This is a genomic window from Candidatus Pantoea rara, from assembly GCF_051136265.1.
GTDB lineage: Bacteria > Pseudomonadota > Gammaproteobacteria > Enterobacterales > Enterobacteriaceae > Pantoea > Pantoea rara.
In genome coordinates, this window is the sequence record NZ_CP194942.1 from 3663450 (window position 1) to 3778792 (window position 115343).

90 protein-coding genes, 7 tRNA genes, 6 rRNA genes and 2 riboswitches (2 of these 105 cut by a window edge) are annotated in these 115343 nt (G+C 54.5%); of the genes, 32 read left to right on the forward strand and 71 right to left on the reverse strand.

The annotated features are described in order from the left end of the window. The 3 genes from acs to actP form a co-directional block, all read left to right on the forward strand. On the forward strand, positions 1–1599 hold the 3' portion of the coding sequence (acs, locus tag ACR8BF_RS17305; protein WP_313697811.1) for an acetate--CoA ligase. 357 nt of this gene lie to the left of the window's left edge; the window shows 1599 of its 1956 coding nt (coding positions 358–1956); the start codon falls outside the window, past its left edge; the stop codon is at positions 1597–1599. A 140-nt stretch (positions 1600–1739) separates the two neighbouring features. After that, a complete protein-coding gene (locus ACR8BF_RS17310; protein WP_179897244.1) occupies positions 1740–2069 on the forward strand; it encodes a DUF485 domain-containing protein in 330 nt (109 codons plus the stop codon). Then, entirely contained in the window at positions 2066–3721 is a 1656-nt protein-coding gene (actP, locus tag ACR8BF_RS17315) for a cation/acetate symporter ActP (protein ID WP_179897241.1), read from the forward strand. Before ACR8BF_RS17310 ends, actP begins: the two co-directional genes overlap by 4 nt. An 82-nt stretch (positions 3722–3803) precedes the next feature. On the opposite strand, the gene ACR8BF_RS17320 is transcribed toward actP, so the two are convergent. The 3 genes from ACR8BF_RS17320 to ACR8BF_RS17330 form a co-directional block, all read right to left on the reverse strand. After that, on the reverse strand, positions 3804–4349 hold the full coding sequence (locus ACR8BF_RS17320; RefSeq protein WP_179897239.1) for a YfaZ family outer membrane protein: 546 nt from the start codon (positions 4347–4349) through the stop codon (positions 3804–3806). Between the two features lie 136 nt (positions 4350–4485). Then, on the reverse strand, positions 4486–5181 hold the full coding sequence (locus ACR8BF_RS17325; RefSeq protein WP_179897237.1) for an LrgB family protein: 696 nt from the start codon (positions 5179–5181) through the stop codon (positions 4486–4488). Continuing rightward, entirely contained in the window at positions 5174–5599 is a 426-nt protein-coding gene (locus ACR8BF_RS17330; RefSeq protein ID WP_179897235.1) for a CidA/LrgA family protein, read from the reverse strand. The genes ACR8BF_RS17325 and ACR8BF_RS17330 overlap by 8 nt, the downstream gene beginning before the upstream one ends. Positions 5600–5701: 102 nt before the next feature. Between ACR8BF_RS17330 and ACR8BF_RS17335 the strand changes: the two genes are divergently transcribed. Then, positions 5702–6604 carry a LysR family transcriptional regulator gene (locus tag ACR8BF_RS17335; RefSeq protein ID WP_179897233.1) on the forward strand — a complete coding sequence of 301 codons (903 nt, stop codon included), beginning with the start codon at positions 5702–5704 and terminating at the stop codon, positions 6602–6604. Positions 6605–6649: 45 nt separating this feature from the next. Here ACR8BF_RS17335 and ACR8BF_RS17340 read toward each other — a convergent pair whose 3' ends face one another. The 4 genes from ACR8BF_RS17340 to soxR form a co-directional block, all read right to left on the reverse strand. Then, a complete protein-coding gene (locus ACR8BF_RS17340; protein ID WP_179897231.1) occupies positions 6650–8299 on the reverse strand; it encodes a Na+/H+ antiporter in 1650 nt (549 codons plus the stop codon). Positions 8300–8444: 145 nt separating this feature from the next. Further along, positions 8445–9794, reverse strand: coding sequence for an NCS2 family permease (locus ACR8BF_RS17345; RefSeq protein WP_434745332.1), 1350 nt, complete (start codon positions 9792–9794; stop codon positions 8445–8447). Between the two features lie 357 nt (positions 9795–10151). Further along, on the reverse strand, positions 10152–10817 hold the full coding sequence (locus ACR8BF_RS17350) for a glutathione S-transferase family protein (RefSeq protein ID WP_179897825.1): 666 nt from the start codon (positions 10815–10817) through the stop codon (positions 10152–10154). A 39-nt stretch (positions 10818–10856) separates the two neighbouring features. Then, on the reverse strand, positions 10857–11342 hold the full coding sequence (soxR, locus tag ACR8BF_RS17355; RefSeq protein ID WP_090963716.1) for a redox-sensitive transcriptional activator SoxR: 486 nt from the start codon (positions 11340–11342) through the stop codon (positions 10857–10859). Between the two features lie 100 nt (positions 11343–11442). Here soxR and soxS point away from each other — a divergent pair, with 100 nt between their 5' ends. Continuing rightward, entirely contained in the window at positions 11443–11868 is a 426-nt protein-coding gene (gene soxS / locus ACR8BF_RS17360) for a superoxide response transcriptional regulator SoxS (protein ID WP_179897227.1), read from the forward strand. A 253-nt stretch (positions 11869–12121) separates the two neighbouring features. Then, complete coding sequence (locus ACR8BF_RS17365) at positions 12122–12403, forward strand: YjcB family protein (RefSeq protein WP_179897225.1); 282 nt, start codon at positions 12122–12124, stop codon at positions 12401–12403. Positions 12404–12469: 66 nt separating this feature from the next. Here ACR8BF_RS17365 and ACR8BF_RS17370 read toward each other — a convergent pair whose 3' ends face one another. Then, positions 12470–13420, reverse strand: a complete 951-nt coding sequence (locus tag ACR8BF_RS17370; protein ID WP_010252168.1) for an ATP-grasp fold amidoligase family protein — start codon at positions 13418–13420, stop codon at positions 12470–12472. 8 nt (positions 13421–13428) lie between these two features. Next, entirely contained in the window at positions 13429–14685 is a 1257-nt protein-coding gene (locus ACR8BF_RS17375; protein WP_179897223.1) for an oligosaccharide flippase family protein, read from the reverse strand. A gap of 524 nt (positions 14686–15209) precedes the next feature. On the opposite strand from ACR8BF_RS17375, the gene ACR8BF_RS17380 reads away from it, so the two are divergent. Next, positions 15210–15605 (forward strand): transposase, encoded by a 396-nt coding sequence (locus tag ACR8BF_RS17380; protein WP_090963707.1) that lies wholly within the window; start codon positions 15210–15212, stop codon positions 15603–15605. A 923-nt stretch (positions 15606–16528) separates the two neighbouring features. Here the strand turns inward: ACR8BF_RS17380 and ACR8BF_RS17385 are convergent. Together ACR8BF_RS17385 and ACR8BF_RS17390 are read right to left on the reverse strand one after the other, a co-directional pair. After that, complete coding sequence (locus ACR8BF_RS17385; protein WP_179897221.1) at positions 16529–17488, reverse strand: DMT family transporter; 960 nt, start codon at positions 17486–17488, stop codon at positions 16529–16531. Positions 17489–17565: 77 nt separating this feature from the next. Beyond that, positions 17566–18393 carry an AraC family ligand binding domain-containing protein gene (locus tag ACR8BF_RS17390; RefSeq protein ID WP_434745333.1) on the reverse strand — a complete coding sequence of 276 codons (828 nt, stop codon included), beginning with the start codon at positions 18391–18393 and terminating at the stop codon, positions 17566–17568. 119 nt (positions 18394–18512) lie between these two features. Here ACR8BF_RS17390 and ACR8BF_RS17395 point away from each other — a divergent pair, with 119 nt between their 5' ends. Beyond that, positions 18513–19034, forward strand: a complete 522-nt coding sequence (locus tag ACR8BF_RS17395; RefSeq protein WP_179897218.1) for an isochorismatase family protein — start codon at positions 18513–18515, stop codon at positions 19032–19034. Between the two features lie 70 nt (positions 19035–19104). On the opposite strand, the gene ssb1 is transcribed toward ACR8BF_RS17395, so the two are convergent. After that, positions 19105–19665 carry a single-stranded DNA-binding protein SSB1 gene (ssb1, locus tag ACR8BF_RS17400; protein ID WP_090963699.1) on the reverse strand — a complete coding sequence of 187 codons (561 nt, stop codon included), beginning with the start codon at positions 19663–19665 and terminating at the stop codon, positions 19105–19107. Between the two features lie 223 nt (positions 19666–19888). Here ssb1 and uvrA point away from each other — a divergent pair, with 223 nt between their 5' ends. Both uvrA and ACR8BF_RS17410 read left to right on the forward strand, forming a co-directional pair. Further along, the gene (gene uvrA / locus ACR8BF_RS17405; protein ID WP_179897215.1) at positions 19889–22717 is read left to right on the forward strand and encodes an excinuclease ABC subunit UvrA; all 2829 of its coding nucleotides are present in this window, start codon (positions 19889–19891) and stop codon (positions 22715–22717) included. 233 nt (positions 22718–22950) lie between these two features. Then, the gene (locus ACR8BF_RS17410) at positions 22951–24015 is read left to right on the forward strand and encodes an NAD(P)-dependent alcohol dehydrogenase (RefSeq protein WP_136197603.1); all 1065 of its coding nucleotides are present in this window, start codon (positions 22951–22953) and stop codon (positions 24013–24015) included. Positions 24016–24066: 51 nt separating this feature from the next. Here the strand turns inward: ACR8BF_RS17410 and ACR8BF_RS17415 are convergent, their stop codons facing one another. The 6 genes from ACR8BF_RS17415 to dnaB all read right to left on the reverse strand — a co-directional run bounded on the left by ACR8BF_RS17415 (position 24067) and on the right by dnaB (position 29033). Further along, positions 24067–24390, reverse strand: coding sequence for an MmcQ/YjbR family DNA-binding protein (locus ACR8BF_RS17415; RefSeq protein ID WP_003855748.1), 324 nt, complete (start codon positions 24388–24390; stop codon positions 24067–24069). After that, on the reverse strand, positions 24390–24809 hold the full coding sequence (locus ACR8BF_RS17420; RefSeq protein ID WP_314984938.1) for a secondary thiamine-phosphate synthase enzyme YjbQ: 420 nt from the start codon (positions 24807–24809) through the stop codon (positions 24390–24392). The genes ACR8BF_RS17415 and ACR8BF_RS17420 overlap by 1 nt, the downstream gene beginning before the upstream one ends. A 120-nt stretch (positions 24810–24929) precedes the next feature. Further along, entirely contained in the window at positions 24930–26123 is a 1194-nt protein-coding gene (locus ACR8BF_RS17425; RefSeq protein WP_314984981.1) for an amino acid aminotransferase, read from the reverse strand. Positions 26124–26162: 39 nt separating this feature from the next. Then, positions 26163–26777 carry a YitT family protein gene (locus ACR8BF_RS17430; protein WP_292986628.1) on the reverse strand — a complete coding sequence of 205 codons (615 nt, stop codon included), beginning with the start codon at positions 26775–26777 and terminating at the stop codon, positions 26163–26165. 240 nt (positions 26778–27017) lie between these two features. Continuing rightward, positions 27018–27497 (reverse strand): Lrp/AsnC family transcriptional regulator, encoded by a 480-nt coding sequence (locus ACR8BF_RS17435; RefSeq protein ID WP_179897210.1) that lies wholly within the window; start codon positions 27495–27497, stop codon positions 27018–27020. 129 nt (positions 27498–27626) lie between these two features. Then, a complete protein-coding gene (gene dnaB / locus ACR8BF_RS17440) occupies positions 27627–29033 on the reverse strand; it encodes a replicative DNA helicase (protein ID WP_003855755.1) in 1407 nt (468 codons plus the stop codon). A 96-nt stretch (positions 29034–29129) separates the two neighbouring features. On the opposite strand from dnaB, the gene ACR8BF_RS17445 reads away from it, so the two are divergent. Then, positions 29130–30113, forward strand: coding sequence for a quinone oxidoreductase (locus ACR8BF_RS17445; protein ID WP_434745334.1), 984 nt, complete (start codon positions 29130–29132; stop codon positions 30111–30113). Between the two features lie 211 nt (positions 30114–30324). On the opposite strand, the gene pspG is transcribed toward ACR8BF_RS17445, so the two are convergent. From pspG to ACR8BF_RS17460, 3 genes are all read right to left on the reverse strand, one after another. Continuing rightward, the gene (gene pspG, locus ACR8BF_RS17450) at positions 30325–30591 is read right to left on the reverse strand and encodes an envelope stress response protein PspG (protein WP_179897206.1); all 267 of its coding nucleotides are present in this window, start codon (positions 30589–30591) and stop codon (positions 30325–30327) included. A gap of 179 nt (positions 30592–30770) precedes the next feature. Next, the gene (gene dusA / locus ACR8BF_RS17455; RefSeq protein WP_434745335.1) at positions 30771–31763 is read right to left on the reverse strand and encodes a tRNA dihydrouridine(20/20a) synthase DusA; all 993 of its coding nucleotides are present in this window, start codon (positions 31761–31763) and stop codon (positions 30771–30773) included. Positions 31764–31869: 106 nt separating this feature from the next. Beyond that, positions 31870–33120 carry a conjugal transfer protein TraF gene (locus tag ACR8BF_RS17460; protein WP_179897202.1) on the reverse strand — a complete coding sequence of 417 codons (1251 nt, stop codon included), beginning with the start codon at positions 33118–33120 and terminating at the stop codon, positions 31870–31872. 449 nt (positions 33121–33569) lie between these two features. Between ACR8BF_RS17460 and zur the strand changes: the two genes are divergently transcribed. Continuing rightward, a complete protein-coding gene (zur, locus tag ACR8BF_RS17465; protein ID WP_313697835.1) occupies positions 33570–34091 on the forward strand; it encodes a zinc uptake transcriptional repressor Zur in 522 nt (173 codons plus the stop codon). 86 nt (positions 34092–34177) lie between these two features. Here the strand turns inward: zur and ACR8BF_RS17470 are convergent, their stop codons facing one another. The 4 genes from ACR8BF_RS17470 to ACR8BF_RS17485 form a co-directional block, all read right to left on the reverse strand. Further along, positions 34178–34390, reverse strand: a complete 213-nt coding sequence (locus ACR8BF_RS17470; RefSeq protein WP_090963679.1) for a CsbD family protein — start codon at positions 34388–34390, stop codon at positions 34178–34180. Between the two features lie 165 nt (positions 34391–34555). Continuing rightward, a complete protein-coding gene (gene dinF, locus ACR8BF_RS17475; RefSeq protein ID WP_434745336.1) occupies positions 34556–35878 on the reverse strand; it encodes an MATE family efflux transporter DinF in 1323 nt (440 codons plus the stop codon). A gap of 98 nt (positions 35879–35976) precedes the next feature. Beyond that, on the reverse strand, positions 35977–36591 hold the full coding sequence (gene lexA / locus ACR8BF_RS17480) for a transcriptional repressor LexA (RefSeq protein ID WP_010252231.1): 615 nt from the start codon (positions 36589–36591) through the stop codon (positions 35977–35979). 105 nt (positions 36592–36696) lie between these two features. Further along, positions 36697–37065: a diacylglycerol kinase gene (locus ACR8BF_RS17485; RefSeq protein WP_179897196.1), complete on the reverse strand. Its 369-nt coding sequence runs from the start codon at positions 37063–37065 to the stop codon at positions 36697–36699. A gap of 128 nt (positions 37066–37193) precedes the next feature. Between ACR8BF_RS17485 and plsB the strand changes: the two genes are divergently transcribed. Beyond that, positions 37194–39617, forward strand: a complete 2424-nt coding sequence (gene plsB, locus ACR8BF_RS17490) for a glycerol-3-phosphate 1-O-acyltransferase PlsB (protein WP_179897821.1) — start codon at positions 37194–37196, stop codon at positions 39615–39617. 60 nt (positions 39618–39677) lie between these two features. Here plsB and ubiA read toward each other — a convergent pair whose 3' ends face one another. The 4 genes from ubiA to ACR8BF_RS17510 all read right to left on the reverse strand — a co-directional run bounded on the left by ubiA (position 39678) and on the right by ACR8BF_RS17510 (position 42361). Next, positions 39678–40562 (reverse strand): 4-hydroxybenzoate octaprenyltransferase, encoded by an 885-nt coding sequence (gene ubiA, locus ACR8BF_RS17495; protein WP_179897194.1) that lies wholly within the window; start codon positions 40560–40562, stop codon positions 39678–39680. Between the two features lie 10 nt (positions 40563–40572). Continuing rightward, on the reverse strand, positions 40573–41085 hold the full coding sequence (ubiC, locus tag ACR8BF_RS17500; RefSeq protein WP_434745337.1) for a chorismate lyase: 513 nt from the start codon (positions 41083–41085) through the stop codon (positions 40573–40575). A gap of 87 nt (positions 41086–41172) precedes the next feature. Continuing rightward, positions 41173–41583 carry a phosphate-starvation-inducible protein PsiE gene (gene psiE, locus ACR8BF_RS17505; protein ID WP_090963668.1) on the reverse strand — a complete coding sequence of 137 codons (411 nt, stop codon included), beginning with the start codon at positions 41581–41583 and terminating at the stop codon, positions 41173–41175. Positions 41584–41653: 70 nt separating this feature from the next. Then, on the reverse strand, positions 41654–42361 hold the full coding sequence (locus ACR8BF_RS17510; protein ID WP_313697897.1) for a UTRA domain-containing protein: 708 nt from the start codon (positions 42359–42361) through the stop codon (positions 41654–41656). Positions 42362–42566: 205 nt separating this feature from the next. On the opposite strand from ACR8BF_RS17510, the gene ACR8BF_RS17515 reads away from it, so the two are divergent. The 6 genes from ACR8BF_RS17515 (at position 42567) to ACR8BF_RS17540 (ending at position 48831) form a co-directional block, all read left to right on the forward strand. Continuing rightward, positions 42567–43628 carry an ABC transporter substrate-binding protein gene (locus tag ACR8BF_RS17515; RefSeq protein ID WP_179897188.1) on the forward strand — a complete coding sequence of 354 codons (1062 nt, stop codon included), beginning with the start codon at positions 42567–42569 and terminating at the stop codon, positions 43626–43628. 20 nt (positions 43629–43648) lie between these two features. After that, on the forward strand, positions 43649–44461 hold the full coding sequence (locus ACR8BF_RS17520; RefSeq protein ID WP_292986653.1) for an alkaline phosphatase family protein: 813 nt from the start codon (positions 43649–43651) through the stop codon (positions 44459–44461). Next, positions 44458–45303, forward strand: a complete 846-nt coding sequence (locus ACR8BF_RS17525; protein WP_434745338.1) for an ABC transporter permease — start codon at positions 44458–44460, stop codon at positions 45301–45303. Before ACR8BF_RS17520 ends, ACR8BF_RS17525 begins: the two co-directional genes overlap by 4 nt. Positions 45304–45314: 11 nt before the next feature. Further along, positions 45315–46100, forward strand: coding sequence for an ABC transporter permease (locus tag ACR8BF_RS17530; protein ID WP_434745339.1), 786 nt, complete (start codon positions 45315–45317; stop codon positions 46098–46100). 2 nt (positions 46101–46102) lie between these two features. Further along, a complete protein-coding gene (locus tag ACR8BF_RS17535; RefSeq protein ID WP_179897181.1) occupies positions 46103–47095 on the forward strand; it encodes an ABC transporter ATP-binding protein in 993 nt (330 codons plus the stop codon). Positions 47096–47205: 110 nt separating this feature from the next. Then, positions 47206–48831 carry a Na/Pi cotransporter family protein gene (locus tag ACR8BF_RS17540; protein ID WP_179897179.1) on the forward strand — a complete coding sequence of 542 codons (1626 nt, stop codon included), beginning with the start codon at positions 47206–47208 and terminating at the stop codon, positions 48829–48831. A gap of 88 nt (positions 48832–48919) precedes the next feature. Here the strand turns inward: ACR8BF_RS17540 and panS are convergent, their stop codons facing one another. Continuing rightward, on the reverse strand, positions 48920–49837 hold the full coding sequence (gene panS / locus ACR8BF_RS17545; RefSeq protein ID WP_003855809.1) for a ketopantoate/pantoate/pantothenate transporter PanS: 918 nt from the start codon (positions 49835–49837) through the stop codon (positions 48920–48922). A 260-nt stretch (positions 49838–50097) separates the two neighbouring features. Further along, on the reverse strand, positions 50098–51450 hold the full coding sequence (lysC, locus tag ACR8BF_RS17550) for a lysine-sensitive aspartokinase 3 (RefSeq protein WP_022625207.1): 1353 nt from the start codon (positions 51448–51450) through the stop codon (positions 50098–50100). 113 nt (positions 51451–51563) lie between these two features. Next, positions 51564–51756, reverse strand: a riboswitch (Lysine riboswitch). 391 nt (positions 51757–52147) lie between these two features. Between lysC and pgi the strand changes: the two genes are divergently transcribed. From pgi to ACR8BF_RS17575, 5 genes are all read left to right on the forward strand, one after another. Next, a complete protein-coding gene (gene pgi, locus ACR8BF_RS17555) occupies positions 52148–53794 on the forward strand; it encodes a glucose-6-phosphate isomerase (RefSeq protein WP_179897173.1) in 1647 nt (548 codons plus the stop codon). Between the two features lie 566 nt (positions 53795–54360). Beyond that, positions 54361–54618, forward strand: a complete 258-nt coding sequence (gene yjbE, locus ACR8BF_RS17560; RefSeq protein WP_008926598.1) for an exopolysaccharide production protein YjbE — start codon at positions 54361–54363, stop codon at positions 54616–54618. A 192-nt stretch (positions 54619–54810) separates the two neighbouring features. After that, positions 54811–55458 (forward strand): YjbF family lipoprotein, encoded by a 648-nt coding sequence (locus ACR8BF_RS17565; protein ID WP_434745340.1) that lies wholly within the window; start codon positions 54811–54813, stop codon positions 55456–55458. After that, the gene (locus ACR8BF_RS17570; protein ID WP_434745341.1) at positions 55455–56198 is read left to right on the forward strand and encodes a capsule biosynthesis GfcC family protein; all 744 of its coding nucleotides are present in this window, start codon (positions 55455–55457) and stop codon (positions 56196–56198) included. The genes ACR8BF_RS17565 and ACR8BF_RS17570 overlap by 4 nt, the downstream gene beginning before the upstream one ends. After that, positions 56198–58288, forward strand: coding sequence for a YjbH domain-containing protein (locus tag ACR8BF_RS17575; protein ID WP_314984955.1), 2091 nt, complete (start codon positions 56198–56200; stop codon positions 58286–58288). The genes ACR8BF_RS17570 and ACR8BF_RS17575 overlap by 1 nt, the downstream gene beginning before the upstream one ends. An 87-nt stretch (positions 58289–58375) precedes the next feature. On the opposite strand, the gene metH is transcribed toward ACR8BF_RS17575, so the two are convergent. Then, positions 58376–62011, reverse strand: a complete 3636-nt coding sequence (metH, locus tag ACR8BF_RS17580) for a methionine synthase (RefSeq protein ID WP_434745955.1) — start codon at positions 62009–62011, stop codon at positions 58376–58378. A gap of 241 nt (positions 62012–62252) precedes the next feature. On the opposite strand from metH, the gene iclR reads away from it, so the two are divergent. Continuing rightward, complete coding sequence (gene iclR, locus ACR8BF_RS17585) at positions 62253–63080, forward strand: glyoxylate bypass operon transcriptional repressor IclR (protein ID WP_179897165.1); 828 nt, start codon at positions 62253–62255, stop codon at positions 63078–63080. Here the strand turns inward: iclR and aceK are convergent. The 8 genes from aceK to ACR8BF_RS17625 all read right to left on the reverse strand — a co-directional run bounded on the left by aceK (position 63055) and on the right by ACR8BF_RS17625 (position 74190). Then, the gene (aceK, locus tag ACR8BF_RS17590; RefSeq protein ID WP_434745342.1) at positions 63055–64803 is read right to left on the reverse strand and encodes a bifunctional isocitrate dehydrogenase kinase/phosphatase; all 1749 of its coding nucleotides are present in this window, start codon (positions 64801–64803) and stop codon (positions 63055–63057) included. The two genes, iclR and aceK, sit on opposite strands and share 26 nt — an antisense overlap. Before the next feature lie 62 nt (positions 64804–64865). Further along, on the reverse strand, positions 64866–66167 hold the full coding sequence (gene aceA / locus ACR8BF_RS17595) for an isocitrate lyase (RefSeq protein WP_434745343.1): 1302 nt from the start codon (positions 66165–66167) through the stop codon (positions 64866–64868). 17 nt (positions 66168–66184) lie between these two features. After that, positions 66185–67783, reverse strand: a complete 1599-nt coding sequence (gene aceB / locus ACR8BF_RS17600; RefSeq protein WP_434745344.1) for a malate synthase A — start codon at positions 67781–67783, stop codon at positions 66185–66187. Between the two features lie 262 nt (positions 67784–68045). Continuing rightward, positions 68046–68975, reverse strand: coding sequence for a homoserine O-acetyltransferase MetA (gene metA, locus ACR8BF_RS17605; RefSeq protein WP_179897157.1), 930 nt, complete (start codon positions 68973–68975; stop codon positions 68046–68048). A 179-nt stretch (positions 68976–69154) separates the two neighbouring features. Next, positions 69155–69270: ribosomal RNA gene (rrf, locus tag ACR8BF_RS17610) — 5S ribosomal RNA — on the reverse strand. A 94-nt stretch (positions 69271–69364) separates the two neighbouring features. Further along, positions 69365–72272: ribosomal RNA gene (locus ACR8BF_RS17615) — 23S ribosomal RNA — on the reverse strand. A 213-nt stretch (positions 72273–72485) separates the two neighbouring features. Next, a tRNA-Glu gene (locus ACR8BF_RS17620) sits at positions 72486–72561 on the reverse strand. Between the two features lie 86 nt (positions 72562–72647). After that, a 16S ribosomal RNA gene (locus ACR8BF_RS17625) occupies positions 72648–74190 on the reverse strand. Together the 16S, 23S and 5S rRNA genes with 1 tRNA gene alongside form the textbook arrangement of a ribosomal RNA operon. Before the next feature lie 630 nt (positions 74191–74820). On the opposite strand from ACR8BF_RS17625, the gene purH reads away from it, so the two are divergent. Together purH and purD are read left to right on the forward strand one after the other, a co-directional pair. Further along, positions 74821–76410: a bifunctional phosphoribosylaminoimidazolecarboxamide formyltransferase/IMP cyclohydrolase gene (gene purH / locus ACR8BF_RS17630; RefSeq protein WP_434745345.1), complete on the forward strand. Its 1590-nt coding sequence runs from the start codon at positions 74821–74823 to the stop codon at positions 76408–76410. Between the two features lie 19 nt (positions 76411–76429). Beyond that, positions 76430–77710, forward strand: coding sequence for a phosphoribosylamine--glycine ligase (purD, locus tag ACR8BF_RS17635; protein ID WP_434745346.1), 1281 nt, complete (start codon positions 76430–76432; stop codon positions 77708–77710). A gap of 33 nt (positions 77711–77743) precedes the next feature. Here the strand turns inward: purD and ACR8BF_RS17640 are convergent, their stop codons facing one another. The 6 genes from ACR8BF_RS17640 to nudC all read right to left on the reverse strand — a co-directional run bounded on the left by ACR8BF_RS17640 (position 77744) and on the right by nudC (position 82140). Further along, positions 77744–78406: a DUF1481 domain-containing protein gene (locus tag ACR8BF_RS17640; RefSeq protein ID WP_179899286.1), complete on the reverse strand. Its 663-nt coding sequence runs from the start codon at positions 78404–78406 to the stop codon at positions 77744–77746. A 69-nt stretch (positions 78407–78475) separates the two neighbouring features. Further along, positions 78476–78748: a nucleoid-associated protein HU-alpha gene (gene hupA / locus ACR8BF_RS17645; RefSeq protein WP_003850136.1), complete on the reverse strand. Its 273-nt coding sequence runs from the start codon at positions 78746–78748 to the stop codon at positions 78476–78478. A gap of 188 nt (positions 78749–78936) precedes the next feature. Continuing rightward, a complete protein-coding gene (locus ACR8BF_RS17650; protein WP_090967274.1) occupies positions 78937–79527 on the reverse strand; it encodes a YjaG family protein in 591 nt (196 codons plus the stop codon). 63 nt (positions 79528–79590) lie between these two features. After that, complete coding sequence (gene nfi / locus ACR8BF_RS17655; RefSeq protein WP_179899285.1) at positions 79591–80259, reverse strand: deoxyribonuclease V; 669 nt, start codon at positions 80257–80259, stop codon at positions 79591–79593. Positions 80260–80261: 2 nt separating this feature from the next. Then, positions 80262–81329: a uroporphyrinogen decarboxylase gene (hemE, locus tag ACR8BF_RS17660; RefSeq protein ID WP_179899284.1), complete on the reverse strand. Its 1068-nt coding sequence runs from the start codon at positions 81327–81329 to the stop codon at positions 80262–80264. A 40-nt stretch (positions 81330–81369) separates the two neighbouring features. Next, positions 81370–82140 (reverse strand): NAD(+) diphosphatase, encoded by a 771-nt coding sequence (gene nudC / locus ACR8BF_RS17665; protein WP_434745347.1) that lies wholly within the window; start codon positions 82138–82140, stop codon positions 81370–81372. Between the two features lie 89 nt (positions 82141–82229). On the opposite strand from nudC, the gene rsd reads away from it, so the two are divergent. The 3 genes from rsd to thiE all read left to right on the forward strand — a co-directional run bounded on the left by rsd (position 82230) and on the right by thiE (position 85628). Beyond that, the gene (gene rsd / locus ACR8BF_RS17670; RefSeq protein ID WP_434745348.1) at positions 82230–82736 is read left to right on the forward strand and encodes a sigma D regulator; all 507 of its coding nucleotides are present in this window, start codon (positions 82230–82232) and stop codon (positions 82734–82736) included. A gap of 152 nt (positions 82737–82888) precedes the next feature. Next, positions 82889–82989: riboswitch (TPP riboswitch) on the forward strand. An 87-nt stretch (positions 82990–83076) separates the two neighbouring features. Beyond that, the gene (thiC, locus tag ACR8BF_RS17675; protein ID WP_255434408.1) at positions 83077–84999 is read left to right on the forward strand and encodes a phosphomethylpyrimidine synthase ThiC; all 1923 of its coding nucleotides are present in this window, start codon (positions 83077–83079) and stop codon (positions 84997–84999) included. 2 nt (positions 85000–85001) lie between these two features. Then, the gene (gene thiE / locus ACR8BF_RS17680; protein ID WP_179899281.1) at positions 85002–85628 is read left to right on the forward strand and encodes a thiamine phosphate synthase; all 627 of its coding nucleotides are present in this window, start codon (positions 85002–85004) and stop codon (positions 85626–85628) included. Positions 85629–85821: 193 nt separating this feature from the next. On the opposite strand, the gene ACR8BF_RS17685 is transcribed toward thiE, so the two are convergent. Continuing rightward, positions 85822–87276, reverse strand: coding sequence for a PLP-dependent aminotransferase family protein (locus tag ACR8BF_RS17685; RefSeq protein WP_179899280.1), 1455 nt, complete (start codon positions 87274–87276; stop codon positions 85822–85824). Between the two features lie 174 nt (positions 87277–87450). Here ACR8BF_RS17685 and ACR8BF_RS17690 point away from each other — a divergent pair, with 174 nt between their 5' ends. After that, entirely contained in the window at positions 87451–87633 is a 183-nt protein-coding gene (locus ACR8BF_RS17690; RefSeq protein ID WP_434745349.1) for a DUF1127 domain-containing protein, read from the forward strand. Between the two features lie 54 nt (positions 87634–87687). Here ACR8BF_RS17690 and rpoC read toward each other — a convergent pair whose 3' ends face one another. The 13 genes from rpoC to ACR8BF_RS17755 form a co-directional block, all read right to left on the reverse strand. Beyond that, positions 87688–91911, reverse strand: a complete 4224-nt coding sequence (rpoC, locus tag ACR8BF_RS17695; RefSeq protein ID WP_179899278.1) for a DNA-directed RNA polymerase subunit beta' — start codon at positions 91909–91911, stop codon at positions 87688–87690. A gap of 129 nt (positions 91912–92040) precedes the next feature. Next, complete coding sequence (rpoB, locus tag ACR8BF_RS17700) at positions 92041–96069, reverse strand: DNA-directed RNA polymerase subunit beta (protein WP_179899277.1); 4029 nt, start codon at positions 96067–96069, stop codon at positions 92041–92043. 330 nt (positions 96070–96399) lie between these two features. After that, positions 96400–96762: a 50S ribosomal protein L7/L12 gene (gene rplL, locus ACR8BF_RS17705; RefSeq protein ID WP_008927142.1), complete on the reverse strand. Its 363-nt coding sequence runs from the start codon at positions 96760–96762 to the stop codon at positions 96400–96402. A 65-nt stretch (positions 96763–96827) separates the two neighbouring features. Next, positions 96828–97325, reverse strand: a complete 498-nt coding sequence (rplJ, locus tag ACR8BF_RS17710) for a 50S ribosomal protein L10 (protein WP_003848098.1) — start codon at positions 97323–97325, stop codon at positions 96828–96830. Between the two features lie 364 nt (positions 97326–97689). After that, a complete protein-coding gene (rplA, locus tag ACR8BF_RS17715; RefSeq protein WP_090967282.1) occupies positions 97690–98394 on the reverse strand; it encodes a 50S ribosomal protein L1 in 705 nt (234 codons plus the stop codon). A gap of 3 nt (positions 98395–98397) precedes the next feature. Then, positions 98398–98826: a 50S ribosomal protein L11 gene (rplK, locus tag ACR8BF_RS17720; RefSeq protein ID WP_006121495.1), complete on the reverse strand. Its 429-nt coding sequence runs from the start codon at positions 98824–98826 to the stop codon at positions 98398–98400. Positions 98827–98973: 147 nt separating this feature from the next. Beyond that, positions 98974–99519 carry a transcription termination/antitermination protein NusG gene (gene nusG, locus ACR8BF_RS17725; RefSeq protein WP_003848088.1) on the reverse strand — a complete coding sequence of 182 codons (546 nt, stop codon included), beginning with the start codon at positions 99517–99519 and terminating at the stop codon, positions 98974–98976. Position 99520: 1 nt separating this feature from the next. Then, on the reverse strand, positions 99521–99904 hold the full coding sequence (secE, locus tag ACR8BF_RS17730) for a preprotein translocase subunit SecE (RefSeq protein WP_008927141.1): 384 nt from the start codon (positions 99902–99904) through the stop codon (positions 99521–99523). Positions 99905–100135: 231 nt separating this feature from the next. Further along, a complete protein-coding gene (gene tuf, locus ACR8BF_RS17735) occupies positions 100136–101320 on the reverse strand; it encodes an elongation factor Tu (protein WP_013359730.1) in 1185 nt (394 codons plus the stop codon). A 108-nt stretch (positions 101321–101428) separates the two neighbouring features. After that, positions 101429–101504 (reverse strand) — tRNA-Thr (locus ACR8BF_RS17740). A 5-nt stretch (positions 101505–101509) separates the two neighbouring features. Next, positions 101510–101584, reverse strand: a tRNA-Gly gene (locus ACR8BF_RS17745). A 190-nt stretch (positions 101585–101774) separates the two neighbouring features. Next, positions 101775–101859 (reverse strand) — tRNA-Tyr (locus ACR8BF_RS17750). Positions 101860–101866: 7 nt separating this feature from the next. Beyond that, positions 101867–101942 (reverse strand) — tRNA-Thr (locus ACR8BF_RS17755). A gap of 781 nt (positions 101943–102723) precedes the next feature. Here ACR8BF_RS17755 and coaA point away from each other — a divergent pair. Further along, the gene (gene coaA / locus ACR8BF_RS17760) at positions 102724–103671 is read left to right on the forward strand and encodes a type I pantothenate kinase (protein WP_179899276.1); all 948 of its coding nucleotides are present in this window, start codon (positions 102724–102726) and stop codon (positions 103669–103671) included. Positions 103672–103711: 40 nt separating this feature from the next. Here coaA and birA read toward each other — a convergent pair whose 3' ends face one another. The 11 genes from birA to pepQ form a co-directional block, all read right to left on the reverse strand. After that, entirely contained in the window at positions 103712–104671 is a 960-nt protein-coding gene (gene birA, locus ACR8BF_RS17765; protein WP_434745350.1) for a bifunctional biotin--[acetyl-CoA-carboxylase] ligase/biotin operon repressor BirA, read from the reverse strand. Further along, the gene (gene murB, locus ACR8BF_RS17770; RefSeq protein WP_434745351.1) at positions 104668–105705 is read right to left on the reverse strand and encodes a UDP-N-acetylmuramate dehydrogenase; all 1038 of its coding nucleotides are present in this window, start codon (positions 105703–105705) and stop codon (positions 104668–104670) included. The genes birA and murB overlap by 4 nt, the downstream gene beginning before the upstream one ends. Positions 105706–105855: 150 nt before the next feature. Continuing rightward, a 5S ribosomal RNA gene (gene rrf, locus ACR8BF_RS17775) occupies positions 105856–105971 on the reverse strand. Positions 105972–106065: 94 nt separating this feature from the next. Next, positions 106066–108973 (reverse strand): 23S ribosomal RNA (locus tag ACR8BF_RS17780). 208 nt (positions 108974–109181) lie between these two features. Next, positions 109182–109257: transfer RNA gene (locus ACR8BF_RS17785), tRNA-Ala, on the reverse strand. 142 nt (positions 109258–109399) lie between these two features. Further along, positions 109400–109476, reverse strand: a tRNA-Ile gene (locus ACR8BF_RS17790). A gap of 73 nt (positions 109477–109549) precedes the next feature. Further along, a 16S ribosomal RNA gene (locus tag ACR8BF_RS17795) occupies positions 109550–111092 on the reverse strand. Positions 111093–111502: 410 nt separating this feature from the next. Beyond that, positions 111503–112036 carry a menaquinone-dependent protoporphyrinogen IX dehydrogenase gene (hemG, locus tag ACR8BF_RS17800; RefSeq protein ID WP_434745352.1) on the reverse strand — a complete coding sequence of 178 codons (534 nt, stop codon included), beginning with the start codon at positions 112034–112036 and terminating at the stop codon, positions 111503–111505. A gap of 17 nt (positions 112037–112053) precedes the next feature. Further along, on the reverse strand, positions 112054–113505 hold the full coding sequence (trkH, locus tag ACR8BF_RS17805) for a Trk system potassium transporter TrkH (RefSeq protein ID WP_179899052.1): 1452 nt from the start codon (positions 113503–113505) through the stop codon (positions 112054–112056). Positions 113506–113537: 32 nt separating this feature from the next. Continuing rightward, positions 113538–114155, reverse strand: a complete 618-nt coding sequence (locus tag ACR8BF_RS17810; protein ID WP_179899051.1) for an IMPACT family protein — start codon at positions 114153–114155, stop codon at positions 113538–113540. Next, positions 114155–115343, reverse strand: partial view of a Xaa-Pro dipeptidase gene (pepQ, locus tag ACR8BF_RS17815; protein WP_434745353.1) — the 3' portion only. It continues 143 nt past the right edge of the window; 1189 of the gene's 1332 nt are visible here — the last part of the coding sequence; its start codon lies beyond the right edge, outside the window; its stop codon occupies positions 114155–114157. Before pepQ ends, ACR8BF_RS17810 begins: the two co-directional genes overlap by 1 nt.

A 115343-nucleotide genomic window follows, 5' to 3' on the forward strand; every position in this document is an offset into this window, starting at 1 on the left:
TTCGCCAACGTGCTGGAGCTGCTGGACGTGAAAAAAGGCGACGTGGTAGCGATCTATATGCCGATGGTGCCAGAAGCCGCTGTGGCGATGCTGGCCTGTGCGCGAATTGGTGCCGTCCACTCAGTGATCTTTGGCGGCTTTTCACCGGAGGCGGTCGCTGGCCGCATTGTCGACTCCAGCGCCTCGCTGGTCATTACCGCTGATGAAGGGATCCGCGCCGGTCGCAGCATTCCGTTGAAGAAAAACGTTGATGATGCGTTAAAAAATCCGAATGTCACCAGCGTGAAAAACGTGGTGGTGTTTCAGCGCACAGGTAAAGATGTGGGCTGGGTTGAAGGCCGCGATCAGTGGTGGCATGCGCTGATGCTGAACGCCAGTACTAACCACTCTGCAGCCGAAGTCGGCGCAGAAGATCCGCTGTTTATCCTTTATACGTCGGGTTCTACCGGCAAACCTAAAGGTGTGTTGCATACTACCGGCGGTTATCTGGTCTATGCCGCCACCACGTTTAAGTTCGTCTTTGATTACCATCAGGATGATATCTACTGGTGTACCGCCGATGTCGGCTGGGTGACGGGTCACAGCTATCTGGTCTATGGCCCGCTGGCTTGTGGTGCCACCACACTGATGTTTGAAGGGGTACCGAACTGGCCGACGCCGAGCCGCATGGCGGAAGTGGTTGATAAACATAAAGTCACCCTACTCTACACCGCGCCGACCGCCATCCGGGCGCTGATGGCGGAAGGTGACAAGGCGATTGCGGGCACCGATCGCAGCAGCCTGCGCATTATGGGATCGGTCGGCGAGCCGATTAACCCGGAAGCCTGGGAGTGGTACTACAAGAAAATCGGCAACAGCCGCTGCCCGATCGTGGATACCTGGTGGCAGACCGAAACCGGCGGCTTCATGATCACGCCGCTGCCGGGCGCGACCGCGCTAAAAGCCGGTTCAGCCACCCGCCCCTTCTTTGGCGTACAACCGGCGCTGGTGGATAACGAAGGTCAGCCGCAGGAAGGTGCCTGTGAAGGCAATCTGGTCATTACTGAGTCGTGGCCAGGTCAGGCGCGAACCCTCTTTGGCGATCATGACCGTTTCGAGCAGACCTACTTCTCCACCTTTAAAAATGTCTACTTCAGTGGTGACGGTGCCCGTCGTGATGAGGATGGCTACTACTGGATCACGGGTCGCGTTGATGATGTGCTCAACGTCTCTGGTCACCGCCTTGGCACCGCCGAAATTGAATCGGCGCTGGTGTCGCATCCTAAAATTGCCGAAGCGGCCGTGGTCGGGATTCCGCACAGTATTAAAGGCCAGGCGATTTACGCCTATATCACGCTGAATCATGGCGAAGAGCCGTCACCGGAGCTGTACACCGAAGTGCGACAGTGGGTCCGCAAAGAGATTGGCCCGATTGCCACGCCTGATGTGCTGCACTGGACCGACTCACTGCCGAAAACCCGCTCTGGCAAAATCATGCGGCGTATTCTGCGCAAAATTGCCACCGGCGATACCAGTAACCTTGGTGATACCTCTACCCTCGCCGATCCTGGCGTTGTAGAAAAACTGCTTGAGGAGAAACAGTCGATCAAAATGCCTTAAGCGCACGCAGTCCGGCGGGAAGATCGCTTCCCGCCACACCCGCCCTACGCAGTCTGTTTCGGTAGTCACAACTATTATAACCAGCTGAATCCGCGCCCTGTCGTGAGGTTCTCGCCTGCAAGTCCTCTGGAGAAAATGTGATGAATGACGCCCTTTCGAATCAGGATGCAATCAATCAGCAGATTGAACGTAATCCCCTTTTTCATGAGTTAGTCCATAAACGCCAGGCGTTCGCGACGTTACTGTCGGTGATCATGCTGGTGCTCTATGTCGGCTTTATTCTGCTGATTGCCTTTGCACCCGGCTGGCTTGGTACGCCGCTGCATGCCGGTACTAACGTGACGCGCGGTATCCCGATTGGTGTCGGGCTGATTGTGATGTCGTTTGTGCTGACCGGCGTCTATGTCTGGCGCGCCAACGGTGAGTTTGACCGTTTAACAAAAGCCATCCTCAGCGAGGTGAAACCATGACCCGTCTCACCTTATGGCTGCTGGCCTTAATGTTGCCGTTTTCAGCGCTGGCCGCTGATGCGATTACCGGTGCGGTTCAGCGTCAGCCGACCAACTATCAGGCGATTATCATGTTTACGATTTTCGTCGGTGCCACATTGGGGATTACGTACTGGGCGTCGAAGCGGACCCGTTCGCGTAACGACTATTACACGGCCGGCGGCAATATCACCGGTTTCCAGAATGGTCTGGCGATGGCGGGTGACTTCATGTCAGCGGCCTCGTTCCTGGGCATTTCGGCACTGGTTTACACCTCCGGCTATGACGGGCTGATCTATTCGCTCGGCTTCCTGGTCGGCTGGCCGATGATTCTGTTTTTAATCGCCGAGCGGCTGCGCAATCTGGGTCGCTATACCTTTGCCGACGTCGCCTCTTATCGTCTGAAGCAGATGCCAATTCGCACCCTGTCAGCCTGCGGCTCGCTGGTGGTGGTGGCGCTCTACCTGATCGCGCAGATGGTGGGTGCCGGTAAACTCATCCAGCTGCTGTTCGGCCTTAACTATCATGTGGCGGTGGTTCTGGTCGGCATTCTGATGGTGATGTATGTGCTGTTTGGCGGCATGCTGGCCACCACCTGGGTGCAGATCATCAAAGCGGTCCTGCTGCTGTTTGGTGCGACCTTTATGGCGGTCATGGTGATGAAGGCGGCCAATTTCAGCTTTAATACGCTGTTCACCGAAGCGATGGCGGTCCATCCCAAAGGCATCGCGATTATGCAGCCAGGCGGACTGGTCAAGGATCCGATCTCGGCTCTGTCACTGGGGCTGGGGCTGATGTTCGGTACGGCCGGATTGCCGCATATTCTGATGCGCTTCTTCACCGTGGCGGATGCTAAAGAGGCCCGTAAAAGTGTCTTCTGGGCCACCGGTTTTATGGGCTACTTCTACTTCCTGACCTTTATTATCGGCTTCGGAGCCATTCTGCTGGTGGGCGCGAACCCGGCCTTTAAAGATGCCAGCGGCGCGCTGATTGGTGGCACCAATATGGCGGCGGTGCATCTGGCGAATGCCGTGGGCGGCAGCACCTTCCTGGGCTTTATCTCTGCGGTAGCCTTCGCTACGATTCTGGCGGTGGTGGCGGGCTTAACGCTGGCGGGCGCGTCGGCGGTGTCGCACGACCTCTATGCCAGCGTGTATCGTAAAGGTCAGGCGAGCGAGAAAGATGAGCTGCGGGTCTCCAAAATCACTGTGCTCGCACTGGGCGTGGTAGCGATTGCGCTGGGTATTCTGTTTGAGAAGCAGAACATCGCCTTTATGGTCGGGCTGGCTTTCTCGATTGCGGCCAGCTGTAACTTCCCCATCATCCTGCTGTCGATGTACTGGTCAAAACTCACCACGCGCGGTGCGATGGTGGGCGGCTGGCTCGGTCTGCTGACTGCCGTGATTCTGATGATCCTCGGCCCCACCGTGTGGGTTCAGGTGCTGGGCAACGCGAAGCCGATTTTCCCTTATGAGTATCCGGCGCTGTTCTCCATGGTGGTGGCCTTTGTCGGCATCTGGCTCTTCTCCATTACCGACCATTCGCAGCAGGGTGCAGAGGAGCGCTCACGCTTCCGCGCGCAGTTTATCCGCTCGCAGACGGGCACCGGCATTGAACAGGGCAAGGCGCACTGATCGCCGTTTACCGCGCATAACGTTCAGGCAACAAAAAAGGGCGACTACCTCGGTAGTCGCCCTTTTCTTTCACGCAACAGAATCAGAAGCGCAGCGATGCACCCACGTACGGGCCATCGACCAGCACGTTATCTTTGCGTCCATCTTTGTTGTTCAGTTCGATGTACTGATAACCCACACGCAGGTTAAGCAGTGAAACCGGCGTGAAGCTCAGGCCGCCAGCGGCTTCCTGATAGCTGTCGAGCTGATCGGTGAACGACTCTGGCGCGTAATAATACTCGCCATACAGGCCCCACATGCTGTTGATGCTGTAGTGTGCTGCACCACCCAGCGCCACCGCAAATCCATCTTTTCCATCTTCCGGATGGGTGAAGATCGCTTTTGCGGTCGGTGCCAGACGCAGTGGCCCGAAATCAACGTTGTAACCCAGACCTGCACCGTAGGTGCTGCCGTCATGGTCGCTACGCAGCCAGTTACCTTTCAGAAACAGACCGGGTGTTGTGGTGCCCAGACCCAGATTCAGGTTGGTGTTGTGTTCGCTGACATCAACACTGCCTTCAATCGCCTGAGCGGCACCGCTCAGTAAAACCAGCCCGAGGGCGCTCCCGGTAACAAGTTGCTTAAACATGATTCCACTCCGTGAAGGACAATTAATTCGGCCGCAAGGTTAACAGCCTGAAACGGGGAGACAACAAAATCTGGAAAACTTTACGTAAAAATACGTGTCTCTGCCAGGAGAGTTGCCGTCGGCAACGCAGTGTAGACTATATTGTCCACATCAGGTGTCCAATCAGCGGGGCCAGTACCACGGTCACAACACCAGACAGCATCATCACCAGGCTGGCGACCACGCCCTCCTGCTGCCCCAGCTGATAAGCGCGAGCGGTTCCCGCACCGTGCGACGCAGCCCCTAATCCGGCCCCTTTCGCCACGCCCTGCTTAATTGCGATGCGCAGAAACAGCACGTCACCGATTGCCATGCCAAACACGCCCGTCATCACCACAAACAGCGCCACCAGATCGGGCTGACCGCCAATCGGTCCGGCTGCGGCCAGTGCAAACGGTGTGGTAATGGAGCGCACGGCCAGGCTGCGCTGGATAGACTCCGGCAGGGTTAACAGTCGTGCCAGCCAGACCGAACTGCAGACGGCGACCAGCGTAGCGGTCAGGACGCCCGCGCTCAGGGACAGCCAGTGGCGCTTAATAATCTCCACGTTCTCATAGACCGGCACTGCAAACGCCAGCGTCGCCGGTCCCAGCAGCCAGAGCAGCCAGTGGTTTTCTGCAATATAGTCCTGCCAGCTGATGTGCGTCAGCAGCAGAAGAGCCACCAGCACCAGCGGCGTCATCACCAGAGGCATCAGCAGCAGTGTGCGCCAGCGACGGTAAAGCCGTTTATTCAGCGTATAAACCAGCAGCGTAACCGCCACACAGAGCAGGCTGAGCAGAACATCACGCATCGGGATCCTGCTTACGCGCGGCGCGCGCGACTTCATACTGATAGAGCCGGTCCACTACCCAGGCGGTGGAAGCCAGCACCAGCATCGTGCTGACGCCGATGACCACGCAGATGCGCAGGCCATCGACCCGCAGCAGATCGCCATAATTCACCACCGCGACCACCGCCGGAATAAAGAACAGCAGCATCTCGGCCAGCAACCAGCGTGACCCGGCTTTTACCCAGTTCAGCGGCACAACCCGCGTCACGATTAACGCCAGCAGCAACAGCATCCCGACGATATTGGCGGGCAGCGGCAGGTGCAGCCAGCTCACCAGCCGATCGCAGGCGATAAACAGGCCGATATAGAAACCCAGCTGCAGTGGCAGGCTGAGCCATTGCACTGCGCGGTTGCTGCGGAAAGTGAGCGCTAACGCCATCACTTTGTCTCCCCTTTAAATTGATGTCACCAGTATAAAACGCCAGCACAAGGTGAAAAAAATGAATTAAAATTATCTGAATCATGCCTGAAAGGAATAGTTATGGATGTTCGCGCCCTGCGTTACTTTACTGAAGTAGTTCGCCAGCAGAGCTTTACCCGTGCGGCGCAAAAGCTGTTTGTGACGCAGCCGACCATCAGCAAAATGCTGCGCCAGCTGGAAGAGGAGCTGGGCTGCACGCTGATCCTGCGCGATGGCCGTCGCCTGCACCTTACCGACAGCGGCCAGGCGGTCTATCAGCGCGGCCTGGCGATCCTGCAGGAGTTTCATCAGCTGGAGGCGGAGATTGGAGACATCAACCAGCTCAAAACCGGTGAGCTGCGGCTCGGTATTCCGCCGATGGTGGGTATGCAGATAGCCGGATCGATTTCGGCTTTTCGCCGTCGCTATCCTGGCGTGAAGCTGAAAATTTCGGAGTTCGGCGGTCTGACCGTTCAGCAGGCGGTGCTGGCGGGCAGTCTTGATATCGCCCTGACCGCGCTGCCGGTCGACGCCGAGCTGCCGCTGAACACGCTGCCCCTGATGCATCACCCGCTCTGCGTGCTGCTGCCACGACGCCCGGAATGGCTCAGCCGCCAGCAGATTGGGCTGGCAGAACTGGCAGAGCATCCGCTGCTGATTTTCAATGAGGAGTTTTCGCTGAATCGTCAGCTGATGCAGGCGTTTCAGCGGCTTAACCTGACGCCAACGGTGGCGGTGCGCAGCGGTCAGTGGGATTTTCTGGCGGCGATGGTGCAGGCGGAGATGGGGCTGGCGATTCTGCCGGAGCCGATCTGTCAGCGGCTGGATAAGCAGTCGCTATTGTGGCTGCCGCTGGAATCGGAGCTGAAGTGGAGTCTGGGATTGATTTGGCGGGAAGGGAGTTATCTGTCGCGCAGTGCGCAGGCGTGGATAAACTGTTGCCGCGAGCACTGGCCGGATGAGCCTCCACGGCTATCGGTGTGAAAAGCTGGCACGCCCGCATAAAGGCGCAGGCGTGCCAGTCAGGGCTTACTCTTCTTTTTCTATCAGCAATGCTTCCAGCAGATCCAGGTCGTGCAGTAAGGTCTGCATCGTCTCATTGGAGATCTGTTGGGTCGCGCGCAGATGATAAAGCTCAGCGCGTTCAGCGCGCAGCCCGGTCAGGCGGAATCGACGTTCAAGGTTCTCAGCGTACAGCGCATGCTCAAGGTCATTCTTGCCTTCGGCGCGACGACGTAAGTTGCCTGTTACGCGCAGACTCACCTCTTTCAGCAGTTCCGGATCGATGTTCTCTTCCGACTCATTTTCCAGCCGCTGTTCCATCTTATGCAGGCTCTCAACCGCTGCACCCGCCATCACCGCACGCGCATTCTGCAGCTCACGGCGATGTGCGCCTTTGTCGATGCTATCAATGCCGCGCAGCAGAATCGGCAGCAGCACTACACCCACCAGCAGTGAGACCAGAATCACGCCGGTGGCGATAAACACCAGCTCATAGCGCGCCGGGAAGGGATCACCCGTGGTGAGGTACAGCGGAATCGACAGTACACCTGCCAGAGTAATCGCACCCCGCACCCCGGCAAACGTGGCGATCAGCAGCTCACGCAACGAGTAGTTAGCAAACTCCAGCGGCTTTTTCTTCAACAGACGTTTGCTCAGACGCTGCATAATCCACAGCCAGCCAAAACGCACCAGCATCAGCGCCAGATAAACCAGTCCGATATCGGCGAACAGCATCCACAGCTCGACGTTGGTATCGGCCTGAGCCTGGTCGATTGAGGTCTGCAGAATGTCCGGCAACTGCAGGCCCAGCATCAGGAACACCATGCCGTTAAAGATGAACTCCAGCATCTGCCAGACGCTGTTGGCACGCAGGCGCATCGCCAGCGGTGCCTGACGAATAATACCGGAACGGGTGATGGTCATACCGGCCGCCACGGCCGCCAGAATGCCTGAGACACCCAGATGTTCAGCAATCAGATAAGAAGCGAATGGCAACAGCAGCAGCAGCACGGTCTGTGTGGCCGGATCATCCCCGCTCCAGCGGCTGAACAGGCGCAGTGATTTACCGTACAGCCAGCAGATCGCCACACCGGCAATCAGGCCGCCAATGGCGACTTTCATGAACTCAATGCTGGCACCGCCCCAGGTAAACACCATGGTGCCCATGGCGACGGCCACGGCAAATTTCAGGGATACCAGGCCCGATGCATCATTCATCAGGGCTTCACCCTGCACAATCGACATAATCTTCTTGGGAATGCGGCCTTCACCGACAATGCCGGAGAGCGCTACGGCATCGGTTGGCGACAGCACCGCCGCCAGCGCAAAGGCAGGAATCAGCGGGATACCTGGCACCATCCAGTAGATCAGATAGCCAATACCAATGACGGTAATCAGGACCAGCGCCAGCGCTAAGCCAATAATTTCGCGACCATGATGCAGGAACTCACTGATCGGCGTTTTCCAGCCATCCGCGAACAGCAGCGGCGGAATGAACAGCACCAGAAACAGTTCCGGATCAAAGTCGACATGCAGACCAAACGTTGGCCAGGCCAGCATCGCACCCACGGCGATCTGAACCAGCGGCAACGGGATCTGAAAAGGGAGAATACGGGCCGCGACGCCAGAGAGCGACACGACCAGCGTCATGATGAGAATAGTAAAAAAGATTTCCATGCTTTCCTTAGGCGTCGTTTCTTTCAATCATTGGTTAAGCGATAAAGTGTAAAACAAACGGCGGTGAAGATTGTCAGCTACGCGTGCGCCGGGCGGGAAAAAAGTGAAAAATTCCGGACGCGCAGTCGCACGCCCGGTTGTACAGTCAGATCGCCCAGCCACCGGCGTAAAACGCCACCAGCGCGACGGCAATAATCACGGTGCCGACGTTAAGCTTACGCCATTCACCGGCGAAGAGACGCCCTACTACCAGGCTGGCGAAACCGATCATGATGCCGGTCACGATGTTGCAGGTGAGCACAATGATCACTGCCGTTAACAGGCCCGACATCGCATCAACAAAATCACCGAAGTCGACTTTTGCCACGTTGCTGAGCATCAGCAGCCCCACATACATCAATGCCGGCGCAGTAGCATAAGCGGGCACCAGATAAGCCAGCGGCGACATAAACAGGATGGCGAGAAACAGCAGGCCGACCACAATCGCGGTGAGGCCGGTTTTGCCGCCCGCCGCCGTTCCTGCCGCCGATTCAATATAGACCGCAGCCGGTGACGCGCCCACCAGTCCCGCAAACAGGCTGCTAATAGAGTCGCTGGTCAGCGCACGGCCACCGTTGATAATCTGGCCCTGTTTATCCAGCAGGTTTGCCTGACCGGCGACCGCGCGAATAGTGCCGGTGGCGTCAAAGACCGCTGTCATCACCAGTGCCAGCACACTGGGCAGCACAGCAGGTTTTATTGCACCCATGATGTCGAGGCTGAACAGCAGTGACTGGCCGCTGGCGTCACGCAGGCTTGGCAGTGCAAACAACCCCTGATAGCTCACCGCCGGATCAAAAATCAGGCCCAGCAGCGAGATGGCGATAATCGTCAGCAGGATGCCGCCCGGCACCCGGCGCTTCTCAAGTCCAATAATCGCGGCCAGCCCCATCAGCGTCATCATCACCGGGAATGTGGTGAAGTGACCCAGCGCCACCGGCAGGCCCGGTGCCGGATTTTTCACAACCAGACCCACGCCATCAGCGGCAATCAGTAGCAGAAACAAGCCAATCCCGACGCCGGTGCCGTGCGCCACCCCCATCGGCAGGTTACGCAGGATCCAGGCACGAATGCCGGTCACCGAGATCAGGGTAAACAGCAGGCCCATCAGGAATACTGCGCCCAGCGCCACCGGCACACTGATGTGCTGACCCAGCACAAGACTGAAAGCAGTAAAGGCGGTTAAAGAGATCGCGCAGCCAATGGCCATCGGCAGATTGGCCCACAGCCCCATAAGGAGGGAACCAACGCTGGCAACCAGGCAGGTGGCGACAAACACAGCCGAAGGGGAGAAACCGGCTTTGCCCAGCATTCCCGGCACCACAATGACGGAGTAGACCATCGCCAGGAAGGTGGTGAGTCCGGCCAGAACTTCCTGGCGTACGCTGCTGCCGCGCGCCGAGATCGAGAACCAGGCGTCCAGTTTTCCACTGGCCGGGCGTGATTCAGTTGACATAGTTGAGCCTCAAAAATTTTTGTTGTGTGGATCGCTCTGCGACCATCGCTGTCCCTGGAATAAGCGGGTAGACGGCGTCACTGTCGGGATTCACCCGGCAGGCAAACGTTTACCTTGCCGCAGATAGTTGGCCGTCAAAAGCAGCCAGATAAAAAGGCATGCGATTATCCGGCGTTTAGCGGCACATTTTCAACTGTCAGAGGGAGAATCTTCAGCATAAAGATCAGGCGTAAGCGGCTTCCTGGTGCGAGGCTTTCGTCAGCATAAAGTGCTGAGCTATTGAAGTTAAAGAACTTTTAAGGAGATGGACACCGGCGCAGCCCTGATAAGACAAGCTACGCCGGTGGAGAGGGGGCATTAACCTGGCAGCGAAAGCTCGCCGCCCTGCACAATCGCGCGTTGCCAGGCAGCACGCTCCTGCACAGTCTGCAGCCATTTCCCGGTAGCAGGCATCTGATCAAGTCCGGCACGTTGCGCCAGCGCCAGCAGTGGAAAGCTCATCTGGATATCCGCAATTGAGAAACGCTTACCGGCAAACCAGGGATTAGCAGCCAGATGCTGTTCGATCATTTGCTTGTGCGGCTTCAGCTGTTTATCCAGGAACGCTTTCTGCACGCCTTTACCAAAAGCAGCCCCGACCGGGCGTAGCAGCCACGGCACCGGCGCCTTACCCATTTGACCAAAGATCAGCTTCATTACCAGCAGCGGCATTAGCGAGCCTTCGGCATAGTGCAGCCAGTAGCGGCACTGTAGCCGTGATTCCTCATCACTGACTTTCAGCCGGAACTCGTGATCATATTTCTCTTCTAGGTATTCAAGAATGGCGCCTGATTCTGCCACCACCTGATTGCCGTCAGTAATGACCGGAGATTTTCCCAGTGGATGCACTTTTTTCAGCGCCTCCGGGGCCAGCATGGTTGGTTCGCGTTGATAGCGTTTCATCTGGTACGGCACTTCCAGCTCTTCCAGCAGCCAGAGCACCCGATGCGAGCGTGATTTCTCAAGATGGTGAACGGTGATCATCATGATTCCCTGTGTTTTGACCTTCACCAAGTATAGACGTCACTCCACGTCCGGATGTTTATCATCCTGTTCCGGGTCGAGCAACACCGCACCGGAGCCCTGCTGACCCAGCCGGTCGCCGGGATTACGCAGTGGGCAGTCGCGCATCGACAGGCAACCGCAGCCGATACAACCATCCAGATCATTGCGCAGGCGGGTCAGCGTTTCGATGCGCTTATCCAGCTCTTCACGCCAGTGCTGCGTCAGCGCATCCCACTCCGGGGCTGACATGCGTTTGTTCGCGGGTATGTGATCCAGACTGTCGCTGACCGTGGCCAGCGGAATGCCGATGCGCTGTGCAATCTTGATAATCGCGACGCGACGCAGCACATCACGGCTGTACCGACGCTGATTTCCGCTGTTACGGGTGCTGGAGATCAGCCCTTTGGTCTCATAGAAGTGCAGCGCCGAGACCGCCACACCGCTGCGGCGTGCCACTTCGCCCGGTGTTAAAACCGGTTTTGGATAGTTGCGTTCTTTTTTCATCAGGCTCTTTACCTCAAGTTAACTTGAGGAATTATACTCGCTCTCCATCGAAACCCCTAAACTCCTATTACCACTGACTAAGCACCAGAAGGATGAGGCCATGATGCAAGAAGAGATCATTCATTCCCTGACGCACTGGATTGACCAGAACCTGGATAAGAGCCTGTCTATCGATGAAGTTGCGGCGAAATCAGGCTATTCGAAATGGCATCTGCAGCGTATGTTCCGTTCGGTAACGAAACAGACGCTGGGTGGCTATATTCGTGAACGCCGTCTGACGCTGGCAGCAGAAGCCCTGTCGCTGACACAGCGCCCGGTGTTTGATATTGCGATGCAGTATGGCTATGACTCGCAGCAGACCTTCTCACGGGTGTTTCGCCGTCAGTTTGCCCAGACGCCTACCGCATACCGCCACACCATGCGACGCCAGGCGATTCAACGCCCTCGCCTGCTGAGTTTTGGCTGTAACGATCCGATCAACAGCTTTACTCAACGCACCACCGGCGAATGCTGCCCGGTTCGTTAACTCTTTGTTGCGCCCGCCCCGGGCGCATCTGCCTGATTTTTCCGCCGTTCTTCTTCTGCTGCTTACCCTTCCTTCGTGTCACTGCCATACCCGTGTAAATTTTGTTCAAAATTTAAAATCGGGTGATATAATGTGACCCAAGTCACACTTTAAACCTGGTTTGACGGCAAAAAAGTCTTCCCTGACACACTTTTTTGTCGCCGGTGATGTCCGCAGATTGTCAGGATTACCTGTTGATATTGAGGTCCGGCCAATGGCTACGTTAACCACCAGTTTTCTTGTTATGCGTTGGGAATTGCTGAGCGCAGTCATGATGTTTTTTGCCAGCACCCTGAAAACTAAACTTCGTCAGGATAGCCGTCACGTGATGGCATTTATGTGTGGCGGGATTGGTTTAGGCATGACCTGCTGGTTTGTTACCGGGCTGATGGGCATTACCCTGAGCATGGAAAACGTGCATAACTTCGTGGAAATCTCGAAGCATGCCTTTATTGATGCGATGAGCCAGGCGCCTGCTGACTGGCCGATGCCCTGATTGATTCCCTGAATTTTGCGCATAAAAAACCCCGCTAAGCGGGGTTTTTTATATTGCTGTGTGTGCTTAAATTTTCTTCAACATGGCAGGGATATTAACATCCTGCACTGTAACGCCCGGGCTCTGCGTTCCGCGGCGATCCTGAATCCACATATCTCCCATCATCTGATTTAAACCACGATCTAATCCGGTAACCAGTCCTGCACCTGGGGTGAAGGTCAGTTCGCCAAAGTAGATCCGCTCGTCATGGATATACCAGTCCACACGCACATAGTCGAAATCGCTGGCCAGCTTCTTGCTCAGTTCGAGCGCATGTTCCAGTGAAGGCATAATCGGAGACACATCCAGACCGGTATCGCGAATCTTGTGATAAGCCTCATTGAGGTTATTCACGTAGAAGTTCATCGACAGCAGCGGCTGGCAGCGGTTGTAGATCACCTGCAGCACATATTCGAACTTGCCATCACGCTTGTTGAACATATGAAACTTGTAATCAATCGGCGCACTTTTGCCATCACCAATGTACTTCTCAACCAGGATACGTGGCTTGATGTACCGATAGTGAATCTCACGCGCTTCGTTGGCGAAGTCAGTCTTCAGCCAGCGATAGCAGTCATGAATGATCTGCTGCTTGCGCAGTGCGTCCGGCTCTTCCAGCAGAATCTCTACCATGTTGGAGGCGTGGTTCGGCTTAATCACCGTTCCCTTCCAGCAGGGTAAGCTATTCAGCGTTGTTGGATCAGTGGTTTCGTGTACCAGCGGAATCAGGTATTCATTACCGATTTTTTCAGCAATGAATTCGCGCACCGAGTACTTATCTGACAGACGACCATAGCTCTGGTAATCGCCGAAGATAAACTTACGGTACAACACCTTTTCGTTGAACACTTTTGGCTGACGCAGATTGGGCAGCTTTCTGAACTTGTGGAAGTAGTAAATGCGGTCCTGATAAGCCCAGGGCATTTTCTTAATAAAGTACTGCACACTTCTTCTGAGTTCTTCTTTCAACTTGAGCATATCTGACCTCATTTGTATGTTTTGTAGTTGAGTGAGGAAACCTGAATCTTTTGAATGACGCCGTTTTTAAAGAAGTAATTCATTACGGTCAGGGACAAAAGTTCTGAAAGGAAAACGCTCCACGCGGCCCCCATGATGCCGTGACCCTGGATCAACCACCAGGAGAGCGGCAAACTGATGACCATCAGGCAGATGATTTTCCTCAGCAAGTAGTTAAATCCTCCCTCTTTGACCATGTAGCGATACGCTACGGTCCCCATTGCCGAAAAGCTGGTCGCTATCGACAGCAACGTAATGAGACTTCCTGACTGTGTGTAAGCCGGTCCGTACAACGCAATGATGATCCGCTCGCCGTAAAGCGAAATGACAAGCAGCATCAACAATGAAACACCCATAACGTAACCATTAAGCCGCGCCGCCAGCTTAATGGCGACCTCGCCGCGCTCTCTGAAGATCTCAGTGAAGCAGGAGGTAATGAGCGCCACCGGGATAAAAATCCAGGAGGCGGAAATGGTATTCGCTGCCGCGAACAGGCCAAGGTCGCGTGCGGGAGCCGTGCCTGCCAGGAACATCTGCGCCGCTTTGACCTGCACCGAGATAAAGATGCTGGAGATAGCCAGCGGCAGTCCGGCGTACATTAGATAGCGCAGATAGGCGGTGCGCTTTTCGCGCGGCGGCATCTGATCCTGATGGTCCTGATAAAAGTTGCGACGTTTGATCAGGTAAGGCACCAGCGTGACGGCAACAATCGACAGCGTTAGCCACAGCGGGTTAAGACGCAGCCAGGCGACGGTGAAACTGATGCCGAAACTCAGCAGCATGCCCACTGCGTTAGCGATGGTGTTAAGACGCGAGGCAAGACGTGCGTTGTTATAAACGCTGAAAGTGTCCTGCGTGACAAAAACCGAGGCAATAAATGAGGCCAGTGCAAACGCCAGGAAGTTTTCCTGCATGTTGTACCAGACCCAGATTAAGACTGGCACCGAAGTGACCAGCAATAACACCATGCGCATCGTGCGGGCGATGGTCATCAGGCGCAGGCCTTTTGACGCATTTTTGCTGACGCGCTTAAACAGAATGGTTTCGGTGCCAAAGATTGCAACGGTTTGCACCATCGCGAATAGTGAGGTAGAAAACGCCATCTGGCCAAACACCGTTGGCCCAAAGGACTTCGCCACGTAAGACGTCACAAAAATGACGCCAAAAACGGAGATGATCTTCTCAGACATCATCCAGGCGGCATTAGACATTACGCTCAATTTCATCAACTCTTCCTTAGTATTACTCAACTACAACCGCTTCGGTACAACATCCCTGTAACGAATTAATAAGCGCTCAGTGGGCCTGGCGAAAACATAAGACTTCAGACCAAGCTGGTCCGAAAATTGAGATGCAAATCATAATCCGGAGAGTGAAATCAGGATAATTCTTATTATAAATGGTGCGAATCACTTCAAATGGAAACGATTTCAGGCTGAAAATAAAACAGCCTTAAAGAGCCCTGCCGACATAATAATCCCGTCGGTAAGGGTAAATATCCTGTGTACGTTGTATTTTTTCGTATTTTGGATGCGATGAATTTATAACAAAAATCCCCCTCCAGGAAGGCGCGCCCCCCTGATAAGAATAAAATAAGATTTATCCCATGATGATATTTCTTCTAAATATCTTAATTTAGGCTTCGCAATTCAATTCGCGCACTTTAATACTGCCTTAATAAAATCTTACAGTGCCAGAAATTATTAAAGTCATTCTCATCCATTAATCGATAAGAAAGGTAAGAGCATTTATGAGAAAGTCACGATACAGCGAAGATCAAATCACAAATGCCATTAAAGCTTCTGAATCGGGCGTGAAAGTCAGAGAGATCTGTGAAGAGTTAGGTATCTCTGAAGCCACGTTCTATAGCTGGAAGAAGAAGTTTTCTGGGTTGTCTTCGGAAGAAGGCAGAAAAATCAAAGAGCTGGAAGAAAAACTGCAAAACATCACGCGTGAATTGCAGACGCTCAATTCAGATAAAGAGATGCTGCAGAGCGTTCTGAAGCACTTCTTTACGACGAATGAAAAACGTCAGGCTGTGGATTTCCTGCAGACTACCTTCGACATCGGTACCCGTCGTAGCTGCCGCTTATTAGATATCAGCCGTAGCGTATACCATTATCCGTCAGGCACGGAGAATCGCTAAACCCAATGCTACCGCGCTTTTTAGACTTAACGCTGAGATTTGTTCTTACCAGAAGAGATGAAGATCATTTAACAGGACAATTGCGGCACCCTTTTCCGCTCCATTTATAACTAATGAATGGCTTCACGGCTAAGCTTCTTTTTTTGCGGTAAAATTGATTCACAACAGCAAAAGTCTCGCATTCTACGGCTATTCGCCCCCTCCCAATCTCGTTTACGCGGGATTGGGCCCTCCATTTTTTACGTAAGCCCAGCTAATCACCGGAACTAATTCCCTTCAATTCTATTAAGCCGCTTTAAACACCGCGCGAAAAACAACCATCCTTTTTTTAAGTTAATTGTGGCACTAACTCAAATTCTGCGGCTTCGTTTTAATTCCCGGCTATGGGTTTATTGCATTAACTTTCTCCAGGATTAATCCAGGATAAATAGTTTATTGCTCCTTATCACTAACGTTCAGTGTCTATCTTTTCACTCTCTTCATTGCGCATCATTGATGCCAGAGATTAATCTTTAATTAATAGCGCAGCGGCGGAATTTTCTTACTCATTTATCATTGAGTGAAGTTAATAGTGGTTTCTGGCCTCTCTTTCCACGGACCTTACAGCAATAAATAGCCTCTGATAAAAGCGTAACGTCCATAATGCCGCACTATTTTCCCTGATTAATGACGGATATCTGAGCAGTAAGGTTCTGCCAGGGCTGAAAAGAGCCCTGTTCAGCAGACCCTGAGTGCCATTTTTTTACTGAAGAGCGAGGGATAAAAGAGTGAATCAGAGTGGACAGTACAATCACGCAGCGGAATGAAATCGATTTCGCGGCATAAATCTGCCGCAGAGCGTGCAAATCGGGATAGGGTTTAATCTTAAAAAGCCGCGCAGCGGGTTTTCCACACGGCAAAAGGGTTTGCCTGATTTATACGGCTTACGGGTTAAGTGAGACCACATGAGGTTGGGGTTTGATACGCATCGCCCACAGTACACCGACCATCAGACAAATAATGCCTGTCACGGTGAGCTGAGGTGGCCAGCTTTGATACCAGAGAAAAGTCCACAACAGGCCAGACAGAATCTCGAAAACGATCAGCGGTCCCATCAGTACGGTAGGCAGGCGCTGGCTGGCAGCGTTCCAGCATAAGGTGCCCAGCCAGGAGCAGAGCAGGCCAATCGTCAGCATCAGGGAGATAAACACAGTGGGACGCGGCCCAAACGGCAGCGAAAAATCAGGCTGTTGCCAGGCGAGTTGCACACTGACCAGCGCGTACATGATCAGCGCCATCGGCAGCGTCACGATGCCCTGCGCGGTGGCCCAGGTTGAGGGACGGAGTTCGGGATGGGTTCGCAGCCAGCGGGCATTGCGCAGCGGATACCAGGTCCAGCACATTACCGCTAACAGTGCCAGCACGATACCGGTCAGATAGCGGCCCAGATCCACTGTGGTGCCCTGACTTTGTAGCTCCGCCGCATTTACGCAGAGTAATCCGGCCGCCATCATGATCAGTGCCGGAACCAGCCGCCGCCATGGCAGCCTTCCTTCGAGATGGCCGTAACAGAGATTGGCGGTCACGGCGATCACCACCGGCAGCGTGCCGATAATCATGGTAGAGACCGGCCCGCCGGTGCGCTGAATGGCGTTCGCCAGAAACGCATAATAAAAGAGGTTCCCCACCAGCGAGAGCTTCACCGCCTCACGCCAGTCGGCCCGGCCCAGCTTGCGCAGGCGACGACGACCATGCCAGGCCAGCGGCAGCGCAATCAGTCCAAACGCCACATAACGTCCCGCCGACTGCAGGGCGCCAGGATAGTCAGGTATCAGCAGCGGCCCGACAAAGATTAGCCCCCACATCAACCCGGCAGTGATAGCAAACATAACACCCGCAAACATGATTTCTTCCTTATATAGACGTTTAATGGAGTGTGGCGGGTTCGGGCGGGGAATGCTTGTAGCAGATTGCGGTGGTATTAAGGCTGGCAAACCTGTTTTTGATAGCGGCCCGGCGTGATGCCATACCGGTTTGCAAAGGCGCGGGTGAGATGGGCCTGATCGGTTAATCCCACTGCCGCCGCAACGCTGGCAGCCGCTTCACCCTGTGCCAGCCTTTGCTTGGCGTCATAGAGTCGGAAAGCCATTAGCATCTGATGCGGCGTAACGTGATAGTGCTGGCGAAAGGCGCGTAAGAAGTGCCATGGCGATAACGATGCCAGTGCCGCCAGCTCTTCCAGCCGCACAGGTTCTGCGAGGTTGGCGCGCAGGAAATCTTTTACCTGGTCAAAGCGATGACGGGCATCAGGTCTGCCCTGTGAGGACATGCGGGCCAGCGGACGGATCTGCAGCAGCAGCTCGGCGATCAGGCTCTGGCGCGCAAGCTCAGACTCCGCCTGCCAGAGTGCGGTCAGCAGGCGGGAGAGCGGCTGCGCCACGCGCGGATTAGTCAGCAGCGCCTCGTTAAACCACCAGCCGCGATCGCCGGTCAGCTCATCCATCAGCTGTGGCTGAATGTAGATCATCTGGTAGCGCCATCCCTCCTCGCACGCTGACTCACCGGTATGCAGCTCATCCGGGTTCATCATGACCAGCGAGTTCTCCGGGGCAGTATAGTCGGTGCCGCGATAGCGAAAGCGCTGCGCGCCCGCTTCGATAGTGCCGATCCCAAAGGCTTCATGGGTATGAGGTTCGAAGGCATAGCGAGAGATATGGGCCTGATAGAGCTCTATACCGGGCAGCTCAGCGAGTTGCTGAAACCGGGCGCGATCTTTCTCATAGGGGAAACTAGCCGGAACACCTTCCACTTTTCTCTCCTTATTTAACCAGTCTGTTCAGGATGCCTGCGACCGGGGTGAAAATGCAAAAGATTGCTATCCATAACGCCGCGGGTGACACTGTTTTTTTCTGAGTGATGGGAGCAGGCATGGCACAGCGCGTGGTATTGGTTATAGATATGCAGAATGGGGTGTTCAGCTCGCCACGCTTCGACACAGCGGGACGGATTGCACAGATTAACCGGCTGACTGAACGCGCTGAGATCACCATATTTGTCCGGCACCGCGAAGGCGCGATGTGCGAGGGTAATGACGCGTTTGATCTGCTGCCGGAAATCGCTCAGCCCGATGGCGCGCACTATGTCACTAAAACCGCCTGCGACAGCTTCTGGCAAACGGAGCTGGCCGCGCTGTTAAAGCGTCTGGCGGTTGAGGAGTTTGTGGTGTGTGGCTGTGCCACCGACTATTGTCTGGATACCACGATAAAAGTCGGGGCCAGTGCGGGCTATGCCATTACCGTTGCCGCCGATGCGCACACGACGGCAGATCGCCGCTGGGTCAGCGCCGAAGCGCTGATTAACCAGCACAATGAGGTCTGGGCTTCACTGCAGATACCCGGCAACGTGCCGCGCGTGCTGAGCACGGAGGCCATTCTGGCAGAATGGTCATAACAGGTCGCGAAAGCCGCGCATAAAAAAAACCCGCATAAGCGGGCTTTTTTGCACTCTCTGGCCAACGTAATCAGAATGGAATATCGTCGTCGAAATCCATTGGTGGTTCGTTGTTGTTGCTGGCCGGCGCGCTCTGTGGCTGCTGCTGCGGACGAGACTGCGCGCCGCCACTGAACTGGTTGTTGTTGCCCTGCGGCTGCTGCGGCTGACCCCAGCCATTGTTGCCACCGCCCTGCGCGCCGCCACCTGCTGGCGCACCAGCACCGGCGTTACCGCCCTGCTGACGGCCACCCAGCATCTGCATGGTGCCACCAACGTTAACCACGACTTCAGTGGTGTAACGTTCCTGGCCGCCCTGATCCTGCCATTTACGGGTGCGCAGCTGGCCTTCAATGTAGACCTGCGACCCTTTTTTCAGGTATTCGCCTGCAACTTCAGCCAGTTTGCCAAACAGCACCACACGGTGCCACTCGGTGATCTCTTTGTTTTCACCGGTCTGCTTGTCGCGCCAGCTTTCAGAAGTAGCCAGCGTAATGTTGGCAACAGCGCCACCATTTGGCATGTAACGTACTTCCGGATCCTGACCCAGATTCCCGACAAGAATCACTTTGTTAACGCCACGACTGGCCATGTTGCTGTCTCCCGATGAGTTAATGCATACAGTCTAATCCATCAATTCTAACACGTCCTGCGGTCTGTTTCCCACTTTCGAGCGGGGTTCCAGTTTTAATCCTTAGCGCTCAGGAGGCTAAGAGTACTGGATATTTATTCAGTCTATTTTTTGTGCCATAATGACACGTTATTCTGGCCGTGTCGGCAAGGCGCGGTGAGTGCTGCTAATCCGGGAAAGGTGAATGGATAAGATCGAAGTTCGTGGTGCCCGCACCCATAATTTGAAAAACATCAACCTGACCATCCCACGCGACAAACTCATTGTGGTGACCGGCCTGTCAGGTTCAGGTAAATCCTCACTCGCGTTTGATACGCTGTATGCGGAAGGTCAGCGCCGCTATGTAGAGTCGCTCTCTGCGTATGCGCGCCAGTTTCTTTCGTTAATGGAAAAGCCGGACGTCGATCATATCGAAGGTTTGTCGCCCGCCATTTCCATCGAACAGAAATCCACCTCGCATAACCCACGTTCGACCGTGGGAACCATCACTGAGATTCACGATTATCTGCGTCTGCTGTTTGCCCGCGTAGGCGAACCACGCTGCCCGGATCATGATGTACCGCTGGCGGCGCAGACCGTGAGCCAGATGGTGGATCAGGTGCTTTCCCAGCCGGAAGGCCGTCGCCTGATGCTACTGGCACCGGTCGTAAAAGATCGCAAGGGTGAGCACACCAAGACACTGGAGAATCTGGCGACGCAGGGCTATATACGTGCCCGTATCGATGGCGAAGTGTGTGACCTCTCCGATCCGCCGAAACTTGAGCTGCAGAAGAAGCACACCATCGAAGTCGTAATCGACCGCTTTAAAGTGCGTGACGATTTGGCGACCCGTCTGGCGGAATCGTTTGAAACCACGCTGGAGCTTTCCGGCGGCACGGCTATCGTGGCGGACATGGATGACAGCGCCGCAGACGAGTTACTCTTCTCGGCTAACTTCGCCTGCCCAATCTGTGGTTACAGCATGAGCGAGCTGGAGCCGCGCCTGTTCTCGTTTAATAACCCGGCAGGCGCCTGTCCAACCTGCGACGGCCTGGGCGTACAGCAATATTTCGATCCTGACCGCGTGGTGCAGAATCCCGACCTTTCGCTGGCGGGCGGCGCAATTCGTGGCTGGGATCGCCGTAACTTCTACTACTTCCAGATGCTGCGTTCGCTGGCGGAACACCTCGATTTTGACATCGAAGCGTCGTTCGGCAGCCTGCCTGAAAACGTGCAGAAAGTGATTCTGTACGGATCAGGTAAAGAGAGCATCGAATTTAAGTACATCAACGATCGCGGCGATACGTCGGTTCGCCGTCATCCGTTTGAAGGCGTGCTCAATAACATGGAGCGCCGCTATAAAGAGACCGAGTCCTCAGCGGTACGTGAAGAGCTGGCGAAATTTATCAGCAACCGCGCCTGTGCCAGCTGTGAAGGCACCCGTCTGCGTCGTGAAGCGCGTCACGTCTTTGTGGAGAACACCACGCTGCCGACCATCTCTGAGATGAGCATCGGCCATGCGATGTCCTTCTTTGAAAACATGAAACTCAGCGGCCAGCGTGCGCAGATCGCCGAGAAGATTTTGAAAGAAATTGGCGATCGCCTGAGTTTCCTGGTTAACGTCGGCCTGAACTACCTGTCGATGTCACGCTCTGCTGAAACCCTTTCCGGCGGTGAAGCGCAGCGTATCCGTCTGGCCAGCCAGATCGGTGCCGGCCTGGTTGGTGTAATGTATGTGCTGGATGAGCCTTCAATCGGTCTGCATCAGCGCGACAACGAACGTCTGCTTGGTACCCTGATTCATCTGCGAGACCTCGGTAACACCGTGATTGTAGTTGAGCATGATGAAGATGCGATTCGTGCCGCTGATCATGTGATCGATATCGGTCCGGGTGCAGGCGTACATGGCGGCCAGGTAGTAGCTGAAGGTACCGTCGATCAGATCATGGCGGAAGAGGCGTCACTGACCGGCCAGTTCCTGAGCGGCAAGCGGGGTATTGCGGTGCCAGAGGAACGTGTCAAAGGCGATCCGGCCAAAGTGCTGAAGATTACCGGCGCACGCGGCAACAACCTCAAAGATGTCACGCTGACGCTGCCGGTCGGGCTGTTCACCTGTATCACCGGTGTTTCAGGCTCGGGTAAATCGACCCTGATCAACGATACGCTCTTCCCGATTGCTCAGCGGGCGCTGAACGGCGCGACCATCGCCGAACCCGCCCCTTACCGTGAGGTGGCGGGACTGGAGCACTTCGACAAAGTGATCGACATCGACCAGAGCCCGATTGGTCGTACACCGCGCTCCAACCCGGCGACTTACACCGGCATCTTCACGCCGGTGCGTGAACTGTTTGCGGGCGTGCCGGAAGCGCGTTCGCGCGGCTACAATCCAGGTCGCTTCAGCTTTAACGTACGTGGCGGACGCTGTGAAGCCTGTCAGGGTGATGGCGTGCTGAAAGTCGAGATGCACTTCCTGCCGGACATTTATGTGCCGTGCGACCAGTGCAAAGGCAAACGCTATAACCGTGAAACGCTGGAAGTGAAGTACAAAGGCAAGAGCATTCACGAAGTGCTGGAGATGACCATCGAAGAGGCCCGTGAGTTCTTCGATGCCGTGCCCGCACTGGCGCGTAAGTTACAGACGCTGATTGATGTGGGTCTCACCTACATCCGCCTCGGTCAGTCCGCCACGACCCTTTCCGGCGGTGAAGCCCAGCGTGTGAAGCTGGCGCGTGAGCTGTCGAAGCGTGGCACCGGTCAGACGCTCTACATTCTGGATGAGCCGACCACCGGACTGCACTTTGCCGATATCCAGCAGTTGCTGGAAGTGCTGCATAAGTTGCGCGATCAGGGCAACACCATCGTGGTGATTGAGCACAACCTCGATGTGGTTAAAACCGCAGACTGGATTGTGGATCTCGGTCCGGAAGGCGGCAGCGGCGGCGGTGAAATCCTGGTGTCGGGTACGCCAGAAACCGTGGCGGACTGTGAAAAATCACATACCGCGCGCTTCCTGAAACCCCTGTTACAGCAGTAATTCTCTCAGGCCCGCCACGCGCGGGCCTTTTACGCTCCTCTGCCGATTCAGCCAGAGAAATGCAGAATCAGGCAAGATTCAGACATGTATAGGCATATACGCTTTTCCCCACGCTGACTATCCTTAAGCGGTTCCTCTTTGGCACGTCTCTGACGTCGCCCTGTTTTCGCAGCACCTCAACGCTGCTGCACTTCATCGAATAACACTCACGACACATCGAAACTGGAGACACCATGAATATTACGCATGCGTATGCTGCTCAGGATGCAAAATCCAAACTGGCACCGTTCGATTTTAAGCCGCGTGAGCTGCGCGCCCATGACGTTCAGCTTGAAGTGCTGTTCTGTGGCGTTTGCCACTCAGACCTGCACCAGGCCCGTAATGAGTGGAAAAACACCATTTTCCCTGTAGTTCCGGGTCATGAAATTGTTGGTCGCGTGACCGCCGTTGGTCCGCAGACGCAGAAATACAAGGTCGGCGATCTGGTCGGCGTGGGCTGTATGGTCGATTCATGCCGCAGTTGTCCGAGCTGTCAGCAGGGTCTGGAGCAGTATTGCGAAAATGGCTTTGTCGGCACCTATAACGGTGAAGATCGCGAAACCGGCGCCATTACTTACGGCGGTTACTCAACGTCGATGGTGGTTGATGAAGGTTTTGTGCTGCGCATTCCGGAGAACCTGGAGCTGGCGGGTGTTGCACCGCTGCTGTGTGCCGGTATCACCACCTATTCGCCACTGCGTCACTGGAATGTCGGTCCTGGTAAGAAAGTGGGTATCGTCGGTTTAGGCGGCCTGGGCCATATGGGCGTGAAAATCGCGCATGCCATGGGTGCACATGTGGTGCTGTTCACCACCTCGCCATCCAAAATTGAAGATGGCAAACGTCTGGGTGCAGATGAAGTCGTCATCTCCAAAGATCCGGAGCAGATGGCGCAGCACGCGAACAGCTTTGACTTCATTCTGAATACTGTCGCGGCTCAGCACGATCTCAACCCGTTCATCACCCTGCTGAAGCTGGATGGCAACATGACGCTGGTTGGCGCACCGGAGCACGATCACCCTGCACCACAAGTGTTTAACCTGATCTTCAAGCGTCGCAGCATCGCAGGCTCACTGATTGGTGGCATCGCAGAAACCCAGGAGATGCTTGATTTCTGTGGTGAACACGGCATTACATCAGACATCGAACTGATCGCGATGGATCAAATTAACGAAGCCTATGAGCGCATGCTGAAAAGCGATGTGAAATACCGCTTTGTTATCGACATCAACACCCTGCGCGAGCAACCTGCCGCGTAAACCGTCCGACCTGAAACCCTCTTGCTTTGGCAGGAGGTTTTTTATTGCCGTTTATCGGGCTGCTGCAACCTGCTGGAATGAGGCATCGACCAGATAGTAGATCTGCGAATCTTTCAGCGAACCGTCCAGGAACAGCGTGCTCCAGTGAGACTTGTTCAGATGCTCACTGGGAATGATGTCGCTATGCTCTTCACGCAGTAACTCGGCCAGCGCCGGCGTCGATTTCAGCGAGACCGCTGGCCGCCCTTTTGCCTCATGCACCATCGCAAACAGCACGCCGTTGCTTTTAATCTGTGTAGCCTTCCAGTCACTGTGTACGCTTTGCTCCGCGCCCGGCTTACTCATGCAATAGGTCAGTAAGTCTGAGTTATTCATTACGCTTCCCCTTGTAAAGTGGCGACAATCCGCCTGGCACCGCCCTCAATGCGATGCTCGCCCAGCCAGATACCCTGCCAGGTGCCCAGCACCAGACGTCCCCGCTGAACGGGTAATAACAACGAAACCCCTAAGGTCGAAGATTTGATGTGCGCTGGCATATCATCACGCCCTTCGTAGTCGTGCTGATAAGGCGCATTTTCCGGCACGTGCCGCATGAAATGCTGCTCCATGTCGCTACGCACTGTCGGGTCGCAATTCTCGTTTAAGGTTAACGACGCCGAGGTGTGCTGTAACAGCAGATGCAGCAGACCGGTTTTGATATCACGCAGTCCTGTGAGCGCGTTAACAATCTCATCGGTGACCAGATGAAACCCACGCGACTTCGTGCTCAGCGTAATAGTTTGTTGATGCCACATAGCTTATTCCTGAAACGGTTATCCCGTTTAAGTGTGCAGCATGTCGCTGAAAGGTAAACCCTGACCCATAAAAAAACCGCCAGAGAGAACCCTGACGGTTTTTTTACAGCCTGCCTGCCGTTACATCACGGCGGCAAACGCTTCAGCGACCTGATGGACATTTTTGCTGTTCAGACCGGCCACACACATGCGACCGCTACCCACCAGATAGATGCCAAATTCGTTACGCAGACGATCGACCTGCTGCGCACTCAGGCCGGTATAGCTGAACATGCCACGCTGCTTCAGCAGATAGTCGAAGTTTTTACCTGGCAGAGCGGTACTCAGCACGTCCACCAGCGACTGACGCATCGCGAGAATACGCAGACGCATCTCTTCGACTTCAGCCAGCCAGCTGGCTTTCAGTGACTCATCGTTGAGGACGCGCGCAACAACCTGTGCACCAAAGTTAGGCGGGCTGGAATAATTGCGGCGAACGGTGGCTTTTAACTGACCCAGTACGCGTGCTGACTCTTCGGCGCTGTCACAGACGATGGAAAGACCGCCCACGCGCTCACCATAGAGCGAGAAGATTTTGGAGAAGGAGTTACTGACCAGCGCAGGCAAACCTGCCGCCGCAACCGCACGCAGCGCATAGGCATCCTGCTGCATACCGGCACCAAAGCCCTGGTAGGCGATATCCAGGAAAGGAATCAGTTGCTGTGCTTTCAGCACTTCAATGGTCTGATCCCACTGCGCATCGGTCAGGTCAGCGCCGGTCGGGTTATGACAGCAGGGATGCAGCAGCACGATGCTCTGCGCTGGCAGGGTTTTCAGGGTGCTGATAAAGGCATCAAACCGCACACCGTGCGTCTCAGCGTCATACCAGGGATAGGTATTGACATCAAAACCTGCGCCATTAAATATCGCGACGTGGTTTTCCCAGGTCGGATCGCTGACCCAGACCGCAGACTGCGGGAAGTAGCGCTTCAGGAAATCCGCGCCCACTTTCAGCGCGCCAGAACCACCCAGCGTCTGAATCGACGCAATACGGCCCGCCTTTAACACCGGATGGTCGGCACCAAACAGCAGCGGTGCAATCGCATTACGGTAGCTATTCAGCCCTTCCATTGGCAGATAGAGCGATGCCTGATGCGGCTCAGCATAGAGTTGCTCTTCGGCAGCCGCTACGGCCTTTAGCTGCGGAATAATGCCCTTTTCATCGTAATAGAGCCCGATACTCAGGTTAACTTTGTGTTCGCGTGGGTCTTGTTTGAAGGCTTCCATCAACGACAGAATCGGATCGCCAGCATAGGCATCAACGTTTTGAAACACGGTGTAGGTCTCCATGATTGGTCCAGAGGATAGAAGCGGTTAAACCCGATAGCGTCCCGGACGGTGGTTCATTGCAATAATCAGATTCAGGATCACCGCACCGGCAATCGACGCGAGCAGGATGGGGCCACTCACCACAAACAGTGACGCCAGCACGACGCAGGTATCAACCGCCATTTGCAGCTTACCCGCGCGGATCCCAAAGCGATCCTGTAGCCAAAGGGCCAGAATATTGATGCCGCCCAGGCTCGCCTTATGACGAAATAACACTATAAACCCGATTCCCATGATGACGTTACCGAACAGTGTCGCATAGAAGGGGTTAAGGTCAGAAAAGTGGACGAACAGCGGGTGCAGCTGGGTGAACAGCGACACCAGCCCGACAGCGCAGAAGGTTTTCAGGGTAAATTCCCAGCCCATGCGTTTTACCGCCAGCCAGTAAAAAGGGATATTGATCAGGAAGAACGTGCTGCCAAACGAAAGCGGCGAGAGATAGCTGATCAGAAAGGCGATGCCTGCGGTGCTGCCGGTCAGCGCGCCCGCCTGTTTCAGCATAATGACGCCGAACGAGACCATCAGGGTGCCAAGCACCATCGCCAGCGCATCTTCAATGCGTGAATGCGGGACGCGGGAGGGTTCTGCGATGTTATCCATGGAGGTTTTCTCAGTGCAAATGATGCGGTTCAGATGCAAAAAACAGACCATCGCCACACCATTGAACTGCTGTAAAGCCGGCGCCAGCGATATCCTGTTGATATCCAAGGCGCTTTTAAAGTAACTTTGTGCATAAATTTCGGCCAACACCGTTAATCCATGCGTTAAAGTCCATCATCATGCGTGTTGTTTGCATTTATTAGCGAAAGTGTGCACCAAAACCACACAATGCGCACCTTTTTAGCGCGTCTTCTTCTCAGGCATCATCATCAGCCCGTTCTCTTTCATTCGTCCCAACACCACCGAAGTTTTCACATGGGAAACACTCTGGTGGCCCGCGACTAACTGGCTGATTAACGCACTGAGCGAATTGAGATCGGCTACCGCTACTTTGAGCAGATAGTCAGCATCGCCAGTGGTTTTATAGGCATCCACGATTGCCTGCTCCTGCTCCACCATGCGGTGAAAGCTCTCAACATATTCGGCGGTGTGGTTGATTAAGCGCACCTCAATTAATCCCACCATGCCAAGCCCGATCGCATCTGGCGACAACCGGGCGTGATAGCCCAGGATGAGATTAGCCTGTTCCAGATTGATACGGCGGCGGGAACATTGTGAGGCGGAAAGGCCGACCAGATCGCTGAGTTCCTGATTGGTCAGACGGCCGTTGGATTGGAGTAAAGTCAGGATTTTAAGGTCGTAATCGTCTACGTGAGTCATTCCGTTTCCACAGCGTGATGGGCGTCGCTTTGTTACAGATAACCCGATAACCCGAGAGGTTGTCCAACACTATTTTCTGATGATGGGTTCTGTCATGCACAGATCGTGCATGACAGCACAAACCGGGGATTATTCGTCGTCGTATTGCGGGCCAGCGTAGTTATCAAAGCGCGACCACTGACCGTTGAATGTCAGCCGTACTGTACCGATCGGACCGTTACGCTGCTTACCCAGAATGATCTCGGCGATCCCTTTGAGATCGCTGTTTTCGTGGTAAACCTCATCGCGATAGATAAACATGATCAAATCCGCGTCCTGCTCGATCGAGCCTGATTCACGCAGATCCGAGTTGACCGGACGTTTATCGGCACGCTGTTCCAGTGAGCGGTTAAGCTGTGACAGCGCCACCACCGGCACATTCAGCTCTTTGGCCAGCGCTTTCAGCGAGCGGGAGATCTCCGCAATTTCCAGCGTACGGTTGTCCGACAGCGCCGGAACGCGCATCAGCTGCAGGTAGTCGATCATGATCATGCTTAATCCACCGTTTTCACGGTAGATGCGCCGGGCACGCGAACGCACTTCGGTAGGCGTCAGGCCAGAAGAGTCATCAATGTACATGTTCTTCTTCTCCAGCAGGATGCCCATGGTGCCGGAGATTCGCGCCCAGTCCTCATCATCCAGCTGTCCGGTTCGGATGCGGGTCTGATCGACGCGGGAGAGCGAAGCCAGCATACGCATCATGATCTGCTCGCTGGGCATTTCCAGACTGAAGATCAGCACCGGCTTCTCCTGCAGCATGGCGGCGTTTTCGCACAGGTTCATCGCAAAGGTGGTTTTACCCATCGAGGGACGTGCGGCGACAATAATCAGGTCAGAGCCCTGCAGGCCCGCCGTCTTTTTATTCAGATCCTGATAGCCGGTATCAACGCCAGTGACACCATCGTGCGGAGTCTGATAGAGCGATTCAATACGGGAAACGGTCGATTCCAGAATCTGCTCAATGTTTTTTGGGCCAGCATCTTTATCCGCGCGCGCTTCCGCAATTTTAAAGACATTCGACTCGGCGAAGTCGAGCAGCTCTTCGCTGTTACGTCCCTGCGGATCATAACCGGCATCGGCAATCTGGTTGGCGACGGAGATCATCTCACGCACCACCGCCCGCTCACGCACGATATCGGCATAAGCGCCGATGTTCGCCGCGCTTGGGGTGTTTTTCGCCAGCTCAGCCAGATAGGCGAAGCCGCCCGCCATCTCCAGTTCGCCACGCGTTTCCAGCGATTCGGATAGCGTAATCAGGTCAATGGGTTTGCTGTTTTCCAGCAGCCGCTGCATCTCGGAAAAAATCAGCCGATGCGAGCGGTTGTAAAAGTCATTCGCGACGACGCGCTCGGAGACGTTATCCCAGCGCTCGTTATCCAGCATTAACCCACCGAGCACCGACTGCTCCGCTTCCAGAGAATGCGGGGGCATTTTCACGCCTGCGAGCTGGCGATCCTGCGTTTCGTTCGATTTGTTGGTGGGTTTATTTCCTGCCATAGTGAATGCATTACCGATCTTCTGTGGGGACGCGCAAGTATACCTTAGTTGGGGTGCGTGCCTCACCCTCATGATGAAACAATCACAGGAGTCAGAATGGCAAAGCGTATTCAGTTCAGCGCACATGGCGGCCCGGACGTTTTAGCGTGGACAGATTTTGAACCTGCTGACCCCGCCGAACATGAAGTGCAGGTTGAGAATCGCGCTATCGGGATTAATTACATCGATACTTATGTTCGCAGCGGACTTTATCCGGTTGCCGATTTCCCCTCTGGTCTGGGGACGGAAGCCGCGGGTGTCGTGTCGCGCGTAGGCCGTGGTGTGACCCTGTTTAAGCCCGGCGATCGCGTGGTCTACTGCATGGCGGCTATGGGCGCTTATAGCGACGTGCACAATGTGGCGGAAGATCGCCTGATGCATCTTCCGGAAGCAATCAGCTTTGAGCAGGGTGCAGCCAGCTTTCTGAAAGGACTGACCACGCAATATCTGCTGCGCCAGACCTATAAAATCAGCGCCGGTGAGACCTTCCTGTTTCATGCGGCCGCTGGCGGCGTCGGGTTAATCGCCTGTCAGTGGGCAAAAGCGCTGGGCGCGCATTTGATTGGCACCGTGGGCTCAGCAGAAAAGGCCACGATGGCGAAAAATGCCGGTGCCTGGGCGACCATTAACTATCGCGAAGAGAATATTGCGCAGCGCGTTAGCGAACTGACGGAAGGGAAAAAAGTGGCAGTGGTGTATGACTCCGTGGGCAAAGATACCTGGGAAGCGTCGCTGGACTCGCTGCGTCGTCATGGCCTGATGGTGAGTTTTGGTAATGCTTCTGGTCCGGTGACCGGCATTGATCTCAGCATTCTGAATAAGAAAGGCTCGCTGTTTGTGACCCGTCCTTCACTGTTTGGTTATGTCACCAACCGTCAGGAGCTTGAAACCGCCAGCGCTGAGCTGTTTTCGCTGCTGGCGAGTGGCGCAATCAAAGTGAATGTGCCAGAGCAGCAGAAGTTTGCGCTGAAAGAGGCCAGCAGGGCACACCAGATGCTGGAGAGCCGCGCCACGCAGGGATCCTGCCTGCTAATACCGTAATCGCAGGCAGCAAAAAGGGCTTCCCGTGGGAAGCCCTCTTCTTTTTTTTATTTTTTGTTCGCGCTGGTGTAGGGACAGCGGCGATGAATTCATGTCGAGTCGATGGCACATCGATTTGACGACAGGCATCCTGCCAGAAAACATAAGTAAAAAATATGTTTAATTGCAGTTCAGCACTGAGCAATCTCTCACACTGTGATCGCTACCGCATTTAGCGCCAGCCTTTGCGGTCTAACCTGTTGATCTTACGCCTCAGCTTACGACGTGCTCGTGCATCGCTGTCGCCAAAAAAGGCGCGGTGTAGCCACACAGCGATCACCGCCAGCACCAGCCACGGCAACACCTTGATAACAATTGCGAACAGTCCACCGACAAACATCACGATGGTGGCGACGACCAGTGCCGCCAGCACGCCAATCAGCGAAACGCCGGTCAGCAACAGCATCAGGAAAAACCCTAATACGAATAATATTTCCACGTCAGCGCTCCTTTTTGAGATCGATTGTTATAGCTATTACAAGAAGCGTGCCAACCATTAACTCATTGATTTTTAGCTAATAACGGTTCGTAAATGCCCGTTAGCCTGGCGAAAAAAACCATATCGTGGCGTAAAAAAAACCAGCCTTCAGGGCTGGTTTTTCAGGGCTGGATTGCGGATCACGCTTCCTGTGGGATCTTATCCGCTACCAGCGCGAGCGCCGCTTCCAGCACACGAACATCAGCACCCGGCTTGTGGGCGTTTTCACTCAGGTGGCGTCGCCATTGACGGGCGCCCGGAATACCCTGGAACATACCCAGCATATGCCGTGTAACGTGTCCCAGATACGTGCCCTTCGCCAGTTCCGCTTCTATATAGGGATACATGGCGCGTACCACTTCCACCGGATTAGCCGCCGGATGCTCACGTCCAAACAATGTCTGATCGACCTGCGCCAGAATGCCAGGGTTTTGATAGGCTTCACGTCCCATCATCACGCCATCGAGGTGCTGCAGATGAGTCTGTGCCTCTTCCAGCGTTTTCACGCCGCCATTAAGCGCGATGGTCAGATGGGGAAAATCGCGTTTCAGCTGATAGACGCGGGGATAATCCAGCGGTGGAATTTCGCGGTTCTCTTTGGGGCTGAGGCCGGAGAGCCACGCTTTACGCGCATGGATGATAAATGTCTCGCACTCACCGCGTCCCGCCACTGTGCCGATAAAATCGGTCAGGAATTCATAGCTGTCCAGCTCATCAATACCGATGCGGGTTTTCACCGTGACCGGAATGGAGACCACGTCGCGCATCGCCTTAATGGCATCCGCGACCAGATTCGCCTCGGCCATCAGGCAAGCGCCGAAACGGCCATTCTGCACCCGATCAGAGGGACAGCCGACGTTAAGATTTACTTCATCGTAACCGCGCTGCTCTGCCAGCTTCGCACACTGCGCCAGTGCTGCCGGATCGCTTCCGCCAAGCTGTAAGGCGACCGGATGTTCAGCCTCACTGTAAGCCAGGTAATCCCCTTTGCCATGAATGATCGCGCCCGTGGTCACCATTTCGGTATAGAGCAGCGTGTCACCGGTCAGCTGACGATGAAAATAGCGACAGTGACGATCGGTCCAGTCGAGCATGGGGGCGATAGAGAAGCGTTGCGAAGAGAAATTAGGCATGAAGCGCAGACAATCCGGTAATTAAAGGTGATGGAATTCTGTGCAAGGATAACACAAGGGCGGACGATAGTGCATCGCCCGCCCCCGAACAGTCTGAATAACGCGCTTAGAAGTTAAAGCCGAGCTGCATCATCGCGCCCCAGGTGTTGTTAGCACCCACTGAGCCCGCCAGATCCAGATGGACGGCTTTGTTAAACGGCGACAGACCGAAACCGGCCGTGGCAACATTCTCGTCGTGAGAACGCATGTCTGCACGATAACCGCCACGCAGCTGCAGCCAGTCAAGTACGCGGTATTCCGCGCCCACACCCGCATACTGGCTGTTATCCTGGGTTTTGAAGCGCTTAGTCTCAGTCAGATCCACATCGCCCGTCACGGTAAACGGACCTTTATCCCAGGACAGGCCGGTGGTGACCAGCGGGCGAATCTGGTAGGTGTCGCGGAAACCATTGACCTCTTTGGTCTGCAGATCGCGCGACACCAGGTTCTGTCCGGTGACACCCAGCGTCCAGTTTTCAGCAAAGGTGGTCGCCAGACCGGCATCAACGTTAAAGCCGGTGTCGGTACTGCGATACTGACTATTGTTGATGTCGTTCTTGTCGTAATTGTAGATGCTGGCGGTGTAGTTATAGAGCCAGGTTTTCTGCACTTTTGGCGTCACGCCTACCGATACGGGCTGACCGGCGATGGTGAACTCATGCGCCACCGCAACGCCATAATCGGTGGTGAGTGCCGCTAAACCATTCGCACTGGAGCGAAGATTATTTTGATCGCCCGGACGTGGGAAAACCGTGCCATTAGCAACACCGCGCAGGTAGTCGATATCACCCTGTACTACGTTAGCGCGGACATGCGCGGTACCGTAGGCTTTGGTGATAAAGGCGAAAGGCAGGGTCTCATTGGGAATGGTAACCGCAACCGCAGCGCCCGCACTGCCGTCGGCTTTGTTACCGCGCAAATCGCTTAGCCTGTTGGCGACATCGCCAGAGGCGGCGCGCAGTTCAGGATAGCCACGGAAAAAATCCGCTGCCGTAAAGTTACCCAGTACCGTGCGGTAGCGATCCACGGTGTCCGAAATATCATCGACTTTATCGAGCAGCTTGTCTTTGTCAGTAACCTGAATACCTGCCGAGGGAATAATAATGCTGACGTTATCGTCGGGTTTGGCGCGCGTCATCAATGCCGGGTTTGCCAGCACTGCGGAGCCATAGAGAGAAGATGCGACGCCGGTGCCGCCCATTGCGTCATTACGTGCATCATACCAGGTCCCTGCCGCCATGGCGGAAGAAGAAAGGAAAAGCGCGGTCACTACAGCGGAGTACTTCAGCGCTGAACGTTGAGCGGATTTTTTCACCATTTGCCTGCCATCACCTGAGAAATTGTCATTGAAACATTCAACGACTGAATAGTTTGTTAGCCCTATTGTGAACCCTGGCTAACGCGTTATTGCTGTGAATTCAAAGGAAACAGTGTCTTAGTTCAAGGGATTGGACGTTTTCCAATCAAAAAATCATTGTAATTGTTCAAACTGCGCCGTGATATTTCAAATAATGCCAGACTTTTCTTAAGTCTTTCTGAACATTACTTCTTAACTCAGTGAGATGCAAAGCAAAAGGCCAACAAATTCCGCTTCAGGTCGATTCAGGGTGGATCTGATTCGTCGTCATATTTGAGATAAAAGACGGGTTAAACTCTGATTATGCTGCTTTATCAGGCAAGTAATGCTGATTTTTAAAACAATACCAACTTCAGCATCGCGAAACTATGTGTGATAAAATAACATCACTTATCCAGCGGAGTATTTTCATGACCAACATGACGTCACAGCAAATTTTGATTCAGGCCGAAAAAATGTGCCTGCAACGCGGTGTGCGTCTGACTTCGCAGCGTGCTGAAGTATTGCGCCTGATGGCCGAACAGCCCGGCTCAATCAGCGCCTATGATTTGCTGGATCAACTTCGCGTCAGTGAACCTCAGGCCAAGCCGCCCACGGTCTATCGTGCGCTCGATTTCCTGCTGGAGCAGGGTTTCATTCATCGGGTGGAATCCAATAACAGCTACGTCATGTGTCATCACTTTGAAGCGCCAGCCCATACGTCGGTGATGCTGGTCTGTGACCGCTGTGCTGCTGTTACAGAGAAACAGGCACAAGGTGTGGAGAAGATTATTACGACGCTGGCAGGTGAGGCGCAGTTTACATTGCGCCACAGTGTGATTGAAGCGCATGGGTTATGTGAAAGTTGTGCTGCGGTTGAAGCCTGTACGCACCAGGAGAGCTGCGAGCATGATCACCATGATGAGGGGAAAAAGCGGGGAAAACGCGGGTAACTGGCACATCCTTGTGCGATTCCATCCCTGTACCCTCCGGTGCGGGCACACCGAAGCGGCTTAAGCTCATTATCAGGATATCGTGATTACCAGCGGTGATCTTTGTTCTTGCCTTCCCAGTCCGTTACTTCGCGCTCTGCTTCATCTTTCGCATAGCCGTAACGTTCCTGGATTTTACCGACCAGCTGATCGCGTTTACCTTCGATAACCTGCATATCATCGTCGGTCAGCTTGCCCCATTTCTCTTTCATTTTGCCTTTGAACTGCTTCCAGTTGCCGCTCGCTTCGTCTTTATTCATGGCAGACCTCCAATCCTCGGGTTTAATGATTATTTTGCTACTCAACAAAATAACGATATAAAGCGCTGGTTAACTGCGCTGCTTAAAGTTAATTGTAGTAGCCAATTTCATAACCATGGAATAATACAGAATAATCCGTATCAACCTGGGCCAGCCTCTGCAGAATCAGGCGTCAAACCAGCTGTTATGACGCCAGTGCTTACGCCAGATGAGCCACAGTGACAGGCCGCGCAGCGCCAGGAAAACCGTCACCGCCAGCCACAGGCCGTGATTGCCCAGCATCGGTATGCTGAGCAACGTCAGAAAGTAGCCTGCCGCTGCCACGACCATGCTGTTACGCATCTCACGTCCGCGCGTCGCGCCAATGAACATCCCATCCAGCAGATAACACCAGACGCCGATCAGCGGCATGATTATCTGCCAGACCAGATAGCGGTCTGCTGTCTGCTGCAGTGACTGAAGAGAGGTCAGCAGGGTGACAATCTGCGGGCCAAAAATGGCATAAGCCAGCGAGAAGAACAGCGCTACCACCAGCGCCTGCCGACAGGCTGAGTGCCAGACCTGCTGCAATTTACTGCCATCTTTTGCGCCATGTGCTTCGCCGGCAAAAGCTTCAACCGCGTAGGCAAAACCATCCAGCGCGTAGGCAGTAAAGGTAATGAACATCAGTAATACTGCGTTAACCGCTACCACATCCGGACCCAGCCGCGCACCCAGCACGGTGAGCGAGGCAAAACAGAGCTGCAGCATCAGAGAGCGCAGCATGATATCCCGGTTGAGGCGCAGCAGCCGGCCGCTGTCACCGCGCCAGCTCTGCTTCAGCAGATTAAACGTAATACCGCGCAGCTTTAACACCCGCCAGACCATAATACCGCCGACGCCCAGCGTGATGTACTCCGCCAGCGCCGTGGCGGTTGCCGCACCCGCGACACCCCAGTGCAACCCCATCACCAGCCAGAGATCGAGCACGATGTTAACCAGATTGCCCACCACCAGCAGGATCACCGGCGCGCGGGCATACTGCACGCCCAGCAGCCAGCCCAGAATCACCAGGTTTGCCAGGGTTGCAGGCGCACTGAGCCAGCGAATCTGAATAAACAGTGCCGCCTGTTCAAGAACATCGGGATTGCCACCAACCAGGTGGGTCGCCAGCTGGATAATCGGATAACGTAAAGCGATGAACAGGACACCTGCCAGCAACGCAATGATCAGCGGCTGTGCCAGTGCACGTGCCAGAGCGGTTTTATCGCCCGCACCAAACGCCTGTGCCGTAAGGCCAGTGGTACTCATTCGAAGGAAAAGCAGCAGCATAAACAGGAAGCTGGTCACTGTTGTCCCGACCGCAACCCCGCCAAGATAGACAGGGCTGTCGAGATGACCAATAACTGCAGTATCGACCACCCCCAGTAAGGGAACGGTGATATTTGAAAGGATCATCGGCAGCGCAAGCCGCCAGAGATTTTTATCCGTTGCCGTGACAAAGCGCATTCGCCGTTCCGTGCTCAGTGTCGCTGCAGTAAAGCAGGCGACAAAATTAGGGCAGACAGAATAGCATCAGAAAAGGCGAATGCACGCAGCCCTCAGAATCAGAGCCACTCGCCGTTACGGACCACGCCAACCGCCAGACCTTCAATAGTCAGCGACTGAGCACGGGTATCGACAACAATCGGGTCGAAATCACTGTTTTCAGGCAAAAGGTGCACGATAGCACCCTGCTTTTTCCAGCGTTTAACGGTGACTTCATCATCAATGCGGGCAACAACAACCTGGCCGTTGCGCACATCCTGGGTTTTATGTACCGCGAGCAGGTCGCCATCCATAATCCCGATATCTTTCATAGACATTCCGCTGACGCGCAGCAGGAAGTCAGCAGATGGTTTGAACAGGCCTGGATCGACCTTGTAATGGGTTTCGATATGTTCCTGCGCCATGATCGGCTCACCGGCTGCAACACGGCCAATCAGTGGCAGCCCTTCAGAGGCTTCTTCTTCCATTAACAGACGAATGCCGCGCGAAGCACCAGAAACGATCTCGATGACGCCTTTGCGCGCCAGCGCTTTCAGATGCTCTTCTGCCGCATTTGGCGAACGGAAGCCCAGCTGCGCGGCAATCTCTGCACGCGTAGGCGGCATGCCCGTTGAAGAAATATGGTCGCGAATCAGGTCATAGACCTGCTGCTGCCTGCTGGTTAATGCTTTCATCCCGCCCCCTGGTTGTTTATACAGTCGCTGTGAGTATATACAGGTATTGGCGAAATGGAAACCGATTGTCAGGTAAAACGCGCCCTCAGGCGCGTTGTGGAAGGGCTATCGCAAATGTGTCCAGAGCAGCGCGACCCAGACAAACAGGGCCAGTATGATGCTGATCAGCACCGCTGCCGAGCCCATGTCTTTTGCGCGGCCCGCCAGCGGATGATGCTCCTGACCGATGCGATCGACCACCGCTTCAATGGCGCTATTGAGGATTTCGACAATGACCACCAGCACCACCACCCCAATCATAAGGATGCGGGCGATCACATCGACATCCAGCCAGCACGCGATAATAATAGCGGCCAGTGCAGCCAGCGCTTCCTGCCGAAACGCCGCTTCATGTTGCCAGGCGGCTCGCAGTCCCTGCCATGAGTAGCCTGCGGCTTTTACTATTCTGATAAGTCCGGTGGCATTATTTGCCATGATGTGGGAACCCTTTCATCGGATTGACGTCAATGTCTGGGCTGCGTGCAATTGGCACCACCACAGATCTTCGCTGCGCTTTCTGATATGCTTGCGGCGCTTTGCTAACAAGAGGCTTCATGTTGTCTATGTCAGGTTGGCGTAAACTCTATTACAAATTACTTAATTTACCACTCTCCTTTTTGGTAAAAAGTAAGGCCATTCCGGCCGATCCCGTGTCTGAACATGGTCTGGATCCGACCCGACCTATTATGTATGTTTTGCCTTACGATTCGAAGGCTGACTTACTGACTTTACGTGCACAGTGTCTGCGGCATCATCTGCCCGACCCACTCACTCCGCTGGAGATTGATGGTTCACTGTTGCCACGCCACGTGTTTATCCATGATGGCCCGCGCGTCTTTCCCTATTTTGTGCCCAGCGTTGAATCGGTGAAAATCTTTCACGATTACCTGGACCTGCATCGCAATAACCCTAAGCTGGATATTCAGATGCTGCCAGTCACGGTGATGTTTGGCCGCGCGCCAGGACGTGAAGTCCAGGGCGAAGCGACGCCGCATCTGCGGGTGCTGAACGGGGTGCAGAAGTTCTTTGCAGTAATCTGGCATGGACGCGACAGTTTTGTCCGTTTCTCGCCGACTGTCTCACTGCGCCGTATGGCAACGGAACACGGTACAGATAAGTCGATTGCCCAGAAACTGGCTCGCGTGGCACGCATCCATTTTGCCCGTCAGCGAATGGCGGCGATCGGCCCGCGTTTACCGGCGCGTCAGGATCTGTTTAATCGCCTTCTGCAATCCAAAGCGATTGAAAAAGCCGTCGAAGATGAAGCACGCAGCAAAAAAATCTCCCATGAGAAAGCGCAGCAGAACGCCGTCGAGATGATGGAGGAGATTGCGGCAAACTTCTCCTATGAAGCCATCCGCGTAACTGACCGCGTGATGGGCTGGCTCTGGAGTCGGCTCTATCAGGGCATCAACGTCAATGGCGGCGAAAAAGTCCGCCAGCTGGCGCAGGATGGCCACGAGATTGTCTATGTGCCGTGCCATCGCAGCCACATGGATTATCTGCTGCTTTCCTATGTGCTCTATCATCAGGGACTGGTGCCGCCGCACATTGCCGCAGGTATCAATCTCAACTTCTGGCCAGCTGGCCCGATTTTCCGTCGTCTGGGCGCCTTCTTCATTCGTCGTACCTTTAAAGGCAACAAGCTCTACGCCACGGTATTCCGCGAATATCTCGGCGAGCTGTTCACCCGGGGCTATTCGGTTGAGTATTTTGTGGAAGGAGGTCGCTCACGTACCGGTCGCCTGCTGGACCCTAAAACCGGTACCTTAGCCATGACCTTGCAGGCGATGCTGCGCGGTGGAAATCGCCCCATCACGCTGGTGCCGATCTACATCGGCTATGAGCACGTGATGGAAGTGGGCACTTACGCTAAAGAACTGCGCGGTGCAGCGAAAGAGAAAGAAGGCTTTATGCAGATGGTGCGCGGCTTACGCAAGCTGCGCAATCTCGGTCAGGGTTACGTTAACTTTGGCGAACCCCTGCCGCTGGTCAACTATCTCAATAAGCGGGTGCCGGAATGGCGCGATGCAATCGATCCGATTGAGCCGCAGCGGCCCAGCTGGTTAACACCAACCGTCAACGATATTGCTGCCAGCCTGATGGTGCGTATCAATGAAGCGGGCGCGGCTAACGCCATGAACCTCTGTGTCACGGCGCTGCTGGCGTCACGTCAGCGCTCACTAACCCGTGAACAGCTGATTGAACAACTGGAGTGCTATACCCAGTTGCTGCGCAACGTGCCTTACTCGCCAAATGCGACCGTACCCGATCTCTCAGCGGAAGCGCTGCTCGATCACGCCATGGGTATGAATAAGTTTGAGAGTGAAAAGGACAGCATTGGCGACATCATTATTCTGCCGCGCGAGCAGGCAGTGCTGATGACCTACTATCGCAACAACATTCATCACATGCTGGTGATGCCGTCGCTGATTGCTGCCATTGTTCAGCAGCATCAGACGCTGAGCGAAGCGGAACTGCTGCGTCAGGTGAGCCTGATCTACCCGATGCTGAAGAGTGAACTGTTCCTGCGTTGGCAGAGCGATGAGCTGCCACAACTGCTGACTGACGTGAGTCAGGAGCTGGCGCGTCAGGGACTGATTACCTTCGAAGCGGGTGAGTTGCGCTTTACCGCAGCACGCTATCGCACGCTGCAACTGCTGGCTGCTGGCGTGCGCGAAACGCTGCAGCGTTATGCCATTACCTTCTCTATTCTCAGCGCCAAGCCGACGATTAACCGTGGCACGCTGGAGAAAGAGAGCCGGACGCTGGCACAGCGTCTGTCAGTGTTGCACGGGATCAATGCCCCGGAGTTCTTCGACAAAGCGGTCTTTACCTCGCTGGTGCTGACGTTGCGCGATGAAGGATATATCAGCGACAGCGGTGATGCCGATGTCGCGCAGACCCTGGCGACCTGGCATATCCTGGCTGACCTTGTCACCAGTGATGTCCGCATGACAATTGAAACCGCGGTAGCGCACGACTGACATCGCACACAGTAAAAAGGCGACCTCATGAGGTCGCCTTTTTTATGTCCGGAAACGCTATCAGAACAGCTGACTGAACGGCGGCGTATTCATCAGTACGCCAAGGAACAGCACCATCCCGACGTAGTTGTTATTCAGGAAAGCCTGGAAGCAGGGCTGACGTTCACGCCCGGCGATCAGCTTTTGCTGATACACAAACAGAGCAGCCGCCAGCAGCAGCGTCCAGTAGAAGGCACTGTTCAGATGCAGCATCATGCCCACCAGCGCCATCAGCAGCAGGGTCGCCAGTTGCAGCAGACCGATGATCAGCTTGTCGAAGCGACCAAATAAAATCGCCGTCGACTTCACACCAATCTTCAGATCATCATCCCGATCCACCATCGCATACTGCGTGTCGTAAGCGACCGTCCAGCAGATGTTGGCGATAAATACCAGCCAGCATACCAGAGGTAAGGACTCACTAACTGCGGACCATGCCATAGGAATCGCCCAGCCAAATGCGGCCCCCAGCACCACCTGCGGCAGATGGGTATAGCGCTTCATAAAGGGATACACCCACGCCAGCGCCAGCCCCACGACGGAGAGCATAATTGTCATCAGGTTCATGGTCAGCACCAGCGCAAAAGCCACCAGCGCCAGAATCACGAACAGCAGCTTAGCCTCTTTTGAACTGACCGCGCCGCTGGCCAGTGGCCGGTGCTTCGTGCGCTCCACGTGACCATCGACTTTGCGATCGGCGTAGTCATTGATCACACAACCAGCCGCACGCATGACAATCACTCCGGCCACAAACACCGCCAGCACCGGCAGTGGCGGAATCGACATACCCGCCAGCCATAATGCCCAGAGCGTTGGCCACATCAGCAGCAGCGTACCAATGGGTTTGTCGATACGCATCAGGCGAGCATAGGCACGCCACTTATTCATACTTAAGCTATTTTGCACCACAGGATCCTCAGACCAGATCGCGATAAAGCGGCGATGCCGGTAAAAACAGTTCAGTCAGCAGCAGCGGTTTGCCGGAGAGACGCAGGCGCGAACGCCGTCCCCACAATCCCTCTACCTGGCCCGGATCAATAAAATCACGGGTCAGCGTCGACGAGGAGAAGAGATAGCGACCCAGAGGACGGGTGCCCAGCTGTTGCAGCATGGCCTCTGGCCCGTTGAGGGTGCTTTCCGGCACCAGCGTGCGGCCAGCCAGCCAGGGCTGATCGTCGCCGAACAGTAGCACTTCACGCAGCCAGAAGCGTTCATCGTCTGGCAACAACGCCCTTTCCTCACCCAACTCGCTGGCGTCGATAAAACCTTCACGCAGCAGCTGAACCGTGACCCGCTGACAGTGCTGTTCAAAACGGCGCGTCATTGAATCTTCCTCCATCAGCCAGTCAAGCAATGGCGGCGCCAGAGTGGCCTGCGACGGAGAAAGCCAGATGAGCGAACGTAATAAGCTGAGTGCGTCTTGCGACATGAGCACCACTCCCGATAATTTTCAGGTCGCTAGTTTAGCGCAGAGAAGCGATGCGAACACCTGCCGTCGTGTCAGACGGCAGGAAGATTACTCGCGTTTCAGCCGGTTGCTGTTTGCCAGCCAAAGGGTGATCACCAGAATCAGAATCGCCGCAGAGTAGCAGAGCGTATCGAAGGGATTTTTATGGTCGACGATAATCAGGCGGATGATGGCCGTGATGCCGATATAGACAAAATAGCGCAGCGGAAAATGATAGCCAGACTGAAAGTACTTCACAATCAGGGCGATAAATTCGAAGTAGAGGAAATAGATGACGATGCCATCAATCAGCAGATAGGAGGAAGCCTGTTCGCCAGTGTTAAACAGCACGTTTGCCAGATGGATAGTTTCTTTGCCTAAAAAGACGATCAGGATGATCGCCAGACTCAGCAGACCCAGATTCAGCACCCATTGCAGTACTGTTGCAAGGTGGCGGGCCAAAGGATTTTTGTCACTCATGTTGCGCCTTTAAAAGGAGTTATTAGCGCGCGGTATCATGCGCGAGTGTGACGCAAATCACAATAACTCCTCAGGCCTCCACATCAACACAGAGCGCATCGTAGCGCCAGTATTCACAATCGCAGTCAATCACCTCTTTTTGCTGGTTGCGATTAATGCGGGTGATCAGCAAGCCGGGACTGCCCGGTGCCACATTCAGCGTGGGGGCGGCAACCTCCGGCAGCGGGCCAGGCAGAATAGTGAAGCGCGCGCCGCCGTATCGAATACCGTAGCGCTGGTCATAGAGATCGGTCAGAGAACGGGTCAGGTCTTCATCGAGCAGCCCGGGGAAAAAACGCGGGTTGAGATAGTGTTCAACATACAGTACCGCACGCCCATCAATGCGCCGCAGGCGGCGGATGCAGTAAACCGCCGAACCGGGGGCCAGCCGCAGCGCGCGGGCTACGCTGTCGTGCGCCGCGACCTGCTCAGCGGCGATGACCTCGGTGGTCGCCTGCCGTCCCTGCTCCATCGCCATGGCATGAAAGTGACTGTGATGCAGCGGATTGTAGACCAGACGCGGCGGCGCGATAAACCAGCCACGACGCAGCTCCCGGTAGATCATACCCTGCGCTTCCAGCTTGCCCAGCGCTTCCCGCAGAGTAATGCGCGTGGTGCTGAACGCCTCGCTTAAGGCACGCTCTGACGGCAGTCGCCCGCCGCTGAATTCACCCGCCTGAATGCGCGTCAGCAGTGCGCTGGCAATCGCATCCGCCGTTTTGAGTGCTATCGACTCCACAACAGTAGCCTCATTTTGGTGCGACTTCGCACTCTGACTGTTCAGGTAAACGTGCCTGTGACGGTCAAGCGGATCACGTCTCTTGTCGCCCATCCCCGCACCGTACCGCCTTGTCATAAATCGTTCATATACAGGGGCTACATTGGCTCGGTTCTTGCTGGACTAGACCAGCCAGGCCCATCAACTTACACCCGGAGCAACTGAGATGAAAGCGTTTATCGCCTCTGTAGTAGCCAGTGCTGTAGTCCTCACCCTGCCCGTTGCGCAGGCCGCCGATAACGACCTCGCCGCGCTGGAAAAAGCCGCCCGCAGTGAAGGTCAGGTCAACAGCGTCGGGATGCCAGACAGCTGGGCCAACTGGAAAGATACCTGGAACGACATCAGCAGCAAATATGGCCTTAAGCACAGCGATACCGATATGTCATCGGCGCAGGAGCTGGCGAAATTCGATGCCGAGAAAGAGAACGCCAGCGCTGACATCGGTGACGTGGGCGCCGCCTTTGGCCCGATTGCCGTTGCTAAAGGCGTCACCCAGCCCTATAAGCCGACGCACTGGGATCAGATTCCGGCCTGGGCCAAAGATAAAGACGGTCACTGGGCGCTGGCTTATACCGGCACTATCGCCTTTCTGATCGACAAGCAGCAGGTTAAAGATATTCCCCACAGCTGGGCCGATCTGAAGAAAGGTAAGTATGTGGTTACTATCGGCGACGTCGGTGTGGCTGCTCAGGCGGCTAACGGCGTACTGGCTGCAAACTACGCTTTAGGCGGTGATGAGAAGAACCTGAAGCCAGCGCTGGCGTTCTTTGCCGATCTGGCAAAACAGGGGCGCCTTGGCGTAACCGACCCGGTGATTGCGAACATCGAAAAAGGCGAAGTGCAGATGGCGGTGGTGTGGGACTTTAACGCGCTTAACTACCGTGACCAGATCGACAAAAATCGCTACGAAGTGGTGATACCGTCTGATGGTTCCGTGACCTCCGGCTATACCACCCTCATCAACAAATATGCGAAACACCCTAACGCCGCAAAACTGACGCGCGAATATATCTTCTCAGACCAGGGACAGATCAATCTGGCGAAGGGCTATGCCCGCCCGATTCGTGCTGAGCACCTGACCCTGCCAGCGGACGTTCAGGCTCGCCTGCTGCCGCAATCAGAATATAAAAACGCCCGTCCGGTTAAGGATCAGGCTGCCTGGGATAAATCGTCGAAAATGCTGCCGCGCCTGTGGCAGGAAAACGTCATCATCAACATGCAGCAGTAGTTCGCGGCAGGGAGAACGGAATGAAGACCATACTGGTCGTGCTGGACGGCCTGAGCAATCAGGTCGCACAACATGCAATGGGTTACCTGCATGCCGAATGTTCGCAGGGCAACGGGTTCTATTACTCTATGACCTGTGAATTACCGTCGCTGTCGCGCCCGCTTTATGAGTGCATTCTGACAGGGGTTCCGCCGGTCAGAAGCGGCATTATTCATAATGGCGTCAGCCGGTTAAGTCGCGAACGCAGCGTGTTTCATTTTGCGCGCGCGGCGGGCCTGACGACTGCGGCGGCGGCCTACCACTGGGTGAGTGAGCTTTATAACCGTACCCCGTTCGTTCCGGCGCGCGATCGTCACACCGATGCGCCGGACCTGCCCATTCAGTTTGGCCATTTTTACTCTGACGATAGTTATCCCGACTCGCATCTGTTTGAAGATGCAGAGAGCCTGCGGCTGCGTCACGATCCCGATTTTCTGCTGATCCACCCGATGAATATTGACGATGCCGGTCATAGATCGGGGCTCTCCTCGCCGCAGTACCGCAACCGGGCGCGCATCGCCGACGGTCTGCTATCGCAGTGGATGCCGCTATGGCTGGCCGGGGGCTACCAGGTGATGGTGACCGCCGATCACGGCATGAATGACGATCGCTCCCACGGAGGGATTCTGCCGGAGGAGACCACGGTACCCCTGTTCGTTTTTGGTCGCGCTTTCTCGCTGCAGCCTGATCTTGTACCCCAGCAGACCGACCTGTGTGGCACGCTGTGTGAACTGCTTGAAGTGGCGCATGACAAGCCGGTCTGTCGCGGCCTGCTGGCGGAGTCTCAACGATGAAGGGAAAAGGATTCGCACTGCTGCTGCTGTTACCTTTCACCCTGTTCTGGGTTGGCTTTCAGCTGGCACCGCTGTTGTGGATTGCCATCAACAGTTTCTGGAGTGACATGAACAGCCAGTGGGGCTGGGATAACTATCATGACATCCTCACCTCACCGTTCTATCAGCAGGCCTTTCGCTTTTCGCTGGATATCTCGCTCTGGTCCAGCGTCTGGGGACTACTGATTGCGCTGGTCACCGGCTATTCGCTGCATCAGCTCGGCGGCGGACGACTCCAGCGCTTTCTTATCTCCTTTACCAACATGACCAGCAACTTTGCCGGTGTCCCGCTGGCATTTGCCTTTGTGATTCTGCTGGGGCTGAACGGCTGCCTGACGCTGCTGCTGCGCCATTATGGTGTGATTGAGAGCTTCCGACTTTTCTCGCGCAACGGCATGGTGCTGGTTTACACCTGGTTCCAGATCCCGCTGGGCGTGCTGCTGCTCTACCCGGCGTTTGACGGGCTGAAAAAAGAGTGGCAGGAGTCCGCTGCGCTGCTGGGTGCCAGCCGCGGTCACTACTGGTGGCACATCGGCCTGCCGATTCTGTTCCCGGCGCTGCTTGGAACCTTCGTGATCCTGCTGGCGAATGCGCTGGGTGCCTACGCCACGATTTACGCCCTGACCACCGGTAATTTCAACGTGGTGCCGGTGCGCATCGCCGCGCTGGTGTCCGGTGATATTTCGCTGGATCCCAATACCGGCAGCGCGCTGGCGATGCTGCTGGTGGCCATTATGGCGCTCATCACCCTGGTGCAGCAGTATCTGGTGCGGCGCAGCTATCTCAATGCGAAACAGCCATGAAAGGAGCCGTCATGTCGCGTGCTGAGCATCTTTATCACCGGATCATGGTCGGGTTACTTTTTACCCTGCTGGCGTTGCCTTTACTGGCGACGCTGCTCTATGCAGTGTCGTCCGACTGGAGTAACACCATCCTGCCGCAGGGCTACAGCCTGAAATGGTTCATCCAGCTCTGGAGCGATCCGCGTTTTCTGACGGCGTTAGGCCATTCGCTGCTCATTTGTTTCGGTGCGCTGCTGTTCTCGCTAGTACTGGTGCTGCCTACCATGTTTGTAATCGCTTACTACTTTCCCCGACTGGATTCGGTGATGAACATCCTGATCCTGATGCCTTTCGCCGTGCCCCCGGTGGTGTCATCTGTGGGATTACTCCAGCTCTACTCTTCATCACCGCTGATGCTGACCGGCACGCCATGGATCTTAATCGGCTGCTATTTCACCATCGCACTGCCCTTTATCTATCGGGCGCTGGCGAACAATATGCAGGCAATCAACCTCAAAGAGCTGATTGATGCTGCACAGCTGCTGGGAGCCAGTACCTGGCAGGCGGCGATCTGGTTGGTGCTGCCCAACCTGCGCAAAGGGATGCTGATTGCCGTTCTGCTCTCTTTCTCCTTTCTGATTGGCGAATTTGTCTTCGCTAACCTGCTGGTCGGCAACCGCTATGAAACGCTGCAGGTTTATCTCTTCAACATGCGTAACGGCAGCGGTCACTTCACCAGCGCACTGGTGATCTCCTATTTCCTGGTCGTGCTGCTGGTCACCTGGCTGGCCAACACCCTGAATCCTGAACGAGGCTGAATATGCATTATCTTGAGGTCAGAGAGCTGAACAAGTCCTATGGACCCACAGCTATTTTTGAGCAGATCAATTTCAGCGCCGCAGAAGGTGAATTTGTCACTCTGCTCGGCCCCAGCGGCTGCGGTAAATCAACGCTGCTGCGCTGTCTGGCCGGGCTAACCAGCGTCGACAGCGGCGAGATCAGAATAGAGGGCAAAGATATCGTGCCACTGGCACCGCAGAAGCGCGCCATTGGCATGGTGTTCCAGAGCTATGCGCTGTTTCCCAACATGACCGTGGAGAAGAACGTCGCGTTTGGTCTGAAGATGCAGAAACTGCCCGAAGCGCAGATCCGCCAGCGGGTGCTGGAGGTGCTGGAACTGGTTGAACTCAATGACTATGCACGCCGTTATCCGCATCAGCTATCGGGCGGGCAGTGTCAGCGCGTGGCGCTGGCGCGTTCACTGGTGACGCGTCCGCGTCTGCTGCTGCTGGATGAGCCGCTGTCGGCACTGGATGCGCGTATTCGTCGCCATCTGCGCGATCAAATCCGGCGCATCCAGCGTGAGCTGAATCTCACTACCCTCTTCGTCACCCACGATCAGGAGGAGGCGCTGACGCTCTCCGATCGCATCGTGCTGATGAACCGGGGTAAAATCGTGCAGAACGGGGATGCCGAAGCGCTCTATACCCAGCCGGTCGATCTGTTCGCCGCCGGATTTATCGGCAACTACAACCTGCTCAGTGCTGAGCAGGCAACGCGCCTGACCGGCCAGTCTTTTCACAGCCAGGTGGCCATTCGCCCGGAATCGATGCTGTTCACCGCGCCGGGCCAGGGCATTCCTGCGGAGATCCTCAGCCACAGCCTGCTGGGGAACGTGATCCGCTATCGAATCCGGGCGCATGACGTGGAACTTTCGGTGGATGTGCTTAACCGCTCGGCGGCGGATTTGCATCCCGCAGGCAGGAAGATTGGTCTACAATTGGAGATGTCGACTTTGCGCCAGGTTGCTTAAAACACAGGAAAAAATCACGCATAGCACGGCAATCCCCTTTACAGATTGCTCTCGCTGTCAGGCTGGCAGTCTGTGCTGTTTGAAGCCTGACAAACGAGGAGCAACACCACGTGTTAACCCTGCTTAACCTACTCTCTGCTGTGGCCCTGCTGGTCTGGGGCACGCATATTGTGCGAACCGGCATCATGCGGGTCTATGGTGCCGACCTGCGCCGCGTTCTGAGCCGCAGCATAGAAAAAAAACCGATGGCGTTTCTGGCGGGCATCGGCGTGACCACGCTGGTGCAGAGCAGCAATGCCACCACATTGCTGGTGACCTCGTTTGTGGCGCAGAATCTGGTCAGCCTGACGCCCGCGCTGGTGGTGATTCTGGGCGCAGATGTCGGTACGGCCATCATGGCGCGTATCCTGACCTTTGATCTCTCCTGGCTCTCACCACTGTTTATTTTCTTTGGCGTGGTGTTCTTCCTCAGCCGCAAACAGACGCGCGCCGGTCAGTTAGGCCGCGCCAGTATTGGCCTGGGCCTGATATTGCTGGCGCTGCAGCTGATTGTTGAAGCAGCCCGGCCAATAACTCAGGCTGCCGGTGTCCAGGTGCTCTTCTCCAGCCTGACCGGCGACGTCATGCTCGATGCGCTGCTGGGTGCGGTATTCGCCATCATCAGTTACTCCAGCCTGGCGGCGGTGCTGATCACTGCGACGCTCACCGCCACCGGGGTAATTTCGTTCAAGGTTGCGCTCTGTCTGGTAATTGGTGCCAATCTCGGTAGCGGCCTGCTGGCGATGATTAATGCCAGCGGCTCGAATGCTGCGGGCAAGCGCGTAGCGCTGGGCAGCCTGCTGTTCAAGTTCATCGGCTGCGTGCTGATCCTGCCCTTTGTCGATATTGTGGCGACCTGGCTTGATAAGCTGCCGGTCAACGATGAAGAGTTAGTGATTTTCTTCCATGTGTTTTACAACCTCATCCGCTGCGTGGCGATGGTGCCGTTTGCTGACCTGATGGCGCGCCTCTGCCGTCGTCTCATTGCCGACGACGTCGACAACGCACTGCACCTCAAACCAAAGCACCTCGATCGCAGCGCCCTGGATACCCCGGCGCTGGCGCTGGTGAACGCCGCCCGTGAAGCGCTGCGTATGGGTGACGTGCTGGAGCAGATGCTGGAGGCATTTAATAAAGTTGTGCATGGCGAATCCCGCGAGGAGCGCACGGTGCGGCGACTGGATGATGATGTCGATGTGCTCTATACCGCCATCAAACTCTATCTGGCGAGAATGCCAAAAGAGGATCTGCCTGAAGACGATTCGCGCCGCTGGGGCGAAATCATTGAGATGTCACTCAATCTGGAGCAGGCCGGTGACATTATTGAGCGGATGAGCGGCGACGTTGCAGACAAGTCGCTGGCAGCGGGCCGCGCGTTTTCTGCCGAAGGATTAAAAGAGCTTCAGGAGCTACAGGAGCTGTTGATCGCCAATCTCAGAATGAGTCTGTCGGTGTTTCTGTCGCACGATGTCACCAGCGCGAAACGTCTGCGTCGCGCTAAACATCGCTTCCGCCTGATGATTCGCCGCTATTCTCACGCCCACGTTGATCGCCTGCACCAGCAGAACGTGCAGAGCATCGAGACCAGCTCGCTGCACCTCGGTTTACTCGGCGACATGAAGCGCCTGAATTCGCTGTTCTGCAGTGTGGCCTATACCGTGCTGGACCAGCCCGACGATGAACGGGATTATGAATAAGGCGGGTGAACAGAGCATTGCGTCAGGCTGAAAACACCCGGCGCTACAGCAGTGAGAAGCGGCGCATCATAATCATGCGCCGCCACGGTTACTTCTTCTTAATCGGCTTTCCGGACCAGTAACCCGCCAGCAGTGAACCTGAAAGGTTGTGCCACACCGAGAACAGCGCGCCCGGCAATGCCGCCAGCGGCGAGAAGTAGAGTTTGCCCAGCGTCGCTGCCAGACCGGAGTTTTGCATACCGACTTCCAGTGCCAGTGTGCGGCAGGTTGATTCATCGAAGCCAAACAGTTTGCCACCCCAGTAGCCGCCAAGCAGGCCAATCGCGTTATGCAGAATCACCGCCGCGATCACCATCAGACCCACGGATCCAATAAAGCCCTGACTGCCCGCCACCACCGCACTGATGATCAGCAGAATGCAGACCATCGAAAACGCAGGCAGCCAGGGTTCCACCCGGCGAACCACACTGTTCATGCTGTGATGAATAATCAGCCCGAGGCTAATCGGGATCACGACGATCTTCACAATACTCAGCAGCATGCCCACCACATCAACCTGAATGTGGGTATCAACATAAAAGCGGGTTAACAACGGTGTGGCGAACACACCCACCAGCGCGGAGACTGACGAAATCGTCACCGACAGCGCCACATCCCCTTTCGCCAGGTAGATCATCACGTTGCTGGCGGTACCACTGGCGACTGAGCCGACCAGAATCATCCCTGCTGCCAGGTCGGGCGGCATATGAAACAGTTTTGCCAGCCCCCAGGCGGCTAACGGCATCACCAGATAGTGCAGGAAAGTTCCGGCAATCACCGGCGCAGGCCGGGTCAGTACTCGCTTAAAGTCGTCGATATTCAGGGTGACACCCATGCCGAACATAATCAGCATCAGCAGATAAGTGACCCAGGGGCCGATGCCGAGAAAGGTACCTGGAGAGTAATAGGCGGCAACAGACAACAGCACGGCCCAGAGCGGGAACAGGCGGGTTAACGTGGCGAGCATAGCCAGACTTCCTTATAAGAATGTTATGTTTTATGCAGGTTTGCCATAGAGAGTCGCCTGGCAGGAACGACTGCCGTGACGAAGGTGGAATCATAACATTTCATTATCATGGCGTAAGACGAAGATGGGGCGAGGCGGGAAAATGCGGATCGACTGCTGCCGATCCGCTGGATATCGAAGAAATTACGCTGCTTTTTCCTCTAAACCACGGTAGATAAAACCACTCATCACGGTGCCGATAATCGGCATGAACCAAAAGATTACTCGAACAGATTGCGATGCAGGGTACGTACCACGCTTTCCGCATCATTACCCGGCACCAGGAAGCAAAGATTGTAGCTGCTGGCGCCGTAGCAAATCATCCGCAGGTTGAACGGATCGAGTACACCAAATACCTCTTTACCGACACCGCACGCTTTTGACAGCTGGTTGCCGATAATCGCCACCAGCGCCAGATCTTCTTCTACTTCTACCCGGCACAGCGACGAGAGTTCAGTCAGCAACGCCTGGGTCAGCAGACTGGCACTCGTTGAGGTCGAGCCGGTGGTGTCGAGGGTCAGCGCCACGCTCACTTCGGAGGTGGTGATCAGGTCAACCGAGACATTGTGGCGCGCCAGGATATTAAAGAGTTCGGCAAGGAAACCAAATGTATGCAGCATGTTAAGGCTATGCAGCGTTAATAGCGTCTGCTTGCGGCGTAAAGCCAGCGCCCGGAACAGCGGCGGGTTGCGCGTTTCGTTGCAGACACGGGTACCGCCCGCTGCCGGATCCTTGCTGGAACCGACGAAGACCGGAATACCCCGGCGTACGGCGGGTAGCAGCGTTGCGGGATGCAGCACTTTCGCGCCAAACGTCGCCATTTCGGCGGCTTCTTCAAAAGTGATTTCATCAATGCGCTTGGCCGTCGGCACTACGCGAGGATCGGTGGTGTAGATGCCCGGCACATCTGTCCAGATATCCACACGCGCCGCGTTCAGCGCTTCACCCAGCAGTGCAGCAGTGTAATCACTGCCGCCACGACCTAAGGTGGTGGTGCGCCCTTCGCTTTCGCTGCCGATAAAACCCTGCGTAATGACCAAAGCCTGCTCAATGCGTGGCTGTAATTGCGCCGTGGCCTGCTCCGCCAGCACCTGAACATCCGGTACTGCCCGGCCAAAATGATCGTCGGTACGCATGACCTTGCGCACATCGAACCACTCTGCGTTAACCTGACGTTCACGCAGAATTTCTACAAACAGCAGTGATGACATCAGCTCGCCGTGGCTGACCAGTTCATCGGTCAGGGCATTCGAGGTGGCCAGTGAAGCAGCTTCAGAGAGCATGCTGATGTTGTCGATCATGCGATCGATTTCATCACGGATCACTTCAGGGCGCTGCAGGCGATCAACTATGGCGTACTGGATACGGCGGATATCATCAAGCAGCACAGCGCGCTGAGGAGCCTGCTGGCCTTCAGCCAGCGCAACCAGCAGATTAGTAATGCCCGCCGAAGCAGAGAGCACGACCAGACGCGTGCTGGCGTCCTGCAACACCACATCGGCGCTGCGGTTCATCGCTTCAAAATCGGCTACGCTGGTGCCGCCGAATTTTGCCACTATCAGTGTTTGAGACATGTAGGACCTCGTGTCAGGTTATCTTGTTCTCGCCGATGAAAGGGTCGAGAAACATTCTTTCAGCCAGGCACAAGGAAAGAGCAGAAACGGGCGGACAAGATCGGATAGACGAGTCACCCAGAAGCGCCCCACCTTGCGAAACGTCGACTGCAGACGTTTCTGGTGACAACCCAGAGGATTCAGCCCCTGTAGCCGACAGGCAACACACCGCGTGCTGACCCACCTCGGCGTCGCTCCCCATCATGTGTTTTCACCGGATACGGTTCCTCCAACACACTGCCTGGGCGACGCGCCTCTTCTGGCTTGCACACAGGTGCGCAAGTAGGCGCATAGATTTAGCCTTTTCTGGACCTGCTGTCAATGTCAGCGATGGCCGGATCGCCGCATCAGAAAACAAATTAACCTGCGCCACAGCGGCTACAGTGCTTAATGGGTTCAGCACCTGCAACAATCCCTGACACGGCACAACGTTTTGCGCAGACTTTCGCGTCACACTTTGCCGCGCGTTGCCTCTGCGACCCGCTGGCTATTCGCGCCAGTGAATGCTGACGATAAACAGCCGCGTTGAAAACGCCTGTCCGGCGCGCGCTGACAAAATTTTTCCTTTCAGTTACAACTGTGGTCATACTGAAACGCTAAACGGGCATGATGTGCCTCCGATGGAATGACGGTTCTTAATATCAACAAGAGTGTTGCCATGAAAAATATCAATCCGACACAAACCGCAGCCTGGAAAGCGCTGCAACAGCATTTTGAGCAGATGAAATCGGTAGAGATTGCCGATCTGTTCGCCCAGGATGCCGATCGTTTTGCCAAATTCTCTGCCACCTTTGATGATCAGATGCTGGTGGATTTCTCTAAAAACCGCATCACCCAGGAAACCCTCGATACGTTACAGGCGCTGGCCAGAGAGACCGATCTCAGCGGTGCCATTAAATCTATGTTCTCGGGTGAGAAGATTAACCGCACTGAAGATCGTGCGGTGCTGCATGTTGCACTGCGTAACCGGAGTAACACGCCGATTCTGGTGGACGGCAAAGATGTGATGCCTGACGTCAACGCGGTGCTGGACAAGATGAAAGGCTTCTCCGAACGCATCATCAGCGGCGAATGGAAAGGCTATACCGGTAAAGCGATCACGGATGTGGTGAACATCGGTATCGGCGGCTCCGATCTCGGCCCGTTTATGGTGACTGAAGCGCTGCGTCCGTACAAAAACCATCTGAATATGCATTTTGTCTCCAACGTTGACGGCACCCACATCGCCGAAACGCTGAAAGATCTCAGCCCGGAAACCACCCTGTTCCTGGTCGCATCAAAGACCTTCACTACCCAGGAAACCATGACCAACGCCCACAGCGCGCGCGACTGGTTCCTGAAAACTGCAGGCGATCAGCAGCACGTAGCGAAACACTTTGCTGCGCTGTCGACCAACGCCAAAGCGGTGGGTGAATTCGGTATCGACACCAACAACATGTTTGAATTCTGGGACTGGGTTGGCGGCCGCTATTCACTGTGGTCAGCCATCGGTCTGTCGATCATTCTTTCGATTGGCTTCGACAACTTCGAGCAGCTGCTGAGTGGCGCACATGCCATGGACCAGCACTTCGCAACCACTCCTGCGGAACAAAACCTGCCGGTACTGCTGGCGCTGATTGGCATCTGGTACAACAATTTCTTTGGTGCTGAAACCGAAGCGATTCTGCCTTACGACCAGTACATGCACCGCTTTGCCGCCTATTTCCAGCAGGGAAATATGGAGTCTAACGGCAAGTATGTGGATCGCGCCGGTCATCCGGTGGACTACCAGACTGGCCCAATCATCTGGGGCGAACCCGGCACCAACGGTCAGCACGCGTTTTATCAGCTGATTCATCAGGGCACCAAGCTGGTTCCGTGTGACTTTATTGCGCCAGCCATTACCCATAACGCGCTGACAGATCACCATCCGAAGCTGCTCTCTAACTTCTTTGCCCAGACCGAAGCGCTGGCGTTTGGTAAGTCACGCGACGTTGTCGAGAAAGAGTTTACTGATGCAGGTAAATCTGCAGAGTCAGTGGCTCATATCGTGCCGTTCAAGGTATTTGAAGGTAACCGCCCGACCAACTCCATCCTGCTGCGTGAGATCACCCCATACAGCCTGGGCGCATTGATTGCCCTGTATGAGCATAAAATCTTCACTCAGGGCGCCATCCTGAATATCTACACATTCGATCAATGGGGTGTGGAATTAGGTAAGCAGCTGGCAAACCGTATTCTGCCGGAACTGGAAAATGAGGATGAAATTACCACTCACGACAGTTCCACTAATGCCTTAATTAACCGCTATAAATCCTGGCGTTAATCGGCATTAATTTCATCGGGCGGCAACCTTGCCGCCCTTTTTTTGTCTGTTTTAAGGGCTTATTGGGCAATTTCTGGATTGATCGATAAACTCTGACGCGGGAAAAGTCCTAAAGTAGCCTAAGATAATTCTGAACATCGACCTGCGAAACAGAGTCACACCCAGTATAAAATGGACCTGAAAAACGGATGATGAGCAGGTTAACTATTGATTCATAATCATATTTAATTACAACCGCCCTGAGTAAATTCTGATTATTCTTATTCCGTACCAGATATTAATAAAAAAGAACATTACGCTTTGCATTCCCCTTAACTGCAGCGAAATATAGGGTATCAACCGGAAATATTCCGATATAAAAAGTAGTTATCCCCAATCTTACTGATTAAATCACGCAATTGCCCCGTCATTTGCCCTGGTTTTTATGGCACTGAACTCTGATATTTTGTTGCCCTATAATGAACGCGCCCGCAATGGGACTGTCCGTCGCACTGGTCGCAGCTTGTCTGCATCGCCATTGTTGCCGGTCAGAGATCCTTCATTCACTCAATGCAGGAAACGTTGTTATGAAAAAAACTATGGTTGCCGGTGCAGCCTTGATCCTCGTTGCCGCCTCCTCAAGCGCATTTGCTGCGCCGCAGGAAGCCGGTGAAGCAGGTACTGCAGCAGGCGCGCAGGCGGGAGCAATCTCTGCTGGTGCGTCCACCGCTGTCGGTATCGGCGCACTTGGCGCGCTGGTCGGGCTCGGCATTGCCGCTTCTGGCGGTGGTGACGGTGCAAATACCGGTACAACAACCACAACCACGACGAGCACCACTCGTTGATGGATGCCCGATACGCGTCTGATTACTGAACGGTAACAAACGGGCGAGGCTGAAACTCACTACGGTGAAGACTTCAGCGGAGCAACGTTGTCTGCCGCTTTGCAGCCAGACGTAACGGGCAGAGCACCTTTAAACATAACCACACGCCTGTGTGGTTATTTTTACTTTGGCATGACTTATCAGGGACACACAGTGCGCCAACTTCCTCTGCTGCTCGCTTGCCTGCTGCTGCAGGCCTGTACACAAACGCAAAAAGGTCTTGAACAGACTTTGCTGCTCGCGGTTAACGGTCCGGATGACGTCACCGTCACCGATCAACAGGTCAACAATCTTCCCTATGCCAGTCTCTATGCTCGTCTGAATGAGGGTCCGCGCATTTTTGTAGTGCTGGGCTACAGCGAGAAGGGGCAGCAGAAATGGGTCACGCAGGATCAGGCGATGCTGGTGACACAGCATGGCCGTCTGGTTAAAACCCTGGGCTTACCCGATAACCTGCTGAGCGTCAGTAATCTGCAACAGGATCCGCTTGCTGACAGCCTGCATATCAGCAACGGCGCAGGCTGGAACCGCATCGTGCAGTGGACCGAGCAGGGCAAGGTTCGCGGCGCGACCGTGCGTTCAACTTTCGAGCGCGGCACCGACGAAGTGCTGACCGTGGCGGGCAACCGCATCCCGTGCCGTGTCTGGCATGAGCAGGTGAGCATCGACAGCAGTAACCGCGAGTGGGAGAACACCTTCTGGATCGATAACAGCAGCGGCGATGTGGTGCAGGCCCATCAGATGCTGGCGGCCGATGCCTTCCCTGTCGATATCACTATTCTGAAGCCGGCGAAATCATGAAAAAAATCACTATTTTGCTGGCCGGGCTGAGCCTGTTCAGCGCCGCAGGGGCGCAGGCAGCTGCGCAGGTTACTGTCCATGCACCGCACAACGGCGGTCAGGCTGAGCTGAGCCAGGTCGCGGATCTCTCACAGCTGGTGACTCTGCCTCCGCTGCAGGTCAACACGGACTGGCGCGCAACCTTTATTGCCGAGCGCGGCGCAACCGCAGTCGCACAGCAGCAATATCAACAGACGCTGGGCGCGTTACGGGCCTGGCGTGCCGACAGCAGTGGCGATCGGGCGGCAGCCATTGATGAGGTGATCCGCCAGTTGAGCGCTATTAAAGTAACAGGTCGCCAGTTCACGTCGCTCGACCCGGACTGGATCCGTCTGCATCCGGCTGACAACCGTCGGCTGGAAGGCAGCTATGACCTCTATCTGCAGGCGCCCACCGATTCTGTGCTGCTGCTCGGTGCACTCAGCGGCGCAGGCAAGGTGAGCTGGCAGCCGGGTAAATCCGTACGCGACTATCTGGATGGTCATGACGCACTCTCCGGGGCAGAACGCAATTTTGTCACGGTGATTGTCCCTTCAGGCGCCACACAGCAGGTGCCGGTGGCCTACTGGAATCGTCGTCATGCGGAAGTGGAACCCGGCAGCGTTATCTGGCTCGGCTTTTCGTCATGGAGCCTGCCAGGCAGCTATGAAGACCTTAATGATCGCATCCTTTCCGTACTGACTCACCGGATACCAGACTGATGAAAAAACGTTATTTATTCAGCCTGTTGGCTGTTTCTGTGGCGGCAGCCTGTCAGGCACAGGCTGATACCTTCCCCGCGCCGGTGGGTCCTTCACAATCTGATTTTGGTGGCGTAGGCCTGATGCAGGTGCCGACGGCGCGCATGGCCAGAGAGGGCGAATTCAGCCTTAACGCCCGCGACAACGATCAGTACCGCTACTACTCTGCGTCATTGCAGCTCTTCCCCTGGCTGGAAACCACCGTGCGTTATACCGACGTTCGGACACGTCAGTACAGTGCGGTGTCAGAATTCAGTGGTACGCAGAGCTATAAAGATAAAGCCTTCGACCTGAAACTGCGTCTCTGGCAGGAAGGCTTCTGGCTGCCGGAAGTGGCGGTAGGAACCCGCGATCTCGGCGGTACTGGTCTGTTCGACAGCGAATATCTGGTGGGGACGAAAGCCTGGGGACCGTTCGATTTTACCCTGGGCCTCGGCTGGGGCTATCTCGGCAACAGCGGCACCGTTAAGAATCCCTTCTGCTCCTACAGCGACAGCTATTGCCAGCGTCCGCGTGTGGGCGAAGCGGGCTCAATCAATGGCTCGCAGATGTTCCACGGCCCGACGGCATTTTTTGGCGGCGTAGAGTATCAGACGCCGTGGCAGCCGCTGCGCCTTAAGATGGAATATGAAGGCAACGACTATCAGAATGACTTTGCTGGCCGCCTTGATCAGCGCAGCAAACTCAACGTCGGGGCAATCTATCGTGTCACCGACTGGGCCGACATCAACGCCAGCTACGAACGTGGCAACACCTTTATGTTTGGTGTGACCATTCGTACCAACTTCAACGACCTGCGTCAGGCGCACATCGACAGCGAGAAGCCGGCCTACAATCCGCAGCCGCAGCCGAAACTGCTGGAGACGACGGTAGTCGGATCTCAGCTGACCGATCTGAAATACAACGCCGGTCTCGACGGTCCACGTATTCAGACTCAGGGCCATACGCTGTATGTGTCAGGCGAGCAGACGAAGTATCGCGACACCCGTGAAGGGGTTGATCGCGCTAATCGCATCATCATGAACCACCTGCCTGACGGCATCGACACCATCAATATCACCGAGTCGCGCTTTAACATGCCGCAGGTGACTACCGAGACGAAAGTCGCCAGCCTGCGTAACGATCTGGAAGGCTATCCGCTGGGGCATGAGCAGCCGCTGCAACAGATCCGCAAAGAACCGGTCGATCCGGGTACCACTGAGCAGGGGATGTTTATCCGTAAAGATCGCCTGAACTACAGCCTGTCACCGGTGCTGAATCAGTCGGTGGGCGGCCCGGAAAGCTTCTATATGTATCAGGTCGGCGTCATGGCCAGCGCGGATTACTGGCTGACGGATCACCTGCTGGTGGGCGGCAGTCTGTTTGGTAACCTCGCCAACAATTACGACAAGTTCAACTACAACGGCGCACCGGCGGACTCCTCATTGCCGCGCGTGCGTACCCATATCCGCGACTACGTTGAGAACAACGTCTATGTCAACGATCTGCAGGCCAACTACATGGGCCAGCTCGGTAACGGCTTCTATGGTCAGGTTTACGGCGGCTATCTGGAGACGATGTACGGCGGTGTGGGTGGCGAGGTGCTTTATCGTCCGGTCGATGCGAACTGGGCGGTGGGCGTCGATGCCAACTATGTCCGTCAGCGTGACTGGGACAACATGATGCAGTTTAACCGCTATAAAGCGACCACCGGCAACCTGACAGGTTACTGGCGTCCGTGGTTTATGCAGGATGTGCTGGTAAAAACCAGTGTCGGACAGTATCTGGCGAAAGATAAAGGCGTGACAGTCGATGTGTCGAAGCGCTTCGACAGCGGCGTGATGGTCGGTGTTTATGCCACCAAAACCAATGTGTCGTCTGAAGAGTATGGCGAAGGCGACTTCACCAAAGGCTTCTATATCTCCGTTCCAATGGATCTGTTCACTGTGACGCCAACACGCGGTCGCGCGCAGGTGAACTGGGTGCCGCTGACGCGTGATGGCGGTCAGATGCTGGGTCGTAAGTACCAGCTGTATGATCTGACGTCGGATCGCGACGCGCGCTTCAACTAAGCAGAGGCGGCCTCCGGGCCGCTTCATGCTAATGAGAGAAAGCAAGCTCAGGATGAATTCAGGCGGCCCGCTGGCCGCTTTTTTTATTTAGTCCGCATCGTAGCCGAGATTCGGCGCCAGCCAGCGCTCTACTTCGGTAACCGACATCCCTTTGCGTGCCGCATAATCTTCCACCTGATCACGCTGAATCTGTGCCACGGCGAAATAGCGGCTGTCAGGATGGCTGAAGTACCAGCCAGACACCGCCGCACCCGGCCACATGGCAAAGGATTCGGTGAGCTTCATGCCGGTCTGCTCTTCCACTGACAGCAGACGCCAGATAGCGGCTTTCTCAGTGTGCTCCGGGCAGGCCGGATAGCCTGGTGCCGGACGTATCCCCTGATAATTTTCGCGGATTAGCTCTTCATTGCTCAGATTTTCGTTGGGTGCAAAGCCCCAGATCACCTTACGCACCCGCTCGTGCAGATATTCAGCAAAGGCTTCCGCCAGACGGTCAGCCAGCGCTTTCACCATGATCTTGTTGTAGTCATCGTGCTGACGATCATAAGCGTCCGCCAGCGCATCTTCTTCCAGCCCGCCTGTCACCGCGAACGCGCCCAGATAATCCGCTTTTCCGGAGGTTTTCGGGGCGACAAAATCCGCCAGACAGTAGTTGGCGAAGTCGGTTTTCTCAGTTTGCTGACGTAAGTGATGACTCACACACAGCACTTCATCACGCCGCTCATCACTGTAAAGATGAATATCATCGCCGACCCGGTTAGCCGGGAAAATACCGACCACACCACGCGGCTTCAGCAGCGACGCCTCACTTAATCGGTCGAGCATCGCATTGGCATCGGCAAACAGGCGCTGCGCCTCTTCACCCACCACTTCATCCTCAAGGATGCGGGGATATTTGCCCGCAAGCGACCAGGTCATAAAGAATGGCGTCCAGTCAATGTAGTGCCGCAGCGTGGCAATGCTGGCCTCCACCTGACTGACACCCGGGCGATGCGGCACCGGCGGCGTGTAACTCTCCCAGTCTAGTGAGGTGGCGTTATCGCGCGCTGCCTGCAACGAGACCGGCGGCGTGCGTGGCTTTTTGCGTGCATGCTGGATGCGCACGGTTTCGTACTCTTTACGCGTTCGGGCAACGAAATCGTCTTTTAAGGTGGCAGAAAGCAGCGATGACACCACGCCAACGGTGCGTGAGGCGTTCTGCACGTAGACCGTCGGACCGCTGTAGTGCTGCTCAATTTTGACGGCAGTATGCGCCTTCGAAGTGGTCGCCCCGCCAATCAGCAGGGGTAAGGTAAAGCCCTGCCGCTCCATCTCTTTCGCCATATTGACCATCTCATCCAGCGACGGCGTAATCAGGCCTGACAGGCCAATGATGTCCGCATTCACTTCGCGCGCCGTTTTGAGAATTTTTTCGCCCGGCACCATTACACCGAGGTCGATAATTTCGTAGTTATTACACTGCAGCACCACGCCGACAATGTTTTTGCCGATGTCATGCACGTCGCCTTTGACCGTGGCCAGCACGATTTTACCGTTGCTGCGCCCCGCTTCTTTGCTGGCTTCGATAAAGGGCTCCAGATATGCCACTGCCTGTTTCATCACGCGCGCCGACTTTACCACCTGCGGCAGGAACATTTTGCCTTCGCCAAACAGATCCCCGACTACGTTCATGCCGGACATTAGCGGGCCTTCAATTACCTCTATCGGACGTGGCACCTGCTGACGCGCCTCTTCGGTATCCTGCTCGATAAACTCCGTGATCCCCTTGACCAGCGAATACTCCAGCCGCTTCACCACGTCCCAGCTGCGCCACTCGGCAAGCTGCTTTTCCTGCGCCCCATCGCTTTTACCGCCACGGTATTTTTCCGCCAGCGCCAGCAGCCGCTCGGTGCCATCATCACGGCGGTTAAGGATCACATCCTCTACCGCGTCACGCAGTTCTGCCGGCAGATCGTCATAGATGGCCAGCTGGCCTGCGTTGACGATGCCCATATCCATGCCTTTTCGGATGGCGTAATAGAGGAATACCGCGTGTATCGCTTCACGCACCGGATCGTTGCCCCGGAATGAAAACGACACGTTGGAGACGCCGCCGGAGATCATGGCATGGGGCAGTTCACGCTTGATATCTTCACAGGCACCGATGAAATCCATGGCGTAGTTGTTGTGTTCGTCGATGCCGGTGGCGACCGCAAAGATATTGGGATCAAAGATGATATCTTCCGGTGGGAAACCCACCTGCTCAGTCAGAATCCTGTAGGCACGGCGGCAGATCTCAATTTTGCGGGCGCGGGTATCCGCCTGACCCACTTCGTCAAACGCCATGACTACCATGGCCGCGCCATAACGCCTGACCTGGCGCGCATGGTGGATAAAGGCCGCTTCACCCTCTTTCATCGAAATCGAGTTAACGATCCCTTTGCCCTGAATGCACTGTAGCCCTTTCTCAATGACCGCCCATTTCGAGGAGTCGATCATAATCGGCACACGGGCAATATCGGGTTCGCCCGCAATCAGATTCAGAAAGCGCACCATCGCCGCTTCAGCGTCGAGCATCCCTTCATCCATGTTGATGTCGATGATCTGCGCGCCGCTCTGCACCTGCTGCAGCGCCACTTCCAGCGCTTCGTTGTACTTCTCTTCTTTAATCAGCCGCTTAAATTTTGCTGAGCCGGTGACATTGGTGCGCTCACCGACGTTAACAAACAGTGACTCTGCGGTGATGTTTAGCGGCTCCAGGCCGGAGAGACGACAGGCCACCGGAATCGTCGGCAAGGGACGCGGCGCGACGCCTTCAACCGCCGCGACCATCGCCGCAATATGCTGCGGCGTGGTGCCACAGCAACCGCCAATGATGTTCAGAAAACCCGAAGTCGCCCATTCACCAATCTGCTGCGCCATCAGCTCCGCATCGAGATCGTATTCGCCGAACGCGTTTGGCAGACCAGCGTTGGGATGGGCAGTGACGTAGCCTTCGGCGATGCGCGACAGCTCCGCGACATACTGACGCAGCTCATCCGGTCCCAGCGCGCAGTTCAGGCCAAAAGAGAGCGGTTCGGCGTGACGTAGCGAGTTGTAAAAAGCCTCGGTGGTCTGGCCGGAGAGCGTCCGGCCGGAGGCATCGGTGATGGTGCCGGAGATCATCAGCGGCAGCGTCACACCCAGCGCTTCCATCTCGGTCTGCACCGCATAGATGGCCGCTTTAGCATTCAGCGTATCAAACACCGTTTCGATCATGATGAGGTCGCAACCGCCCTCCACCAGCGCGCGGGTCGATTCACGGTAAGCTTCCACCAGCTGATTAAAGGTGACATTTCGGTAGGCGGGATCGTTGACGTCGGGTGAGATCGAGCAGGTGCGGTTGGTCGGGCCGAGAACACCCGCGACATAACGCGGACGATCCGGCGTTTTCGCCGTCCACGCATCGGCGCAGACGCGCGCCAGTCGGGCCGCTTCGAAATTGATCTCCGCCGATAGACTTTCCATCTGGTAATCCGCCATCGCAATCGACGTGGCGTTGAAGGTGTTGGTCTCGAGGATATCCGCCCCCGCAGCCAGATAGGCGTCGTGGATCTCGCGGATCACGTCTGGTTTACTCAGCACCAGCAGGTCGTTGTTGCCTTTGAGATCGCAGGGCCAGTCCGCGAAACGGCTGCCACGATAATCCTTTTCCTCCAGCCGGTAGCTCTGGATCATGGTGCCCATGCCGCCATCCAACACCATAATGCGTTGTGCGAGCTGCTGATGTAGCGCGTCGATTTTATTGCTCACTGTTGCCCCATTCACGTCAGTCTGCTGGCGGAAAAGCCCGTTTTTCATTCTGGCACAAGCTGGTCAGGCGACAAAGTAACCTCGACGGAGAGATTTTCAGGCACGGCCTCACAGGTCTGACCAGAAAACCAGCGTTTGCAAACCGCGCGATTAAAACGAAAATGATTTCCACAATGTAAAAGGAGAAACAACGATGGCAACGCCCGTTCCCGTTAAGCGCGGTAAAAAACCCCGCGGCACTCCTGTCGCCGCACCCACGGGCGGTCAGGTTCAATCGCTGACGCGCGGCCTGACGCTGCTGGAGCTGATTGCTGATTCACACGGCAGCGTGGCGCTGACCGAACTGGCGCAGCAGGCGGGTTTGCCTAACTCCACCACGCATCGCCTGCTCAGCACCATGCAGCAACAGGGTTTTGTCCGCCAGGTGGGCGATTTGGGGCTATGGACGATTGGCGCCCACGCCTTTGTGGTCGGCAGCAGTTTCCTGCAGAGCCGTAATCTGCTGGCGCTGGTTCACCCGGTGCTGCGAAGCCTGATGGAGCAGTCCGGTGAGACGGTGAATCTGGCGGTGCTGGATCTCAGTGACTACCAGGCCGTGATCATTGATCAGGTGCAGTGTACCCAGCTGATGCGGATGTCCGCCCCGATTGGCGGCAAGCTACCGATGCATGCATCAGGCGCAGGCAAAGCGTTTCTGGCGCATCTGGGTGATGAACAGGTCACCGCCCTGCTGCATCAGAAAGGATTGCACTACTACACGCCGAAGACCCTGATGTCGCCGCAGAGCCTGAAGGATAATCTGGCACAGGTTCGCAAAGCGGGCTTTTCGCTGGATGATGAAGAGCATGCACTCGGACTGCGCTGTGTCGCCGCGCCCATCTATGATGAACATGGCGAGGCGTTTGCCGCGCTCTCCATCTCCGGCCCCATCGCCCGCATGACAGACGATCGGATTACGGAGTTAGGTGCGCTGGTCATTCGCGAAGCGCGTCAGGTTACGCTGGCGTACAGCGGTCGTTAATAGCCTCTGCCGCGTAGCAGACGCTGAAACGCTGCGTCTGCCGCCAGGCGATCACCTCTTCCACATGACCCTGTGCGATGCGCTGTTGCTGCGCACGCCACCAGCTGGCGTCGAATATCTCCGGATGCAGTTGCAGCAGCAAGGCGCCGGTCGCGGCTTCACTGCATAACGCATAGCGGAAGGTTTCCGGGAAGACATCGTCCGGCCCGACGCTGTACCACGGTTCGGCACTGAGTTCATCTTCCTCATAGCGCGCCGCTGGCACCTCCCGGAAGTTCAGCTCCTGCATCGGACGAATTTCATCGTAATCGTAAAAAATTACCCGGCCATGGCGGGTTATGCCGAAGTTTTTAAACAACATATCGCCAGGAAAGATATTGGCGGCCGCCAGCTGTCGGATGGCGTTGCCATACTCCTCAATGGCATGACGTCGCTCTCCTGCATTGGCCTGCGCCAGATAGAGATTAAGCGGCTGCATTCGGCGCTCCAGCCACAGATGACGGATGATCAGGCGATCGCCTTCGATGTGCAGCTTCTCTGCCACGCAGGCGTGGAGTTCCGCCAGCAGCGCCGGTGAGATGCGCGACAGCGGCAGTGCAAACTGCTCGAACGCCTGCGTATCCGCCATCCGTCCCACGCGATCGTGCTCTTTGACCTGCTGATAACAGGCGCGGACCTGCGCTTCCGTCACCTCTTTTTGCGGCGCGAAGCGATCCCTGATGACTTTGAATACCCAGTCAAAGCCTGGCAGCGTAAAGACCAGCATCACCATGCCGCGCACGCCAGGCGCGATCTCAAAGGCCGTGTCACTCCCGGCCAGCGCCTGAAGATATTCACGATAGCTTTCGGTTTTGCCGTGCTTCTGGCAGCCAATCGCCATATAGCGCTCCGCCAGGGTTTTGCCAGGCAGAATGGGCTGCAGCCAGGCGACCAGCGCCGCAGGCACCGGGGCATAAACCATGAAATAGGCGCGGGCAAAACCAAAGACAATACTGGCGTCATTTACATCGGTGAGGCAGGTGTCGATCCACAGTTCGCCGCTTTCAGTGCGCTGTATCGGCAGCAGACAGGGAAAAATGCCCTCCGGCAGATGCAGGCGCGCCACCAGCCAGGCAGTTTTGTTGCGATAAAAGAGTTCACTGTTGACCTCGAGCCAGCCCTGGCTCAGCCGGGGGAAATGCGACTCCAGGTGGCGGACAATCCACCCGACATCGCGCGCGCGATGCTGCCACGGGAGCGTCAGAGGTAAATCTCCCAGCACCTGCTCCACCAATGCCCGCCAGCCCCGCTCCGGCTGATAACGCCGTGATAAGGGCCGCAAAGGTGTGACCGGGGTGGTCATGGGCTGCGAGCTGATGATAAACAACCGGTCCGGCTGCAGGTCGGCATGTCCATGCAGGCGACAATAGACAGAATTAAAGAAGCTTTCGGCAATCTCATGTCGTGGATAGCCCGGCAGCAGGCTTTGGTAATGATCCTTCACCCGCAGCCAGAAAATATCATCCCAGCTGGCCGCGCCGTTCAGCACCCGCAGCTGATCGGCCACCAGACTGACGTGATGGTCATAGAGATGAATGCGGGCCTTCATAGCATGCTGCACTGCCTGCCATTCCGCCTGCTCAAAACGCTGCTGCGCCCCGGCGGTAATATCCAGAAAGCGGCCATACTGAGCATCAAAACCCTGCAGAATAGTGTGGGCAATCAGGGATTCACGTGGCGGCATAGTCAGCTCCGGTCAATGCCCGCCTGCATGGTGCAGGCGGGGAATCCGTCAGAAGATAAGCGTCAGAACTGGTGCTCTTCAGTCGAACCGGTGAGCGCGGTGACCGAGGACTTACCACCCTGAATGATGTTGGTCACCTGATCGAAATAGCCGGTGCCGACTTCCTGCTGATGTGATGAGAAGCTGTAACCGCGATCGCGGGCAGCGAACTCAGGCTGCTGAACCTTTTCCACGTAGTGACGCATCCCTTCTCCCTGGGCATAGGCATGGGCCAGATCGAACATGTTGAACCACATGCTGTGGATGCCCGCCAGCGTGATGAACTGGAAGCGATAGCCCATGTCGCTGAGCGTCTGCTGAAATTTTGCGATAGTGCGATCGTCGAGGTTCTTCTTCCAGTTGAACGACGGTGAACAGTTGTAGGCCAGCAGCTTGCCGGGGAAGCGCGCATGAATAGCATCAGCAAAGCGCTGTGCCATCGCCAGATCCGGCGTGGAGGTTTCACACCACAGGATGTCAGCGTAAGGGGCATAGGCCAGTCCGCGACTGATCGCCTGTTCAATGCCAGCGTGAGTGCGGAAGAAGCCTTCTGCCGTCCGGTCGCCACGGATAAAGGGACGATCATATTCATCGCAGTCTGAGGTAATCAGGTCAGCGGCGTCGGCATCGGTGCGGGCCAGCAGTACGGTTGGCACACCCATCACATCGGCAGCCAGCCTTGCCGCCACCAGTTTCTGAATCGCTTCCTGAGTCGGTACCAGCACTTTGCCGCCCATGTGACCGCATTTTTTTACCGCCGCCAGCTGATCTTCGAAGTGGACCGCCGCCGCGCCTGCCTGAATCATCGCCTTCATCAGCTCATACGCATTGAGCACGCCGCCAAAACCCGCTTCCGCATCAGCCACAATCGGCAGGAAGAAATCGGTGTGCCGGCTGTCACCTTTTTCAATGCCGCTGGACCACTGAATCTGGTCGGCGCGCTGGAAGGTCTGATTAATACGGGTCACCACTTCTGGCACTGAGTTCACCGGGTAGAGCGACTGATCGGGATACATCTGCCCCGCCACGTTGGCATCCGCAGCCACCTGCCAGCCAGAGAGGTAGATTGCTTCGATGCCCGCTTTGGCCTGCTGCAGTGCTTGTCCACCACTCAGCGCACCCAGACTATTGATATATCCTTTCTTCGCCTCGCCGTTCAGCAATGCCCATAATTTTTCCGCGCCGCGCTCTGCCAGCGTACAGGCGGGCAGAACCGAGCCGCGCAGATTGACGACCTCTGCTGCGCTGTAAGGGCGGGTAATGCCCTCCCAGCGTGCGGTCTGCCAGAGTTGTTCCAGTTGATCGATCTGTTGAGTACGTGTCATGGCAATAGCTCCTCTGTTCAGGGGATCAGGCGATAGCCTGGCAGGGTAAGAAAGGAAACCAGCTCGCGTTCGGTGGTGATCTGCGCCATCAGCTGTGCCGCATCGTCATAGCGACCGGCGCTGAATGGGGCTTCGCCCAGCGCGTTTTGCAGCAGATGGAGCTCTTCGTTCAGCCAGCGCAGAAACAGTTCAGCCGTGACCTGCTGGCCACTGTTCAGCACTTGCTGATGACGAATCCATTGCCAGATTGAGGTGCGTGCAATCTCAGCAGTGGCGGCATCCTCCATCAGCCCGTCTATCGGCACACAGCCGTTACCACTGATCCAGGCTTCAAGGTATTGCAGCGCGACGCGGATGTTGGCGCGCATCCCTGCTTCGGTGCGCTCACCCTGACAGGGTGCGAGTAATTGCTCCGCCGTGATCGGCGCATCCTCTTCCCGCATGACATGCAGCTGATTAGGTCGGTCACCCAGCGTGGCATTGAAGACCACCATTGCGGTATCAGCCAGGCCCGGATGCGCAATCCAGGTGCCGTCATGCCCGTTGCCCGCCTCCCGCTGCTTATCCTCCGTCACGCGCTGCAGCACCCAGGCATTGCGCGTCGGATCTTTAGCGGGGATCAGGGCTGACATTCCGCCCATCGCGAATGCTCCCCGGCGATGACAGGTTTTAATCAGCAGGCGCGAGTAAGCATCCAGGAACGGCTGAGACATGGTGACGGACTGGCGATCCGGCAGCACGCGATCCGCATGCTGTTTCAGGGTTTTGATATAGCTAAAAATGTAATCCCAGCGACCACAGTTGAGGCCAACAATGTGATCGCGCAGATTCCACAGGATCTCATCCATCTGAAACACAGCGGGTAACGTTTCAATCAGCACGGTGGCCTTGATCGTGCCACGCGGCAGATCGAATTGATCCTCGCTGAAACTGAAGATCTCACGCCACCAGGCGATCTCCTGCCAGCTCTCTGTTTTCGGCAGGTAGAAGTAGGGTCCGCTACCTTTGGCCAGTAATGGCCGCACGTTGTGGAAGAAATAGAGCGCGAAATCAAACAGCCCGCCCGGAATCGCCTCACCCTGCCAGCTGACATGTTTTTCTGACAGATGCAGGCCGCGAACCCGGCACATCAGTACCGCAGGGTTTGCGCCGAGCTGATAAATTTTGCCTTTGTCGCTGGTGAAACTCAGAGTGCCCTGCACCGCCTCGCGCAATGTCAGCTGTCCTTCAATCAGCGTCGACCACTCCGGTGACAGCGAATCCTCAAAGTCAGCCATAAAAACTTTTACATTTGAGTTCAGGGCATTAATGACCATTTTTCGATCGGGAGGGCCGGTAATCTCGACCCGACGATCCTGTAAATCTGCGGGTATGGATTGAATACGCCATTCACTGGATCTTATGGAAGCCGTTTCCATATTGAAATCTGGCAGGTAGCCCTGGTCATATTGTTGCTGACGCTGCTGGCGAGCCGATAACAGTTCTTCGCGTTGCGGTGCAAAGCGCGCAACCAGGGCCTCCAGAAAGGAAATCGCCTCGGGCGTTAAAAGCTGATGTTCGGCATGGCTAAAGGGCTGGCTAAAGTTCAGGGTATGGCTGATCACTGAGTCTGTCATGCTGGCGTTCTCCTGTATTCAAAGGATCGAATGCAGCGGATCCACACGGTGTTTGTTTTGTGAGCGACAGGATCAGAGCATAAAGATTTATTTTTATAAATCAAAAACTATTTCCATTTTTGTAATTTAGTCATCCTATCTCAATGTTTTATATGAAATTAAATTTTTATTTAGTAAAGGAACGGTTTTCATTGCTGTTTTACTGGCGAAAAAAAACCGTGCTGCCATCGGCTAACACGGTTCAGTTGATCTTTGAGCGGGTCTATTCGAGCGTAGGATTCATGCGGCGCAGATCGAACGGCGTGATCTGATAAACGTAGTAGTTGAGCCAGTTGGAGAACAGCAGATTGCCGTGACTACGCCACGTGGCACGTGGTGGCAGGGCCGGATTATCCTGCGGGAAATAGTTATAGGGGATGTCCGGATTCACCCCGGCTTCATAATCGCGATGATACTCACCAGACAACGTCAGCGCGTCATACTCCGGATGGCCAGTAACAAACACCAGGCGTTTGTCTTTACTCGCCATCAGATAGGCACCGGTTTGTTCCGATTCAGCAAACAGCTCAAGATCGGTGTAATCCGTGATCAGGTGAGCAGGAAAATCAGCATAGCGAGAGTGTGGCGCGAGGAAATTATCATCAAAACCCCGGGTCAGTAACGCATGAGGATGCAGTATCTGATGCTCGTAAACGCCAGACAGTTTGTTATGCCGGGTTTGCTTGGGAATGCCATACAGAATATTCAGCGCAGCCTGCACGGCCCAGCAGACAAACAGGGTTGAGGTGACATGCTCATTTGCCCAGTGCAGCACGCGCTGAATCTGGGGCCAGTAGGCAACATCATTAAAATCGACCAGCCCGAGTGGCGCACCTGTCACGATTAAGCCGTCATAGTTGTCATGCTGGATATCTTCAAAATTGCAGTAGAAGTTGTTGAGATGTTCAGTGGGTGTATTACGTGACTCACGGCTGTCGATGCGCAGTAACTGAATATCGATCTGTAAAGGCGAGTTGGAAAGCAAACGCAGAAACTGATTCTCTGTTTCGATCTTTTTCGGCATCAGATTCAGTATGAGCACTTTAAGCGGTCGGATCTCCTGAACACTGGCACGCGACGATGTCATGACAAAGACATTTTCGTCGCGTAAAAAATTCACTGCCGGTAATTCGTCGGGGACCCTGATTGGCATAACCTGCTCACCTCTCGCAACCATATAAACGTTTAGACATCTGGATGCCCAACATTAGCCTGATCGTTGTGAGATGTCGAGGTTTCATGCAGAAAATGAAAATGTTTCAGCTTAAAGTGGCATATTGCAGACGCAAAAAAGCCCCGCACTTCCGTGCGGGGCTTCTTCACTTATATAATGCCTGGCAGTTCCCTACTCTCGCATGGGGAGACCCCACACTACCATCGGCGCTACGGCGTTTCACTTCTGAGTTCGGCATGGGGTCAGGTGGGACCACCGCGCTAAAGCCGCCAGGCAAATTCTGTCTTCCGCGCCGCCCCGGGGGCCGCGCAGATTTATCCGGTACAAGGCTGAAAATCGTGTCTCTGCAAAAACGCCTCTGGCGTTGTAAGGTTAAGCCTCACGGGTCATTAGTACCGGTTAGCTCAACGCATCGCTGCGCTTACACACCCGGCCTATCAACGTCGTAGTCTTCAACGTCCCTTCAGGACTCTCAAGGAGTCAGGGAGAACTCATCTCGGGGCAAGTTTCGTGCTTAGATGCTTTCAGCACTTATCTTTTCCGCACTTAGCTACCGGGCAATGCCATTGGCATGACAACCCGAACACCAGTGGTGCGTTCACTCCGGTCCTCTCGTACTAGGAGCAACCCCCCTCAATTCTCCAGCGCCCACGGCAGATAGGGACCGAACTGTCTCACGACGTTCTAAACCCAGCTCGCGTACCACTTTAAACGGCGAACAGCCGTACCCTTGGGACCTACTTCAGCCCCAGGATGTGATGAGCCGACATCGAGGTGCCAAACACCGCCGTCGATATGAACTCTTGGGCGGTATCAGCCTGTTATCCCCGGAGTACCTTTTATCCGTTGAGCGATGGCCCTTCCATTCAGAACCACCGGATCACTATGACCTGCTTTCGCACCTGCTCGAGCCGTCACTCTCGCAGTCAAGCCAGCTTATGCCATTGCACTAACCTCACGATGTCCGACCGTGATTAGCTGACCTTCGTGCTCCTCCGTTACTCTTTAGGAGGAGACCGCCCCAGTCAAACTACCCACCAGACACTGTCCGCAGCCCGGGTAACGGGCCTACGTTAGAACATCAAACATTAAAGGGTGGTATTTCAAGGTTGGCTCCACGCGAACTGGCGTCCGCGCTTCAAAGCCTCCCACCTATCCTACACATCAAGGCTCAATGTTCAGTGTCAAGCTGTAGTAAAGGTTCACGGGGTCTTTCCGTCTTGCCGCGGGTACACTGCATCTTCACAGCGAGTTCAATTTCACTGAGTCTCGGGTGGAGACAGCCTGGCCATCATTACGCCATTCGTGCAGGTCGGAACTTACCCGACAAGGAATTTCGCTACCTTAGGACCGTTATAGTTACGGCCGCCGTTTACCGGGGCTTCGATCAAGAGCTTCTCCTTGCGGATAACCCCATCAATTAACCTTCCGGCACCGGGCAGGCGTCACACCGTATACGTCCACTTTCGTGTTTGCACAGTGCTGTGTTTTTAATAAACAGTTGCAGCCAGCTGGTATCTTCGACTGGCTTCGGCTCGGGGAGCAGGTCCCTCCACCTACGCGCCAGCGTGCCTTCTCCCGAAGTTACGGCACCATTTTGCCTAGTTCCTTCACCCGAGTTCTCTCAAGCGCCTTGGTATTCTCTACCTGACCACCTGTGTCGGTTTGGGGTACGATTCTGTGTTACCTGATGCTTAGAGGCTTTTCCTGGAAGCTGGGCATTTATCACTTCAGCACCGTAGTGCCTCGTCGTCACGCCTCAGCGTTGATAAGGGACCGGATTTACCTGGACCCTCCGCCTACACGCTTAAACCGGGACAACCGTCGCCCGGCCGATATAGCCTTCTCCGTCCCCCCTTCGCAGTAACACCGAGTACAGGAATATTAACCTGTTTCCCATCGACTACGCCTTTCGGCCTCGCCTTAGGGGTCGACTCACCCTGCTCCGATTAACGTTGAACAGGAACCCTTGGTCTTCCGGCGAGCGGGCTTTTCACCCGCTTTATCGTTACTTATGTCAGCATTCGCACTTCTGATACCTCCAGCAGCCCTCACAGGCCACCTTCGACGGCTTACAGAACGCTCCCCTACCCAACAACACATAGTGTCGCTGCCGCAGCTTCGGTGCATGGTTTAGCCCCGTTACATCTTCCGCGCAGGCCGACTCGACCAGTGAGCTATTACGCTTTCTTTAAATGATGGCTGCTTCTAAGCCAACATCCTGGCTGTCTGTGCCTTCCCACATCGTTTCCCACTTAACCATGACTTTGGGACCTTAGCTGGCGGTCTGGGTTGTTTCCCTCTTCACGACGGACGTTAGCACCCGCCGTGTGTCTCCCGTGATAACATTCTCCGGTATTCGCAGTTTGCATCGGGTTGGTAAGCCGGGATGGCCCCCTAGCCGAAACAGTGCTCTACCCCCGAAGATGAGTTCACGAGGCGCTACCTAAATAGCTTTCGGGGAGAACCAGCTATCTCCCGGTTTGATTGGCCTTTCACCCCCAGCCACAGGTCATCCGCTAATTTTTCAACATTAGTCGGTTCGGTCCTCCAGTTAGTGTTACCCAACCTTCAACCTGCCCATGGCTAGATCACCGGGTTTCGGGTCTATACCCTGCAACTTAACGCCCAGTTAAGACTCGGTTTCCCTGCGGCTCCCCTATACGGTTAACCTTGCTACAGAATATAAGTCGCTGACCCATTATACAAAAGGTACGCAGTCACCCCCATAAAGAAGGCTCCCACTGCTTGTACGTACACGGTTTCAGGTTCTGTTTCACTCCCCTCGCCGGGGTTCTTTTCGCCTTTCCCTCACGGTACTGGTTCACTATCGGTCAGTCAGGAGTATTTAGCCTTGGAGGATGGTCCCCCCATATTCAGACAGGATACCACGTGTCCCGCCTTACTCATCGAGCTCACAGCATATGTGCTTTTGTGTACGGGAGTATCACCCTGTACCCTGCGACTTTCCAGACGCTTCCACTAACACACATGCTGATTCAGGCTCTGGGCTGCTCCCCGTTCGCTCGCCGCTACTGGGGGAATCTCGGTTGATTTCTTTTCCTCGGGGTACTTAGATGTTTCAGTTCCCCCGGTTCGCCTTGCAGCACTATGTATTCATGCTGCAATGATGCACAGAGTGCACCGGGTTTCCCCATTCGGACATCGACGGCTGTAGCGGTTCATATCACCTTACCGTCGCTTTACGCAGATTAGCACGTCCTTCATCGCCTCTGACTGCCTGGGCATCCACCGTGTACGCTTAGTCGCTTAACCTCACAACCCACAGGCGTTTTACAACGCTTGCAAGTCACGAGCATTTGAGAGACTCGAACGCATCGTGCTTTTCATTCTTATTACGGAGAATGAAAACGACGCGTCGTTTCAATTTTCAGCTTGTTCCGGATTGTTAAAGAGCAATATCTTAAACATGACTCGTAAGTCATCTTTAAGATATGTGGGTAACATCTTTCACCTGTTACCAAGCTTTGGCGTCCCCTAGGGGATTCGAACCCCTGTTACCGCCGTGAAAGGGCGGTGTCCTGGGCCTCTAGACGAAGGGGACAATTAAGTCTGTCTTCGAAAGACACTTTGCTCGTTATTTTCTATCAGACAATCTGTGTGGACACTGCGCGGGAAGGTATCTTCAGGTAAGGAGGTGATCCAACCGCAGGTTCCCCTACGGTTACCTTGTTACGACTTCACCCCAGTCATGAATCACAAAGTGGTAAGCGCCCTCCCGAAGGTTAAGCTACCTACTTCTTTTGCAACCCACTCCCATGGTGTGACGGGCGGTGTGTACAAGGCCCGGGAACGTATTCACCGTGGCATTCTGATCCACGATTACTAGCGATTCCGACTTCACGGAGTCGAGTTGCAGACTCCGATCCGGACTACGACGCACTTTGTGAGGTCCGCTTGCTCTCGCGAGGTCGCTTCTCTTTGTATGCGCCATTGTAGCACGTGTGTAGCCCTACTCGTAAGGGCCATGATGACTTGACGTCATCCCCACCTTCCTCCGGTTTATCACCGGCAGTCTCCTTTGAGTTCCCGCCATGACGCGCTGGCAACAAAGGATAAGGGTTGCGCTCGTTGCGGGACTTAACCCAACATTTCACAACACGAGCTGACGACAGCCATGCAGCACCTGTCTCACGGTTCCCGAAGGCACTAAGGCATCTCTGCCGAATTCCGTGGATGTCAAGAGTAGGTAAGGTTCTTCGCGTTGCATCGAATTAAACCACATGCTCCACCGCTTGTGCGGGCCCCCGTCAATTCATTTGAGTTTTAACCTTGCGGCCGTACTCCCCAGGCGGTCGACTTAACGCGTTAGCTCCGGAAGCCACTCCTCAAGGGAACAACCTCCAAGTCGACATCGTTTACGGCGTGGACTACCAGGGTATCTAATCCTGTTTGCTCCCCACGCTTTCGCACCTGAGCGTCAGTCTTTGTCCAGGGGGCCGCCTTCGCCACCGGTATTCCTCCAGATCTCTACGCATTTCACCGCTACACCTGGAATTCTACCCCCCTCTACAAGACTCAAGCCTGCCAGTTTCAAATGCAGTTCCCAGGTTAAGCCCGGGGATTTCACATCTGACTTAACAGACCGCCTGCGTGCGCTTTACGCCCAGTAATTCCGATTAACGCTTGCACCCTCCGTATTACCGCGGCTGCTGGCACGGAGTTAGCCGGTGCTTCTTCTGCGGGTAACGTCAATCGACGCGGTTATTAACCGCATCGCCTTCCTCCCCGCTGAAAGTACTTTACAACCCGAAGGCCTTCTTCATACACGCGGCATGGCTGCATCAGGCTTGCGCCCATTGTGCAATATTCCCCACTGCTGCCTCCCGTAGGAGTCTGGACCGTGTCTCAGTTCCAGTGTGGCTGGTCATCCTCTCAGACCAGCTAGGGATCGTCGCCTAGGTGGGCCATTACCCCGCCTACTAGCTAATCCCATCTGGGTTCATCCGATAGTGAGAGGCCCGAAGGTCCCCCTCTTTGGTCTTGCGACGTTATGCGGTATTAGCCACCGTTTCCAGTGGTTATCCCCCTCTATCGGGCAGATCCCCAGACATTACTCACCCGTCCGCCACTCGTCACCCAAGGAGCAAGCTCCTCTGTGCTACCGTCCGACTTGCATGTGTTAGGCCTGCCGCCAGCGTTCAATCTGAGCCATGATCAAACTCTTCAATTTAAGTTTGATTTGCTTAAACAAGTTAAGCGGTGCTCATCTGTAAAACGTCATAATGAATTTCATTATGTGTTCACTCGTGAGGCTTGATATTTTTTACGTCCGGAGACGCTGATATCAATCCTGCGAGTGCCCACACAGATTGTCTGATAAATTGTTAAAGAGCAGTGCGAACAGTGCGTTAGCGTCCTGTCGCGAGGTGGCGTATATTACGCCTTCCTCCTGCAGAGTCAACCTCTATTTCAGAAGTTTTTCTCCGGCGGCGCAGTCTCCTGTGCCTCTCAGCCCGTTTCCCGTTGCCGGTGTTCCGTGTTGATGGATGCGCATTATAGGGAGTTGTCGGAGAGTCGCAACCCATAAATTGCATAAAAGAGAGCGTTCGCTGCATTCCACAGCAAAAGCCGGTGTTATACGCAGTTACACACAATGTTATCCACACTCTGCGGGCTAAATGAATTTAGGCGAGCATCACGCAAACGTTTTCGCTACAATGCCGGGCAATATTCCGGACTCCCCTTTTCGGGGCGTTACCTGAGGTTTTTGATCTTTTCTTCTTATATAGAAGAGAAAACCGCTGTAAAGCCTGACGTAACGCTCTTATATACGCGAAACAAAGCCAAGGGATAAACCACCATGCAACAACCTCGTCCTGTACGCCGCGCATTGCTCAGTGTCTCTGACAAAGCCGGTATCCTCGAATTTGCTCAGGCGCTCTCAAGTCGCGGTGTCGAACTGCTCTCCACAGGTGGAACAGCTCGCCTTCTGGCGGATGCGGGTCTGGCTGTCACAGAAGTCTCTGACTACACCGGTTTCCCGGAAATGATGGATGGACGCGTCAAAACTCTGCATCCGAAAGTACATGGCGGCATTTTAGGTCGTCGTGGCCAGGATGATGCCATCATGGCGCAGCATGACATCAGCCCAATCGACATGGTGGTCGTTAACCTTTATCCCTTTGCACAGACTGTCGCCCGTGAAGGATGTTCACTGGAAGATGCAGTAGAAAACATCGACATCGGTGGCCCGACCATGGTGCGCTCTGCTGCCAAGAACCATAAAGATGTCGCTATTGTGGTCAGCAGCGGCGACTACGATGCCATCATTGCTGAAATGGATGCTCATGAGAACGCACTGACGCTTGAGACCCGTTTCGATCTGGCAATCAAAGCCTTCGAACATACTGCCGCCTATGACAGTATGATCGCTAACTACTTCGGTACCCTGGTGCCTGCCTATCACGGTGAACGCAATCAGCCCGCCGGCCGCTTCCCGCGTACCCTGAATCTGAACTTCATTAAGAAGCAGGATATGCGTTACGGTGAAAACAGCCATCAGGATGCTGCCTTCTATATAGAAGAGAATATTACTGAAGCGTCAGTGGCGACCGCGCTGCAGGTTCAGGGCAAAGCGCTCTCCTATAACAATATTGCTGACACGGATGCTGCTCTGGAATGCGTTAAAGAGTTCAATGAACCCGCGTGCGTTATCGTCAAACATGCTAACCCCTGTGGCGTTGCGACCGGTGACTCTCTGCTGTCGGCCTATGAGCGGGCTTACCAGACCGATCCGACCTCCGCGTTTGGCGGCATCATCGCTTTTAACCGCGAGCTGGATGAAGCGACTGCTCAGGCCATTATCAGCCGCCAGTTTGTTGAGGTAATCATCGCACCCGCCGTTTCCGAAGCCGCGCTGAAAATTACCGCCGCTAAACAGAACGTCCGTGTGCTTATCTGCGGCCAGTGGCAAAACCGCACTGCCGCGCTGGATTTCAAACGCGTTAACGGTGGTTTGCTGGTGCAGGATCGCGATCTCGGTATGGTTGATGCCAGCCAGTTGCGCGTGGTCAGCAAGCGCCAGCCAACCGAGCAGGAGTTGCGTGATGCGCTGTTCTGCTGGAAAGTCGCGAAGTTTGTTAAGTCCAATGCCATTGTCTATTCACGCGATAGCATGACGATTGGTATTGGCGCCGGACAGATGAGCCGCGTCTACTCCGCTAAAATTGCGGGGATTAAAGCGGGCGATGAAGGTCTGGAAGTGAAAGGCTCAGCCATGGCATCGGATGCATTCTTCCCATTCCGTGATGGTATTGATGCTGCAGCCGCGGTAGGGGTGAGCTGCGTTATCCAGCCAGGCGGCTCTATCCGCGATGAAGAAGTTATCGCGGCAGCAGATGAGCATGGCATTGCCATGATCTTCACCGACATGCGCCACTTCCGCCATTAATCGTTCTGGAGAGTAACAGATGAAAATTTTAGTAATCGGCAACGGCGGGCGTGAGCATGCGCTGGCCTGGAAAGCAGCCCAGTCGCCGCTGGCGGAAACCGTGTTTGTCGCGCCAGGTAATGCGGGCACTGCATTAGAGCCTGCGCTACAGAATGTCGCGATCAGTGCGACAGATGTCCCTGCCCTGCTTGAATTTGCCCAGCGTGAAAAGATCGATCTGACGATTGTCGGACCTGAAGCTCCGCTGGTAATGGGCGTAGTGGATGCTTTCCGTGAGGCGGGGCTGGCTATCTTTGGTCCGACTCAGGCCGCAGCACAGCTGGAAGGCTCGAAAGCCTTTACCAAAGATTTCCTGGCGCGTCACCAGATCCCCAGCGCGGCGTACCAGAACTTTACCGACGTTGAGCCTGCTCTGGCGTATCTGCGTGAGAAAGGCGCGCCAATCGTTATCAAAGCCGACGGTCTGGCCGCAGGTAAAGGCGTGATAGTCGCGATGACGCTGCAGGAAGCTGAAGATGCGGTTCAGGATATGCTGGCCGGTAACGCCTTTGGTGATGCCGGACACCGCATTGTAATTGAAGAGTTTCTGGATGGCGAAGAAGCCAGCTTCATCGTAATGGTAGACGGCGAGCATGTGCTGCCTATGGCCACCAGCCAGGATCACAAACGTGTCGGCGATGGCGACACCGGTCCAAACACTGGCGGAATGGGCGCCTACTCACCAGCCCCGGTGGTCACCGATGAGATCCACCAGCGTGTGATGGATCAGGTTATCTGGCCAACCGTGCGTGGCATGGCCGCTGAAGGCAACGTCTATACCGGTTTCCTCTATGCCGGCCTGATGATCGACCACACCGGGCAGCCGAAAGTGATCGAATTCAACTGCCGGTTCGGCGATCCGGAAACTCAGCCGATCATGCTGCGCCTGCAGTCAGATCTGGTCGATCTTTGCCTGGCCGCCTGTGACGGCAAGCTGGATCACAGAACGTCACAATGGGATCCCCGTCCTGCACTGGGTGTGGTACTGGCGGCAGGCGGTTATCCGGGCGATTATGCGCAGGGCGATCAGATTCATGGTCTGCCACTGGAAGAAGTGGCTGACGGCAAGGTCTTCCACGCCGGAACTCGTCTGGAAGAGGATCAGGTGCTGACGAACGGTGGCCGCGTGCTGTGCGTCACCGCGCTGGGCGACGATGTCGCTGCGGCACAAAAGCGGGCTTACGAGCTGACAAAGCCGGTCTCATGGCAGGGCAGTTTCTGTCGCCACGATATCGGCTACCGCGCTATTAATCGCAAGTAAGCAAAAGGGGGCACCTGGTGCCCCCTTTTCATTTCACATATCGTCTTCTGTCGGCTGCTGCGTGCAGTCATCCTGCTGACTGACCCGCAACAACTGTATCCCTTCCGGTGCTTCAAGCCATGAAACCATCAGCGGTGCCGACGCGCTACTCTGCTGCTGTTTCAGCATCTGCAGATCGTCAGCATCAAAAGCGGGTCTGACCTGCTGGCCTTCACACGTCTCCAGCACGTTGTTTCCCAGCCAGTGTCCCTGTTTAAGGAACACCTGACCGCTTAACAGGGCATCACTGAGGTTACGCATCCGCTCGGCATCAAACTTATAAAGCTCAACCGCATCCGGGCTAACCGCTTCACGTCGGCCTGCGAGCTGGCGCTGCATAAAGTTAAGGCCACCTGCCTGATCAAAGCGCAGGGTCACATCGTCAGGTTGTTTGCCCTTCACCTGACGCTGAATGCTGATCAAGGACTCTTCCAGCCAGATATAGTCAGTCACCTCACCTTCACCGCCACTGAACGGCGTGTAAAGGGTGCGAATATGGACTGACTGATGGTCGCTGTTTTTGCGCCAGATACGAACAACACCACGATCGGCAAGATAACCACTGGCAGAAAAAGGGGGAATATCCGGAGTAGAGCTGCAGCCGAAAAGAAACAGGGAGAGAAGCAGAACAGATAAACGCTGAAACAGCGGGGTCATGATGGCTGGCCTCTTAAACAAAAGGGGCGAAACGCCCCCTGTTTTAAAGCTTAACCGCAGTGCGACGTCTTACTTAACGGCGTCTTTCAGCGCTTTACCAGACACGAATGCCGGTACATTTGCTGCAGCGATTTTGATCTCTTTGCCAGTCTGCGGGTTACGACCGGTACGCTCAGCGCGGTGGTTCACTTTAAAAGTACCAAAACCAACCAGTTGTACAGCATCACCATCTTTCAGAGACTCAGTGATCGCAGCCAGAGTAGATTCCAGCGCTGCCTTTGCCTGGGTTTTAGACAGGTCAGCTTTTTCTGCGATCACATCAATCAGTTGAGTCTTGTTCATAAGTTATCCTTAAAGTGTATTTATCGCTTGCTAAGCAACGAGTGCGAGGGAAAAGCCATATTCTGGCACTCTTCTGCCTGCACGCACCGATAGCCACAATTTTCAGCCCCCCAAATGTAGACCAGACAGGGGGCCAATGTGAAGCCTCCAGGCGCGCTAATTCGGGCCTGAAGTCACGTTTTATCGCCTTACTGCTGGAAATTTATACCGATGTTGCTAATTCCAGCTTCACGCAGGTCAGATCGCAGACCTTTAATCAATTCAAGGTCGCGCTCTTCACACTCCGACAGCAGTCGGAAAATCTCCCACTGAAGGTCCCACTCATCGATGATAGCTGGATTCTCACGCAGCTCTTCATCGGTCATTTCGCGTCCAGCCTGAGTCATCTCCAGCATGGCGACGGTGGTAATTGAGGTCTCGCTGACTTCAATGGCATGCTCAAGCGTTTCACCGCTCAGCTGCGCATGTACGACTTCGCTCAATGCCACACAGGCATCAATGGCCGGATAAACGCCGTAAACCTCAAACGCATCACCATCAGGAATGGCGGCTTCGAGCTTTTCCAGCTGGCTATCGAAGTTTATCTTCGCATCTTTGACCGTCAGGTTTTCCCATATCAGATCAAGGATACGGCGATAGAGTGCCGGATCGGCAAATTCAGTCTGCTCGCAGAATGCGCGATAGTTGGGATACATGCGCTCACACAGGCAGGCCATAAAAGTCAGGTGCTGCCAGCTTTCCAGCTTCGCCAGACGCAGATGAACGGGATTTTGTAACATAAAGGTGGCTCTTATTCGTTTCGCTGGCCGCAGTGTAACTGCAAAACCGCAGCACAAACAGTGTTAAAGCGCGTTTTGCCAGCGCTGGAAAGCGGTTCGGTTCGAAGCAACCGCATCAGCCCAGCGGGTCGGTTCCGGCAACCGGTAACCGCGCGTGCAGTTTTCGACCCACTGCAGCGCAGTGTCCAGGCTGACACGATGGCCGGTGGCGACAAACAGCGGATTACAGCGCAGTTTGCTACGCCATACCCAGCCTATCTGCTCACCTTTGTCGATCAGCGGCTGACGGCTGCCAGGCTGCGCATCCAGATCGTCAAAACGACCACACAGGCGGCTTTTGGCAACGCCAATCGTTGGCACATCGACCAGCAGGCCAAAATGCGATGCGACACCCAGTCGTCTGGGATGCGAGATACCGTGTCCATCAACAAACAGCAGGTCCGGCTTTTGCTCCAGCATCTGCCAGGCAGCCATCAGTGCAGGATACTCACGGAAAGAGAGAAAGCCCGGAATATAGGGCATGGTGGTCTCAACGCGCGCGATGCGATGTTCCACCAGCGTTAACGAGGGATACTCCAGTATCACCATCGCCGCCCGCGTAACGGTGCCTTCCTGCTCAAATCCAACGTCCGCTCCGCCAATAAAGCGGGGCGGCAATACGTCAAAGTCATCTTCACGCACCACGTCAGCGGCACGTTGTAACTGCTCAGCGCGGAGTGCGGCAATGTCCATGATTACTCCTGATGCCAGGGACGTGATAAACGATGCACCGCCTCAACGAAGACGCCTGCATTTTCGGGTGGAACATCCTGATGAATGCCGTGCCCCAGATTGAAGACATGTCCGGTGCCCGAGCCAAAACGCTCCAGGATACCGGCCACTTCCTGCTCAATACGCTCCGGTGCCGCATAGAGCATAGAAGGATCCATGTTACCCTGCAGGGCAACTTTGTCGCCCACACGACGGCGTGCTTCATCAATGTCGGTGGTCCAGTCGAGACCCAGCGCATCACAACCAGTAGCAGCCATTGCTTCCAGCCACTGTCCGCCCCCTTTAGTGAAGAGCGTCACCGGTACGCGGCGACCATCGTTTTCACGCAGCAGACCATCAACAATTTTGTGCATGTAGTGAAGTGAGAACTCAAGGTAGTCACGACCCGTCAGCACGCCACCCCAGGTATCAAATACCATCACAGACTGCGCACCGGCGCGGATCTGAGCATTGAGATAAAGGATGACGCTATCGGCCAGCTTATCCAGCATCGCATGCAGCGTCGCCGGATCGGCATACATCATCTTCTTGATTTTGGTAAATGCTTTGCTGCTGCCGCCTTCCACCATGTAGGTAGCCAGCGTCCAGGGACTACCAGAGAAACCAATCAGCGGCAGATCACCGTTCAGGTTCTTACGGATGGTGCGGACCGCATTCATCACATAACCCAACTCCATTTCTGGATCGGGCACCGGTAAACGCTCAACGTCAGCGCGACAGGTCACAGGATTAGAGAAGCGCGGGCCTTCGCCGGTTTCAAAGTAGAGACCCAGTCCCATCGCATCCGGAATAGTCAGGATGTCACTGAAGAGGATGGCGGCATCCAGCGGATAACGACGCAGCGGCTGCAGGGTCACTTCACAGGCCAGCTCGGCGTTTTTACACAGCGACATAAAGTCACCCGCCTGGGCGCGTGTCGCTTTGTACTCCGGCAAATAGCGCCCGGCTTGTCGCATCATCCATACCGGCGTGACATCAACCGGCTGACGTAACAGGGCACGCAAATAACGATCGTTCTTCAGTTCACTCATCTCAACACTCTCTCGGTAACAGGCGTGTAGTGTAGCACTTTCACCCTTCAGCACGGCACAGGGCGACAGTATCTTCAATAAGACGGCGCGCCACAGTGCCTGGCGGTGGCAACAGAGGCAGGTCATCAAAACGGAACCACGCTGCATCCAGGAGTTCTTTACCGTCGTGTTGCAGATCGCCGCTGTCATACTCTGCCATAAACGCTGTCATCAGCGATTGCGGGAAAGGCCACGGCTGGGAGGTAACGTAGCGGACATTTTTGACGCGAATATTGCTCTCTTCCATCACTTCGCGGGCCACAGCCTGCTCCAGCGTCTCACCGACTTCCACAAAACCCGCCAGAACGGTGTAGACCTTGTTGCGATGGCGGGCATGATTCGCCAGCAGGATTTCGTCGCCGCGACGGATAGCCACGATGATGCAGGGTGCGATCTGCGGATAGTAACGCTCACGGCAATGACTGCACAGACAGGCAAACTCATGTTTGCTGTGATGCATTTCATGGCCGCAATAGCCGCACCAGCGATGAGAACGGTAGAATTCCGCCAGCTGCACACCGCGGCCCACTAGCTGAAACAGCTCTGTATCCTGATCGATTAACTGACGAACTGAGAACATATCGGCAGAACGCGGCTCACAAATCAGCCAGACTTTATCGCCCTGCCACTCACCAATGGTCCGGGCCTTACTGCCGGTCAAACCAAATTTTTCGGCGTTTCCGTGGGGTAAATCACCTTGTGGCAACCAAAGTTTATGTTCATGGCTGACAATCCACCATCCAGCGTCTACGCTTGAGATTTCGTATTGCATTTATTTCGTCATCCTTAGCGTCAAATCGCACGCTGAAGCCCTGATGTTAAGTGTGTAGATAAACAACTATAACTCACATGGAGTTAGATATGCTTAACCAGTTAGACGTCCTGGCTGAACGCGTAGGTGGCAGTAATGAACTGGTCGATTCGTGGCTTGAAGCCCGTCGTCAGCTACTGGTGGCCTATTATCACCTGGTCGGTCTTAAACCCAATAAAGAGGCGCTGACGCGTCTGGATGAACAGGCGCTGGACAACTTCTGTCACGGTCTGGTCGATTATCTTTCTGCGGGTCACTTCAGCATCTACGAGCGCGTCATCAGTGAAATGAGTGGCGACAGCCCGATGATTGCTGCCGCGCAGATCTATCCCCCGCTGGAAGCCAATACTGAGCGTCTGATGCAACTGTATGACGGTCACCTGCAGCAGGCGATTGACGACGAAAACTGCATGACTTTCCAGCAGGCGCTATCCGAAGTTGGCGAAGTGCTGGAAGCCCGCTTTACGCTGGAAGATAAGCTGATCCAGCTGGCATGGGATAACAAACTCGCCCCCCCGCCAGTGGCGAATGACAGCCATATCGCTCGTCCGGCGTAATGGCCGTCACTGGCAAAGGGGTTGAGATTATCCCGTAGCCCTTTTATGCTGAACAGGTTCTGAGGAGTGAGCTCCCAGGAACCTTTTTGCTTTTTGCCTTGAAATATAAGGTATTTATGCCCGAGTCTGTTATCAGACGCACGCATAAGTACAGCTTCTTGTCGGAGTGCCCAGTTGGGCTGAGACCGTTAATTCGGGATCCGCGGAACCTGATCAGGTTAGAACCTGCGAAGGGAACAAGAGTAAATTTTCTCTGTATGTCAGCACGCTTACGCTGTCTATACGGTTACTCCTTCCGAACTCCGGACAAGCATCGTTCCCTCTGAACAGGAAGATTGCTATGTCTGATCAAAAAATTTCCCGTCGTGAACAACGTGCCCAGGCGCAGGAATTTATCGATTCCCTGCAAAGTGGCAGTGCCTTTCCCCAGTCCCGTCGCATCTGGATTACCGGCAGCCGACAGGATATTCGCGTACCCATGCGTGAAATTACCCTAAGCCCGACCCACATCGGTGGCAGCAAAGAACAACCACTCTATGAGCAAAATGAAGCGGTGCCGGTCTATGACACGGCGGGTGCCTATGGCGATCCTGCAGCACAGATCGATGTGCACCGTGGCCTGGAAAAGCTGCGCGCACGCTGGATTGCTGAACGCGACGACAGCGAGCTTCTCGAACAGAACAGCTCAGGTTATACCCAGCAGCGACTGGCTGATGAGGGGCTGGATCATCTGCGCTTCGATCACCTTCCCACACCGCGCCGTGCCCGCGCAGGCCGCCGTGTCACGCAGCTGCATTATGCCCGCCAGGGGATCATCACCCCGGAGATGGAGTTTATCGCTCTGCGGGAAAACATGGGCCGTGAGCAAATCCGCAGTGAGGTATTGCTGCAACAGCATCCGGGCCACAGTTTTGGCGCGCATCTGCCCGCCCGCATCACACCCGAGTTTGTGCGGCAGGAGGTCGCTGCCGGACGCGCCATCATCCCTGCCAATATCAATCATCCTGAATCGGAGCCGATGATCATTGGTCGCAACTTTCTGGTTAAGGTCAATGCCAATATCGGCAACTCAGCGGTGACCTCTTCCATTGAAGAAGAAGTGGAAAAACTGGTCTGGTCGACTCGCTGGGGTGCCGATACGGTGATGGATCTCTCTACCGGCCGTTATATTCATGAAACGCGCGAATGGATTTTGCGAAACAGCCCGGTGCCCATCGGTACCGTGCCGATCTATCAGGCGCTGGAAAAAGTCAATGGTGTAGCTGAGGCGCTGAACTGGGAAATTTTCCGGGACACGCTGCTTGAGCAGGCGGAACAGGGCGTCGATTATTTCACTATCCACGCGGGCGTACTACTGCGTTATGTCCCGATGACGGCGAAACGTCTGACCGGAATTGTCTCGCGGGGTGGATCAATCATGGCGAAATGGTGCCTGTCGCATCATCAGGAGAGCTTCCTGTATCAGCACTTCCGCGAGATCTGTGAAATCTGCGCCGCTTACGATGTCTCCCTGTCGCTGGGCGATGGCCTGCGTCCGGGTTCGATTCAGGATGCGAACGACGAGGCACAGTTTGCCGAACTGCGTACCCTGGGTGAACTGACCCGGATCGCCTGGGAATATGACGTTCAGGTGATGATTGAAGGTCCGGGGCACGTGCCGATGCATATGATCCGCCGCAACATGACTGAACAGCTCGCCCTGTGCGATGAAGCCCCCTTCTATACCCTTGGCCCGCTGACCACCGACATCGCGCCAGGCTATGACCATTTCACCTCGGGTATTGGTGCCGCCATGATTGGCTGGTTTGGCTGCGCCATGCTGTGTTATGTCACACCCAAAGAGCATCTGGGTCTGCCCAACAAACAGGATGTGAAACAGGGATTGATCACCTACAAAATCGCAGCGCATGCCGCCGATCTGGCCAAAGGCCATCCTGGTGCGCAGATCCGTGATAACGCTATGTCCAAAGCGCGCTTTGAATTCCGATGGGAAGATCAGTTTAATCTGGCGCTGGATCCTCACACGGCGCGGGCTATGCATGACGAAACCCTGCCACAGGAGTCGGGCAAAGTGGCCCATTTCTGTTCGATGTGCGGCCCCAAATTCTGCTCAATGAAAATTTCCCAGGAGGTGCGCGAGTTTGCAGCACGCCAGGATGCTCGCGCCGAGACAGTAGAAGTGGGCATGGCGCAGATGTCAGACCGTTTTCGCAGCCACGGCAGTGAGCTTTATCACTCTACCGATGCCATTAAGGAGGAGTAACGATGCACGCATTCCCTGCTACCGCCCCGCGCCTGGGGCTTTATCCGGTGGTTGATAGCCCCGAGTGGATTAAACGCCTGCTTGAGATGGGCGTTCGCACCCTGCAGCTGCGTATCAAAGATCAGCCCGATGAGGTCGCCGGAGCAGCCATTGCCGAGGCGATTGCGCTGGGAAAACGCTATGACGCGCGCCTGTTTATTAATGACTACTGGCAGCTGGCCATTAAACATCAGGCTTATGGCGTGCATCTGGGTCAGGAGGATCTGGATGTGGCCGATCTTGCCCGGATTCATGAGGCGGGATTGCGCCTAGGACTTTCCACCCATGACGATGCGGAACTGGACCGCGCACTGTCTATCCAGCCCTCATACATCGCACTGGGGCATATTTTCCCGACGCAGACTAAAGAGATGCCTTCTGCGCCACAGGGCATTGAACAGCTGAAGCATCACCTGACACGCCTGACACATATTCCCACCGTGGCGATTGGTGGTATCTCGATTGCGCGTGCACCTGAGGTGCTGGCAACCGGCGTAGGCAGTATTGCGGTAGTGAGTGCGATTACCCAGGCAGATGACTGGCGTGAAGCAACGCGGACTCTGCTGGCACTGGCAGAACCTGGCAATTAAGGATATGTGGAAGCTGTCGCGCATGGCGGCTGCAAAACAGGTAATGCCAGCATTCTTCCGGGAGAGCAGCGCGCAGAAGTAAATGTTGCCGCTGGCATGCTGTGATCCAAAACCTTAACGTGACATCCGTCAGGTTAAGGTTATCTGACCAGGGCCGGTTCCCTCCTCTTGCCGGCCCTGCTTCTTCTTTTCGCTATGCGAGAGTAGAGGCTGGAATCTGCGTCTCATGTCCGCACGAGAGCATGGCACGTTCAACAGCTGCACCCACCAGCGCCAGTGCCTGTTCAGTCTGCTCGTTGATCGGCAGCCCATAGTTTAAGCGCAGACAGTTACGGTATTTCCCCGACGCTGAAAACAGTGAGCCTACAGCTATCTGAATTTTTGACTCGCGCAGTTCGCGGTTAAGCCGGACAGCATCAAATGCTTCAGGGAGTTCAATCCACATCAGGAAGCCGCCCTGAGGACGTGAGACGCAGATGCCGCAGGGGAAGTAGTGGCGCACCCAGCAACTGAATGTTTCATAGTTACGATGATAGATTTGCCGCATCCGGCGCAGATGGGGCTGGTAATGGCCCTGGCGGATAAACTCAGAGACCGCATGCTGAGGCTGTGTAGCGGTCGAGCCTGTGACGATATATTTCATGTGCAGCACGCGGTCGCGATAGCGGCCTGGTGCAACCCAGCCAACGCGTAAACCTGGTGCCAGCGTTTTAGAAAAGGAGCTGCACAGCAGAACCCGGCCATCGAGATCCAGCGCTTTAATCGTTGACGGACGCGGATATTCCCAGGCTAATTCACCATAAACATCATCTTCAATGACTGCCGCATCAAACCGCTGCGCCAGCGCCAGCAATGCCCGCTTACGCTGTTCGGGCATGATGAATCCCAGCGGATTATTGCAGTTCGGCACGACAACGACTGCTTTGATCGGCCATTGATCAAAGGCCAGCTCCAGCGCTTCCAGACTGATGCCAGTGACCGCATCCGTCGGGATCTCTATGGCACGAATGCCAAAGCCGCGCAGGGTTTGCATGATGCCGTGAAACGACGGTGACTCAACAGCAATGATATCGCCCGGCTCGCAGACTGCTCGCACGGCGACCGATAACGCTTCGTGGCAGCCGGTAGTAATCACAATGTCGTCGGCGGTGAGATGGCAGCCGCTGTCTATTGCCAGTCGTGCAACCTGTTGCCGCAGCGCAAGAACACCATACAGGTTGTCATAATTCAGTAGCGCCATGTCCTGCTTCTGCGCCTGGCGGCTGAAAGCTTTCCACAGTGGCTTGAGCGTAGGCTGCGTCAGGTCGGGCATGCCGCTGCCCAGCTGCAACACATCATCTTCCAGACGACTGTTAATCAGCTCCAGCACCGCATCCCACTGCGTTACCTCAACCGGCCGCTGTGCGGGACGGGTCAGCGCAGGCATCGGGGGCGCCGCTTTGCGTGAGGCGACAAAGTATCCGGATCGCGACTGCGGCGTAATCATCTGTTTCTCTTCCAGCAGATGATAGGCCTGCTGTACGGTGCTGATACTGACGCCATGTTCGGCACTCAGACTCCGCACCGAGGGCAGGCGTTCACCACTACGATATAAACCCTGTTCAATGCGCTGAGCCAGCAGTGTGGCCAGATGTTCATATCGGGTCATTGTATTTCCTCTGGCTCAGATGGTGAGCATTAACCAGTACAGTCAGGCTCCTTTTTTACCATTCAGATCGCTGAAACTGCAATCTGTATGTTAAAAAAAGGTGATTTTTGGGTCTGTATCATACAGAACGATCCGCTGAAAATAGTCCTCAGACATTTCACTGAGGGCACTATCATGGGATACGACGAGAATCGCGCAACTAAACCGTTTACAGGCACGCCTTACCTACTAATCCGTTACTTATGGCGCAGCTATAAGCGCTGGCAGCTGCGGCGTGAGACGCGCGTCATCCTGTCTAAGCTGAGTGACTGTCAGCTAAAAGACATTGGAATCAGTCGCAACGACTGGAATGACTGAATTCGGGACAAAAAAAACCCTGCCGAGGCAGGGTTTTTATCAGGCAAAGAACGATTAATCGTTTTTGTTGCCGCCGAGACCGGCGTTCAACAGTTCCGCCAGACTGGCTGAGGCTTCATCCGCAGTAACCTGCGGTGCAACCGGAACTTCACCTGCCGCTTTGCGGCGCATACGATCCTGATGGTACGCATAACCGGTACCCGCCGGGATCAGACGACCCACGATCACGTTCTCTTTCAGGCCGCGCAGTTCATCGCGCTTACCTGCTACTGCTGCTTCGGTCAGGACACGTGTGGTCTCCTGGAACGATGCTGCAGAGATGAACGATTCGGTAGCCAGTGACGCTTTGGTAATACCCAGCAGGTCACGCATAAAGGTTGCGCCGACTTTTCCGTTCGCTTCCAGATCACGGTTAGAGATCTTGATGCGAGAGAATTCAGCCTGCTCACCTTCCAGGAAGTCTGCACTTCCTGCGCTCACGATAGTTGCTTTACGCAGCATCTGACGCACGATAACTTCGATGTGCTTATCGTTAATCTTAACGCCTTGCAGACGGTAAACTTCCTGCACTTCGTTAGTGATGTAACGGGTCACCGCATGCACGCCACGCAAGCGCAGAATATCATGTGGAGACTCTGGGCCATCGGAAACCACGTCACCGCGCTCAACACGTTCACCTTCGAACACGTTCAGCTGACGCCATTTCGGAATCATCTCTTCGTACGGCTCGCTACCATCCAGCGGAGTAATCACCAGACGACGCTTACCTTTGGTCTCTTTACCGAAGGAGATGATGCCGCTGATCTCCGCCAGAATAGCTGGCTCTTTCGGACGACGCGCTTCGAACAGGTCAGCAACGCGTGGCAGACCACCGGTAATATCCTTGGTACCGCCAGATTCCTGCGGAACACGCGCTAACGTGTCACCAGCACTGATCTTAACGCCATCTTCCAGCTGAACAATCGCTTTACCTGGCAGGAAGTACTGAGCCGGCATGTCGGTGCCCGGGATCAGAACGTCGTTGCCGTTGGCATCAACAATTTTCAGAGCAGGACGCAGATCTTTACCGCCCGCAGTACGTTCAGCGCTGTCCAGAACCACCAGTGAAGACAGACCGGTTAAGTCATCTGTCTGACGGGTAATGGTCTGGCCATCAACCATGTCCGTGAAGCGAATGAAACCGCCCACTTCGGTGATGACTGGCATGGTATGCGGATCCCAGTTTGCGACGGTTTCGCCCGCTGCAACCTGCTCACCATCACCTTTCGCCATGGAAGAACCATAAGGAACTTTATAGCTCTCTTTGGTACGACCAAATTCGTCGATCATTTTCAGTTCAACGTTACGCGAGGTGATCACCAGCTTGCCTGCCGAGTTCGTTACGGACTTGGCGTTGGTCAGCTTGATGGTACCTTTGTTCTTCACCTGAATGCTGGATTCAGCAGCCGCACGTGATGCCGCACCACCGATGTGGAACGTACGCATCGTCAGCTGTGTACCTGGCTCACCGATGGACTGTGCCGCGATAACACCGATCGCTTCACCTTTGTTGATGATGTGACCACGTGCCAGGTCGCGACCGTAGCAATGCGCACACACACCAAAGTCGGTTTCACAACCTACTACTGAGCGGACTTTCAGGCTGTCGACTGAGTTCAGTTCCAGCACGTCACACCAGTGCTCATCGAGCAGCGTGTTGCGTGGGACCAGAATATCAGCCGTACCCGGCTTCAGAACGTCTTCAGCAGTCACACGACCCAGTACACGCTCACGCAGAGGCTCTTTAACGTCGCCACCTTCGATGACAGGCGTCATCATGATGCCTTCATGTGTACCACAGTCATCTTCAGTAACAACCAGATCCTGTGCAACGTCAACCAGACGACGCGTCAGATAACCGGAGTTCGCTGTTTTCAGTGCGGTATCCGCCAGACCTTTACGCGCACCGTGGGTTGAGATGAAGTACTGGAGTACGTTCAACCCTTCACGGAAGTTCGCCGTGATTGGTGTTTCGATGATGGAGCCATCTGGTTTCGCCATCAGACCACGCATACCGGCCAGCTGACGAATCTGTGCTGCAGAACCACGCGCACCGGAGTCGGCCATCATAAAGATGCTGTTAAAGGAAACCTGTCGCTCTTCTTCGCCATCGCGGTTAATCACGAGTTCGGTAGAGAGGTTTTCCATCATCGCTTTGGCAACACGTTCGTTGGCTGCTGCCCAGATATCGATGACTTTGTTATAACGTTCGCCTGCCGTTACCAGACCAGACTGGAACTGCTCCTGAATCTCAGCCACTTCAGCTTCCGCTTCGGTGATGATTTCCACTTTCTTCTCTGGAATAACCATGTCGTCGATGCCGACTGACGCGCCTGAACGGGCAGCGTAAGCGAAACCGGTGTACATGGTCTGGTCAGCAAAGATAACGGTCGGCTTCAAGCCCAGAATGCGATAACAGGTGTTAAGCATTTTGGAGATAGCTTTTTTGCCCAGCGCCTGGTTAACGATAGAGAAAGGCAGACCTTTCGGCACGATCATCCACAGGATGGCACGGCCAATCGTTGTATCAATGATGCTGGTTTTAGCAACCCACTCATCCTGCTCATTTTTCTCGTGTTCGGTGATACGCACCTTAACGCGAGCATGCAGAGAGGCGAGGCCAGCGCGATAGATACGCTCAGCTTCTTTCGGGCCAGTCAGCACCATGCCTTCGCCTTTGGCGTTAACACAGTCACGGGTCATGTAATAGAGACCCAGTACAACGTCCTGAGAAGGAACGATGATTGGCTCGCCGTTCGCAGGTGACAGGATGTTGTTGGTTGACATCATCAGCGCACGCGCTTCCAGCTGGGCTTCCAGCGTCAGCGGTACGTGAACAGCCATCTGGTCACCATCGAAGTCGGCGTTATATGCCGCACAAACCAGCGGGTGCAGCTGGATCGCTTTACCTTCGATCAGAACCGGTTCAAAGGCCTGAATACCCAGACGGTGCAGCGTAGGCGCACGGTTCAGCAGAACCGGATGCTCACGGATCACTTCGTCGAGGATATCCCAGACAACCGCTTCTTCGCGCTCAACCATTTTCTTCGCGGCTTTGATGGTGGTGGCCAGGCCACGCAGTTCCAGCTTGCCGTAAATGAACGGTTTGAACAGTTCGAGTGCCATTTTCTTAGGCAGACCGCACTGATGCAGACGCAGGTATGGACCAACGGTGATAACCGAACGACCAGAATAGTCGACACGTTTACCCAGCAGGTTCTGACGGAAACGGCCCTGCTTACCTTTGATCATGTCAGCCAGCGATTTCAGCGGACGCTTGTTAGAACCGGTGATCGCACGACCGCGACGACCGTTATCCAGCAGTGCATCGACCGCTTCCTGCAACATACGCTTTTCGTTGCGTACGATGATATCTGGCGCAGCCAGATCCAGCAGGCGCTTCAGACGGTTGTTACGGTTGATCACGCGACGATAAAGATCGTTCAGATCCGACGTTGCGAAACGGCCACCATCCAGCGGTACCAGCGGACGCAGATCCGGTGGCAGAACAGGCAGCACGGTCAGGATCATCCACTCTGGCTTGTTGCCAGACTGTACGAACGCTTCCAGCAGCTTGATGCGCTTGGTCAGTTTTTTACGTTTGGTTTCGGAGTTAGTTTCGTTCAGCTCTTCACGCAGCTGCTCGCACTCCTGTTCCAGATCCATGTTTTTCAACAGGGCCTGGATCGCTTCGGCGCCCATTTTGGCGTCGAATTCGTCACCGAACTCTTCCAGAGCGTCAAGATACTGCTCTTCAGTCAGGATCTGACGCTTCTCGAGGTTGGTCATGCCACCTTCGATTACCACGTAAGATTCAAAGTAGAGCACGCGCTCGATGTCACGCAGTGGCATATCCAGCAGTAAGCCGATACGCGATGGCAGTGACTTCAGGAACCAGATGTGCGCAGTTGGCGATGCCAGTTCGATGTGGCCCATACGCTCACGGCGTACTTTAGTCTGGGTCACTTCAACACCGCACTTCTCACAAATCACACCACGGTGTTTCAGGCGCTTGTATTTGCCGCACAGGCACTCATAGTCTTTTACCGGCCCGAAGATACGGGCACAGAACAGACCATCGCGCTCTGGCTTAAAAGTACGGTAGTTAATGGTTTCTGGCTTTTTCACTTCACCAAAAGACCAGGAACGGATCATGTCTGGCGAAGCCAGCGCAATTTTGATCGCATCAAACTCTTCGGTCTTAGTTTGCGCTTTCAGAAACTTAAGTAAGTCTTTCACGGATTAGCTCCCGTCGGAGTGAGACTCAGAGGGCGTCCAACCGAAATTGAACGCCCCGTAACCAGTACAATTGCGAGCGCTTTAAACCCAGCGCTTTCAGGCTGCAGCGAACCGCAGCCTGAAAAGGGGTTACTCGTCTTCCAGCTCGATGTTGATACCCAGCGAGCGAATCTCTTTCAACAGTACGTTGAAGGATTCCGGCATGCCCGGTTCCATCTGATGGTTACCGTCAACGATGTTTTTATACATCTTGGTACGGCCGTTGACGTCATCAGACTTAACGGTAAGCATTTCCTGCAGGGTATAGGCGGCACCGTATGCTTCCAGTGCCCATACTTCCATCTCACCAAAGCGCTGACCACCGAACTGTGCCTTACCACCCAGCGGCTGCTGAGTAACCAGGCTGTAGGAACCGGTTGAACGTGCATGCATCTTGTCATCAACCAGGTGGTTGAGTTTCAGCATGTACATGTAGCCAACGGTTACCTGACGTTCGAACTGCTCACCGGTACGGCCGTCAAACAGGGTAATCTGACCGGAAGAAGGCAAGCCGCCGAGCTGCAGCAGCTCTTTGATTTCGCTCTCTTTCGCGCCATCAAACACCGGAGTGGCGATTGGCATACCTTTCTTCAGGTTCTCAGCCAGACGAAGCACTTCGTCATCAGAGAAGGTGTTCAGGTCAACTTTCTGACGCAGATCGCTACCCAGGTCATAGGCGCGCTGGATGAATTCACGCAGTTTCGCGACTTCTTCCTGTTTCTTCAGCATGGCGTTGATCTTCTCGCCGATGCCTTTCGCTGCCATACCCAGGTGGGTTTCCAGAATCTGACCGATGTTCATACGCGATGGTACGCCCAGCGGGTTCAGAACGATGTCAACCGGCGTGCCGTTTTCATCGTAAGGCATATCTTCGATCGGGTTGATCTTAGAGATAACACCTTTGTTACCGTGACGGCCTGCCATTTTGTCACCCGGTTGAATCTGGCGCTTAACTGCCAGATAAACCTTAACGATTTTCAGCACGCCTGGTGCCAGATCATCGCCCTGGGTGATTTTACGACGCTTACCTTCGAGTTTTTTCTCAAACTCGTGCTTCAGTTCGTCGTACTGCTCTGCCAGCTGCTCCAGCTGGTTTTGCTTGGCTTCGTCAGTCAGACCCAGCTCCAGCCAGCGCTCGCGCGGCAGCTTGTCCAGTTTGTCTGCTTCAACGCCACCCGAAATCAGTACGTTCTGGATACGGCTGAACAGGCCCGCTTCCAGAATCTGCAGTTCTTCAGACAGGTCTTTCTTGGCCTGCTTCAGCTGCATCTCTTCGATTTCCAGCGCACGTTTGTCTTTTTCCACGCCATCGCGGGTAAAGACCTGAACGTCGATCACGGTGCCTGACACGCCATTCGGTACGCGCAGTGACGAATCTTTCACGTCAGAGGCTTTTTCACCGAAGATAGCGCGCAGCAGTTTCTCTTCTGGCGTCAGCTGGGTCTCACCTTTCGGCGTTACCTTACCAACCAGAATGTCGCCACCGGTCACTTCAGCACCGATGTAGACGATGCCAGACTCATCCAGTTTGGAGAGAGCAGCTTCACCCACGTTCGGGATATCAGCCGTGATCTCTTCTGGCCCCAGTTTGGTGTCACGCGACACGCAAGCCAGTTCCTGAATGTGGATAGTCGTAAAACGATCTTCCTGAACCACACGCTCGGAGACCAGGATGGAGTCTTCGAAGTTGTAACCGTTCCACGGCATGAACGCTACGCGCATGTTCTGGCCCAGTGCCAGTTCACCCAGATCGGTGGACGGGCCATCTGCCAGCACGTCGCCGCGCTCAACCGGCTCACCCAGAGAAACACATGGCATCTGGTTGATGCAGGTGTTCTGGTTAGAACGGGTATACTTGGTCAGGTTGTAGATGTCGATACCGGCTTCGCCAGCATGCATTTCGTCTTCGTTAACTTTGATAACGATACGTGATGCATCGACGTACTGTACGGTACCGCCACGTTTCGCAACGGCAGTAACACCGGAGTCAACGGCAACAGCACGTTCCATACCGGTACCAACCAGCGGCTTATCAGCACGCAGAGTCGGAACGGCCTGACGTTGCATGTTCGCACCCATCAGGGCGCGGTTAGCATCATCGTGTTCCAGGAACGGGATCAGTGACGCACCTACAGAAACGATCTGTTGGGTCGAAACGTCCATGTAGTCAACCTGATCACGGCTGAACAGACTTGATTCGCCTTTGCTACGGCAGGTGACCAGGTCATCAACAAACGCGCCGTTATCATCAAGAGGGGCGTTCGCCTGAGCGATAACGTAGTTACCCTCTTCGATAGCAGAGAGGTAATGAATCTCGTCAGAAACCAGACCGTCGATAACACGGCGATAAGGTGTCTCAAGGAAACCGTACTCATTGGTCTGCGCATATACAGACAAGGAGTTGATCAGACCGATGTTCGGACCTTCAGGGGTTTCGATTGGGCAGACACGACCATAGTGCGTTGGGTGTACGTCACGCACTTCAAAGCCGGCACGCTCACGCGTCAAACCACCCGGGCCGAGAGCAGAGATACGACGTTTGTGCGTAATCTCTGACAGCGGGTTGTTCTGATCCATAAACTGAGAAAGCTGGCTGGAACCAAAGAACTCTTTCACCGCAGCCGAAATCGGCTTCGCGTTGATCATGTCCTGAGGCATCAGGGTATCAAGGTCGCCCAGTGACAGACGCTCTTTAACCGCACGCTCAACACGTACCAGACCGACGCGGAACTGGTTCTCAGCCATTTCACCGACTGAACGAATACGACGGTTACCGAGGTGGTCGATATCGTCCACTTCGCCTTTACCGTTACGGATGTCGATCAGCTTCTTCATCACTTCGATGATGTCGTCTTTGCTCAGGATGCCTGAACCTTCGATTTCATCACGCAGTAATGAGCGGTTGAACTTCATACGGCCGACAGCAGAAAGATCGTAACGATCTTCAGAGAAGAACAGGTTCTCAAACAGGTTCTCTGCTGCTTCGCGTGTTGGCGGCTCACCAGGACGCATCATGCGGTAGATCTCAACCAGTGCGCTCAGGCGATCGCTGGTTGGGTCAACACGCAGGGTCTCAGACATATATGGACCGTGGTCCAGATCGTTAGTGAACAGCGTTTCGATGCGCTTGTGACCGGACTGGCTCAGTTTGGCCAGCAAATCCAGTGACAGTTCCATGTTCGCTGCAATAATCAGCTCACCGGTGCTCTCATCGATGTAGTCTTTAGCGACCACTTTGCCCGCGATATATTCAACCGGAACTTCGATGTGCTGAATGCCATCTTTTTCCAGCTGACGGATATGGCGCGCAGTAATACGGCGTGCTTTCTCGACGTAGACGGTGCCGTTCGCTTCGATATCGAAGGTTGCAGTTTCACCGCGCAGGCGCTCAGGCACCAGCTCCATCTGCAGCTTGTTGTCACGGATTTCAAACACCACTTTCTCGAAGAAGATATCGAGGATCTGAGGTGTAGTGAACTGTAACGCGCGCAGGATGATAGTGGCCGGCAGCTTACGACGACGGTCAATACGGACAAACAGGTTATCTTTCGGGTCAAACTCAAAGTCGAGCCATGAACCGCGGTAAGGGATGATACGTGCGTTGTACAGCACTTTACCCGATGAGTGGGTTTTACCCTTATCGCTATCAAAGAACACGCCAGGACTACGGTGCAGCTGAGAAACGATAACGCGTTCGGTACCATTGATAACAAAGGTACCGTTGTCGGTCATGAGCGGAATTTCGCCCATGTAGACTTCTTGTTCTTTAATATCTTTTACGGTGCCTTCTGGCGCTTCGCGCTCATAGACCACCAGACGCAGTTTCACGCGCAGCGGTGCCGAATAGGTCACGCCACGGATCTGACACTCTTTCACGTCAAAGACAGGTTCACCCAGGCGATAGCTGACATACTGCAACTCAGAGTTGCCGCTGTAGCTCGCAATAGGGAATACAGAGCGGAATGCAGCTTCCAGTCCGTACTGACCTTCTGGATCTTGCTCGATAAACTTCTGGAACGAGTCGAGCTGGATGGAAAGGAGATAAGGTATGTCCAGTACTTGCGGACGTTTACCAAAATCCTTACGAATACGTTTTTTCTCGGTATAGGAGTAAACCATAGGGTTCCTCAGCTAGCTGACAAGTCGACCCACGCTGTCCGTCCTGACAGGACAGTTCATGCAACACGATTTTGTTTGATTCACTGGCTGCGCAGCAGCAGTGCAATACCTCTTTCTATCACGCTTAAATCATTTCATCGCTGTTGCGAGGGCAGGGAACCCGCACAGGTAGAGCGGTATATTAAGTCGTCGATAGAGAAAGATATTGAAGAGTAACAATGGACAAACAGTGTGAAACCCCATTGAGACCCTGTAGCGCAAAAAGGCTGGTGACCAAAAAGTCACCAGCCATCAGTCTGAAACTACTCAGACTGCAACCCGAAGGTTGTCTTACTTAACTTCAACTTCAGCGCCAGCTTCTTTCAGAGCAGCTTCAAGTGCAGCTGCGTCGTCTTTGCTGATTGCTTCTTTGATCACGCCAGTTGCTTCAACCAGATCTTTGGCTTCTTTCAGGCCCAGACCAGTTGCAGTACGTACGGCTTTGATTACTGCAACCTTGTTCGGGCCAACAGCTTTCAGGACTACGTCGAATTCAGTTTTTTCTTCAACAGCTTCAGCCGGGCCAGCAGCAACAGCTACAGCAGCAGCAGCAGAAACGCCGAATTTTTCTTCCATTGCAGAAACCAGCTCAACAACTTCCATTACGGACATCGCTGCAACAGCTTCCAGAATTTGGTCTTTAGTAATAGACATGACAATTGTTCCTAAGAATCAGAAAAAGTTTATACGTAAGCAATTACGAAGAAAAGAATATGGCCTTAAGCCGCTTCTTTTGCATCGCGTACAGCAGCCAGAGTGCGGACCAGTTTGCCAGCAGCGGCTTCTTTCATGGTCGACATCAGACGTGCCAGTGCTTCTTCGTAGGTCGGCAGAGTTGCCAGACGGTCAATATTGGCCGCCGTGATCAGCTCACCTTCAAAGGCTGCAGCTTTGACCTCAAATTTTGCATTCGCTTTCGCGAAATCTTTAAACAGACGAGCAGCAGCGCCCGGGTGTTCCATAGAATATGCAATCAGGGTCGGACCAACAAACGTGTCTTTCAGGCACTCAAACTGAGTACCTTCAACGACGCGGCGCAGCAGGGTGTTACGAACAACACGCATGTAAACGCCAGCTTCACGGCCTGCTTTACGCAGTTCGGTCATTTTATCAACGGTAACGCCACGAGAATCCGCAACAACCGCTGAAAGTGCACCTTTGGCTACTTCGCTGACTTCAGCAACAATCGCTTGTTTGTCTTGAAGATTTAATGCCATTAGCTTTTGCTCCTGGATTTGACCGGGAAAGGATTTCCCCGGAACTCACTTCACTTACTCACCCCTGGGGGTAATAAGCGCTCGAACACGGTGAGCAGAATCCAGCTAAGAAAAAATTCTTTTGGTTCTGTCACCGTCTACGCAGGGTATTAAGCGGAATATCCGGAGATAAACAGCTCCTGCGGTCTTGGACGGAGGCCAGGATAAGGCCTGGCTCCAACCTAAATTCTGTGTGACGCAGCAGAGTCAGAGGGAAGGCGATAAACGCAACAGTCAGTTCTGGCTCTCTGGTGTCCTGTTCTGTTAATAACAGAACAACGGGCGTAAGATTCTAGGTGAATTTTTCGCCCGTTTCAAGCAGCAATTAGTTTGCTGTTGCGTTCAGACCAGCCTGGTCAACGGCAACGCCGGCACCCATGGTGGTTGAAAGGCTAACTTTCTTGATGTACACGCCTTTTGCCTGAGATGGTTTTGCTTTTTTCAGCGCAACCAGCAGAGATTCCAGGTTTTCTTTCAGTTTGTCAGCGTCAAAGTCCACTTTACCAATGGTAGTGTGGATGATGCCGTTTTTGTCGTTACGATAACGAACCTGACCTGCTTTAGCGTTCTTAACTGCTTCAGCAACGTTAGGGGTTACAGTACCAACTTTCGGGTTTGGCATCAGGCCGCGTGGGCCCAGAATCTGGCCTAACTGGCCAACAACGCGCATTGCATCCGGAGAAGCAATAACAACGTCAAAATTCATTTCGCCTTTCTTGATCTGATCAGCCAGGTCTTCCATGCCTACCAGCTCAGCGCCTGCTGCTTTAGCAGCTTCAGCGTTTGCGCCCTGAGCGAAGACAGCAACACGTACTGAACGACCAGTACCATGTGGCAGAACGGTCGCGCCGCGAACGTTTTGATCAGATTTACGTGCATCAATGCCGAGGTTGACAGCAACGTCAACGCTTTCAACGAACTTGGCAGTAGCCAGTTCTTTCAGCAGAGCAACGGCTTCAGCAATGTCATACTGCTTAGTCACGTCAACTTTGTCGCGAATTACGGTCATGCGCTTGGTCAGCTTAGCCATTTCTTAGTCCTCTACTACCAGGCCCATGGAACGAGCAGTACCTTCGATTGAGCGAGTCATCGCTTCAACGTCAGAACCAGTCATGTCCGCAGCTTTGGTTTCTGCGATTTCACGTACCTGAGCACGAGTCACTTTACCGACTTTATCTTTGTTCGGCTTACCAGAACCAGACTTGATGCCCGCTGCTTTTTTCAGCAGTACGGCAGCCGGAGGCGTTTTGGTAATGAAAGTAAAAGAACGGTCGCTGTATACAGTGATAACAACTGGAGTCGGCAGACCTTTTTCCAGAGATTCAGTCTTAGCGTTGAACGCCTTACAGAATTCCATGATGTTAACACCCTGCTGACCCAGAGCTGGACCAACAGGTGGACTTGGGTTCGCCATACCAGCTGCAACCTGCAGCTTGACGTAGGCTTGGACTTTCTTAGCCATAATATTTCCTCAATTGGGTTATAGCGCCTGTAAAGGCTCCCCGTGATAACGATTTATCCGCTGTTTCCAGCGCATAAAAACAAAAGGCGCGAAATTGTAGTTAAATTTCGCGCCTGCTGCAACAGCTAATTTGTGAGCGGAAAGAGCTTAACCTTTCTCCACCTGACCGAAGTCCAGTTCAACCGGTGTTGCACGACCAAAGATGGACACGGAAACCGTCAGGCGGCTTTTCTCGTAATCCACATCTTCAACCACACCGTTAAAGTCAGCAAATGGGCCGTCATTAACGCGAACCATTTCACCTGGCTCAAACAGCGTTTTAGGACGAGGCTTGTCGCCGACCTGCTGCAGACGGTTCATGATCGCATCAACTTCTTTGTCGCTGATAGGTGCCGGACGGTCAGATGTACCGCCGATGAAACCCATTACGCGTGGGACGCTGCGCACTAAATGCCAGCTGGCGTCATTCATGACCATCTGGACCAGTACGTATCCCGGGAAAAACTTGCGCTCGCTCTTACGACGCTGGCCGCCACGAATTTCGACGACTTCTTCAGTCGGAACCATGACGTCGCCAAACAGCTCTTCCATGTTGTGCAATTTGATATGCTCGCGCAGCGATTGAGCTACGCGGCCTTCAAAACCGGAAAACGCCTGTACGACGTACCAGCGTTTCTTTGGAGCTTCAGACATCTCAGAACCTCAGGCCAGTGATAAACGATACCAGACGGACCAGAATACCATCCAGCCCCCACAAAATCAGTGACATCACGGCAGTAACCGCGGCAACGATTAAGGTGGTGTGCAGCGTTTCCTGGCGGGTTGGCCAGATAACCTTACGCATCTCTGTTCTTGCTTCACGAGCAAAAGCCACAGTCGCTTTGCCTTTGGTCGTTAAAAGCGCAATGCCGCCAGCCGCTGCAATCAGTACAACTACGGCTAATGCACGCAGTGGCAATGACACATCACGATAGAGGTAGTTACCTACAATCGCTGCAAGCAGCAGTAACACAACTACTACCCACTTTACCGCTTCCAGGCCACGCCCGCTCCCTTGAGCTTCGGTATTCGCACTCATAAACCAACCTGCCACAATAATTCAGAAACTATTCTGCCCCGCAGTGCGAGGCGTCCAAACCGAATGAGCTTTTGGGGCGTAACTCGGTATCCAACGCCGCATTACAGAGCCTGTCTCAGCAATGATTATGATTCAAAAAATCACTGATGAGCCAGGTTCTATGAAACAGCGTGCAAAAAGGGCATCAAATGATGCCCTTTCCGTGTGCATTGCGTCAAACGTTATCGGTAATTATGCAATAACTTTAGCAACAACACCCGCGCCAACGGTACGGCCACCTTCGCGGATTGCGAAGCGCAGACCTTCGTCCATTGCGATTGGGTGAATCAGGGTAACAACCATTTTGATGTTGTCGCCTGGCATTACCATTTCAACGCCTTCTGGCAGCTCTACTGAGCCGGTCACATCAGTTGTACGGAAGTAGAACTGTGGACGATAGCCTTTGAAGAACGGAGTATGGCGGCCACCTTCGTCTTTAGACAGAACGTAAACTTCTGACTCGAACTGGGTGTGTGGCTTGATTGAGCCTGGCTTAGCCAGAACCTGGCCACGCTGGATGTCTTCACGCTTGATACCGCGCAGCAGAACACCACAGTTTTCGCCTGCCTGACCCTGGTCCAGCAGCTTACGGAACATCTCAACACCGGTACAGGTTGATTTCGCAGTATCTTTGATACCCACGATTTCAACTTCGTCGCCGACTTTAACGATGCCGCGCTCAACACGACCGGTAACAACAGTACCACGGCCAGAGATTGAGAATACGTCTTCGATTGGCAGCAGGAACGGCATGTCGATCGCACGGACTGGATCCGGGATGTAGTTATCCAGGTGCTCAGCCAGTTCGATGATTTTCGCTTCCCACTCAGGAACGCCTTCCAGCGCTTTCAGAGCAGAACCACGAACGATTGGCGTATCGTCGCCTGGGAAGTCGTACTGTGACAGCAGGTCACGTACTTCCATCTCTACCAGCTCCAGCAGCTCTTCATCATCAACCATGTCGCACTTGTTCAGGAACACGATGATGTAAGGAACGCCAACCTGACGACCCAGCAGGATGTGCTCACGGGTCTGTGGCATCGGGCCATCAGTCGCAGCAACAACCAGGATCGCGCCGTCCATCTGCGCAGCACCGGTGATCATGTTTTTCACATAGTCGGCGTGGCCTGGGCAGTCAACGTGAGCATAGTGACGTGCAGCAGTCTCATACTCAACGTGTGCGGTGTTGATGGTAATACCGCGGGCTTTTTCTTCAGGCGTGCTGTCGATCTGATCGAATGCACGAGCCTGGCCGCCGTTGGTTTTAGCCAGTACGGTAGTGATAGCTGCAGTCAGGGTGGTTTTACCGTGGTCAACGTGACCGATGGTGCCCACGTTTACGTGCAGTTTGTTACGTTGAAATTGCTCTTTAGCCATCGCTAGTCCCTCTAAGACACGGATATATCAATGATATCATCACATTAACCAGGCAATGCCTGACTGCAAGGAAGTTACAGAGAAAATCAGGAGGGAGATTAAAGGAAGTGGTGCTGATACCCAGAGTCGAACTGGGGACCTCACCCTTACCAAGGGTGCGCTCTACCAACTGAGCCATATCAGCACATCTGGAGCGGGCAGCGGGAATCGAACCCGCATCATCAGCTTGGAAGGCTGAGGTAATAGCCATTATACGATGCCCGCATCCTGGAACTCGGCTACCTGTTCTTTCTGTAGCTTGCAGATAACAGAGAATGTTTCTCTACTACCTGCTGCCTGTCAGCGAAGCTGACCGACTTTGACTTCGCTAACGCTCAGTCTGAATTCAGGGTGATAAATGACTCACCTGACAGATAAACAGGTTGTTTATCTGTACCCAACCATGAGGTTGAGATGGTGGTGGGAGAAGGATTCGAACCTTCGAAGTCTGTGACGGCAGATTTACAGTCTGCTCCCTTTGGCCGCTCGGGAATCCCACCTACTTGATGGTGCCGGCTACCGGAATCGAACTGGTGACCTACTGATTACAAGTCAGTTGCTCTACCAACTGAGCTAAGCCGGCATCAAGTGGTGCGCATTCTAGGAAGGTCGGGCTCTGGATGCAACTAAAAAATCGCTTATTTTTTTCTATCGCTTACTATTTGTGCAAATCATCGCATTTTGGCGTTTTTGTGCAGAATATTTGTGCAACCTGGTTCACTTTTCACAAGATTCGCGGGACTGCACTGTCGCCTGATGTCTCCCAGCACACCTCAATTCCGAGGATAAATGATCCGCCCAGCCGCATTTTTATTTTATTCTTTTTGATTGAGTGATGATTTTTTGACCCACCCGGCATCATTTTTATCATGCGCTGGTGATTTCCTATAGAAAGTAGCGTCATTTTTGTCAGGCATATGCTTCAGGTAGTGCAGCGATGCCCCCCAAATAAGACCGCTAAAATGACTTTATAAGATATGTTCTTTTCGAAATTACACAGGTGACGCATTAAATGTGTACCCTATCAGCCTCACTCCAGGCCCTTATAGCAGCATTATGTTATTCAGGTGTCTGGCGGAATGTTCAGAGCAGATAAAAGCCGCATATACGCTGTGATGCGCTGTAACAACATAAATAATGATAAAGCTGCCATAATTGAAGGCATCGAGACGTTTTGTGGGTATGCCGACGAAAGCGTGATCACGTTTATCTTTTTACTTCTGTTAAAAGCCATACTGGTGATACCCTCCAGCCCATTGTTCTCACTGATAAACCAGCGATTCGTGATTCATTTCACCTGTGCTGTCCTGCTTATCGGATAACACGCGGTTGATAGCAATGAATTTGCGGTCAGATGCATGCTTATGGATAAAACAACTCCCCTGACAACGCCTTACTTAGAATTCACTCGTGAGCAGTGGGCTGCATTACGTGATTCCGTTCCTATGACGCTTTCAGAGGAAGAGATCGCGCAGCTGGAGGGCATCAACGAGGATCTCTCGCTGGAGGAGGTAGCAGAAATTTATCTGCCACTTTCGCGTCTGCTCAATTTCTATATAAGTTCGAACGTTCGCCGACAGGCTGTACTGGAGCAATTTCTGGGCACCAATGGCCAGAAAATCCCCTATATCATCAGTATTGCGGGTAGTGTAGCCGTCGGTAAAAGCACGACCGCACGCGTATTGCAGGCGTTGCTCAGCCGCTGGCCTGAACACCGCAAAGTGGAATTGATTACGACGGATGGCTTTCTTCATCCAAATGCCGTGCTGAAAGAACGCGGTTTAATGAAGAAAAAAGGCTTCCCGCAATCCTATGATATGCACCGGCTGGTCAATTTTGTCTCTGATTTGAAATCAGGGGCCAGTCAGGTGACGGCGCCGGTCTATTCGCATCTGATTTATGATGTCATCCCTGATGGCGATAAAGTCATACAACAGCCCGACATTCTTATTCTGGAAGGTCTGAATGTATTGCAGAGTGGCATGGACTATCCGCATGACCCACATCATGTCTTTGTTTCAGACTTCGTCGATTTTTCTATTTATGTTGATGCAGAGGAAGAGCTGCTGCAAAGATGGTATATCAATCGATTCCTGAAGTTCCGCCAGGGTGCTTTTACCGATCCGGACTCCTATTTTCACCATTATGCCCAGCTCTCAGAGGCGGAAGCGGTTGAGATAGCAGGTAACTTATGGAAAGAGATTAACTGGCTCAACCTGCAGGAAAATATCCTGCCGACGCGCGAAAGGGCCAGCCTGATCATGACCAAAAGTGGCAATCATGCGGTCGATAGGGTTCGCCTGCGTAAATAACTGCTGTTAAAAAAGCCTGCACACGTGCAGGCTTTTTTGATCAGACAGGGCGTAATGATATTTCACCGCCCACCCAGGCTTTTATTTCCCCATCCTGCTCCAGCAGTAAGCCACCCTGACTGTCAACGCCCCGCGCAATACCATGCACTTCACGTTCGCCGATGAGCAGCTTAACAGGCCGGTTAATGAAATTATCGAGTGCCGCCCAACGCGCGATGAAGGGTGTTAATCCCTCCTGTTCAAACAGTGGCAGGGCTTCGCGCAGACTGTTGATCAGATGCGCTGCCAGCTCATTGCGATTCACCGTGACACCGGCTTCCTGCAGGTTAATCCAGCCCTGATTAATCTGTGATGCATCGGCTGCCCGCATCGCCAGGTTAATCCCTGCACCAATAACGATCTGCGCAGCATCACCGGTTTTCCCGGTCAGTTCGACCAGAATACCCGCCAGTTTACGATCATTAAGGTAAATATCGTTGGGCCACTTCACGCGGACATCATCAGCCCCCAGTGAGCGTAATGTCTCCGCCATGATAATACCAATTACCAGGCTAAGGCCCATCGCCGCAGCGGGTCCCTGTTCCAGACGCCAGTACATGGACATGTAGAGGTTAGCGCCAAAGGGAGAGAACCATTGGCGCCCACGCCGGCCACGACCTGCCTGCTGATATTCAGCGATACAGGCGGCACCTGACTGCATGTCATGCATGCGCTCCAGCAGATACTGGTTTGTGGAGTCAATCACCGGGATGACCGAGACATTGCCCTGTTCAACCTGCGATAAGATTGCCTGCTCATTCAGCAGCTGCATCGGCGCAGACAGGCTGTAGCCCTTTCCTGTCACGGTATAGACGTCAAGTCCCCAGCTTTTTAAGGTCTGGATGTGCTTGTTTATGGCTGCACGACTCATGCCCAGTGTTTCACCCAGCTGCTCGCCTGAATGAAACTCACCATCAGATAAAATATCGACCAGCTTTAGCGGGACATTGTGGTCTTTCATGCGATGACTCCGACAGCGTTACACTCGCCCTGCGCCTGAATAAAGCGGACTTCAGGCTCCAGCCAGACATCAAATCTTTCACCCACTTTCGCGCGCACAATTTTTGCCAGCGCAACGATATCGTCAGGCGTGGCATTGTCAGCGTTAATCAGCACCAGAGCCTGTTGCTGGTGAACTGCGGCACCTCCGGTGCGATAACCTTTCAGCTGGCACTGATCGATAAGCCATCCTGCTGCCAGCTTGGTTTCACCATTCGGCATCAGATAGTGTGGCATGGCAGGAAAACGCGCCAGCAGGAAGTGGCACTGCGCCTCAGTAACAACGGGATTTTTGAAGAAGCTGCCTACATTACCGGTGACTTTTGGATCCGGTAACTTGCTCTGCCGCATCTGGCACACCGCGTGATAGACATCCCAGGCATTGGCCGTCACCGGATTGAGCGTTTTCAGGTCGCCATAGGTTAATACGGGCTGCCACTGTTTAGGTAATATTATCCCCACCGCAACGATGACATAGCCTGACTGATAACGATGTTTAAAAATACTGTCACGATAGCCAAACTCACAGGCTTCACGATCAAGACGTTCTGTCTCACCACTGTTCAGGTTAAGCACATCCACATATTCGCAGATATCTTTTAACTCCACACCATAAGCACCGATATTCTGAATCGGTGCCGAGCCAGTCATCCCAGGGATCATCGCCAGGTTTTCGAGGCCGGTGATCCCTTTTTCCAGCGTATTTTTAACCAGCTGATGCCAGTTCTCACCTGCCCCAACATGTAACTTCCAGCACTCAAATTCATCCTGAATTTTGATACCTTTGATACGGTTGAGCACCACGGTGCCAGCGAAATCTTCCAGAAAAAGGACATTGCTGCCTTCACCAAGCACCATGAAAGGCGTTTGATCACGCTGGCTGGCCTGCCACGCGGCCAGAATGGCAGCTGGTGTCTCAGCAACGATGCGTTTCTGTGTGTGTACTTCAAGCCCAAGCGTATTGTCGGCTTTTAAGGAGGGATGATGGCTGGACATTTGACGGCCTTTACTGAGTTATCTGGCCGTAGTTTACCGTATCAGCGAGGGGTTCTCAGGCTGTTTTCGGGGATTATGATGAGGTTTTTCGCGATCTGCAGACGTAAAAAATCCCCGCACTTCCGTGCGGGGCTTCTTCACTTATTTAATGCCTGGCAGTTCCCTACTCTCGCATGGGGAGACCCCACACTACCATCGGCGCTACGGCGTTTCACTTCTGAGTTCGGCATGGGGTCAGGTGGGACCACCGCGCTAAAGCCGCCAGGCAGATTCTGTCTCCGCGCCGCCCCGGGGGCCGCGCAGATATATCCGGTAACAAGGCTGAAAATCGTGTCTCTGCAAAAACGCCTCTGGCGTTGTAAGGTTAAGCCTCACGGGTCATTAGTACCGGTTAGCTCAACGCATCGCTGCGCTTACACACCCGGCCTATCAACGTCGTAGTCTTCAACGTCCCTTCAGGACTCTCAAGGAGTCAGGGAGAACTCATCTCGGGGCAAGTTTCGTGCTTAGATGCTTTCAGCACTTATCTTTTCCGCACTTAGCTACCGGGCAATGCCATTGGCATGACAACCCGAACACCAGTGGTGCGTTCACTCCGGTCCTCTCGTACTAGGAGCAACCCCCCTCAATTCTCCAGCGCCCACGGCAGATAGGGACCGAACTGTCTCACGACGTTCTAAACCCAGCTCGCGTACCACTTTAAACGGCGAACAGCCGTACCCTTGGGACCTACTTCAGCCCCAGGATGTGATGAGCCGACATCGAGGTGCCAAACACCGCCGTCGATATGAACTCTTGGGCGGTATCAGCCTGTTATCCCCGGAGTACCTTTTATCCGTTGAGCGATGGCCCTTCCATTCAGAACCACCGGATCACTATGACCTGCTTTCGCACCTGCTCGAGCCGTCACTCTCGCAGTCAAGCCAGCTTATGCCATTGCACTAACCTCACGATGTCCGACCGTGATTAGCTGACCTTCGTGCTCCTCCGTTACTCTTTAGGAGGAGACCGCCCCAGTCAAACTACCCACCAGACACTGTCCGCAGCCCGGGTAACGGGCCTACGTTAGAACATCAAACATTAAAGGGTGGTATTTCAAGGTTGGCTCCACGCGAACTGGCGTCCGCGCTTCAAAGCCTCCCACCTATCCTACACATCAAGGCTCAATGTTCAGTGTCAAGCTGTAGTAAAGGTTCACGGGGTCTTTCCGTCTTGCCGCGGGTACACTGCATCTTCACAGCGAGTTCAATTTCACTGAGTCTCGGGTGGAGACAGCCTGGCCATCATTACGCCATTCGTGCAGGTCGGAACTTACCCGACAAGGAATTTCGCTACCTTAGGACCGTTATAGTTACGGCCGCCGTTTACCGGGGCTTCGATCAAGAGCTTCTCCTTGCGGATAACCCCATCAATTAACCTTCCGGCACCGGGCAGGCGTCACACCGTATACGTCCACTTTCGTGTTTGCACAGTGCTGTGTTTTTAATAAACAGTTGCAGCCAGCTGGTATCTTCGACTGGCTTCGGCTCGGGGAGCAGGTCCCTCCACCTACGCGCCAGCGTGCCTTCTCCCGAAGTTACGGCACCATTTTGCCTAGTTCCTTCACCCGAGTTCTCTCAAGCGCCTTGGTATTCTCTACCTGACCACCTGTGTCGGTTTGGGGTACGATTCTGTGTTACCTGATGCTTAGAGGCTTTTCCTGGAAGCTGGGCATTTATCACTTCAGCACCGTAGTGCCTCGTCGTCACGCCTCAGCGTTAATAAGGGACCGGATTTACCTGGACCCTCCGCCTACACGCTTAAACCGGGACAACCGTCGCCCGGCCGATATAGCCTTCTCCGTCCCCCCTTCGCAGTAACACCGAGTACAGGAATATTAACCTGTTTCCCATCGACTACGCCTTTCGGCCTCGCCTTAGGGGTCGACTCACCCTGCTCCGATTAACGTTGAACAGGAACCCTTGGTCTTCCGGCGAGCGGGCTTTTCACCCGCTTTATCGTTACTTATGTCAGCATTCGCACTTCTGATACCTCCAGCAGCCCTCACAGGCCACCTTCGACGGCTTACAGAACGCTCCCCTACCCAACAACACATAGTGTCGCTGCCGCAGCTTCGGTGCATGGTTTAGCCCCGTTACATCTTCCGCGCAGGCCGACTCGACCAGTGAGCTATTACGCTTTCTTTAAATGATGGCTGCTTCTAAGCCAACATCCTGGCTGTCTGTGCCTTCCCACATCGTTTCCCACTTAACCATGACTTTGGGACCTTAGCTGGCGGTCTGGGTTGTTTCCCTCTTCACGACGGACGTTAGCACCCGCCGTGTGTCTCCCGTGATAACATTCTCCGGTATTCGCAGTTTGCATCGGGTTGGTAAGCCGGGATGGCCCCCTAGCCGAAACAGTGCTCTACCCCCGAAGATGAGTTCACGAGGCGCTACCTAAATAGCTTTCGGGGAGAACCAGCTATCTCCCGGTTTGATTGGCCTTTCACCCCCAGCCACAGGTCATCCGCTAATTTTTCAACATTAGTCGGTTCGGTCCTCCAGTTAGTGTTACCCAACCTTCAACCTGCCCATGGCTAGATCACCGGGTTTCGGGTCTATACCCTGCAACTTAACGCCCAGTTAAGACTCGGTTTCCCTGCGGCTCCCCTATACGGTTAACCTTGCTACAGAATATAAGTCGCTGACCCATTATACAAAAGGTACGCAGTCACCCCCATAAAGAAGGCTCCCACTGCTTGTACGTACACGGTTTCAGGTTCTGTTTCACTCCCCTCGCCGGGGTTCTTTTCGCCTTTCCCTCACGGTACTGGTTCACTATCGGTCAGTCAGGAGTATTTAGCCTTGGAGGATGGTCCCCCCATATTCAGACAGGATACCACGTGTCCCGCCTTACTCATCGAGCTCACAGCATATGTGCTTTTGTGTACGGGAGTATCACCCTGTACCCTGCGACTTTCCAGACGCTTCCACTAACACACATGCTGATTCAGGCTCTGGGCTGCTCCCCGTTCGCTCGCCGCTACTGGGGGAATCTCGGTTGATTTCTTTTCCTCGGGGTACTTAGATGTTTCAGTTCCCCCGGTTCGCCTTGCAGCACTATGTATTCATGCTGCAATGATGCACAGAGTGCACCGGGTTTCCCCATTCGGACATCGACGGCTGTAGCGGTTCATATCACCTTACCGTCGCTTTACGCAGATTAGCACGTCCTTCATCGCCTCTGACTGCCTGGGCATCCACCGTGTACGCTTAGTCGCTTAACCTCACAACCCACAGGCGTTTTACAACGCTTGCAAGTCACGAGCATTTGAGAGACTCGAACGCATCGTGCTTTTCATTCTTATTACGGAGAATGAAAACGACGCGTCGTTTCAATTTTCAGCTTGTTCCGGATTGTTAAAGAGCATAATACTTCGCAGCACACCGTTGCCGGTACGCTCTGAAGTATTCAGAAAAAACAGATTAACGGTATGGTGGAGCTAAGCGGGATCGAACCGCTGACCTCCTGCGTGCAAGGCAGGCGCTCTCCCAGCTGAGCTATAGCCCCATACAGTTACTGCAGAGACCACTACTACCACTCAACCGAGTACACTTCGTGAGAAATGCAATTCGTGCTCAGGCAAGGCATGTTTCCGCGAAGCATAGTGAACTATGCGAGCCGGGAACATAACGCAGCGTGAATGCGAATTTGGTAGGCCTGAGTGGACTTGAACCACCGACCTCACCCTTATCAGGGGTGCGCTCTAACCACCTGAGCTACAAGCCTGTAGAGGTTTTTTCTGCTCGTTACTTTTTATCAGACAATCTGTGTGGACACTGCGCGGGAAGGTATCTTCAGGTAAGGAGGTGATCCAACCGCAGGTTCCCCTACGGTTACCTTGTTACGACTTCACCCCAGTCATGAATCACAAAGTGGTAAGCGCCCTCCCGAAGGTTAAGCTACCTACTTCTTTTGCAACCCACTCCCATGGTGTGACGGGCGGTGTGTACAAGGCCCGGGAACGTATTCACCGTGGCATTCTGATCCACGATTACTAGCGATTCCGACTTCACGGAGTCGAGTTGCAGACTCCGATCCGGACTACGACGCACTTTGTGAGGTCCGCTTGCTCTCGCGAGGTCGCTTCTCTTTGTATGCGCCATTGTAGCACGTGTGTAGCCCTACTCGTAAGGGCCATGATGACTTGACGTCATCCCCACCTTCCTCCGGTTTATCACCGGCAGTCTCCTTTGAGTTCCCGCCATCACGCGCTGGCAACAAAGGATAAGGGTTGCGCTCGTTGCGGGACTTAACCCAACATTTCACAACACGAGCTGACGACAGCCATGCAGCACCTGTCTCACGGTTCCCGAAGGCACTAAGGCATCTCTGCCGAATTCCGTGGATGTCAAGAGTAGGTAAGGTTCTTCGCGTTGCATCGAATTAAACCACATGCTCCACCGCTTGTGCGGGCCCCCGTCAATTCATTTGAGTTTTAACCTTGCGGCCGTACTCCCCAGGCGGTCGACTTAACGCGTTAGCTCCGGAAGCCACTCCTCAAGGGAACAACCTCCAAGTCGACATCGTTTACGGCGTGGACTACCAGGGTATCTAATCCTGTTTGCTCCCCACGCTTTCGCACCTGAGCGTCAGTCTTTGTCCAGGGGGCCGCCTTCGCCACCGGTATTCCTCCAGATCTCTACGCATTTCACCGCTACACCTGGAATTCTACCCCCCTCTACAAGACTCAAGCCTGCCAGTTTCAAATGCAGTTCCCAGGTTAAGCCCGGGGATTTCACATCTGACTTAACAGACCGCCTGCGTGCGCTTTACGCCCAGTAATTCCGATTAACGCTTGCACCCTCCGTATTACCGCGGCTGCTGGCACGGAGTTAGCCGGTGCTTCTTCTGCGGGTAACGTCAATCGACGCGGTTATTAACCGCATCGCCTTCCTCCCCGCTGAAAGTACTTTACAACCCGAAGGCCTTCTTCATACACGCGGCATGGCTGCATCAGGCTTGCGCCCATTGTGCAATATTCCCCACTGCTGCCTCCCGTAGGAGTCTGGACCGTGTCTCAGTTCCAGTGTGGCTGGTCATCCTCTCAGACCAGCTAGGGATCGTCGCCTAGGTGGGCCATTACCCCGCCTACTAGCTAATCCCATCTGGGTTCATCCGATAGTGAGAGGCCCGAAGGTCCCCCTCTTTGGTCTTGCGACGTTATGCGGTATTAGCCACCGTTTCCAGTGGTTATCCCCCTCTATCGGGCAGATCCCCAGACATTACTCACCCGTCCGCCACTCGTCACCCAAGGAGCAAGCTCCTCTGTGCTACCGTCCGACTTGCATGTGTTAGGCCTGCCGCCAGCGTTCAATCTGAGCCATGATCAAACTCTTCAATTTAAGTTTGATTTGCTTAAACAAGTTAAGCGGTGCTCATCTGTAAAACGTCATAATGAATTTCATTATGTGTTCACTCGTGAGGCTTGATATATTTTTTACGTCCGGAGACGCTGATATCAATCCTGCGAGTGCCCACACAGATTGTCTGATAAATTGTTAAAGAGCAGTGCGAACAGTGCGTTAGCGTCCTGTCGCGAGGTGGCGTATATTACGCTTTCCTCCTGCAGAGTCAACCTCTTTTTCAGAAGTTTTTCTCCGGCGGCCCAGTCTCCTGTGCCTCTCAGCCCGTTTCCCGTTGCCGGTATTCCGTGTCGATGGAGGCGCATTATAGGGAGTTCGCGCGGGCTGACAAGTGTTTATTACGAAAAGATTATCGTTCGCAGTAATTTTCATCAAATCGCGCTATTTCGCTACGATTTGCCTGGTAACTGTGCAAAATCATTGGCAAAAGTGCGTACCTGCTGCCAGTCCGTGTACTCCACTTCTTTTGTGGAATCTGTCTCACCGCCGGTCATACGCATAATCAGCTGAATCATGACGCGATCAAACCAGCGATAGCGCGGATAATAGAGCGCGCCCGCAAACACGGCACAGCAATCAGGTTGCCACGGCGAGCTGGCCAGGAACTTCTGCGTATAAGCATTAGTTTCAGGAGAACGCTTCTCGGGTTTGCGCGCCGTGAGGTTCACCGAAAAGAAACCACTGGTACACTGCTGCAAATCCTGAAGATGAAGCTTTACGAACTTATCGACGACCGGCTGGAAATGGCCGTAGCGAATAGAGGCGCCAATCAGCACGCGATCATACTGTGCCCAGTCAGGCAGGGCAGCATCCTGAATGTCCAGCACATCGCATGGCTGCTGCTGACGGATCACCTCAGCTATAGAAGAGGCAATCTTCTTTGTTTGCCCGTCGCGGGTGGAATAGAGAATCAGCGCTTTCATGTCAGCATCCTTATTAATTATTCACGCCAGAAAGTAGGCGTGAACAGCACCAGCAAGGTAAATACCTCGAGACGCCCGAACAACATGGTTGAAATAAGAATCCATTTCGCCACGTCATTCATTGAAGTGAAGTTATCGGCTACGACCCCCAGGCCAGGGCCGAGATTGTTCAGCGTCGCGGCAACGGCAGCAAAAGCCGAGAAGTCATCAACACCGGTCGCGATGATCGCCAGCATGCTGACCAGGAACACCAGCGCATAAGCCGAGAAGAAACCCCATACGGCTTCAAGGATACGCTCCGGCAGCGCCCGATTGCCCAGCTTAATGGTGTAGACCGCATTGGGGTGAACCAGACGCTTAAGCTCACGGTTACCCTGCTTGCATAACAGCAGAATGCGAATCACCTTCAGACCACCGCCGGTTGAACCGGCACAGCCGCCAATAAAGGCAGAACACAATAGCAGTACCGGCAGGAACAATGGCCAGCGTGCGATGCTGTCGGTGGTGAATCCCGCCGTCGTCGCCATGGAGACCACCTGGAAAAAGGCTTGATTCAGCGTTTGCCAGCCGCTGTCGTAAACATTATGGAACCAGAGCACCAGTGTACAGATCAACACCAGCGTCAGCTGAACGCCAATAAACATGCGGAATTCAGGGTCGCGCCAGTACACACGCAAATTGCGTCCGCTTAACATGGCAAAGTGCAAGCCGTAGTTACAGCCAGAGATCAGCAGAAACACCGCCACGATGGTATTGATAGTGCCACTGTTAAAATAGCCGATACTGGCATCATGGGTTGAGAAGCCGCCAATGGCGATAGTCGAGAAACTGTGGCCAATAGCATCAAACGCTGGCATTCCCGCCAGCCACAATGCCAGCGCACAGGCTATCGTCAGCAGAACGTAGATCAGCCAGAGTGTTTTGGCCGTCTCGGCGATACGTGGTCGCATTTTATTATCTTTCAGCGGCCCAGGCATTTCAGCGCGATAGAGCTGCATACCCCCGACGCCCAGAATCGGCAGTATCGCTACTGCTAATACGATGATCCCCATCCCCCCCAGCCACTGCAGCATCTGCCGATAGAAGAGAATCGCCTTCGGCAACGAGTCCAGCCCCACCAGCGTGGTAGCACCGGTCGTTGTCAGGCCAGAGAAAGATTCAAAGAACGCATCCGTCACGGAAAGATGCGGCTGTTCGGCAAAGATAAAGGGCATGGCCCCTACGCTGCCCAGTACCGTCCAGAACAGGACCACAATGAGAAACCCTTCCCGCGGTTTGAGTTCGGTTTTCTTTTTGCGATTCGGCCACCACAGCAGCGAGCCAATCACCAGCGCCATCATAAAGGTCTGGCTAAACGCCCGCCCCGCGCCATCGCGATAAATTAAGGCGACCAGGCCGGGCAAAATCATCGTCACTGAAAAGAGGATCACCAGCAGACCGACTATGCGGGTAATGGCGCGAAAGTGCATTCAGCCGTTCCTTTAAATAAAAGAGATGAACATCATGGTGTGAGCGGGATCAGCGATAACGCGCCCCGACTAAAGTCTGACAGATTTTTTTTGAACCCGTCGATCTGTCCGTAAGGTACAGCCAGTGTCAACGCAATGCGATCCTGAAACTGGCTGTCGGTCACCTTACCTTCAAAACGCTGTACCAGCCGTTCAACATCACTGAGCTGTGGATAGTCACATTGCAAAGTAAACAGCTTCATCGGCACTTTGCGCTGCCGTGGCAGCAGCTTAAGTCCCTGCTGAACGCCACCACCATAGGCTTTCACTAAACCACCGGTTCCCAGCATGATGCCGCCGTAGTAACGCACCACTACAGCGGTAATCTCGCCAATATCCGCGCCCATCAGTTGCGCCAGCATCGGTTTCCCTGCCGTACCCGAAGGTTCACCATCATCAGAGAAACCGAGTTGCTGAGAATCATTCGGTGCGCCCGCGACCCAGGCCCAGCAGTGATGCCGGGCGGCAGGATGCTCGCTTTTAACCTGCTGGACAAACGCGCGCGCGGCCTCTGCACCCTCGGTGTGCGCCAGTAGCGTAATGAAGCGACTCTTTTTGATTGTCTCCTCACTGCTGCTCACTGGCACAGCGGGAATGTCAAAGGCCTCCATCAGGCCAGATGCAAATCGCGGGTCATGTTCTCAACGCGATGCGCATGGATCACCACGTTATCCTCAATACGAATCCCGCCATAAGGCCGAAGCGCATCAATGGCCTGCCAGTTAAAGTGCTGACTGAAACGGCCTTCACGCAGCGGCGTCAGTAACGAGTCAATAATATAGAAGCCCGGCTCAATGGTTAATACCATGCCCGGTTGCAGCACGCGGGTACAGCGAAGATAAGGATATTGCGCTGGCGCGGCGAGATGGGTGCCCTGCTCATCCTGCATAAACCCGGCAACGTCATGTACCTGCAGACCCAGCGGATGCCCCAGGCCATGTGGCATAAACGGACCGGTCAGATTTTCAGCCACCAGCGCTTCTTCGCTGATTCCCTGAACCAGCTCAAACTTCAGCAACATCTTCGCAATACGCTGATGAATCTGAAGATGATAATCGGTGTAGCGTACGCCTGCTTTCAGCGTGGCTATCAGGGCCAGCTCTTCAGCGTTCATCGCCTCAACCATTCTGGCATAGAGCGAACTGCTCTGCGCCGCATAGCTGCGGGTCAAATCAGCAGCGTAACCAAGATACTCAGCGCCCGCATCAATCAAAAAGCTATGGCGTTTCGCCGGTGGCTGATGATCCAGCCGGGTGTAGTGCAGCACCGCAGCGTGTTCATTCAGCGCAATGATATTGCCGTAAGGCACATCGGTATCGCGATGACCGGTCGCGGTCAGATACGCCTGATTGATATCGAACTCGCTTAAGCCTGCCGAGAACGCCTCTTTCGCTGCGCGATGACCGGCAACCGCCAGCTTCTGCGCCTGGCGCAGGCAGGCAAGTTCATAATCTGTTTTGATGCTGCGATGGAAATGCAGGAAGTCGATCACCGCTTTGGGATTGATATTGCCGGAGGGGATACCGAGCTGCGCCGCACGCGCGTTGACCGGGCCAATGTAGGCGACATTATCACGCTGGGCAGGCAGTAACTGCGCAATCTCATCCGCATTTTTCAGGCCGACAACCTCGACATCTCCGGTCCAGAAGCTATCCGGCAACGGTTCAACGTTATGCCAGTAATCCACCGGAGAGTAGAACCACAGTTTCGGTTTGTTCACCCCATCAATCCAGAGCCAGCAATTAGGCACCTGCGTCACCGGCACCCAGGCCTTGAACTGCGGATTTACCTTAAACGGA

Bases quoted from the DNA above. Each gene is read 5' to 3' on its own strand.
- panS (WP_003855809.1), bottom strand. From the start codon at position 49,837: ATGCTCGCCACGTTAACCCGCCTGTTCCCGCTCTGGGCCGTGCTGTTG.
- rplL (WP_008927142.1), bottom strand. From the start codon at position 96,762: ATGTCTATTACTAAAGACCAAATTCTGGAAGCTGTTGCAGCGATGTCC.
- ACR8BF_RS17370 (WP_010252168.1), bottom strand. From the start codon at position 13,420: ATGCTCAAGTTGAAAGAAGAACTCAGAAGAAGTGTGCAGTACTTTATT.
- rplJ (WP_003848098.1), bottom strand. From the start codon at position 97,325: ATGGCATTAAATCTTCAAGACAAACAAGCGATTGTTGCTGAAGTCAGC.
- nudC (WP_434745347.1), bottom strand. From the start codon at position 82,140: ATGCAATACGAAATCTCAAGCGTAGACGCTGGATGGTGGATTGTCAGC.
- aceA (WP_434745343.1), bottom strand. From the start codon at position 66,167: ATGACACGTACTCAACAGATCGATCAACTGGAACAACTCTGGCAGACC.
- ACR8BF_RS17435 (WP_179897210.1), bottom strand. From the start codon at position 27,497: ATGACTCACGTAGACGATTACGACCTTAAAATCCTGACTTTACTCCAA.
- ACR8BF_RS17395 (WP_179897218.1), top strand. From the start codon at position 18,513: ATGGCACAGCGCGTGGTATTGGTTATAGATATGCAGAATGGGGTGTTC.
- ACR8BF_RS17320 (WP_179897239.1), bottom strand. From the start codon at position 4,349: ATGTTTAAGCAACTTGTTACCGGGAGCGCCCTCGGGCTGGTTTTACTG.
- ACR8BF_RS17470 (WP_090963679.1), bottom strand. From the start codon at position 34,390: ATGAATAAAGACGAAGCGAGCGGCAACTGGAAGCAGTTCAAAGGCAAA.
- hemE (WP_179899284.1), bottom strand. From the start codon at position 81,329: ATGAGTGAACTGAAGAACGATCGTTATTTGCGTGCCCTGTTACGTCAG.
- nusG (WP_003848088.1), bottom strand. From the start codon at position 99,519: ATGTCTGAAGCTCCAAAGAAACGCTGGTACGTCGTACAGGCGTTTTCC.
- dusA (WP_434745335.1), bottom strand. From the start codon at position 31,763: ATGCCTAATTTCTCTTCGCAACGCTTCTCTATCGCCCCCATGCTCGAC.
- rplK (WP_006121495.1), bottom strand. From the start codon at position 98,826: ATGGCTAAGAAAGTCCAAGCCTACGTCAAGCTGCAGGTTGCAGCTGGT.
- ACR8BF_RS17340 (WP_179897231.1), bottom strand. From the start codon at position 8,299: ATGGAAATCTTTTTTACTATTCTCATCATGACGCTGGTCGTGTCGCTC.
- murB (WP_434745351.1), bottom strand. From the start codon at position 105,705: ATGTCCAGCCATCATCCCTCCTTAAAAGCCGACAATACGCTTGGGCTT.
- ACR8BF_RS17535 (WP_179897181.1), top strand. From the start codon at position 46,103: ATGCATTATCTTGAGGTCAGAGAGCTGAACAAGTCCTATGGACCCACA.
- lysC (WP_022625207.1), bottom strand. From the start codon at position 51,450: ATGTCTCAAACACTGATAGTGGCAAAATTCGGCGGCACCAGCGTAGCC.
- ACR8BF_RS17345 (WP_434745332.1), bottom strand. From the start codon at position 9,794: ATGTCAACTGAATCACGCCCGGCCAGTGGAAAACTGGACGCCTGGTTC.
- secE (WP_008927141.1), bottom strand. From the start codon at position 99,904: ATGAGTGCGAATACCGAAGCTCAAGGGAGCGGGCGTGGCCTGGAAGCG.
- hupA (WP_003850136.1), bottom strand. From the start codon at position 78,748: ATGAACAAGACTCAACTGATTGATGTGATCGCAGAAAAAGCTGACCTG.
- purH (WP_434745345.1), top strand. From the start codon at position 74,821: ATGCAACAACCTCGTCCTGTACGCCGCGCATTGCTCAGTGTCTCTGAC.
- ACR8BF_RS17460 (WP_179897202.1), bottom strand. From the start codon at position 33,120: ATGGTGAAAAAATCCGCTCAACGTTCAGCGCTGAAGTACTCCGCTGTA.
- ACR8BF_RS17325 (WP_179897237.1), bottom strand. From the start codon at position 5,181: ATGCGTGATGTTCTGCTCAGCCTGCTCTGTGTGGCGGTTACGCTGCTG.
- ACR8BF_RS17690 (WP_434745349.1), top strand. From the start codon at position 87,451: ATGGGATACGACGAGAATCGCGCAACTAAACCGTTTACAGGCACGCCT.
- iclR (WP_179897165.1), top strand. From the start codon at position 62,253: ATGGCAACGCCCGTTCCCGTTAAGCGCGGTAAAAAACCCCGCGGCACT.
- ACR8BF_RS17330 (WP_179897235.1), bottom strand. From the start codon at position 5,599: ATGGCGTTAGCGCTCACTTTCCGCAGCAACCGCGCAGTGCAATGGCTC.
- rpoB (WP_179899277.1), bottom strand. From the start codon at position 96,069: ATGGTTTACTCCTATACCGAGAAAAAACGTATTCGTAAGGATTTTGGT.
- ubiC (WP_434745337.1), bottom strand. From the start codon at position 41,085: ATGTCGCAAGACGCACTCAGCTTATTACGTTCGCTCATCTGGCTTTCT.
- ACR8BF_RS17530 (WP_434745339.1), top strand. From the start codon at position 45,315: ATGTCGCGTGCTGAGCATCTTTATCACCGGATCATGGTCGGGTTACTT.
- ACR8BF_RS17310 (WP_179897244.1), top strand. From the start codon at position 1,740: ATGAATGACGCCCTTTCGAATCAGGATGCAATCAATCAGCAGATTGAA.
- soxR (WP_090963716.1), bottom strand. From the start codon at position 11,342: ATGAAAAAAGAACGCAACTATCCAAAACCGGTTTTAACACCGGGCGAA.
- ACR8BF_RS17385 (WP_179897221.1), bottom strand. From the start codon at position 17,488: ATGTTTGCGGGTGTTATGTTTGCTATCACTGCCGGGTTGATGTGGGGG.
- aceB (WP_434745344.1), bottom strand. From the start codon at position 67,783: ATGACAGACTCAGTGATCAGCCATACCCTGAACTTTAGCCAGCCCTTT.
- ACR8BF_RS17335 (WP_179897233.1), top strand. From the start codon at position 5,702: ATGGATGTTCGCGCCCTGCGTTACTTTACTGAAGTAGTTCGCCAGCAG.
- ACR8BF_RS17650 (WP_090967274.1), bottom strand. From the start codon at position 79,527: ATGTTACAAAATCCCGTTCATCTGCGTCTGGCGAAGCTGGAAAGCTGG.
- nfi (WP_179899285.1), bottom strand. From the start codon at position 80,259: ATGGACATTGCCGCACTCCGCGCTGAGCAGTTACAACGTGCCGCTGAC.
- lexA (WP_010252231.1), bottom strand. From the start codon at position 36,591: ATGAAAGCATTAACCAGCAGGCAGCAGCAGGTCTATGACCTGATTCGC.
- rsd (WP_434745348.1), top strand. From the start codon at position 82,230: ATGCTTAACCAGTTAGACGTCCTGGCTGAACGCGTAGGTGGCAGTAAT.
- ACR8BF_RS17525 (WP_434745338.1), top strand. From the start codon at position 44,458: ATGAAGGGAAAAGGATTCGCACTGCTGCTGCTGTTACCTTTCACCCTG.
- ACR8BF_RS17410 (WP_136197603.1), top strand. From the start codon at position 22,951: ATGAATATTACGCATGCGTATGCTGCTCAGGATGCAAAATCCAAACTG.
- yjbE (WP_008926598.1), top strand. From the start codon at position 54,361: ATGAAAAAAACTATGGTTGCCGGTGCAGCCTTGATCCTCGTTGCCGCC.
- ACR8BF_RS17685 (WP_179899280.1), bottom strand. From the start codon at position 87,276: ATGACCCGATATGAACATCTGGCCACACTGCTGGCTCAGCGCATTGAA.
- actP (WP_179897241.1), top strand. From the start codon at position 2,066: ATGACCCGTCTCACCTTATGGCTGCTGGCCTTAATGTTGCCGTTTTCA.
- rplA (WP_090967282.1), bottom strand. From the start codon at position 98,394: ATGGCTAAGCTGACCAAGCGCATGACCGTAATTCGCGACAAAGTTGAC.
- zur (WP_313697835.1), top strand. From the start codon at position 33,570: ATGACCAACATGACGTCACAGCAAATTTTGATTCAGGCCGAAAAAATG.
- ACR8BF_RS17430 (WP_292986628.1), bottom strand. From the start codon at position 26,777: ATGGATAACATCGCAGAACCCTCCCGCGTCCCGCATTCACGCATTGAA.
- aceK (WP_434745342.1), bottom strand. From the start codon at position 64,803: ATGCCGCCACGTGAATCCCTGATTGCCCACACTATTCTGCAGGGTTTT.
- ACR8BF_RS17570 (WP_434745341.1), top strand. From the start codon at position 55,455: ATGAAAAAAATCACTATTTTGCTGGCCGGGCTGAGCCTGTTCAGCGCC.
- pgi (WP_179897173.1), top strand. From the start codon at position 52,148: ATGAAAAATATCAATCCGACACAAACCGCAGCCTGGAAAGCGCTGCAA.
- tuf (WP_013359730.1), bottom strand. From the start codon at position 101,320: ATGGCTAAAGAGCAATTTCAACGTAACAAACTGCACGTAAACGTGGGC.
- ACR8BF_RS17415 (WP_003855748.1), bottom strand. From the start codon at position 24,390: ATGAATAACTCAGACTTACTGACCTATTGCATGAGTAAGCCGGGCGCG.
- psiE (WP_090963668.1), bottom strand. From the start codon at position 41,583: ATGAGTGACAAAAATCCTTTGGCCCGCCACCTTGCAACAGTACTGCAA.
- metA (WP_179897157.1), bottom strand. From the start codon at position 68,975: ATGCCAATCAGGGTCCCCGACGAATTACCGGCAGTGAATTTTTTACGC.
- ACR8BF_RS17520 (WP_292986653.1), top strand. From the start codon at position 43,649: ATGAAGACCATACTGGTCGTGCTGGACGGCCTGAGCAATCAGGTCGCA.
- dnaB (WP_003855755.1), bottom strand. From the start codon at position 29,033: ATGGCAGGAAATAAACCCACCAACAAATCGAACGAAACGCAGGATCGC.
- ACR8BF_RS17640 (WP_179899286.1), bottom strand. From the start codon at position 78,406: ATGACCCCGCTGTTTCAGCGTTTATCTGTTCTGCTTCTCTCCCTGTTT.
- ACR8BF_RS17485 (WP_179897196.1), bottom strand. From the start codon at position 37,065: ATGGCAAATAATGCCACCGGACTTATCAGAATAGTAAAAGCCGCAGGC.
- thiE (WP_179899281.1), top strand. From the start codon at position 85,002: ATGCACGCATTCCCTGCTACCGCCCCGCGCCTGGGGCTTTATCCGGTG.
- ssb1 (WP_090963699.1), bottom strand. From the start codon at position 19,665: ATGGCCAGTCGTGGCGTTAACAAAGTGATTCTTGTCGGGAATCTGGGT.
- ACR8BF_RS17350 (WP_179897825.1), bottom strand. From the start codon at position 10,817: ATGATCACCGTTCACCATCTTGAGAAATCACGCTCGCATCGGGTGCTC.
- ACR8BF_RS17380 (WP_090963707.1), top strand. From the start codon at position 15,210: ATGAGAAAGTCACGATACAGCGAAGATCAAATCACAAATGCCATTAAA.
- ACR8BF_RS17375 (WP_179897223.1), bottom strand. From the start codon at position 14,685: ATGAAATTGAGCGTAATGTCTAATGCCGCCTGGATGATGTCTGAGAAG.
- ACR8BF_RS17365 (WP_179897225.1), top strand. From the start codon at position 12,122: ATGGCTACGTTAACCACCAGTTTTCTTGTTATGCGTTGGGAATTGCTG.
- soxS (WP_179897227.1), top strand. From the start codon at position 11,443: ATGATGCAAGAAGAGATCATTCATTCCCTGACGCACTGGATTGACCAG.
- coaA (WP_179899276.1), top strand. From the start codon at position 102,724: ATGGATAAAACAACTCCCCTGACAACGCCTTACTTAGAATTCACTCGT.
- metH (WP_434745955.1), bottom strand. From the start codon at position 62,011: ATGGTGTTGGATGGCGGCATGGGCACCATGATCCAGAGCTACCGGCTG.
- ACR8BF_RS17810 (WP_179899051.1), bottom strand. From the start codon at position 114,155: ATGGAGGCCTTTGACATTCCCGCTGTGCCAGTGAGCAGCAGTGAGGAG.
- trkH (WP_179899052.1), bottom strand. From the start codon at position 113,505: ATGCACTTTCGCGCCATTACCCGCATAGTCGGTCTGCTGGTGATCCTC.
- thiC (WP_255434408.1), top strand. From the start codon at position 83,077: ATGTCTGATCAAAAAATTTCCCGTCGTGAACAACGTGCCCAGGCGCAG.
- purD (WP_434745346.1), top strand. From the start codon at position 76,430: ATGAAAATTTTAGTAATCGGCAACGGCGGGCGTGAGCATGCGCTGGCC.
- plsB (WP_179897821.1), top strand. From the start codon at position 37,194: ATGTCAGGTTGGCGTAAACTCTATTACAAATTACTTAATTTACCACTC.
- hemG (WP_434745352.1), bottom strand. From the start codon at position 112,036: ATGAAAGCGCTGATTCTCTATTCCACCCGCGACGGGCAAACAAAGAAG.
- ACR8BF_RS17420 (WP_314984938.1), bottom strand. From the start codon at position 24,809: ATGTGGCATCAACAAACTATTACGCTGAGCACGAAGTCGCGTGGGTTT.
- birA (WP_434745350.1), bottom strand. From the start codon at position 104,671: ATGAAAGACCACAATGTCCCGCTAAAGCTGGTCGATATTTTATCTGAT.
- ACR8BF_RS17575 (WP_314984955.1), top strand. From the start codon at position 56,198: ATGAAAAAACGTTATTTATTCAGCCTGTTGGCTGTTTCTGTGGCGGCA.
- ACR8BF_RS17445 (WP_434745334.1), top strand. From the start codon at position 29,130: ATGGCAAAGCGTATTCAGTTCAGCGCACATGGCGGCCCGGACGTTTTA.
- uvrA (WP_179897215.1), top strand. From the start codon at position 19,889: ATGGATAAGATCGAAGTTCGTGGTGCCCGCACCCATAATTTGAAAAAC.
- dinF (WP_434745336.1), bottom strand. From the start codon at position 35,878: ATGCGCTTTGTCACGGCAACGGATAAAAATCTCTGGCGGCTTGCGCTG.
- ACR8BF_RS17515 (WP_179897188.1), top strand. From the start codon at position 42,567: ATGAAAGCGTTTATCGCCTCTGTAGTAGCCAGTGCTGTAGTCCTCACC.